79 protein-coding genes and 2 other annotated features (1 of these 81 cut by a window edge) are annotated in these 80946 nt (G+C 45.7%); of the genes, 14 read left to right on the top strand and 65 right to left on the bottom strand.

Annotated elements, in window-relative coordinates; translation table 11 throughout:
• Positions 1-126 precede the first annotated feature (126 nt).
• From L7D49_RS17305 to L7D49_RS17275, 7 genes are all read right to left on the bottom strand, one after another.
• Entirely contained in the window at positions 127-432 is a 306-nt protein-coding gene (locus L7D49_RS17305; RefSeq protein ID WP_238083188.1) for a hypothetical protein, read from the bottom strand.
• A gap of 80 nt (positions 433-512) precedes the next feature.
• Positions 513-764: a stage VI sporulation protein F gene (locus tag L7D49_RS17300; RefSeq protein WP_238083186.1), complete on the bottom strand. Its 252-nt coding sequence runs from the start codon at positions 762-764 to the stop codon at positions 513-515.
• 16 nt (positions 765-780) lie between these two features.
• Positions 781-939 carry a YjcZ family sporulation protein gene (locus L7D49_RS17295; RefSeq protein ID WP_238083184.1) on the bottom strand — a complete coding sequence of 53 codons (159 nt, stop codon included), beginning with the start codon at positions 937-939 and terminating at the stop codon, positions 781-783.
• Positions 940-1077: 138 nt separating this feature from the next.
• Positions 1078-1440, bottom strand: a complete 363-nt coding sequence (spoVAE, locus tag L7D49_RS17290; protein WP_238083182.1) for a stage V sporulation protein AE — start codon at positions 1438-1440, stop codon at positions 1078-1080.
• Between the two features lie 9 nt (positions 1441-1449).
• Positions 1450-2451: a stage V sporulation protein AD gene (locus tag L7D49_RS17285; RefSeq protein ID WP_238083180.1), complete on the bottom strand. Its 1002-nt coding sequence runs from the start codon at positions 2449-2451 to the stop codon at positions 1450-1452.
• Positions 2445-2900, bottom strand: a complete 456-nt coding sequence (spoVAC, locus tag L7D49_RS17280; RefSeq protein ID WP_238083178.1) for a stage V sporulation protein AC — start codon at positions 2898-2900, stop codon at positions 2445-2447. Before spoVAC ends, L7D49_RS17285 begins: the two co-directional genes overlap by 7 nt.
• Complete coding sequence (locus tag L7D49_RS17275; protein WP_238083176.1) at positions 2900-3301, bottom strand: YhcN/YlaJ family sporulation lipoprotein; 402 nt, start codon at positions 3299-3301, stop codon at positions 2900-2902. The genes spoVAC and L7D49_RS17275 overlap by 1 nt, the downstream gene beginning before the upstream one ends.
• Positions 3302-3425: 124 nt before the next feature.
• Between L7D49_RS17275 and L7D49_RS17270 the strand changes: the two genes are divergently transcribed.
• Positions 3426-3980 (top strand): CotY/CotZ family spore coat protein, encoded by a 555-nt coding sequence (locus L7D49_RS17270; RefSeq protein ID WP_238083174.1) that lies wholly within the window; start codon positions 3426-3428, stop codon positions 3978-3980.
• 127 nt (positions 3981-4107) lie between these two features.
• Here the strand turns inward: L7D49_RS17270 and L7D49_RS17265 are convergent, their stop codons facing one another.
• Entirely contained in the window at positions 4108-4563 is a 456-nt protein-coding gene (locus L7D49_RS17265) for a hypothetical protein (protein ID WP_238083172.1), read from the bottom strand.
• Positions 4564-4645: 82 nt separating this feature from the next.
• A complete protein-coding gene (gene mgtE, locus L7D49_RS17260; RefSeq protein WP_418895901.1) occupies positions 4646-6019 on the bottom strand; it encodes a magnesium transporter in 1374 nt (457 codons plus the stop codon).
• A gap of 140 nt (positions 6020-6159) precedes the next feature.
• Between mgtE and prpE the strand changes: the two genes are divergently transcribed.
• Entirely contained in the window at positions 6160-6900 is a 741-nt protein-coding gene (gene prpE / locus L7D49_RS17255; protein WP_238083170.1) for a bis(5'-nucleosyl)-tetraphosphatase PrpE, read from the top strand.
• On the opposite strand, the gene L7D49_RS17250 is transcribed toward prpE, so the two are convergent.
• Genes L7D49_RS17250 through L7D49_RS17235 form a run of 4 tightly spaced genes read right to left on the bottom strand, consistent with a single transcriptional unit; the run spans position 6884 to position 9714 of the window.
• Positions 6884-7798: an RluA family pseudouridine synthase gene (locus L7D49_RS17250; RefSeq protein ID WP_418895900.1), complete on the bottom strand. Its 915-nt coding sequence runs from the start codon at positions 7796-7798 to the stop codon at positions 6884-6886. The genes prpE and L7D49_RS17250 overlap by 17 nt on opposite strands.
• Entirely contained in the window at positions 7798-8598 is an 801-nt protein-coding gene (locus L7D49_RS17245; protein WP_238083166.1) for an NAD kinase, read from the bottom strand. Before L7D49_RS17245 ends, L7D49_RS17250 begins: the two co-directional genes overlap by 1 nt.
• A 4-nt stretch (positions 8599-8602) precedes the next feature.
• Positions 8603-9271, bottom strand: coding sequence for a GTP diphosphokinase (gene yjbM / locus L7D49_RS17240; RefSeq protein WP_238083164.1), 669 nt, complete (start codon positions 9269-9271; stop codon positions 8603-8605).
• A gap of 59 nt (positions 9272-9330) precedes the next feature.
• Positions 9331-9714 carry a UPF0738 family protein gene (locus L7D49_RS17235; protein WP_238083162.1) on the bottom strand — a complete coding sequence of 128 codons (384 nt, stop codon included), beginning with the start codon at positions 9712-9714 and terminating at the stop codon, positions 9331-9333.
• A gap of 142 nt (positions 9715-9856) precedes the next feature.
• Here L7D49_RS17235 and L7D49_RS20280 point away from each other — a divergent pair, with 142 nt between their 5' ends.
• The 3 genes from L7D49_RS20280 to L7D49_RS17220 all read left to right on the top strand — a co-directional run bounded on the left by L7D49_RS20280 (position 9857) and on the right by L7D49_RS17220 (position 11820).
• Positions 9857-10540: a lytic transglycosylase domain-containing protein gene (locus L7D49_RS20280; RefSeq protein ID WP_238083160.1), complete on the top strand. Its 684-nt coding sequence runs from the start codon at positions 9857-9859 to the stop codon at positions 10538-10540.
• A gap of 93 nt (positions 10541-10633) precedes the next feature.
• Complete coding sequence (locus L7D49_RS17225; RefSeq protein WP_238083158.1) at positions 10634-11026, top strand: globin domain-containing protein; 393 nt, start codon at positions 10634-10636, stop codon at positions 11024-11026.
• Positions 11023-11820, top strand: coding sequence for a DsbA family protein (locus L7D49_RS17220; protein ID WP_238083156.1), 798 nt, complete (start codon positions 11023-11025; stop codon positions 11818-11820). The genes L7D49_RS17225 and L7D49_RS17220 overlap by 4 nt, the downstream gene beginning before the upstream one ends.
• Positions 11821-12269: 449 nt before the next feature.
• On the opposite strand, the gene pepF is transcribed toward L7D49_RS17220, so the two are convergent.
• From pepF to L7D49_RS17195, 5 genes are all read right to left on the bottom strand, one after another.
• Complete coding sequence (gene pepF / locus L7D49_RS17215; protein WP_238083154.1) at positions 12270-14090, bottom strand: oligoendopeptidase F; 1821 nt, start codon at positions 14088-14090, stop codon at positions 12270-12272.
• A 57-nt stretch (positions 14091-14147) separates the two neighbouring features.
• Positions 14148-15287 (bottom strand): competence protein CoiA, encoded by a 1140-nt coding sequence (locus L7D49_RS17210; protein WP_238083152.1) that lies wholly within the window; start codon positions 15285-15287, stop codon positions 14148-14150.
• Positions 15288-15410: 123 nt separating this feature from the next.
• A complete protein-coding gene (gene mecA, locus L7D49_RS17205; protein ID WP_238083151.1) occupies positions 15411-16064 on the bottom strand; it encodes an adaptor protein MecA in 654 nt (217 codons plus the stop codon).
• 303 nt (positions 16065-16367) lie between these two features.
• Entirely contained in the window at positions 16368-16766 is a 399-nt protein-coding gene (gene spxA, locus L7D49_RS17200) for a transcriptional regulator SpxA (RefSeq protein WP_060206922.1), read from the bottom strand.
• A 539-nt stretch (positions 16767-17305) separates the two neighbouring features.
• The gene (locus L7D49_RS17195) at positions 17306-18508 is read right to left on the bottom strand and encodes a putative glycoside hydrolase (protein WP_238083150.1); all 1203 of its coding nucleotides are present in this window, start codon (positions 18506-18508) and stop codon (positions 17306-17308) included.
• A gap of 184 nt (positions 18509-18692) precedes the next feature.
• Positions 18693-18918: a binding site (T-box leader), on the top strand.
• Positions 18919-18962: 44 nt separating this feature from the next.
• On the opposite strand from L7D49_RS17195, the gene trpS reads away from it, so the two are divergent.
• Complete coding sequence (gene trpS, locus L7D49_RS17190) at positions 18963-19961, top strand: tryptophan--tRNA ligase (RefSeq protein WP_238083149.1); 999 nt, start codon at positions 18963-18965, stop codon at positions 19959-19961.
• Here trpS and L7D49_RS20480 read toward each other — a convergent pair.
• A complete protein-coding gene (locus L7D49_RS20480) occupies positions 19906-20064 on the bottom strand; it encodes a hypothetical protein (RefSeq protein WP_472908864.1) in 159 nt (52 codons plus the stop codon). The genes trpS and L7D49_RS20480 overlap by 56 nt on opposite strands.
• A 234-nt stretch (positions 20065-20298) precedes the next feature.
• On the opposite strand from L7D49_RS20480, the gene L7D49_RS17185 reads away from it, so the two are divergent.
• A complete protein-coding gene (locus tag L7D49_RS17185; RefSeq protein WP_238083148.1) occupies positions 20299-20499 on the top strand; it encodes a hypothetical protein in 201 nt (66 codons plus the stop codon).
• Between the two features lie 576 nt (positions 20500-21075).
• Here L7D49_RS17185 and fabF read toward each other — a convergent pair.
• On the bottom strand, positions 21076-22311 hold the full coding sequence (gene fabF, locus L7D49_RS17180; RefSeq protein ID WP_238083147.1) for a beta-ketoacyl-ACP synthase II: 1236 nt from the start codon (positions 22309-22311) through the stop codon (positions 21076-21078).
• Positions 22312-22376: 65 nt separating this feature from the next.
• Positions 22377-23309 (bottom strand): beta-ketoacyl-ACP synthase III, encoded by a 933-nt coding sequence (locus L7D49_RS17175; protein WP_238083146.1) that lies wholly within the window; start codon positions 23307-23309, stop codon positions 22377-22379.
• 187 nt (positions 23310-23496) lie between these two features.
• On the opposite strand from L7D49_RS17175, the gene L7D49_RS17170 reads away from it, so the two are divergent.
• A complete protein-coding gene (locus L7D49_RS17170) occupies positions 23497-23685 on the top strand; it encodes a DUF2929 family protein (RefSeq protein ID WP_238083145.1) in 189 nt (62 codons plus the stop codon).
• 44 nt (positions 23686-23729) lie between these two features.
• Here the strand turns inward: L7D49_RS17170 and L7D49_RS17165 are convergent, their stop codons facing one another.
• The 4 genes from L7D49_RS17165 to L7D49_RS17150 form a co-directional block, all read right to left on the bottom strand.
• On the bottom strand, positions 23730-25871 hold the full coding sequence (locus L7D49_RS17165) for an ATP-dependent Clp protease ATP-binding subunit (RefSeq protein ID WP_418895899.1): 2142 nt from the start codon (positions 25869-25871) through the stop codon (positions 23730-23732).
• Positions 25872-26018: 147 nt separating this feature from the next.
• Positions 26019-26498 carry a ribonuclease E activity regulator RraA gene (gene rraA / locus L7D49_RS17160; protein WP_269136038.1) on the bottom strand — a complete coding sequence of 160 codons (480 nt, stop codon included), beginning with the start codon at positions 26496-26498 and terminating at the stop codon, positions 26019-26021.
• 77 nt (positions 26499-26575) lie between these two features.
• Entirely contained in the window at positions 26576-26884 is a 309-nt protein-coding gene (locus L7D49_RS17155; RefSeq protein ID WP_238083144.1) for a metal-sulfur cluster assembly factor, read from the bottom strand.
• A 38-nt stretch (positions 26885-26922) separates the two neighbouring features.
• The gene (locus L7D49_RS17150) at positions 26923-27696 is read right to left on the bottom strand and encodes a prolyl oligopeptidase family serine peptidase (protein WP_238083143.1); all 774 of its coding nucleotides are present in this window, start codon (positions 27694-27696) and stop codon (positions 26923-26925) included.
• Between the two features lie 207 nt (positions 27697-27903).
• On the opposite strand from L7D49_RS17150, the gene L7D49_RS17145 reads away from it, so the two are divergent.
• Positions 27904-28713, top strand: coding sequence for a Cof-type HAD-IIB family hydrolase (locus L7D49_RS17145; RefSeq protein ID WP_238083142.1), 810 nt, complete (start codon positions 27904-27906; stop codon positions 28711-28713).
• Between the two features lie 54 nt (positions 28714-28767).
• The gene (locus L7D49_RS17140) at positions 28768-29622 is read left to right on the top strand and encodes a DegV family protein (protein ID WP_238083141.1); all 855 of its coding nucleotides are present in this window, start codon (positions 28768-28770) and stop codon (positions 29620-29622) included.
• Positions 29623-29675: 53 nt separating this feature from the next.
• Here L7D49_RS17140 and L7D49_RS17135 read toward each other — a convergent pair whose 3' ends face one another.
• The 8 genes from L7D49_RS17135 to L7D49_RS17100 form a co-directional block, all read right to left on the bottom strand.
• A complete protein-coding gene (locus L7D49_RS17135; protein ID WP_238083140.1) occupies positions 29676-31121 on the bottom strand; it encodes an alpha-amylase family glycosyl hydrolase in 1446 nt (481 codons plus the stop codon).
• Positions 31122-31246: 125 nt separating this feature from the next.
• On the bottom strand, positions 31247-31549 hold the full coding sequence (locus L7D49_RS17130) for a hypothetical protein (RefSeq protein ID WP_238083139.1): 303 nt from the start codon (positions 31547-31549) through the stop codon (positions 31247-31249).
• 292 nt (positions 31550-31841) lie between these two features.
• Positions 31842-32216, bottom strand: coding sequence for a YisL family protein (locus L7D49_RS17125; protein WP_238083138.1), 375 nt, complete (start codon positions 32214-32216; stop codon positions 31842-31844).
• A 74-nt stretch (positions 32217-32290) separates the two neighbouring features.
• On the bottom strand, positions 32291-33190 hold the full coding sequence (locus L7D49_RS17120) for a fumarylacetoacetate hydrolase family protein (RefSeq protein WP_238083137.1): 900 nt from the start codon (positions 33188-33190) through the stop codon (positions 32291-32293).
• 90 nt (positions 33191-33280) lie between these two features.
• Entirely contained in the window at positions 33281-34471 is a 1191-nt protein-coding gene (locus tag L7D49_RS17115) for a DUF418 domain-containing protein (RefSeq protein ID WP_238083136.1), read from the bottom strand.
• The gene (gene addA / locus L7D49_RS17110) at positions 34468-38181 is read right to left on the bottom strand and encodes a helicase-exonuclease AddAB subunit AddA (protein ID WP_238083198.1); all 3714 of its coding nucleotides are present in this window, start codon (positions 38179-38181) and stop codon (positions 34468-34470) included. Before addA ends, L7D49_RS17115 begins: the two co-directional genes overlap by 4 nt.
• Positions 38165-41656, bottom strand: coding sequence for a helicase-exonuclease AddAB subunit AddB (gene addB, locus L7D49_RS17105; protein ID WP_238083135.1), 3492 nt, complete (start codon positions 41654-41656; stop codon positions 38165-38167). The genes addA and addB overlap by 17 nt, the downstream gene beginning before the upstream one ends.
• Positions 41657-42143: 487 nt before the next feature.
• The gene (locus L7D49_RS17100) at positions 42144-42776 is read right to left on the bottom strand and encodes a TVP38/TMEM64 family protein (RefSeq protein WP_238083134.1); all 633 of its coding nucleotides are present in this window, start codon (positions 42774-42776) and stop codon (positions 42144-42146) included.
• Positions 42777-42916: 140 nt separating this feature from the next.
• Here L7D49_RS17100 and L7D49_RS17095 point away from each other — a divergent pair, with 140 nt between their 5' ends.
• Positions 42917-43642: an AzlC family ABC transporter permease gene (locus L7D49_RS17095; protein WP_238083133.1), complete on the top strand. Its 726-nt coding sequence runs from the start codon at positions 42917-42919 to the stop codon at positions 43640-43642.
• The gene (locus L7D49_RS17090; protein WP_238083132.1) at positions 43642-43950 is read left to right on the top strand and encodes an AzlD domain-containing protein; all 309 of its coding nucleotides are present in this window, start codon (positions 43642-43644) and stop codon (positions 43948-43950) included. Before L7D49_RS17095 ends, L7D49_RS17090 begins: the two co-directional genes overlap by 1 nt.
• Positions 43951-43994: 44 nt before the next feature.
• Here the strand turns inward: L7D49_RS17090 and L7D49_RS17085 are convergent, their stop codons facing one another.
• From L7D49_RS17085 to L7D49_RS16990, 20 genes are all read right to left on the bottom strand, one after another.
• The gene (locus L7D49_RS17085) at positions 43995-44261 is read right to left on the bottom strand and encodes a CsbA family protein (protein WP_238083130.1); all 267 of its coding nucleotides are present in this window, start codon (positions 44259-44261) and stop codon (positions 43995-43997) included.
• 24 nt (positions 44262-44285) lie between these two features.
• Complete coding sequence (locus L7D49_RS17080) at positions 44286-45545, bottom strand: PDZ domain-containing protein (RefSeq protein ID WP_238083129.1); 1260 nt, start codon at positions 45543-45545, stop codon at positions 44286-44288.
• 99 nt (positions 45546-45644) lie between these two features.
• Positions 45645-47078, bottom strand: a complete 1434-nt coding sequence (locus L7D49_RS17075) for a S41 family peptidase (RefSeq protein WP_238083127.1) — start codon at positions 47076-47078, stop codon at positions 45645-45647.
• A gap of 74 nt (positions 47079-47152) precedes the next feature.
• A complete protein-coding gene (locus L7D49_RS17070) occupies positions 47153-47737 on the bottom strand; it encodes a redoxin domain-containing protein (RefSeq protein ID WP_238083125.1) in 585 nt (194 codons plus the stop codon).
• The gene (locus tag L7D49_RS17065) at positions 47734-48459 is read right to left on the bottom strand and encodes a hypothetical protein (RefSeq protein WP_238083123.1); all 726 of its coding nucleotides are present in this window, start codon (positions 48457-48459) and stop codon (positions 47734-47736) included. The genes L7D49_RS17070 and L7D49_RS17065 overlap by 4 nt, the downstream gene beginning before the upstream one ends.
• A gap of 36 nt (positions 48460-48495) precedes the next feature.
• Positions 48496-49779, bottom strand: coding sequence for a murein hydrolase activator EnvC family protein (locus L7D49_RS17060; RefSeq protein WP_238083121.1), 1284 nt, complete (start codon positions 49777-49779; stop codon positions 48496-48498).
• A gap of 27 nt (positions 49780-49806) precedes the next feature.
• On the bottom strand, positions 49807-50691 hold the full coding sequence (gene ftsX / locus L7D49_RS17055) for a permease-like cell division protein FtsX (protein WP_238083120.1): 885 nt from the start codon (positions 50689-50691) through the stop codon (positions 49807-49809).
• Positions 50681-51367: a cell division ATP-binding protein FtsE gene (gene ftsE / locus L7D49_RS17050; protein WP_238083118.1), complete on the bottom strand. Its 687-nt coding sequence runs from the start codon at positions 51365-51367 to the stop codon at positions 50681-50683. Before ftsE ends, ftsX begins: the two co-directional genes overlap by 11 nt.
• A 327-nt stretch (positions 51368-51694) precedes the next feature.
• A complete protein-coding gene (gene cccB, locus L7D49_RS17045; protein WP_238083116.1) occupies positions 51695-52042 on the bottom strand; it encodes a cytochrome c551 in 348 nt (115 codons plus the stop codon).
• A gap of 242 nt (positions 52043-52284) precedes the next feature.
• Positions 52285-53386 (bottom strand): peptide chain release factor 2 gene (prfB, locus tag L7D49_RS17040; protein WP_238083196.1). Its coding sequence is split into 2 segments (ribosomal slippage): positions 52285-53313 and positions 53315-53386, totalling 1101 coding nucleotides; the frame shifts between segments, so codons are not numbered across the junction.
• Between the two features lie 79 nt (positions 53387-53465).
• On the bottom strand, positions 53466-55970 hold the full coding sequence (gene secA / locus L7D49_RS17035; protein WP_238083114.1) for a preprotein translocase subunit SecA: 2505 nt from the start codon (positions 55968-55970) through the stop codon (positions 53466-53468).
• A gap of 700 nt (positions 55971-56670) precedes the next feature.
• Positions 56671-57234: a ribosome hibernation-promoting factor, HPF/YfiA family gene (gene hpf, locus L7D49_RS17030; RefSeq protein ID WP_238083112.1), complete on the bottom strand. Its 564-nt coding sequence runs from the start codon at positions 57232-57234 to the stop codon at positions 56671-56673.
• Between the two features lie 124 nt (positions 57235-57358).
• On the bottom strand, positions 57359-57739 hold the full coding sequence (locus tag L7D49_RS17025) for a PilZ domain-containing protein (protein ID WP_238083108.1): 381 nt from the start codon (positions 57737-57739) through the stop codon (positions 57359-57361).
• A gap of 64 nt (positions 57740-57803) precedes the next feature.
• Positions 57804-59282, bottom strand: coding sequence for a methyl-accepting chemotaxis protein (locus L7D49_RS17020; RefSeq protein ID WP_238083106.1), 1479 nt, complete (start codon positions 59280-59282; stop codon positions 57804-57806).
• A gap of 200 nt (positions 59283-59482) precedes the next feature.
• Positions 59483-59821, bottom strand: a complete 339-nt coding sequence (fliT, locus tag L7D49_RS17015; RefSeq protein ID WP_238083104.1) for a flagellar protein FliT — start codon at positions 59819-59821, stop codon at positions 59483-59485.
• 11 nt (positions 59822-59832) lie between these two features.
• On the bottom strand, positions 59833-60234 hold the full coding sequence (gene fliS / locus L7D49_RS17010) for a flagellar export chaperone FliS (RefSeq protein WP_238083102.1): 402 nt from the start codon (positions 60232-60234) through the stop codon (positions 59833-59835).
• 60 nt (positions 60235-60294) lie between these two features.
• Positions 60295-61776: a flagellar hook-associated protein 2 gene (locus L7D49_RS17005; protein WP_238083100.1), complete on the bottom strand. Its 1482-nt coding sequence runs from the start codon at positions 61774-61776 to the stop codon at positions 60295-60297.
• A 15-nt stretch (positions 61777-61791) separates the two neighbouring features.
• A complete protein-coding gene (gene flaG, locus L7D49_RS17000) occupies positions 61792-62160 on the bottom strand; it encodes a flagellar protein FlaG (protein ID WP_238083098.1) in 369 nt (122 codons plus the stop codon).
• A 138-nt stretch (positions 62161-62298) separates the two neighbouring features.
• On the bottom strand, positions 62299-63591 hold the full coding sequence (locus L7D49_RS16995) for a globin-coupled sensor protein (protein ID WP_238083096.1): 1293 nt from the start codon (positions 63589-63591) through the stop codon (positions 62299-62301).
• 83 nt (positions 63592-63674) lie between these two features.
• Positions 63675-64382 carry a gamma-glutamyl-gamma-aminobutyrate hydrolase family protein gene (locus tag L7D49_RS16990; protein WP_238083094.1) on the bottom strand — a complete coding sequence of 236 codons (708 nt, stop codon included), beginning with the start codon at positions 64380-64382 and terminating at the stop codon, positions 63675-63677.
• Positions 64383-64550: 168 nt separating this feature from the next.
• Between L7D49_RS16990 and L7D49_RS16985 the strand changes: the two genes are divergently transcribed.
• On the top strand, positions 64551-66512 hold the full coding sequence (locus tag L7D49_RS16985; protein WP_238083092.1) for a methyl-accepting chemotaxis protein: 1962 nt from the start codon (positions 64551-64553) through the stop codon (positions 66510-66512).
• 48 nt (positions 66513-66560) lie between these two features.
• Here L7D49_RS16985 and L7D49_RS16980 read toward each other — a convergent pair whose 3' ends face one another.
• On the bottom strand, positions 66561-68162 hold the full coding sequence (locus tag L7D49_RS16980) for a gamma-glutamyltransferase family protein (protein ID WP_238083091.1): 1602 nt from the start codon (positions 68160-68162) through the stop codon (positions 66561-66563).
• Positions 68163-68414: 252 nt separating this feature from the next.
• Here L7D49_RS16980 and L7D49_RS16975 point away from each other — a divergent pair, with 252 nt between their 5' ends.
• Positions 68415-69509 (top strand): thermonuclease family protein, encoded by a 1095-nt coding sequence (locus L7D49_RS16975; RefSeq protein WP_238083089.1) that lies wholly within the window; start codon positions 68415-68417, stop codon positions 69507-69509.
• A gap of 17 nt (positions 69510-69526) precedes the next feature.
• On the opposite strand, the gene L7D49_RS16970 is transcribed toward L7D49_RS16975, so the two are convergent.
• The 11 genes from L7D49_RS16970 to L7D49_RS16915 form a co-directional block, all read right to left on the bottom strand.
• Positions 69527-69871 (bottom strand): hypothetical protein, encoded by a 345-nt coding sequence (locus tag L7D49_RS16970; protein WP_238083087.1) that lies wholly within the window; start codon positions 69869-69871, stop codon positions 69527-69529.
• A gap of 153 nt (positions 69872-70024) precedes the next feature.
• Positions 70025-70381, bottom strand: a complete 357-nt coding sequence (locus L7D49_RS16965) for a hypothetical protein (protein ID WP_238083085.1) — start codon at positions 70379-70381, stop codon at positions 70025-70027.
• A 288-nt stretch (positions 70382-70669) separates the two neighbouring features.
• On the bottom strand, positions 70670-71545 hold the full coding sequence (locus L7D49_RS16960; RefSeq protein ID WP_238083083.1) for an MBL fold metallo-hydrolase: 876 nt from the start codon (positions 71543-71545) through the stop codon (positions 70670-70672).
• A complete protein-coding gene (gene nhaC / locus L7D49_RS16955; protein WP_238083081.1) occupies positions 71533-72969 on the bottom strand; it encodes a Na+/H+ antiporter NhaC in 1437 nt (478 codons plus the stop codon). Before nhaC ends, L7D49_RS16960 begins: the two co-directional genes overlap by 13 nt.
• 58 nt (positions 72970-73027) lie before the next feature.
• Positions 73028-73226 (bottom strand) — a binding site (T-box leader).
• A gap of 385 nt (positions 73227-73611) precedes the next feature.
• On the bottom strand, positions 73612-74757 hold the full coding sequence (pseC, locus tag L7D49_RS16945; RefSeq protein ID WP_238083077.1) for a UDP-4-amino-4,6-dideoxy-N-acetyl-beta-L-altrosamine transaminase: 1146 nt from the start codon (positions 74755-74757) through the stop codon (positions 73612-73614).
• Positions 74750-75808: a pseudaminic acid synthase gene (gene pseI / locus L7D49_RS16940; RefSeq protein WP_238083075.1), complete on the bottom strand. Its 1059-nt coding sequence runs from the start codon at positions 75806-75808 to the stop codon at positions 74750-74752. The genes pseC and pseI overlap by 8 nt, the downstream gene beginning before the upstream one ends.
• A 15-nt stretch (positions 75809-75823) precedes the next feature.
• A complete protein-coding gene (pseH, locus tag L7D49_RS16935; RefSeq protein ID WP_238083073.1) occupies positions 75824-76357 on the bottom strand; it encodes a UDP-4-amino-4,6-dideoxy-N-acetyl-beta-L-altrosamine N-acetyltransferase in 534 nt (177 codons plus the stop codon).
• Positions 76347-77423 carry a UDP-2,4-diacetamido-2,4,6-trideoxy-beta-L-altropyranose hydrolase gene (gene pseG, locus L7D49_RS16930; protein WP_238083071.1) on the bottom strand — a complete coding sequence of 359 codons (1077 nt, stop codon included), beginning with the start codon at positions 77421-77423 and terminating at the stop codon, positions 76347-76349. The genes pseH and pseG overlap by 11 nt, the downstream gene beginning before the upstream one ends.
• Positions 77424-77437: 14 nt before the next feature.
• Entirely contained in the window at positions 77438-78160 is a 723-nt protein-coding gene (locus tag L7D49_RS16925; RefSeq protein WP_336246401.1) for a glycosyltransferase family protein, read from the bottom strand.
• 22 nt (positions 78161-78182) lie between these two features.
• Entirely contained in the window at positions 78183-79145 is a 963-nt protein-coding gene (gene pseB / locus L7D49_RS16920) for a UDP-N-acetylglucosamine 4,6-dehydratase (inverting) (protein ID WP_238083068.1), read from the bottom strand.
• Between the two features lie 13 nt (positions 79146-79158).
• On the bottom strand, positions 79159-80946 hold the 3' portion of the coding sequence (locus tag L7D49_RS16915; protein WP_238083066.1) for a motility associated factor glycosyltransferase family protein. It continues 72 nt past the right edge of the window; only the last 1788 of its 1860 coding nucleotides appear in the window; its start codon lies beyond the right edge, outside the window; the stop codon is at positions 79159-79161.

Below are 80946 nucleotides of genomic sequence, written 5' to 3'. Positions count from 1 at the left end.
CGGAAATCAACATTTTCTATTATTACTTCCATTGTAAAAGAAAAAAGACTGTAGGCAAACTCTGTAATTTCTCGAGTTTGTCTACAGTCTGACCCGCTGCCTGTTAGGCAGCGGGTTTCTTTTTCATTACACGTATTGATTAATCGCTAATCCTTTACCTGTCACTTTTGAGATCTGGGGTGATAGATTAGCAGGGTTCGGATAGATGAATCCATCCTTATAAAGCGGCAAATCGGATGTTTGGACCGGCTGCTCCGTTTGCTCTCGATCGCTCAACTGCTTCTCTAGCGTCCGATCAAATGTCTCCATGAATTCCGTATCCAATTTCACTTTTTCCACACGATTGATATAAGCGAAATTGTAACGTTCATCTTGTAATCGGTTTGCATACATTTGAGATTGAATTGGTTGGATCGGCAACTGATAGCCCATCTTCCACACCCCTTTTCTAAAACATATTTTTCTTTCTATAACCGTATTCGAAAGGCTTGAAACCTATTTATCTATTTTTTTTAGTTTCCAAGCATTTTTTGAATATCGTTCATATTGAAAGAACTGCCGCTTTGTAAAATGGACCGCACCAATTCATCTTCCAAATGTGGCGGAATGTCTTTGTTTGCCATTCTGCCAACTTTCTTGACAATTTTGCGAACTTGCCGTTCATCGCTGAAGTCGGCATATTGGATCGCATTGGCTAGTGCAAAGACTTCTTCCATTGGCACGCCTGTTTTAGATTCGATTTTCCGGAAAAATGAATCGTTCATGCTTCATCCCCTCCTCTTATACAAACGTAGCGCCAACAATGATCAACAGGATGAAGAGAACAACGATGAGAACGAACGTAGAACCACCATTCGAACCTCCGTAGCCACCACCATAGCCGCCGCCGTTGCAGCCGCCAAAGCATCCTGGATTCCAAGGACCGTATCCTCCAGACATTACTAACCCCTCCTTCCCTTCCACCTATCCTATGCAGGAAGTGAAAAGAAGGAGGGGGGCAAACGCACATTTTTTTGTGCAATCATTTGAATTGGTCCATTTAAAGTTACTGAAATGGCACTGCGGCCGTCCTGGATATCATGCCTTCCCTTTTGAACGAAATAAAAAAGAAGCAATGAATCCAAATAAGATGGCTGATGTGATACCTGAACTCGTTACTTCGAACATCCCGGTCAAGACACCGATGATGCCGTGTTTTTCTGCTTCAGCCATCGCGCCGTGGGTCAGTGAGTTGCCAAATGAGGTAATCGGAATGGTAGCTCCGGCTCCGGCAAAATCAACGAAGGGCTCATATAACCCGAAACCGGCCAATATGGAGCCGATTACGACCAACGTACATAATGTATGGGCTGGTGTCAGTTTTGCGACATCAAATAACAGTTGTCCAATTACGCAGATCAAGCCGCCTACAATAAAGGCGGTAATATAGATGGAATACAAATGAACCACTCATTTCATCGTTAATTCAACTGCATGGGCCGTACACGGAATCGTATCCCCTTGTTGGAACGACATCGGGGACAATAGGGCACCTGTTGCAATCAGCAAAACACGTTTATATTCTCTCGACAATAATTTGTTATAGATTTCCGAAAAATAAATAGCTGCAGAACATCCCGCACCGCTGGCACCGGAGAAAAATTTCGGATCTTTTCCATAGAACTCCATGCCGGCATCCCTAAAATTATTGGTGTTTCGGATTCCCTTTAGATCCACAAGCCTTTTTAATATTTCAAAACCTGTTTTTCCTAAATCGCCTGTCATAATGACATCATAATCGTCCGTCGACGCTCCATGGCCTTCCAAATGGCGGAACAGCGTATCAGCAGCTGCTGGTGCCATGGCAGCACCCATGTTCAAAGGATCTGTCATTCCCATGTCAATAGCTTTGCCGAACGTTCCTCTCTCAATACTTGGCACGCCTTCGCAGTGAGGGGTTACAGCGGCGGCTCCCGCTGCAGTTACTGTCCATTGGGCCGTATCTCCTTTTTGAACGCCGTATTCGACCGGATATCGAAACTGTCTTTCAATTGAATTATGCTGACTGGCTGAACCGGCAATCGCCAGTTCGGAAATTCCAGCGTCCGTTAGAATTGCGGCAGTCAATAGAGAAGAAACGGAAGTCGCGCAGGCACTGAACATGCCGATATATGGAATGCCAAGTGTAGTCGCACAAAAATTGGAAGGGGTCATTTGATTCACCAAGTCGCCTGTCAATAAGAAATCCGCATCCCCCGGAACTGCATTCACTTTGCTTAGTGCGATCATCGTGGCATCTTCCATCAATTTCGCATGACCATGCTCATTTGTATCAAGCCCGCATCTTTCCCCTTCGTAAATCTTATCGAAGCTCTCGAAATACGGGCTCTGTTTTTCTAGCGGTCCGGCTGTTACACCCGTTGCCGCAATCGAGGGAGCCGTTTTAAATTGAATTACACCGCGCGTCACCATGAAACAACTCCCATTTTGACGAGTATTGTCTTAATTAGTGCAACTGCAAAAGCAGAAAAAACACCCCAAAGAATAACCGATCCGGCTAATTTAAAGATATTTCCTCCAACGCCAAGCACATACCCCTCGGTTCTATGTTCGATTGCCGAGGAGATAACTGCGTTACCGAAACCTGTGATTGGAACAGCTCCGCCTGCTCCGCCAAACTGACCGATCTTTTTGTAAATGCCGAATCCAGTAAGCAGCATGGAAAAGAAGACCAACGTTGCCACGGTTGGATTGCTCGCAGTTCGTTCAGTAAAATCAAAAAAAGTAATATAGAATAAAGCTACAAATTGTCCGACCAAACAGATGGTGCCGCCTGTTATAAAAGCTTTGAAAACATTTTTTACGATCGAAGGCTTCGGAGATATTTCCTGTTCAATTGTTGAATACTGTTCTTTGTCCATTACGTCTCTTCCTTCAATAGTAATTTCAATCGGTCAATACCCTTGCCTAGCTCGTCCTCTTTTCCTTTATCGATCAGTTTGTTTGTTTCATATAAAATTTTGCTGTCGGCCGAAACGGTCACATCCATATCTGGGTATTGCTCTTCCAGCTTTTTCTCCAATTCAGCTGCGACCTTCTTCTTTTTAAACCTTGAAAATGTTTCAACGCGAATCCCCGCGAGCAGTTTCTCATCATGAAAAACGACTGCTGCCGATTTGATCCGCTTATCCTGCCGGATGATTGTTTCGGCTTGCGCCGCTACTTCATCTGAATCATTTTGATAATACCGGAACGCATCTTTCGAGCAACCGGCCAGGAGCACTGCTAGTAATGAAATGAGTATAATCTTCCGTATATCCATTCCCTCCCTTTTTTTCACAGTATGGCATTGGAAAGAGAAGTTTATTCAAAACCATGTTTTCCGCCCTGACGATTGGTCACCATGCGCATAAAGTATAGAGAATTGAAAAAAGGAGGTGGAATGAATGGGATGTGGAAGAACTGAAGGAGTAAGTGATACACACCGTCATGACAATTGTATTTGCGAGGTGGTCCGCGCAATTAAACGAGTGCAGGATATTCGCGAAGATATTGATTGTGACGATTGCAGAACCGACTGCTTCTTGACTCCGCTTGGCAGCCTTGTCAGCCCTGCTAGACAACGGGCGAACACTCGGGTGTTCATGCTGTTAGATGATGAAGGTAATCCATTCAAAGCGTTATTCAATCGTAGACGGATCCATAGGGAAAACGAAACTGCGAATGAGCAAAACAAAGTGAGGGACTGTGCAAGCTGTTTCTCAATCTTCTTTAGAGTGCAAAATGTTTTTGATAACTGCTGTGCTACACTTCAAGTCCTTGAGCCGCGTGATGCAAGAGGCAGAGCTGTAGATCTGTTTAAACATGGCAAACTTGACCTTGATGCAGTTTGTGATGCAGTCCGCTTTGAAGCGACAGGCTCCTGTGTAACAGTTGACCTTAAATGCTTCTGTGGCATTCAATGTGTACGTGACGTATTTATCGTTTGCGACGAAGACTGATCTGCCAACCTGCAATGTCCCGGCCGGCTGCCAATTTGGCGGCCGGTCTTTTTTCGTTAGGTTGTCAGACAGCAAAATTAAGCTCAACATAACAAAACAGGACTGGGGCAAGGTCCCGTCCTGTTTTTTAGTCCATGATGAATTGCTGGCCCCGCCAGTGGATGCTTTCGATTTCGTCCATAGCAATCATGATAGGTGCTGTCCCGCCTTCGAGCGGATCGATCCAAACCGTTTCCCCTTCGACTTTCCGAAGGCTTCCTTTCAATTGTTCCTCTCTCAAATAAAAGTGCAGTGGGCGGTATACCTGTCTCCGGAAAGGATTGTTTAAATATTGGAGCGTCTCGTATATGGCGGGATGGCTCACCCGCGTGTCAATATCGTAAGTCTGGTCAATGTCATGATTTGGTGTGCTATCACCGGAAAAGACCGGTGTAATGTCATATTCCGGCATCTCCCCCAAGGCAGTTTTTCCATCCTCGTTTACAACAAAAACGGAAGTACTTTCCTCCTCATCACTTGCGACAATCCGAGTATAAACTGGCGGACCCTGCACAAACAACAACGGTTTTTGGAAGCGTATCATACGTCCCCCCTTTTCCCTGTTAGTATATGCGCCTAACTTTTACGAAGTTCATCACCAATATGAAAAAAAAGCTTCCATCGGATTATAAATTCCCGATGAAAGCTGTAGCTAATCCAAGATAAATCAAAATACTAATTACATCATTTAGAGTTGTAATGAAAGGACCTGAAGCTACGGCCGGATCAATCTTCAACCGATGCATAAATAATGGGATGAACGAGCCTAAAATCGTAGCAACAAAAATGGAGACCAAAATGGCAGCCCCTACTAATAAGGCAATTATGAATTCGTGCTTCCATACAAAAATCAACCCAACTACAAATACCGAACAAGTCAGACCCGTAATTAACCCCGTGCCCGCCTCTCTCAACAGCAACTTAAACTTACTTTCCTCTTCAATATCTCTTGTCGCAATCCCCCGTACTGCTACTGCCAGTGCTTGCGTTCCACTGTTTCCGGCTGTACCGCCGATCAGAGGAATAAAGGCGGCTAGTAATGCCACTTGGGAAATTGTATCTGTAAATAAATCGATCAAATTAGCAGTCAGCATGCCCAAAACGAGCAAGATGATCAGCCATGGAATTCTTTTCTTCGCAGCGGATAAAGAATTTTTATCCATCGAATCCATATTGGATACACCGGCAAGTTTGGAGTAGTCATCCGATGCCTCTTCATCTAAGACGTCAATGACATCATCGACCGTAATAATCCCTAACAAATGCTGCTGGAAATCAACGACCGGCACAGCTAGCAAATTATAGTCCTGCGTCGTTCTTGCTACATCTTCCTGGTCATCCGATACAAGCACGCTGACGACCCGATCATTCATAATATCCCGGATGAGTGTATCTTCCTCCGCGATGATCAAGTCACGAAGCGATACGACGCCTGTCAGCCGATTGTCTTCATCTACAACGAATACATAATAGATTGTTTCCGCGCCGGGTGCTTCATTGCGGAGGATGGTCATCGCCGAACGGACAGTGGAAAATTCCGGAATCGAAACATATTCCGTCGTCATGATCGAACCTGCGGTATATTCTTCATAATGCAAGAGCGACTTAATCTGTTCAGCCGCCTCTTTGTTCATTAAGATGAGATAGCTTGCGATTTGCGACTTATCAAGTTCTTTCAGGACATCGACCGCGTTATCGACAAACATATGGGAGATCATTTCGGCCGCATACGTCGTGTCCATCTCCTGAAGGAACTCTTTATATTCATCTTCATCAATTTCACTAGTCTCGAAAATTTCCGCTAATTCTTTTGGTGAGAGGAAATAATAGATTTGCTTCCTTAAATCCGGTCCTACATTTTCATAGATAACCGCCCGGTCATAAGGGTGGAGCGCTAAATACTCATTCCGGAAAGTTTTGAGGTCCCGATTTATCAGAGCTTCGGTCATTCTCTCCTCAATAAGTGTGATTTCTTCTTTCGTTTCGTTATATTCCGTCATGGCTGCACCTTCCTTTCCGCTCTGTCGTGTATGATTGCTTGCAATCCAGGTATGATAACATAAAAAACAATAACAACTTTTCTTCTCAATTTCTACAAGTTAATAAAAAATAAATTATGCCAAATAAAGGAGCACAAAAAATGAAATATGATATCATCGGCGATATCCACGGTTGCTTTGCGGAATTGCTCGAATTGATCAATTCACTCGGCTACAAATTTAAAAACGGCCTGCCCATCCATATGGAAGGAAGACAGCTTGCTTTCGTAGGAGATGCGACAGACCGGGGACCGGATTCCCTTCAAACGCTGCAGCTTCTGTTTTCAATGCAGGACGCCGGAATCCTACTTTATGCACCTGGCAACCATTGCAATAAATTGTACAGGTACGTCAAAGGAAATAAAGTTCAGCAAACACATGGACTGGAAACAACGGTGGCTGAACTTGATTCACTCCCGAAAAACAAGAAAGAGGAATTTCTACTGAGATACCAAAGCTTCTATGAGAATTTACCCCTATATGTATCCCTTGAAAACGGAAATCTCATTATTGCGCATGCAGGCATCCCAAAACGGATGATCGGTGCCCCAATTTCCAATAGCATCCTGACATTCGTATTGTATGGAGATATTTCCGGCAAAACCTTACCAGATGGCAGGCCAGAACGCAGGGATTGGGCGAAACATTATGATGGGGAGCCTTTCATCGTATATGGTCATACGCCGGTTCCCGAGGCCCGCTTTGTAAAAAACACCGTCAACATCGATACTGGCTGCGTGTTTGGCGGGAAATTGTCAGCCCTTCGTTATCCTGAAATGGAAATACGCAGCGTTCCGTCCCGCCAGTCCAACCAGCCTGAACGGTTTACTCGGTTTGAATAGTGAGCAATGAAAGATCCGGTGGCAGACTGCTAGTAAAACGGAGCGGTACCCCTGTTAGAGGATGGCAAAACCCGATTGACGCGCAATGCAATGCTTGGCGGCTGATCAGGGATAACGAGCCCCCATATAGATCATCTCCCACTAACGGGTGCCCGAGCGACTGCATATGCACCCGGATTTGATGCGTCCTGCCAGTATGGAGTACTAGCATTACTTCTGAAAAAAGGTAGCCATCGTTTCCATACAAACCGAGCACTTCAACGTCCGTACGCGCGTATTGGCCATCTTCCCGAACCGTTCTTTCAATGATGCTCCCATCTTTCCTGCCGATGGGTCGCTCGATAATGAACCGAGATTCTTTCAAATGGCCTTCCACAAAGGCGATATATTGGCGATGAAAGCCGATTGATTCCATTTGACTGCTTAACAGATGATGGATATGGCGGTTCTTCGCAATACATAAGAGGCCGGACGTATCACGATCCAGCCTCGTCACTACGTGGACTGTACTCGGCACTTGCTCTCTGCGGAATTTGCCTGCCACCAGATTGGCAACGGTACCGCTCGGCTGGTCTCTGGATGGGATGGTCGCCATACCAGCCGGCTTATCGAGAATTAAGAGTGCTTCGTCCTCATAGACAACCGACAATTCCCCTTCTTCCGGTGACAATCCCGCACTCGGCTCCTCTATCGGAAAGAGGACGGAAACAGCGTCCCCTTTGGCTAACCGACACCTGACAGTCTGTTCCTGCCCATTGACCAGAAGAGCGCCGCCTTCATACTTCGTGGCGGTCAGCGTCTTCTTCGAAATGCCTTTCTGCTGCAAGAATTCACGCAGCAAAACGGAGTCCTCCTCCACGAGGAAATCAAGCCGGACTCTGAGATCTTCCTGCCACATCATTCATCACTCGCAATAAACGAATCGTGCACACGTTTCCAGAAAGGAAACGGGCGAAATCGTGCAAATCGGACACGCTGTCCGGATACTTTATATTCAATGGATTTGACGTCTTTGTGAAGCAACTGCAAATGGTCAATCGTCACCATGAAATCGGGTCCATTGACAGGTGTCAGGACACAATTATGATGGGATGGAAGTACAAGCGGCGATCCGACTGTACGGAATACCCGGTTATTGATGGATGCCATTTCAGTGAGCTGCATCGCAGGAAGTGCCGGATGGATAATGGCACCGCCGAGCGCTTTATTATAAGCTGTGGAGCCGGAAGGGGTAGACATGCAAAGGCCGTCTCCCCTGAACCTTTCAAAATGTTCCCCATTCAACTCTACGTCCATGACAAGCGTCACTTCCGGTGATTTCACAGTTGATTCATTCAACGCCAAATACGTAGCAACCTCATCGGACGTTCGATAATTAATACGCACTTCAAGAAGCGGATATTCAATGACATCGTATTCTTTCCGAGCAATGGAAATAACGAGCTTCTCGATCTCCAACGGTTTCCAATCCGCATAAAATCCGAGATGTCCCGTATGGATCCCGACAAACGCAGTATGCTGCAGCCGATGAATATACTTATGGAAGGCGTGAAGCAACGTACCATCGCCTCCGATAGATAGGACAATATCAGGTTCATTCTCATCATATTCGAGACCGAAATCAGCCAAATAGCCTTTTGCCTCATCGCGCAATCTTTCAGACAGCGCATCATTCCTCGTTTGAATTGCGAATTTCATGCCTTTACTCCCCCTTCCACTTCTGTTCGCCGTAATCGCGGTCCGGTGTTTCCTTGAATGCACTGAAATACTTCTGGGCATCATGTATTTCATCGCGGATCAGCGACATCTCCTCATCCAGCCGGAATGCCGCCTCTGCCGCACGTTCCAGACGATGCCGGATCTCATCCGGCAATTCGCCCTTATATTTATAGTTCAATGAATGTTCGATGGAAGCCCAAAAATTCATCGCAAGCGTCCGGATTTGGATTTCCGCCAGGATCGTCTTCTCGCCATGGATTGTCTGCACCGGATATTCGATAATCATATGATACGATCGATAGCCGCTCGCTTTTTTATTGGAAATGTAGTCACGTTCCTCCACCACCCGCATATCAGTCCGCTGCCGAAGCGTCTGCACGACTTTGCCGATATCATCAACAAATTGACACATCAGGCGGACACCCGCAATATCAGGCAGTTCTTTCGCCAAAGCCTCAGAGGGTTCAAACGGGATCCCTTTTTCAAGCGTCTTATCATAGATGCTCGCCAAAGGCTTTAACCGGCCGGTTACAAACTCAACAGGTGTATGGACATTTTCCAATTCGTATTGCGACCGCAATCCTTTTAATTTCACTTTTAACTCGGCCACTGCCTGCTTGTATGGTCCTAAAAATTGTTTCCATTCCTTCATCAAGGACCCTCCCCCCACTCTATTCATACTAACAACTCGACTCTCTTAACGAACAGGTATTAAGCCTGCAAGATAGCGCTGAACTCGTCCTCCACGGCAGTGGAGAATTCTTCGCCGTAATTGTCATTCCCTTCGATATTAAAAACTAACATTGTCAGCTCTTCCACAAATCCAGGAAGCTCGATTGTTTCCTCATCGCATTTGATCACAGGCTGCCTGCCTGAGTCCAACACTTCCGCCATTTGTGGCCAAACCTGTTTCGGGAAATGAATGTATGTGTATCCCTCTTCTGTTTCAAGTAAATAAACGAACGCCATCTCATCCGAATCTGTAATCATTTTCTTGGAAGGTGCGCCTTTGGGACGTCCATTGGTCGCATCGATGGTAAATTGCATTGTTTCATTATGTATAGTTGCGTCGTTCACTCGATATTGAATTCGCATGCGTTCTACTTCCTTTCCTTATCATACGTTCAGTCTACCATATGATAGGTTTTCATGCAGTTTGTAATATGCGTTTGGGCGTATACTTGTTATACTATACATATAGTGCAATTGACTGTTTACAATGAAAGGAACGATCTTTATGGATGCGCGCTCCATTCGTACACTGCTTGACATAAATGCGATGCAGACATTAGGTTCTGTACAGACGTATGCCTACGGGCAAACCGGGACTGCTTCCCTGTTCGATGAATTGCTTGGAGAGTTCATGGGTTCATCTTCTATTGCGGATTCTGTGACAAATGTTTCCGGCTCATTGCTTGGAGCTGCCGATCCTTTGGCCTACTCCGGTGCAAACCAAATATATATGCCGCTCTCCATCGGCAATGACTTCGTAAGCACATCTGCTAGCGGGATGCCTGGGATTGGCATGAATGAAGACCGTGATTTTGCAGACATTATTAAAGAAGCAGCGGACCGTTTTGGTGTTCCTGAGAAATTAATTTCAGCTGTTATTAAACAGGAATCCAATTTCAATCCTTCCGCCGTCAGCCATGCGGGTGCTGCGGGATTGATGCAGCTGATGCCCGGGACAGCCCGGCTCCTTGGAGTCCAAAACAGCATGGATCCCGTCCAAAATATCCACGGCGGCGCCAAATATTTGCGTCAAATGCTCGACCAGTTCGGAAATGATACGGAGCTGGCACTTGCGGCATACAACGCAGGACCCGGCAATGTAAGAAAATATGGCGGCATTCCGCCTTTTAAAGAGACACAGCAGTATGTCCAAAAAGTGCTCGGTTATTATGAAAGTTTCCATGTATGACTGACTTGAAGAAGTTGTAAGGCTATTTATTTGTGAAAGAATAGTCTGGTTGATAAAATGTCATTACAGTCAGAGCAAAGGAGATTGACATAAATGACTCGAAAACCTTTGATTCCTTATGAGGAGATCGGTGCTGAAAAGCTTTCGGAACTCATTGACCGATTTTATGAAAAAGTTGCTGTCCATCCGGACTTATATCCGATTTTCCCAAAAGACCTGACCGAAACGGCTAGAAAGCAAAAACAATTTCAGACACAATATTTGGGCGGACCCAATTTATATACCGAAGAACATGGACATCCGATGATGAAGGCAAGACATATGCCCTTCCCTATCACACCGGCTCGTGCCAAAGCATGGCTCGACTGCATGAACGAAGCAATGGATGACGTCGGAATGGAAGGAAAGCTGCGTGAAATTTACTTTAAACGGCTGGAGATGACAGCTAATCATATGGTAAATCGGAACGAGGGTGATTTTCATTGAACCGTCGGACATTGATGGAAACTCCGGTCTCCTCACCATCCCAATCGAGACCGATTGAATTATATGTTTTCGTGGACCCTTTGTGCAGTGCCTGCTGGTCGTTGCAGCCGCTGCTCCGCAAATTGCAGATTGAATACGATCGCTATTTTTCCCTGCAGCTCGCATTGCGCACTTCCATTCCAAAAACGAATGCATGCTGCCGCAATGAAGACGATTTAATGGCATGCGAGAAAAGCCATCCCGCTTTCCCAAGCATCGCCATGAAAGCTGCCGAATTCCAGGGTAAACGGGCAGGTTTTCGTTTCCTTTCCAAAATGTATGAGTATACGTTTCTGAAAGACAGGAACATCACCTCTTTTTCAGTATTAACCGAAATAGCAGAAAAGCTAAACCTTGATGTGGATGAATTCATCCGCGATTTTTCATCTAAAAACGTCATGCGATCATTGCAGGTGGACTTATATTTAGCGAAGGAAATGGAAGTGGCCGAAGCTCCGACGTTCGTCTTTTTCAATGGCAATATCGAAGACGAGGGATTGATGGTCAGTGGATCCTATCCTTATGAGGTGTATGAACAAATACTGGAGGAACTTCTCGGCTGCACAATCACGCCGGAATGCCCTCCTGAGCTCGATGATCTGTTGCAGCGTTTTGATACGATGTCGACTCAAGAAATCGCGAGCATTTATTCCCTTTCCGAAAAAGATGCGGAACGTGAATTAAAAAAACGCCTTCTCCAGCAGAAGGTGGAACGGCTTACACTACAAAATACGACACTATGGCGAAATAAATAAAAAAACTCGATTCCTTTAGTGGGAATCGAGTTTTTTCTTTAAATAAATATAAAGAGCATCCCTCCTGGGGGAGAGGGATGCTCTAATAAAGGGAATGGGAGAAATGTTCACGTTCAAACAAAAGGGGTGTATGTTTGGTATGTGATTTATTTCACATCTATAATTTATCATGGAATAATAGTTAAATCAACATTTCACAAATAAATTCACATATATGTCACAAATGCTAAACAGGTAAAACATTATAGATATAAGTTATATAACAGCTGTCTCCCTTGAATCGACAAGATTCGCGCATATGAAAGCGCTTTATTTTTAATTATATAGATATAACTACTGTTATAGTCTTTCCTGTCTGACGAAATCGCTTCTCCGCACATCGTATGGAATTTTGACTAACGGAATCGAAAAAGCGACGGAGCAAAGTCCCCGCCGCTTCTAAACTTGATTTATTGTTTATTCAACAGTTCTTCCAACTCGTTCAAGCGTTCTTCAAATACGCTGCAAGCTTCCTCGATTGGTGCAGTACTTGTCATATCAACTCCCGCTTTTTTCAATACTTCGATCGGATAGTCGGATGATCCGGCTTTCAGGAAGTGATTGATGTAACGATCGACAGCCGGCTGGCCTTCTGTCAGGATCTGGTGGCTCAGTGCAACTGCCGCGCTGAATCCAGTCGCATATTGATAGACATAGTAATTGTAGTAGAAATGCGGAATTCTCGCCCATTCAAGGCCGATTTCCTTATCTTCTGCCACCGCTTCTCCGAAGTACTTCTGGTTAAGCGCAAAATATTCTTCCGTCAATTTGTCCGCTGTGAGAGCCACACCTTGTTGATCCAGCTGGTGAATCAAATGCTCAAACTCCGCAAACATAGTCTGACGGAAAACAGTTGAGCGGAATCCATCTAGCCAGTGATTGAGCAAGTAAATCCGTTTCTGCTCATCATCGATCGTTTTCAGTAGATGGTCATTCAAAAGTGCTTCATTCACAGTAGAAGCGACTTCCGCCACAAAAATGGAATAACCGCTGTAAATGAATGGTTGTGTTTTCCGGGAATAATAGCTGTGTACACTATGGCCGAACTCATGAGCCAGTGTAAACATATTGTCCACGTTATCCTGCCAGTTCATGAGAATATACGGGTTTGTGCCGTAAGCGCCTGAAGAATAAGCTCCTGAACGCTTTCCTTTATTTTCACGAACATCGACCCAGCGATTATCCAAGCCTTCTCTAACGATGGACTTATACTCTTCACCAAGCGGATGGAAACTTTCGAGCATCGTTTCTTTTGCTTCCTCATAAGGAATTTTCATCTCCACATCTTTTACTAATGGTGTGAACATGTCCCACATATGAAGCTCGCTGACATCCATCACTTTCTTTCGCAATGCGACATAACGATGAAGCAATCCAAGATTCTTGTTAATTGTTGATACGAGGTTCTCGTACACTTGCTCCGGAATATGATTTGTCGATAGGGCTGCTTGACGTGCTGAGTCATATTTGCGGATCCGCGCATTGACATTATGGCTCTTTACATTGCCTGCCAGCGTAGAAGCAAATGTATTTTTAAACTCGCCATATTTGCTATACATCGCCTTAAATGCTTCTTCCCGAACACGTGGATCCGTGCTCTCCAAGAAACGGATATAACGGCCATGTGACAGCTCGACTTCCTCCCCGTTTTCATCTTTGATCATCGGGAACGTCAAATCTGCATTATTCAACAGGCTGAATGTTTCGGAAGAACTGGAAGTCACTTCACTCATTTGAGCGAGCAATGCTTCTTGGTCGGCAGGAAGCACATGAGGACGGTAGGCATTTAATTCCTCGATCTCATGTTTGTAGATACGGAGATTGTCGTTCTCTTCCACCATTTTGTTCAACTGATCTTCCGGAATGGCAAGCAGTTCAGGCATGAAATAAGAAAGCGCTGTCGACACCTTTACATATAGTGATTTAGCGCGGCTCTCCATTGCTTGGTAAAAGCTATTTGTCGTATCTTGATCGCCTTTCAGATGAGAATACGTGTATAGCTTGCGCATTTTTTCGGCAAGCGTATCCCGATAAGAAAGCGCTTCAAATAAAGCTTCTGGACCATTCTCTAACGTTCCTTGGAATGAACCTGCCTTCTCAAGGAAAGACTCAATTTCTTTGAACTCTGCTTCCCATGCCTCATCAGTCGGGAAGATGTCTTCCAAACGCCATGTTTCTTCCACTTTCACTTCGTCACGAGTTAATACCTTATTAGTAGATTCCGTTGTCATATTGTTTCCTCCTTCTCGCCTTTTTTCGGAAAGCGAATCAATTTCATTCTCTCAATTTCAAACGGTGTTTGCAAGAAATCTTTCTGAAATTAAACGCAAAATCTTATTTTCACCCAGTTCTACATGGTTCTGAAAAGAGTGTATGCCATTTTCCATTAATAATGCGAAATACATCCGACAAGCGAGGATCTGTTCTTCTAGGTCACCCCCAAAACGCCTGCAGAATCTCTCAAGCTGATCAGCAGTCACTTCATGGAATGCCAAGCCATTTTGCGCAAGTTCGTAGAGAAGGCATAACTGCCATTCACAATCATGCACACGGAATGCTCTTTTCGTCTGAACTGGCACTCCGATCCAATCATGCAGGAGAACAGGTGGAATCCGAAGTTCGTAGCAGCAACGCAGAAAAGGATTATGGATTCCTTGCCGATTGTATTGGATTTGTGAGCGAATATAGTGTTCCCGAAACTGGACGTAGTAAGACAAGTACTCTGTGAGCATCGAAGGGGCCGGGGATTTCGGCATGGCAAATGGATAGCATTGATAAGCGATCGGCAATTTCGTATGAATCCCGATGTACCGCTGCCCATCAACGGGCAACAAATTGCTGTAATAATGGAATGTCTGAGTATACGTATTGTAGGTGAGGAGAAATGGATGTTCCTGATAGGGGGTCATAAAGAATTGTTCTTCGAACTTGGAAAAACGGAACACGTTAACGCCTAGCGGCAGCTTGCTGAATTTTGCCGGGGTATGCAAAATCCAGATGGGTTCCATGCCGGCTCTCTGATAGCATTTCGTTCGTTCTTTCATCAGCGCTTGGGAAATGCGGCTGCATTGGAATTCAATCGGGGTGCTGGTCTCCAATTGCTGAACGAGCAGATCCGGCCGTTGTGACAACACAGGCAGCAATGGCTCCATGGCCACTTGCAGATCAAGGTCGCATAAAAAGCGGTACAGCTGCTGTTTACCGTTCAAATGTTCTGCAGACTCCCCCTCTGAAAAAGCGCTCGTGCAATGGGCATCCTGCATATGCGCGAAATGGGGAATCACAATGTCGCCTACTTTCATTTGCAAAGCAGACCCGCACTCGGGGCAGAAGAACCGTTCGGAAGCACGAAGTCGTTTCAACTGGTTACGGGGCATGTCAGGGGAAAGAATGAAGAGCTGCCCGTTGCCAGTTCTGGCTGATAACATAGTTACTCCCTCCTTCCCCTCTATCATAAGAAGCTTACTGGTTATTTGCAAGGAAAGGCGAAACTCTCAAGGTTATGGAAAAGTCCATAAAAAAAAGACCGCAGCTGGGCGGTCTTGTCATAATCAGCCAAAATAAGTCTGAATCGTCTCAAATACATCCGATTCCATAATTACGTGCCCATACTCTTCTAATCGATGGATCGTCACGTTCGAGAGAGCACCATGCTCCGTCATCACACTGCAAAAATCGGTCTTGCGTGCATCATCGGAATCCTCGTCGTACTCGACGTAGAGATAGTATTTCTCTTCGAATTGATAAAGAGAGGTGTGGACCGTGTAATTGGAAAGTTCTCTTGACATGGAGATCAGTTCTTCAAAGTCGGTAAAAACGAACATATCGGACGTCCACTCCTCCGGCTCATCATTCACTTCATCCGGCAGGGTATCTGCCTTGCCAAAGATCGCAGAATCCTCTTGGAACATTTTTCTAGGATCATCCATTCCAAACGGCATTTCCATGTCATCTCCATCAGCCGGCATTTGAGCACGAGTCACCGTGACTTCAATTCCATTGTTCATCGCATGGACTTGGATCCATAGAGGACCTTCGATCTCAAACTCAGTTTCATCGTTGATTTCGTCCATCATTTCCCAGAACAACTCTTCACTTTTGTCCCGGTTATACCAAACTTCCTCTCGGGTGAAACCGCGCTCTTCAATGTCAATATATGATAAGTAGAACTTTACGGTGTTTTCATTTATACGTTCTATTTCCATCCCTTTTCTCTCCCTTCCCTAAAACCGGCAGATGCCTGTTTTGTTTTATTTGCACTAAACCTGCAATGCTTATTCATACTATATGACCGTCCGGCAGGATATGAAAGGGTTCACCTAGGACGTATATTAAATTCATTTCAATGGAACGCGAGGCAAGCGTCAAATTGCCCGATCCGCACATAATAACATATGATTACTAGCATTGTAGAGAACATCCGCCAAGAAAGCAAGGGAAAATCAAAAAGCTGATAGGTTTGGCGAGATGCCCTCGATTCCCTATCAGCTTCACCTATATCTCGATCTTTAGTTTACCATACGCCGCGCTTCAAGCAGCTGATAGGCCCTTACTTTTCTAGGTAGGAAGCGACGAATCTCATCTTCATTGTACCCTACCTGCAGCCTTTTTTCATCTAGGATGATCGGTCTTCTCAAAAGTCCTGGATGTTCTTGAATCAATTCATACAATCTTTGCAACGGCAGACTTTCCACATCGACATTCAACTTTTGAAAAATTTTCGAACGTGTTGAGATGATCTCGTCTGTTCCGTCTTCCGTCATACGAAGGATTTGTTTAATCTCATCTATATTCAAAGGTTCCGAAAAGATGTTACGCTCTGAATATGGAATCTCATGTTCCTCCAACCATGCTTTCGCTTTTCTGCATGATGTGCAACTTGGTGAAGTAAATAATGTAACTCCCATTCGCTGACACTTCCTTTCAGTCGGCTTGCTATATTGGATAAATCACTTTTATATTAGAATCATTTTAAAGTACTTTCCATACTACCCATTATACACGTATTCATATTGAATGAATACACTTTTAGAAAAAAATTTGAAACACCTTTTGAGTATGTCACATTTCCGCAATATTAGTGGGGTTTGCAACTCCTTTATGTATATGAAATGACCGCTACTTCTGTTATACCCAGTGCTCTAAATTGTTAAACATCATTTTGTCAAATTATCTCCTTTCTCATTTAGGCTGATAAAAGTGAAAAATAGATGTTCATATTTATAGTACGATTATGGACGAGGTAAAGTTTCATTAAACCATAAATATTGAAATATTATTTGTGATTTTCGATGGCAACGATACTATCAAGATGGAACGTATTAGTATTCCACTATTGAGAACTGCAAGGGAACGGGCTGTCCGATGAAAAGAGGCCCAACCTGTTTAGTTTAAACGGGTTGGGCCTCTATGATGGAAGTTTTCCTATTCACTTGTCGCAGCTATCTCATGGTGTATAATCGACATTTTCCGTATACGTATTGCCTGCATTCCATAATAAAAATTCATGGATGCCGTTATCTTGCAGCGCTTTGATTTGCGCCTCTACTTCCTTCTTGCCGTACTTCAAATAATTACCGCTTCCGAGCCAAGAGGCTGTGAAATCCTGCAGCCATGGGCGGGAAACCGGAGGGGTCTCCAGCTCTCCCAGCTTCTTATTTTCGACTTTCGCATAGGCATCGACCAGCTCATACGGCTCCAAGTCCGGTTTTGCGATGCCGAAATAGGAAGTCCAGTGGCTCGGATAAATCATGGAAGAAATGACATCCACATTCTCCGAGATTTTCGAGAAGTTCTGTCCAATGCCAGGCGCCTCAGGCAATGTCGCCGAGTAGCCAAAAATATCGACAGAAACATCCACGCCATAAGGCTCCAATTGTTTTTTCGCATACGCAACGAAATCTGTAACTGCTTCAACTCTCCGCTGCACCGGGTCGAGCTCCGAGTTATCATAGTCTCCTAAAGAGTACTTTAATACATCATGCCGCTTTTCAAATCCTTCTGGAAAACGGACATAGTCAAACTGGATCTCCTGGAATCCCATCTTGGCGGCTTCAATGGCAATTTCCACATTGTAATCCCATACTTCTTTCATAAATGGATTCACAAAGGAATCACCTCGCCTGTTTTCCCAGACAGCGTCACCGTCCATAAACGACAGCTCTGGCTGTTTGGCAGCAAGAACAGTATCTTTAAAAACGACAACCCGTGCAATCGGGTAAATCTTTTTCTCTTCCAGAGTTTTCAGCATTGCTTGGGGGTCTTTAATATAAGGCTTGCCAATGTCTAATTGCTTCAGCGGAGAATCCTCTGCTGGTATATACGTCAGATTACCCAGATCATCTTTAATGTCGATGACCATGGCATTCAATTCTGTTTGTTCAATTAAGCTGGTGAGACGTTCAAAACGGGCCCCGCCTGCCGAATGCCCCGTCACATAAATGCCTCGGACGGCATCCGGATACTCAAACGTCAATCCGGATTGATATGTAAATAAAGGTGATTGCAACACTAAAGCTTCATCAATCGTGTCAAATCCATATGTACGTGTCGTCAAATCCGTGGATTTTTCATCCTCGGCATACGCGCTTGCGGGGAACCCCATGGCGGCCGTCAGCAAGAGGGCACATCCCCATTTCATCAATTTCATCGGCTCTCATCCTTCCTATCTTCATATCTTAGCAAACTGACTAGTAGAACGGTATCAAAAACTGTATATTCCCGAAAATCCATGTCGAAAAACCCCTGTTGGTCTGGTTTGTACGATTCCCCTGTTGCATTTCACAAAAGGTCGTATTATAATCATTGGAAATGAAGCGCACTAGCGCAGAAAATGAAAAGCGATGACGGAGAGAGTACTCATGTATTGGTCTTTTAGAGAGTCTGTGGATGGTGAAAACAGACGGCCGGCCTTGAGGAAGTGGACTCCCGAGCTTATTTTGTGAAAAGGTTGCTTGTTTAACCTCGTAGCAAAGTACGTCTCACCACGTTACGGTGCTGGAGAGGCCTTCGGGCAATTCGGGTGGTACCACGGTTGATCACACATCAGTCGTCCCTTTTTTAGGGATGGCTGATGTTTTTTTATTTTCAAGGAGGAGAAGAAGATGACTACCATTTTTTCAGGCGTACAACCGACCGGAACGGTCACATTAGGGAACTATATCGGGGCCTTCAGACAATTTGTCGAGCTTCAACATACGAACGACTGTCTGTTTTGCATCGTCGATCAGCACGCCATCACCATTCAGCAGGAGCCGGATGAGCTGGCCAAAACAATCCGTTCCCTTGCCGCAATCTATATCGCGAGTGGAATCGATCCGAAGAAAGCGACTCTGTTTATCCAATCGGAGGTGCCCGCTCACGCACAGGCCGGCTGGATGATGCAGTGCATTTCCTATATCGGAGAATTGGAACGTATGACACAGTTCAAAGACAAATCTGCCGGTAAAGAAGGTGTTTCTTCTGGTTTATTGACATACCCGCCATTGATGGCAGCTGATATCCTGCTGTATAACACGGATATCGTGCCAGTCGGCGATGACCAGAAGCAGCATGTCGAGTTGACACGAGATCTGGCCGAACGATTCAATAGCCGCTATGGTGAAGTTCTCACAATCCCAGACTTACGCACACCGAAAAACGGTGCACGCATCAAGTCCCTGCAAGATCCATTGAAAAAAATGAGCAAATCCGACCCGAATAAAAAAGGTACGATTTCCATTTTGGACACACCAAAAGACATCGAAAAGAAAATCAAGAGTGCAGTGACCGACTCGGACGGCATCGTAAAATTTGATGTCGAAAACAAACCAGGCGTTTCCAACTTGCTCGTCATTGAATCTTCCTTAAGCGGCACGTCGATTCAAGACTTGGAGACAAAATACGAAGGTGCTGGATATGGCGCATTCAAAGCCGGAGTGGCGGAAGCCGTCATTCAGCATTTAGCACCGATTCAGGAAAGATACGAGGAGCTTCTCGCCTCTCCATTACTCGACCAATATTTGGATGAAGGCGCCGAAAAAGCGAACGCCATCGCAACAGCCACCCTCAATAAGATGGAGGCGGCGATGGGGCTCGGACGTAAACGGTCAAAATTAAAATAATCGTTGCTACGATGAATATGAGAAAGTCCGTAGTTGATATGATAAAAAGCATGACTTGTTTCCATCCGTGGCCCAATGTGACATAGTTCAAATAAAAGATCATATTTGTCACTGTGATGACTATGAGTCCATAACTGATAAGAAAGAAGAAGATACGTGTCACTGATCATCGCCCTTTAACGTTTCTTCTATACTATGTACAAGAAACCCCCTTTTAGACGAAGGGGGCTCTTTTGTTTGCCTTAGTTGTGAACGGCACGGAACGGTGAGATAGTAAATATAGTTGGAGTTGATCGGCTTCCAGGAAGATTAGGGCAGCTTCTAGTAGAAGGTCGACGTGGTGTGTGAACAGGGATTGGAATATACGAGCGGTAGGGTACATATTCGAGTGGTTATCATGGAGATACGAGAGGTTAGCGGTACGATACGAGCGGTCATGAAGATATACGAGCTCTTCCTGAAATATACGAGCGGTCCTAGGGATATACGAGAGGTTACACAAATTATACGAGCGGTTGGCGGAATACATACACTATGACTTTCACGAACAATCTCTCCTTATGAGTGCTCCGCCAGGAATAAAAAAAGAGCTGCTATGCAACTCCATGTTTCTAGAGAAAGACCCGGTTAGTAGTTGGAAGCTGATCAAAATGCGTCGACAACGGTAGATATTAGAACTACTGAAATACCTACAGCGAAGACAACCCACAACACATTTCGTGTTTTCTGATATTCGCGGAATCCCATTATTAAAAGCATTACACTCAATAGTAAAAAGACCACAGGCAGCAAGCTATAATTTTCCGTAATTCTACAATAGAGACCCAATGAAATCACAAGTAACGCAAAGAACATTTGAAACCACATCAACATATCATACTTTTTTTCGTTCATTTCATACCACCCTCTACTAACCTATCATCTTTAAAAGTCATTTTCCAGTTAAGTCCAGGGGAATTCAAGTGACTTTTTCAAGTACGCTTCTTTCTCTTGCTTTTCTTGATTCGAATTATGGCTTTGGAGCCTGCTTCTTCAGCCACTCTCTCGCAGTCCTTACTTTCCCCCTTACAATAAACAACAAAAAACCGGCGATCCAAATCGCCGGCAGTTCATCTTATATCTTTTTGAAGACGAGTGATGCATTGTGTCCGCCGAAGCCGAGCGAGTTGCTCATGGCATATTCGACGTCAACTTTGCGGGCTTCATTTACGACGTAGTCCAAATCACATTCTGGATCTGGCGTTTCATAGTTGGTTGTTGGAGGCAAGATGCATTCCTGCAACGCTTTAACTGTGAAGATCGCTTCCAGCCCACCAGCTGCTCCGAGAAGATGGCCAGTCATCGACTTTGTTGAACTGATGGCGAGTTTGTATGCATGCTCGCCAAATACTGTTTTCGCAGCAATTGTTTCAAATAAGTCATTGTACGGCGTGCTTGTGCCGTGCGCGTTAATGTAGCCGACTTGATCTGGACGGATGCCAGCTTCTTCAAGTGCCTGCTTCATCGCGCGGGCTGCGCCTTCCCCTTCTGGTGCCGGGGCTGTAATATGATGGGCGTCTCCCGTCGAGCCATAGCCGACGATTTCCGCGTAGATTTTCGCTCCGCGTTTGACCGCATGCTCGTACTCTTCTAGGATGAGAATGCCCGCTCCTTCACCGATAACGAATCCGTCACGGTTTTTATCAAACGGACGGGAGGCTGTTGCAGGGTCTGGATTCAAGGAAAGTGCTGTGTTCGCACAGAATCCTGCAACTGCCATCGTTGTGATCGGTGCTTCTGTACCACCAGTGATCATTACGTCAGCATCTCCACGCTTAATAACTTCAAACGCATCTCCAATGGAGTTTGTTCCGGATGCACATGCCGTCACGGTACATGAGTTGATGCCTCTCGCTCCAAAATGGATAGATACTTGGCCAGATGCCATATCCGGAATCATCATCGGGACGAAGAATGGGCTGACCCGGCGATATCCTTTTTCCTGAAACGTCTTGAATTGCTGTTCATGTGTTTCCATACCACCGATGCCGGAACCGATCCAAACGCCTGCACGCGGTGCCAATTCTTCATCTATTTCCAACTCGGCATCTTTCATTGCCATGATGGATGCTGCCAATGCATAATGCGTAAAACGGTCCATTTTACGGGCGTCTTTACGAGGGATATATTCCTCGATATCGAAATCTTTAACTTCTGCTGCCACTTTTACCGGGAACTGTTCGCTATCCAGCCTTGTCAAAGGACCGATGCCGGATTTGCCGTTTATTACTGCTTCCCAAGAAGCTTCCGCTGTATTTCCGACCGGCGATATTGCGCCGACTCCTGTCACTACTACACGTCTCGTTTCCATCGTTCCAACTCCTCTTTTCAGTTACATAACTCTCATTCCTACCAACAGTATAACGGAGAGTCCGTTTATTTACCCCATTTTATACAAAGAGCGCCCCACGTCAAGCCGCCGCCAAATCCAACCAGTACGATAATATCGTCGTCCTTCACTCTGCCTTCCGCCAAATCATCATATAGCGAAATCGGAATGGAGGCCGCAGATGTATTTCCGTATTTATGCACACTCTTCGACATCTTTTCAACCGGCAAGCCTAAGCGCTCACGGGATGCTTCCATAATACGGATATTCGCTTGATGCGGAATCAAATAATCAACATCTTCTTTTTCCAAGCCAGCTTTCTCGATAACACTGACAGCCGATTCGCCCATTTGACGGACCGCAAATTTAAACACTTCCCGGCCGTTCATGACAATGTATTGTTCTTGATAAAGATGATTGCCGCCTCTTCCGTCCGCACCCAGCTCGTATGAGAGGATTCCGCGTCCTTCCGAGACTTCACTGATGACCGCAGCGCCAGCTCCGTCACCAAACAGCACAGCCGTATTCCGGTCTTCCCAATCTGTAATCTTCGACAGCTTTTCAACTCCAACTACGAGGACATGCTTATACGTTCCCGCTTCCACAAAATGTTTTGCCGTCACGACACCATACATGAAACCTGCGCACGCAGCCGACAAATCCATTGCTGCGGCATTTACACAGCCAAGACGATCCTGGATCATCGTGGCTACGGAAGGAAACGGGCGGTCTGGCGTAACAGTCGCCACTAAAATCAACCCGATATCTTCCGGCTTCAGGCCAGCGTTCTGAATTGCTTCTTCCGCAGCAGCGAAAGCCATGTCAGATGTGTCCATATCATCTGAAGCAATCCGTCTTTCTTCAATTCCAGTCCGTGTCCGGATCCATTCATCCGTTGTATCCATTCGTTTTTCCAAGTCCGCATTCGTAACTACTTGCGAAGGGACACATTTACCGATTCCAATTAACCCTGCACCCATCTTTGCATACCCCGTTCCTTGTCATCTATTATTAGTACCTGGTATCAATTATAAATTATGAGCTCTCATTTTTCAATATGCTGACACATTTCATTCATGAATCGCCTTCCAGCCGACAAAGTTGTTTCCCCTTTTAATTGCCTATGGTATGATGGACAATGATATTGGTACGCAGAGGTGAATTTTGATGAAATATATTATGACTTTTGTATGGTCTTTTCTTCTCGTCACGATGTTGAACTATGTAACTGGTTCGATTGCCGACATCCAAGGCTTTGATTTCATGGGCGGCGTCATCGTATCAGTTGTTCTAAGTATCGTAGTGATCGCCATTTCGGCAATTATTCCGGACGAGCCGGTTGCAGATCATTCATGACACAAAAGAGCCACCCAGGTGAGATTGCCTGGATGGCTCTTTTTTTATTCCTTATCAATCTTAATTTTTCCATCTACCATCGAAAGATGAAGCTTTTCTCCCTCTCGCAAGTCCCCTTTAATGACTTCCTTCGCAACAAGCGTCTCCACATGCCGCTGGATGAACCGCTTCAATGGACGTGCGCCAAAGTCCGCATCCGTCCCTTCCTTGATAATCCAGTCGATAACCGATTCGTCATAATCAAGCTCCACTTCTTGAGCATGCAGCCGCTTAACGAGATCTTCAAGCAGCTTTTTCGCAATCAATCCAAATGCGTCGCCGGATAACGAATGGAAGATAATAATGTCATCCATCCGGTTTAGCAGTTCCGGCTTGAAGTGGCGGCGCAATTCCGCCATGACCAAATCTTCTGCAGCATGATCCTCTGAATCAAAATGGCCTTCCAGCAAATAAGCCGAACCAATATTAGAGGTCATGATGACGACGGTATTCGTAAAATGAACGAGTCGCCCTTGGCTGTCCGTAATGCGTCCGTCATCCAAAATTTGAAGCAGGATATTCGAAACATCAGGATGCGCCTTCTCGATTTCATCCAGCAAGACGACCGAATATGGATTGCGCCGCACCGCTTCCGTCAATTGGCCACCTTCTTCGTAACCGATATAGCCTGGAGGTGCCCCGACAAGGCGGGAAACGCTATGCTTTTCCATATACTCGGACATGTCGATCCGGATGAAATGGTCTTCAGAATCAAATAATGTCGCAGCGAGCGTCTTCGCGAGCTCCGTCTTACCGACACCGGTCGGTCCGAGGAACAAGAACGAGCCAATTGGTTTGTTCGGATCTTTAATGCCTGCACGGGCCCGCCAAACGGCTTCCGTTACGAGCTGAACCGCATCATCCTGTCCAATCACGCGTTCCTCCAATGTTTCGCGGAGACGAAGAAGCTTCTCCCGTTCGCCTTCCACAAGCTTTGTCACAGGGATTCCTGTCCAGCGAGCGACAATCGCAGCGATTTCATCTTCGGTCACTTCTTCACGGAGCAAACGATTGTCCGCACTTCCCGCAAGCGGCGTCTCCAGTTCCTTCAATTCTTGCTCCAATGCAGGAATTTTACCGTATTGCAGTTCAGCGGCTTTATTTAAATCAAAACGATTTTGCGCGTCTTCCAATTCACGGCGGTAGCGATCCAGCTCTTCCCGTTTTTCCTGGATGTTGCGCAACGTTTCTTTTTCTTTATTCCATTGCTCTCTCATGCCGGCTGACGATTCCTTCAAGTCGGTCAGCTCATCACGCAGCGCTTCCAACCGCGTTTGGCTGATTGCATCCTTTTCCTTCCGGAGTGCCTGCTCTTCAATTTCAAGCTGCATGATGCGCCGTGTCACCGAATCCAGCTCCTGTGGCATGGAGTCGATTTCCGTCCGGATCATCGCACTCGCTTCATCCATCAGGTCAATTGCCTTGTCCGGCATGAACCGGTCTGTCAAATAGCGGTCGGATAAAGTCGCCGCTGCTACAAGCGCCCGGTCGTGTATCCGTACGCCGTGATGCAGTTCAAAGCGTTCCTTCAGCCCACGCAAAATGGAAATCGTATCTTCCACAGACGGTTCGCGCACAAGCACTTGCTGGAACCGGCGCTCAAGCGCTGGATCCTTCTCAATATACATCCGGTATTCATCCAGTGTTGTCGCACCGATGCAGTGAAGCTCACCGCGTGCGAGCATCGGCTTCAGCATATTGCCCGCATCCATTGCGCCATCCGTCTTGCCGGCACCGACAATCGTATGGATTTCATCAATGAAGAGAATGATTTCCCCTTCACTATCCTTCACTTGTTTCAAAACGCCTTTCAAGCGTTCCTCAAATTCACCGCGATATTTCGCTCCCGCGATCAGGGCACTCATATCCAGTTCATAAATTTGTCGGTCCTTCAGCCCTTCCGGCACATCCCCTTTAACAATCCGCTGGGCAAGGCCTTCGACAATCGCTGTTTTCCCGACTCCCGGCTCCCCGATCAGAACAGGATTATTTTTCGTTTTTCTCGATAAAATCCGGACTACATTGCGAATTTCTTCGTCCCGACCGATAACAGGATCCATTTTGCCGTTTTTTACTTCATCGACCAGATTGCGGCCGAATTGTTCAAGCGGTGTGCGTTGATCTTCCTGTACGCCATCCATTCTCATTAGCAATCACCTCTAAAGTTTGACTTTGACTATCTTTGATTAATTAAATTATAGGATGAAAGTGATACAAAGTAAAGTATTTTGCACACGGTCTCCATTGTTCTCCTACCCGTAGAGAATGCCATGAAACATGGATGTAGGCTGAACTCAGATAATCAAATTTCGGCTTGCAATCAAAACGCCGTCTTCATCGACATAGACAAAATGACCTGGGGTCCAGTCCACTTCTCCAAACTGTAGCGTGACGTCCCTATCTCCTTTTCCTTCCTTCTTGCTTCGGATCGGATTTGTCCCGATTGCCAATATGCCAACATCAATTTGCGCCAAGTCGGCACTGTCCCGAACGCACCCGTTAACAATAATTCCGGCTAATTTACGGGTTTGTGCAATGCCCCCGAGGCGGTCCCCAAGCAGCGCACAGCGGGCCGAGCCACCTCCATCGACTACGAGCACACTACCTTCAGGGATTGACTCCAGCGCTTGTTCCACCAGCACGTTATCCTCGAGCACCCGCACCGTTTCGATCGGACCGAAAAACGCACTGCGTGCTCCATAGGAACGGAAAGGAACGGTGCAAAGAGTTAATTCATTTCCATGTGCATCATGTAAATCAGCTGTTTTGATCATAATAATCCACTCCTTTTAAGTTATAAAAAAAAGGCTGCATGACCTACACAAGTCATCCAGCCTTCACATGTTGAATATTATCGGACCCCTAGCGCCATTTTCGCATATCGGGACATTTTATCCCTCGACCAAGGCGGGTTCCATACGATATTGACATTGACGTCCTTCACTTCCGGAAGCTCTGCCAATTCCTGTTTAATGTTTGAAACGATTTGCGGCCCTAATGGACAGCCCATGGAAGTCAGCGTCATCGTTACCTCTGCTGTTCCCTCTTCGTCCAGTTTCACGTCATAGACAAGACCTAAATTGACGATATCGACACCCAGCTCCGGATCGATTACGTTTTCCAGGGCTCCGTAGAGGCTCCCTTTCATTTCTTCATCCATTCGAATTCTCCTCTCCGACCAGTAGTATTCCCATCATATCAAAGGTTCGGCTCGTCATTCAAATATCTTGCGAACCAATCGCACGCTTCCAGCATGCCGCTTCTCGAAACAGCGTGTCCCGCGGACTGATCTGTCGTAAACGTAAAACGTTCCGGGGCAGATGCATAATCCGCTTTTGCTGCACGGAAGAACTGATAGGTTGGCTCGTAAGGAACGACTATATCCTTCTTCCCGTGCCAAAAATGAACCGGCCGGCCGTTTAACCGTTCACGCTGCCGAGTGAGATCGAAAAACGCCAGCGTATCAAGCAACGATTTTCGCTCTTGAGAAGTGATCGGCAGCTTAAATCCTCTCCGTTCGAATTCGGACATTTGCGCTTTTGCGAGTTCCACAAACCCTGGCGCTCCCATCATGACCGCAGCCACATCAATCCACTCATATACAGCAAGGCATCCAAGCGTCGTAATACCGCCCATCGACGTACCGCCTACACCGATCCGATCCACACCTCTTGCTAAAAGTTCTTCATGCAGGATTTTCATTTCTTCAATTGAAGTTAACACGATTTCCCAAAATCGCAAGCTCAGTTGAACCTCATCCAGCGGTTCACTGCGCACCCCATGCAAATGGGCTTCCGGCAATAAAACCTGAAAACCTTTTTTCGCCATATTAAAGGCATAGTGAAGATTATGCTCTTTCGCACTTGTAAAACCGTGCAGGAAAATGATCGCAGGCTTCTGCTGCCCTTCGTTTGCTTCTTCTTCAATATGTAATAAGGGAATGCCTCCCCACGCTTCTTCTTTGATTCTCATGCACAGCACCTTCTGACTTTTTATAAAAGCGTACCAAAGTTTTTCTGAAAAAACAAAAGGTAGCCACTTAAGACGGTTACTTTTGACTTGCTCCGGTAACTAAGGGTAGTATGAAGGAAATCATGTCCGAAAGTTTTAGGATTCAAATTGGACAATATGTGAAATACAGTTAGGTAGAAGAATCGTTCATTCGTAGGAGGAGTTGCATTGAAGCCGCATTTGATTGTACTAGATTTAGATGGAACATTATTAACCGATGAAAAAGTCATTTCTGAAAAAACCGCACATACATTGAAACAAGCAAGGGAACAAGGCCATCAAGTGATGATTGCGACCGGCAGACCGTACCGCGCAAGTGAAATTTATTACAAACAGCTAGATTTGATCACACCGATCGTCAATTTTAACGGCGCCTTCGTCCATCACCCGAAGGATGTAAAATGGAAGACGATCCACGAAACCATTTCCTTGCCTGTCGTGCGCGATGTAATCGATGCGATGCAGGATTTTGATATCCATAATATCATCGCGGAAGTGATGGATGATGTGTACTTGGAGAAACATGATGCCAAGCTGCTGGATATTCTCAGTTTCGGAGACCCCGTCATTAAGGAAGGGGATATCCGTAAATCATTGAAGGATGACCCGACAAGTTTGCTTATCCAAGCGGATAGCAAAACAGTCGAGCCGATCCGCAAGCATTTGGCGGAAGTCCATGCAGAAGTCATTGATCACCGAAGATGGGGCGCACCATGGGATGTCGTTGAAATCGTCCGCCATGGTTTGAATAAAGCAGTCGGTATTTCCCATGTTTCGAAATGGCTCGACATTCCTCGTGATCGGATCATTGCATTCGGTGATGAAGATAACGACTTGGAAATGATTGATTACGCAGGAGTCGGAGTCGCCATGGGCAATGGCATTGACCGCCTGAAATCCATCGCGAATGAAGTGACGCTGACGAATAATGAAGATGGAATCGCCGAGTTTTTGAAGGATAGACTGCACTTGGCATAGAACTTAATACAGAGAAAAGAAGTACTAGCGAACGTACTATAGGGAGGAAATCGTATGCGAATTTTTGCTGATAGTGGCTGTGATTTGCCGAAATCTTATTTGGAGGAGAATAATGTCACACTCTTGCCTCTCCGCGTGTTGATTGATGATCAAGAGTATGACGATATTATTGAAATTGATTCAAAAGAAATTTATAACGCCATACGTAGCGGAAAACACCCGAAGACATCCCAGGCATCCCCTGAGCTGTTCCTCAACGCATGGAAGGAACTGGCCGCTTCCGGAGAAGATGGCCTATACATCGCCTTTTCATCTGAGTTGTCCGGAACATATAATACGGGCGTCATGATGAAAGACCAAGTGAAAGAGACCAATCCAAGCATGAATCTTGTCGTCATTGATTCCCGATGCGCATCGCTCGGCTATGGCCTTCTTGTGAAAGAGGCAGTCCGGCTGCGGGACAAAGGTGAAGATGTCCGGACGATCGAGCGAAAAATCCGTTCGATGGCTGCTCATATGGAGCACTTATTTACTGTGGAGGATTTGGACTACCTTGCAAAAGGCGGCCGGGTCTCCAAAGCGAGCGCCTTTATTGGTGGCTTATTAAACATTAAACCGTTGTTGCATGTCGAAAACGGACGGCTGGTGCCGCTTGAAAAACACCGCGGCCGCAAGAAAGTGCTGAAACGGCTTACGGATCTCATGGCAGAACGCGGCGATCATTTATCGAAACAGACCATCGCCATCAGCCACGGGGATGATGAAGAAGCGGCGCTTCAAGTGAAGGCAGCTATTGAAGAACTCTTCCGACCTGTCAAAGTCGAAGTCCACATGATCGGCTCTGCGATCGGTGCCCATGCAGGACCGGGAACAATCGCCGTCTTTTTCTTGAATAAGTTGAATGGATAATAAAAAAGAACGTCCCCGCTTACGGAATGACTCCGTTACGAGGGCGTTCTTTTTTATTTTTGTTTCGCGTCCTGTCTTCGACGTTCTCTTCCCTTTTTAATGACAAGGAACAGGAAGCCAAGGAATAGGACATATACGAGAATAGAGGCGATTAAATAAGGAGTATTGAAGCCTTTATCTTCATCGGCGATATAGATTTCTTCTGTTTCACGGTCCAGCACGACACGGAAAAAGCCGTCGTCCGACTCCCGGATCAAATCGCTGTCGAGTATGCCTCGCAGCTTTTTATCTTTACCGAACGTTTCCGCAGGGATTGCCACATTCGCGGTCTTGTCCGTATTATTGATGGCAATTAACCACGTTTCATCTTCAGAAGAACGAGTGTATACAAGGAACCCATTTTCGTTATGCAAAATCTTAAAATCTCCAGTGCGGAGCGCTTCGGATTGATTGCGCAAGCCGTTCAAATCAGCAATGCGATCTTTCAATTCCATATCCGTCTTAAAGTTCATCAACGGATGGCTTTCAGGCGCTTCCTTCCCGTTCACTGCGATTTCCGTTCCGTATGGCATAATCGGCGTGCCTGGCATCGTGAACAACGCTGTAGCAGCCAACTTCCAGCGGGTCGGCGGGAACATCCGCTTCTCCACGATATCATACGTAAAACGGGATCCGATCAAATCATCGAATTGAACGGGCTCATTATGCGGATCGTTTGAAAACTGTGCCAGAACCGAAGTATCCGGATTCACTTCGATGAACGACTGGCGCAAAGCCTCCGTCCTCTCCGAATTCGGCTTCAAGTCGAACTCCGCATCACTCACTTCATGCGATAGGACATAGGCACCTGGATTCTTCTCTTCCACGGACTTGATGATGTCATTCAAATAATCCGTACTGAATCCTTCCAGCTTCGTCAGACGGATGCCGTCCAATTTGTATGTAGATACAAAATCGATAACTGCTTGTTTCAATTCCTTTTGCACAGCAGGGTCCTGAGCATCCCAACGCACCACGCCTTCCCCGGCTGGCGTCGATTTCAACTTGCCTTCTTTTACCCACACATGATTCTCACTCACTTCCCCTAACGGAAAATCAGCGATCACCTTTAACTTCTTTTTATGGATTTCAGTAACGAGTGCTTGAAGTTCTTCCTCTGTCCCGAAGTGCGGCTCGATTTTCCCGTAATCCAGCACCCGGCTTCCATCGTACGTCTCCATCGAAAAAACAGATCCGATCGACACAATGGTGAATCCCATATCCAAAATATGCTGCAAACGGGTGGCCACGCCTTCAAAATCTCCCCCATTGAACGCATATGGATCGAGCGGGTTGACCCCTTCATCATTCGTTTGACTGGCATCATTATACCGGTCCACTAATAAATCATATATACTTTCATCCGCCATGGACCCCTTCGCCTGCACAGTGGCAGGCAACAGAAGAGCCAAGACCAAGGATGCAATTCCCAGCCTTCCCAACCATTGTTTTACTCTCACAAAAAAGCCTCCTCAACACGAGCTGTCTCTCGCCATTTTACCAAACCGTCCAACCGCCCGCCATCCTTTGAAATGAATATCGAAAATTCCAACTAGAAATGGGGCTAAATTGTGAAAAATGAAGATTATTTTGCGGGATGCTTGTTTGTTTTCTTAAGGAATGATGGTCTGTTGTCAGCGACTGCTCGTATCCTCCTGCGAACCGCTCGTATATCGAAATGAGTGCTCGTATCTTCCTGCGAACCACTCGTATATCGAAATGAGTGCTCGTATCTTCTCGCCAACCGCTCGTATATCTTGATAAGTGCTCGTATCCTCCCACGAACCGCTCGTATAGCGGAAGTGATCGTATCCTCCCGCCAACCGCTCGTATATCGAAATGAGTGATCGTATCTTCCCGCGAACCGCTCGTATATCCCGATAAGCACTCGTATCTTCCCGCGAACCGCTCGTATCTTTCAGCAGACTCTCCTCATCACATCCCCCTCCCCATAAATCAACATAAAAAAACCGGAAATCAAATTGATTTCCGGTTTTCCTAGCACGGTTATCCGTTATTCATCATCAAATTGCGAGTCGCGCCGCCGTCTGTAGGTGATGACGACTGATATGGCGAAGAGGGCCATGAGCAAAAGGATGACAGCGAAGAATAGCATTCCTGATCCGATGGCCATCCTGGTCCCCTCTTTCCCGTTTCATGTTAAGCAGACTTTGATGTTCTTAGAAAAGTTCCCAGCCCATTGGCAATTTGAAGCCCAAGAACATAGTGGCAAATAGGAAGACGAAGAACAGTACCCAGAAGAGTGTAACGCTCTTGCCTTTTTCCGAACGAACTAAGACCATTTCCATCATGCCGATTGTCAGAAGTCCGAGAAGGAACTTAATGCCGTATTGGGCACCCATTCCGTAGTTCATTGATTTCGTGAACAACATGACGCCTGAGAATAAAATAAGCACGTAAAACAATCTTGCAATCATATGGGCAATTTTCTTACCCTTTGTACCATTCGCCAGCACTGCCGCCACTAGGAAGACAATAATGCCGACTACCCACGTGAAAATATGAAAATGGGTTGTGTTTGATAAAAAATCCAAATTAATTCACCTCAACTATAGTCAATCTCCAATTATCCTATCATAGATGGAGCAATTCGTGATAGAAAATGGACTTAGACGAACCGGTTGACGAGAGTTCCGATGCCTTCGATGGAGATTTTCACGACATCACCGCGTTTTAAGAATGCCGGCGGATTCATCCCTTTGCCGACTCCCGCAGGTGTTCCTGTCAGGATGACATCACCCGGCTCGAGCGTGACATACTTGGAGATTTCCGAAATGAGTTCATCGATTTTGAAGATCATGTCGGATGTGTTGCCGTTCTGGCGCACTTCGTCGTTCACTTTTGTCGCGACTGTTAAGTGCTGGGCGTTCGGTATTTCATCTTTCGTCACAATATACGGTCCCATCGGGCATGAGCCATCCAAGCTTTTGCCAAGGAAGAACTGTTTGTGGGCGGTTTGGATATCACGCGCCGTGATATCGTTCGCAATCGTATAGCCGAAGACGTAATCATAAGCGAGCTGCTTTTGAATATTTCGTCCCTTTTTGCCGATCACGATTGCCAATTCACCTTCATAATCTAGCTGGTCTGTCACGTCGTCATGGATTGGCAAGTCTTGTTCGTCCGCCGCAATTGAAGTTGGCGATTTAGTGAAAATCATTAATTTTTCTGGCGGTGCGTCCGTGCCCATTTCTGCCACGTGATCTGCATAGTTTTTCCCTACACATAGTACGTTTTTCGGCGTACGTGGAATTGGAGACAGCCATTCGATTGCTGTAAAGGCATGTTTGAATCGTTCTGGCGATTCATCTTTCCCTGCCTGCTCAACCAGTTTGCGGACCTTTTCGACGAAGTCCAAGCCGAGCGCAATCCCATCGATAATCGTCTTTGGAAAGTCGGTTTCCCCATATGACTCGGCGATTTCCAAGACATCCCAAACTGCTTCTTCCTTCTTCACTTTCGGACCAAACTTAACTTTTCCATCATGTTGGAACGATAACAATTTCATTGTGTATGCCCATCCTTCCGTCCTATGTCAAAACTATTTTCCGCAAATAAAAGATTGTTCTCACTTCCTGACAATCTCTTAGATTCATTTCTACAATGCTTGCACATTTCCTTCTTTTTTCGGCAAGTTTTTTCCGTACGTCCCTTTTCTCCAAATCCATTCGAACGGACCCATCCGGAATTTCATGAACCACAACTCCGCAAAGATCACTTGAATGACAAAAATCCCGATCGCCATCCACGTACCTGTCGCCAAGTCGACTTTTCCGTACAATCCAAACCCATAACTATTGAATAGCAATGTAGCGATAATGGATTGAGTCAGATAGGTTGTGAGCGACATTCTGCCTGCCTTTGAAATTGGACGGAAAATAGTCCGGAACAGCGGCGCTTGGCAGAAGAGAAGGATGATCCCCCCATAGCCGATCGCGAGCATAGGACCGCCAATCAATTTCTGAAGCATGTCATAATGAACCGTGGGTTTGTCGATGTATGGAATTGATTTAATGACAATGCCACCGACAAGTGCAATCACTGTCACAATCGCAATGCGCCCTTTTAATTCTGCAGCGCGTTCAAACAATTTCACTTTGGACAGGTAAGCTCCGAACATGATGAGCGGCAAAATCATAACCGGGGCAAGAAACACACTCGTTAATCCGAATGTCGCCCATTCTACCGCCCGGAACGCAAACGCTTCCCAGTATGTGCCGTGGCCATAAGCCGTGATAGCCAACTCAATTTGCTGAATGTCCACATAATCGCTCATCACCTGGTCGGGGTTAAGCTTGTTAAGTAAATAAAGCCCGCCTATCAGGAGGATTGCCGGGATCAGATAAACGACTGCCGCAATCCGAACGAGCCAGCGTTTTGGAATACGCACCGCTGCAATCATGATGAAACCCATCAATGCATAGGTGAATAAAATATCACCGGACCAGATGAATAACGCATGAAGCAGGCCGAACAGCAGCAAGATGCCGAGCCGTTTCGCCATGACCGGCGCATAGGGCTTTCCGGCAGCTTGTGCCTTCTCATATTGCAAATTCATGCCGTAGCCGAACATCATCGCGAAAATCGGATAAAAACTTGCTTCTACAAAAATATTAATGATTTTAAACGTTTCTGCATCGCCCGGTGTGCTGAACCAAGAGTGAGGCTCCAAATAAAAATAAGGGGAATGGAATGTCAGCATATTGGCAATAAAGATGCCGAGCAATGCAAAACCTCTCAACATATCCAGTGATTCAATCCGGTTGTTGAGCGTTGGTGTCAAATTCAAACTGATTCCTCCTGAACACGCAATGTCCTCTCGCTATCAAATAAATAGAGGAGCATTTCTTTAATCTTAATTTTAGTAATCTCTTCGATGGCCTTCTTATACAGGCTCACTTGGATGCCGTACCGTCTTTGCATTTCCTCAGAAAGCTCCACATCCGAGTACCGGCCCCGCGTCCGATCGGTCTTGTAATCAAGCAGCACCCAGCCATCCGGCTCCTCAAAAAGACAATCGGCGATCCCTTGCAATATTTGATGGTCACCGTCATCGCCATCGTGTGCATACGTAAAAGGCAATTCCTTCAGAACCCGTTTCGCCTTCCGCAAGCGGTCTGCTAGCGGCGTTTCGAAAAAGCGGGTTACATTCCGCACATCCACCGCATTCGCCTCTTCTGACGTGAGCAGCTGACGCTCCGCGAGCTCTGTCACAAGCCGTTCCACGTCTGCTACCGAATGATTTTTGCCTAACTCGATATGCTGCATGATCGTATGCATTGCGGTTCCGATTTCAGCAGCGGATAATGTGCGGGACTGCATGAAAGCAGGTCGGTCATGCAAATAAGGCGTCGTCAGTTCATCGTCTCTTGTTGCAAACGGATCATCAAAATCCGGTTCATTATTTAACAGCGACAGACGCTTCAACTCGCTGACCGTCTGCTTCGACCGTTTTTTCACAGAAGCCATATGCGGATAACTGAAATCAAACCGCCGTTTCACTTCCTGTACTAGCAATTCGTCCGAAGCTATCTCCTGTAACTCCGAAATCTCAGGTTCTAGCAGACTCTCCCCAGGCTCCTGCTGGACATTCAACAAAGATGATATGGGCAGCGCATTGATGTCCCAGACGGATGAATCCTCGATAAGTTGGCCACCATACGAGACCCCCATCTTCTCAAAGTCACGGTGCCTTGCAATGGCAGGTCCGATCCAGTCCAAATAACCGTTCGCACGAGAGCGCACATATTCCGGCAACATCTGGCCGGGCGGGACCATTTGAGCGTCCTGCCACTGCCCGATTGATTTTTCCATATCCTTCATCGAAGCAATCAATTCCAAATGCTCCTTTGCACGGGTCATCGCCACATACAAAATCCGCATTTCCTCTGCGCGCATCTCGAGTTGCTTTTTCTCCTTCATCGCAAGGAACGGCAAGGATGTGTATGTGATCCGCAATTCCGGATCAATCGCTTTCACAGCGAGACCAAAGTGCTGGTCGAATAAATAAGGCTCATTGAAATCCATTTTATTAAATTGACGGCCCATTCCCGGCAGAAATACATACGGGAACTCCAGTCCCTTCGAAGCATGGATCGTCATGATCCGCACGACATCTTCCGTTTCGCTGACAAAACGGGCAGCGCCTAGATCATCACCCCGCTTTTGCATCCGGTCGACGAACCGTAGAAAACGGAACAGTCCCCGGAAGGAGGTCTTCTCGTAGTCGATGGCGCGGTCATGCAGTGCACGCAAGTTCGCCTGGCGCTGTTTGCCGTTTGGCATGGCACCGACCATTTCATAATAATGTGTATCGGAATAGACTTGCCAGATTAAATCAGCTAAGGAGCCTCGTCGAGCCAGGTTGCGCCAGTCCTCGTACATGATGAAGAACCGCTGCAGCTTTTGCTGAGTCTCGGATGCTATTCCTGCTCCCCCTTGATCGATGAAGGTCCGCAGCGCATCATAAAATGGCACCTTTTTATGGGCTAGGCGTACTTGGGCCAATTCACTCTCTGTCATGCCGATGAACGGCGCGCGAAGAACAGACGCAAGCGGGATATCCTGATAAGGATTGTCGACGACCCGAAGCGTATTGAGCATGATCATCACTTCAATCGCCTCAAAATAACCCTGCGATAATTCCGCATATACCGGGATGCCAGCGAGTTTGAATTCTTCCGCGATCTCTCCCGACCACGTCATCGACCGCATCAAAATGACGATGTCCCGATACTCGAGCGGCCGGCGTTTCTCGCTGAACGCATCGGTCACTTCCGCACCAGACGCCATCAGCTCTTGAATTCGCTTGATCATATAGCGTGCTTCGGCTTGGGAACTTTTCAAGCTCTGTCCTGTCAGATCAGTCGCTTCCTGCTCCTCGCCCTCTTCCTCACCATCGTAGAGCAAAGCAATGCGGGCAGGCATTTCCTTATCGGGATAACGCGCACCGTATTTTAAAGCAGCCGCTTCGTCATATTCAATTTCCCCGACACGCTCGCCCATCACTTGGGAGAAGATGTAGTTTGTCGCATCCAGCACTTCCTTCCGGCTCCGGAAATTCGCATTCAAGTCGATTTTCAGCCCTTGATTGCCATCGGTCGTTGTAAACCGGTTGTATTTCCCGAGAAACAGATTTGGCTCGGCTAAACGGAAACGGTAGATCGACTGTTTTACGTCGCCAACCATAAAAAGGTTCCCATCTGATTCACCGCCGCGTTTCACGAGCTGGATGATCGCCTCCTGGAGCAAGTTCGTATCCTGGTATTCATCCACAAGCACTTCGGCAAAGCGGTTTAAATAATCGAGTGCGATATCAGAAGGGACAAGCTTGCCGTTTTCCTCCTTGGAGAGGATTTGCAACGCATAATGTTCCAAGTCAGAAAAATCGACGAGTCCCCGGTCGATCTTCACCCGATGGTAGCGTTCGCCAAAGTCGATGACCAGCTCAATGAGCGTATGCATCATCGGAGCCATGAGGCGCATTTCATCGAGCAACCGTGCAGGAGTCCTTGTGAAATAAGATTCTTTCAAACCAGTCACCAATTTTTTTACGGAGTCCCTCAGCGCTTTCGCCCGTTTTGCCAATTCCTCATCACATGTATTTTTCCGGATCGTGCCGGCTTTCACCCAGGTCAACGAAGCAAAGAATTCATACGTATCCACCCATGATTCTTCGGAAATTCGGCGAATCGCTTCCCGGATCCACAGTAAATCGGCTTCCGCAGTTGCCGCTAATGGTTCGGGACCTTCCGGCATCAACGCAATCCTCCGCATATCTTCTGTTAACGCAGCAGCTTCCTCGAGTGAATGCCGGATGGACAATTTCAACGAATCGATGAATCCAAGCTCATCAATCGTCGCATTTTCATCAATTTCATATTCTGCCGGGATCATCCGGAGCCACTGCTCTGGCGAAGGATGAACGCGTGAATAATCGTATAGCCGGTCAATGAGTGTTTCGATGGACTGGTCATTCCGGTCTGACGTAAAGCTATCAGCAAGCCGGTACATCGGTTCCGGATTCTCGGCCTTGTACGCATCCTCCAGGACATCACCGATCGTGTCATCACGCAGCAGGGACGCTTCTGTGCTATCTGCGATCCGGAAGCCAGGGTCGATGTCGAGCAAGTAGGCGTACTGGCGGACGACATTCAAGCAAAATGAATGGAGCGTGGAAATCTGAGCTTTATTCAACAAACTGAGCTGCCGGCGCAAGTGGATGGACTCCGGCTGCTCGAGTATTGCTTCCTCCAGCGCTTCCGCCATCCGGTGCCTCATTTCCGCAGCCGCTGCATTCGTGAATGTCACGACAAGCAATTCATCGACATCAATCGGATGTTCCTGATTGAGCACCTTTTCAATCATGCGGGTAATGAGCACCTTCGTTTTCCCAGAACCGGCCGCTGCTGAAACAAGCACATCCTTTCCGGTCGCCCAGATCGCTTTCCACTGATCATCTGTAAACGTCACATCATCCGGTTTAACGGGTATGTTCATCATCCATCACTTCCTTCCGCATTCTTTCAAGGGATTGCTCCGCATCTAGATTTTCATAGTTTCGATACATGGAATCCGGGTCGGTCGTGTCAAATTGGCACACGGCTCGATAGGAGCAATATTCGCATGGCATCCGGTCCTTCAGCTTGTAAGGATACACTCGGGTATCTCCGGCGAGCATGCCGTCTCCCGCCATCTGATGACGCTTACGCACATAGTTCCGGACAACATTCAAATCATCTGAACCGAGCACTTTTGACGCCTTCGTAAAACTTCCATCCGTCTTCAGCGCAGCAGGTACAATCGAGGACGACTTGCCGATCAAGGCATCCATCCCTCGCACGACGTCAGGATCCTCCAGCAAATAACCGCGCATCTTATACGATTTCAACAGTTCCTGTTCAATTAAATCCTCTGTCAGCTCCAGCTCCGTCTTAATCATCGGGTTGTGGATATGCAAATAAAGAACGCCCGCTGGATCCGCTTGAAAACCAATCCATTCAGCTGCATTCTCCACCGCCACATCCAAATACGTCAGCATCTGCAAGGATAGGCCATAGTAGACATCAGTCAGATCCAAGTTTTTCGCGGATGACTTATAGTCAACGACCCGCACATAGTTCTTGCCATCGATTTCAGTCGCATCTACCCTGTCGATCCGCCCGCTTAAATTCATCTTATTGCCCCGCCGCAGCGGGATTTCAAGTGGCGGCAGCTTCTCGCCCGGTCCAAATGCCGCTTCGATTGCGACAGGACGGAATAAGCTAGTCGTCGCCTGCTTCGTCAAGGCAAAAATCGTCTTCTGCAAAATATGGGTTAGCTTCCGCCTAATATAGTGATAACGGCTCGTGGACAATAGGATTTGATTGAAAAAGCGCGGCGTAATTTCCTCCATAGCCGTTCTCGCCAATTGCCAGCATTGTTCTCTGGAAAGGTCGGTCCAAGATTGTCCAGACCGAATCACCTCATCCGAAATCCACTTCAACGCCGCGTGAAATAAATCACCGATGGAAGGAGCCTCTAATTGGAATTCCATCCGATCATGCAACTCCAAGCCATACGATGCAAAGTGCTGGAACGGACAGCTGTAATACGATTCAACGCGGGAGACGCTGGACACGAACGACCGGCCATACAGCCCTTCCGTCAGCTCCGGTGCCAGCCTGTCAGCCCGCTTCTGATTGTCTAGAGGTTTCATGATCACCTCAAGTACCGAAGACCAAAGAGGATCTTCGTCGTAATACGATTGGACGGCATGCCACTCGGGCTCCAGCTTTCCTGAATGATCTGCTTCCTTTAATTTCATAGACAAGTAAGGCAATGCGGCCCTTGGATGGCTCACGTATTCCATTTGATCCATATCGGACAGCAATTCCGTCGGGTCCGTAACGGCAAGCTTCTTTTCTATTCCGGGGAGCAGCTGCTCAATCCGCGGAATGTATAATGACGGGAGCAAGGATTTTCCTTCTTCATCCGCAATCGGATAAGAAATGAAGAGACGCTCCCTCGAAGCCGTGAACGCACGGTACGCCATATACGCTTCGTCCATCAGCTTCATCTTCGCAGTCGGCGCAAGCTCCAAACCATTTTTCGCGAACCATTCGCGGTCTGCATCGGAAAGAAGTCCTTCCGCATCGATCCGCTGTGGCAATACGCCGTCATTCACCCCGATGACAAAGCCAACATCGATTTCCATCAAGCTGGCAAGCTCGATCGTCGTTACGGTCACTTGATCGAGTGAAGGCGGAATCCGTGTGAACTCCAATGTGTCGAAACCTTCATCGAGAATGCGGGCCGCTTCCTTCGGATCCAATTGCTGATCGCCGAACATGAGGACAAATTGATCAAGCACATTGATCCAGCTATCCCATGCCTGCTCATGCTCCGTCGCTCCAAGCAATCTGCCGGCGCGTTCCTCTTCCATGCGAAGATCGATGATTTTATCGTACACTCGCAATCCTTCGATGAAGGAAAAGAGCGATTCCGCCACTTCACGGCCGTTTCTTGCACGCTTTAACCGTGCCTCGAACTGTGCAAGCGGCTCACGGATTAGATCCCGCATTGCATGGAGTTCATGCTGCTGGGCAAGCTCCTCGTCGGTTTGGACTTGGGTGTACTTCTCCAGTCCCCGGTACCGTTTCACAATCCAGCGTGTGTCATCAAACCAGCGAGGACCATAGATGCCATTGGCCAAAACATAATTTTCCAGCCGATCTGCCCGTTCCCGCCATAAAAACTTGTCCTCTCCATGTGGGAAAAACAAATCCGTCTTTACGGCGCGGAACACGGTCTCATACGACCAGTTGGCGAGCACCGCCTCCAGGACGGAACGCGTAAATTCAATGAGCGGATGGTGAAGCATCGGCTTTTTTCGGCTAATGAATACTGGGATGTCATACTGCCCGAATATCGTTTCGATCAATTCGTCATATGCTTCGGGCTGTCTGTACAACACGGAAATCTCTTTGTAACGTTCACCCGCCATGACCATTTCCCTGATTTTCCTTGCGACCGCATGCACTTCCGCACGACGGTCTGCGGCTTCAATCAGCGTGATGGCTCCTTCCGATTCTCTAGATGGCATCGGATACCGTTCGAATGCCGACTCAAAGAAACGAAGCTCCTCATTATGATAACGAAGGGCTTGATCCAAATGAATGGTCTCTTCCATCTCGACTGATTCGGTTCTCGCAATCTCACGCAGCCGGAGAGCAGTTCGTACTGGATTGAAAAACAGCTCATGATCAGCGTGCCCGGTCAAATCCGATTCCATTGGCAGGACAACGGTTACCCGTTTTGCATGTTTCATCAACTCTGTTAAAATCTCGTACTCACGGGCTGTGAAGCTTTCAAACCCGTCTATATAAATATCCGCTTCCTGAAGAAGATCAGAATGTTTGATTTGCGAAGCCAGAAGCGCCAAATGCCCCTCGCTATCCACATAAGATGTGCCGAGTCGTTCTTCAATCTTTGTAAAAAGGAGCGTCAAATCATGCACTTTATCCTGCAGCGTTCTTGGTGCATCTGTCATCTCGAGATTTGTACCAAGATCCGTCAAACATTGTCGATCGAGACAGTAGCGGCTGAATTCCTTCATGAGATCACCGACTTTTTCCACGAACCCTTTTTTATTCGCGGCCTGCCGGAACAATTTCAAATCGTCGCGGTTTTCCTCCAGCACACTCCGCACGAGCATCCGGTACCCGAAACCATCCACCTCTTTCCGGGTGATCCCTCCGGTCTCCTGCAAAATTCGCCAAGCCAGCCGTTTAAACGTCGATACTTGCGCCCGGATGATACCCCGAAGACCGAAATTGACCGACAAACTGTGCTCCATGGAATACGACATCTGATCCGGAACTAGAAGGACAATCGCCGGCCCAAGCGGATCCGCTTGCAGCGCGGACGCAATCTCCCGCTCGATGAATGTCGTCTTCCCCGTGCCCGCCCGTCCTGTAATAAATCGCAAAGACATGAACGACTCCTCCTCTCTATCTTGTAAAAATAAAAATGCCTGTTCTCTATCTTTCTATTGTACCGAAAGATGAACAGGACAGGAACTAATTGCATTGGGCCATATAGTGGAAGTGAGCATGGTGCGGGGAGAGCGGTTTGAAGGGAGGCTGCATATGGATTTTGTGTGTGAAAATAAAGTTGGAAAAATTATGGTGGCGCTTTACACCAGAGCACCAGCGCATAAGCATTCCACAACCGAGCATAACAACAGGACACCCGCGCATAACTATACCCCAACCGAGCATAACACCAGGAAACCCGCGCATTACCATGCCACAACCGAGCAAAACACCGGGGCACCCGCGCATTACCATGTCACAACCTTGCATAACACCAGTGCACCCGAGCTTACCCTTTTCCCACGAGTCCATCGACTTATAATAACACCCGAACCACACCTACTCCCACACAAAAAAGAGAAGTACCATTCCTCGGCACTCCTCCCACTAGTCTTCCTCTCTCTCATCCTCTACGTTGAAATAATTGCTCGATTCCTCTTCAACCCTTTTATTCAATCGTTTTTCAAGCCGTTTGCCAATGAACCAGAGAAGAAAGATGATGATGCCCACGATTGCTGTCCGTATCGGCTGTGTAAACAAGGCTCTCAAATCGTGTCCAATGAAGCTTATCGTGAAGATCATCACGAATTTTCCAGCCATGAGGATAAACAAGTAATGTTTCTTTTTCATATTCGACAGGCCGGCCACCAGGTTGACGAGGGCGGACGGTGTAAACGGAAAGCAGATGAACAGGAATAAGGGACCGAATCCGTTACGCTCCACCCAGTGAATCAATTGTTGAACCCGCGCATGTTTCGTCAGGAATCGGAAGAACCGTTTTTGGCCGAACTTCCGGATAATGAGAAACACTGTATAGGATCCAATGACGGTTCCACCCCAGGATAAAAGGAATCCATACCATAAATCATAGGCGTTCACATTGGCTATGACGATTGCGAACAACGGCAAAAACGGCAAAAAGGCTTCGATGACCGGCAACAAGAGTCCAATCAACGAACCAAGTAATTTATATTGTTGTGCTATCGCTTCAAATTTGTCTAAATCCAGCCATTCCGGCATCCCAATCACACCCTCATCCGTTTACAGTCAATCTAGTTCAGCTTGCACATTCCGTATTTGTACTATTCCTTTTATACAATACCACCAAAACAAAATTTTATAGTATAATCGCTAGGATACGCTAGAAAAAAGGTGACAACATGTTGAAAAAACAATTTCAATCCGGACTGAAGGCCGGTACGAGCATCGCCATCGGCTATTTTCCTGTTGCATTGACGTTCGGCTTGCTCGCCAAAACGACAGGGCTCTCTTTGATGGAAGCGACTGCGATGAGCCTCTTTGTCTACGCAGGGGCGGCCCAATACATATCGTTAAGCATGATAAAATTCGGAGTCGATCCGGTATTGATTGTCATGAATACATTTATCGTCAATATCCGTCACTTTCTTATGACGGCTTCGCTCAATGAAAAGATGCATCGCGCGCCGAAATGGGTGAAAGCAGTGTATTCGTTCGGGATCACAGATGAATCTTTCTCCGTCATTGCGACGCAAAAAGAGGAGAAAGTATCCACGGCGTTCGCTTTTGGTGTGTCGATTATCGCGTATGGCAGCTGGGTCATCTTCACGGCAGTAGGTCATGTAATTGGCGCGAATCTGCCTGCATTTCTGCAAGCCGCGATGTCAATTGCGCTGTACGCCATGTTCGTCGGCCTGTTGGTCCCTTCCATGAAAGGAAACCGAAAAGTCGTTATGCTTGCGGGCATTGCTGCAGCCATCCATTGTTTCTTTTATTTCACAGAACTGCTGTCGACCGGCTGGGCCATACTCGTGTCCACGCTCGCCTCTGCCATCCTCGTAGAAATGTTTTACGCGCGGCGCGGAAAAGCAGTCGCTGGCATGTATCCAGAAAAGGGGGATGAATGATGGGTGCCTGGTATTGGTGGATGCTGCTCGGCATGGCGCTTGTAACGTATATACCCCGCATGGTGCCTCTTACGTTTTTGGATGGAAAGAAACTGCCTCCCATCGTCAGCGGAGTATTAAGCAATATTCCGTATGCGGTGCTGGGGGCGCTCATTTTCCCGGCGATTTTATTCGTCCAGGAAGGCAATATCCTATTTGGCGTCATCGGGGCGGCCACCGCCTTTCTCATTGCGATTCTCGGTGGCGGGGTTATGCCTGTCGTTCTCGGAACGATCGGTGTACTGGCCATCTATAGTTTATTTCTGTAAACAACAAAACCGCAAGCTGGATTCACATCCGCTTGCGGTTTTGATCATTCTACTGTTTCCTTTTCCGATTGGTCGCGGCCTCTCGCCTTCTTTACCATCCGGGCTGCCAATGAAAAACCGACTGTCAGTGAAAGAGCGTCTGCCGCATAAAGAAGCCAATTATGCGTATACCCTGCGTAAACCGATGCAGCAATCAAAGCAAGCGTCAAAATGAGACCTACGATATGGTGAAAGGTGACGCGTGTAAAGAAGAGGACGAGCAACCCAGGCAGGAAAAGGGCGAGTACAAGTTTAGTTCCGAATGCTTCCATACATCTTCCCCCTCTATCCGTAAATTACCGGACGACTAGCAAACCAAGCCGGTGATGATCATGCCGGTAGAGAACTTGCTGCATGAGGCGGACCTCTCCGTCCCGGCCAATCACTTGCAGCCTGCAGTGTGCTGCGTTCACTTGAATAGCATCATACAGTTCTTTCTCGTTCGTCACATGGATTCCGTTAACGGCACGGATGCATTCGCCAGGCACAAGACCAAGCCGTTCACCCGGCGAATCCGGCAGAACGCCCGCAATCATGACGCCAGATGAACGAGGCGCTGCAACATACCCGCCTTTCCGTTCTTTCATCGCTGTCACGACGGAAAGAGTGATCCGGGAAATGACACCAATTGCAACGGCGGCCCATCCTAAAACAGGCATCCAGATAGCACCAATGCCGATTGCCACAACAACTGCCCCGATCACCATGATAGCCCGTCCCATTTTAGGATATAAAATTTCAGGGAAGGTCGTCCTGACAATTTGCGAGAAACCAATGACGACAGGAACAGGCACGAAGCTGAACGTCGCTGCACCTAGTGTCAGCTGCGGCCAGTACGGCACGTATGCGGATATCATATCGCCAGGAACGAGGAACACGACGGGAAGAAGCCACAGCCGTTTCACTTTGAAAACAGCCGCTTTCAGACCCCGGTTGGTCGGCTCCAGCAACGGCGACGGGTAGCGGGCAGCAAACCGCCTGACCAAATACCCTTCCGCCATTAAAAGCAATCCTGCGATAATGGCAACCGTCACAGCGAGCGGCCCGAAAAAGTCGACCTCATCTGGGCTCCAGCCGTACAGCATAAAACGGGATGAATCAAATTGCATGCCATAAATCGCAAGTACTGCAATCGCGGCAAAATAAATGGGCGACATCGCCTGGTAATAAAAGGATAAAAGAGCAATCAGCGAAATGCCGATGAAGAGGACGAGCCACCCCCGGTCGACCGCCAAACCGACGCCGGATACTACAATCGACAGCACTAATGCGGGAAGCCATGACTCAGAAACAATGCGCCGCCATTCCGTCAGCCCCGGAAGCAGTCGAATGTTAAAATGCCGCCGCTCCCGCTTCACTCTGAAATAGCCAACCCCCACAGCCGCTATCAAAGCTGCCCAAAACAACGGATTCAAGAAGAAATAACCGATCGCCTTACCGATATTCCACCAATCTTGTTCAGTCACAGTCCACACCATCCGTTCCCCAGCTACTATTTTGTTCTCTATTGTATCAAAAGAATCGACTCTGGTGTGAGATGCAGACCAAATTTTCATAGAGTTGGTTCTCCCGTCCTGCTTTAAGGCAGGAAAAAACTCCTTGCCGGCTGCAAGGAGCTTTCCAATAAACGATCATTCATTTTCAACCGAATCATCCTATTCGGTCAACACATGATGCATATACCCGATTGCCATTTGGAGCTGAATGTCATTGGAACGATCTTTTCGGTACTCCTCTACCCGCTCACGCAGCAGCGAATAGAATTTACGATCCATAATATCTTCTGAATCGAGCTGGCCATCTTGGCGGAATTGCTGGACAGCAGCTGCAGTTGACTCGTCAAAGTAACCGTCTGTCCTGTCGACTTTGTAGCCGAGCCCACCTAATAAACGTTGGGCGTAGGCGATGTCTTCGTGATGGTTGCCTGGTGAATAAATATCCGTCACGATTCTTACGTGCTCAGTAAATAATTTATTCTGTTCTGCTTTCAGGTCGGCTTCTACACCTGATCCATGAATCCACTGTTCCTTCGGCGTCAGCCATTTATGAGTCGACAGTTTCATTTCGCCGCCATTCGTCAGCTCCATCGTATCTTGGACGGTGCCTTTTCCAAAGCTTGTCGTGCCCGTAATCGTTCCTCTTCGTAAATCTTTTAGCGCACCGCTCAGCACTTCACTGGCTGAGGCGCTGCCTTTATCTTGAAGAAGAACAATCGGGATTTTCTTCAGCTTCGGATCATATTGATCAGACGGTTCTACAACGAGCGGCGTTAAATTCCCCTCGGCATCCTGCATATAAGCATAGATCGAATTATCCTCCAGCAAACTGCCTGCGATCGCGCCAACTGCCCGCAAATAACCGCCCGGATTGCCGCGCAAATCGATGATTAACCCTTTTGCTCCTTGTTTCATTAAATCATCCGTTGCGGTTTTCCACTCTTTAGCACTTTCATCTCCAAACATCGTCAGTGCTATGTACCCAATCGTTTCGCCCCGCTCCTTCATTATCTCCGAACTGACCGTCTTGACAGGTATCGCTTCCCGCACTATCGTCATTTCCAAATGCTTGGTCAACTCTGGCCGATAAATGGTCAATGTCATCGATGAGCCTTTTTCACCGCGGATCAGCCGGACGACATCCTGCAACGTCAAACCTTCCAAACGCTCGCCGTTGATGCGCACAATTTCATCGTATGGCAGCAGTCCCGCTTTCTCGGCGGGCGAACCTTTTACAGGTGCCACAATAATGAACTTCCCGTTGGATCTGGTGATCTCTGCTCCGATTCCGACTCGTTCCCCCGCAAGAGATTCCCTGTGAGACGCCGCTTCCTCTTTAGACAAATAGGTGGAGTATGGGTCATTGATGACATCTGCCATGCCGCGCAGGGCTCCTTCAATCAGCTTGTCCCCTTCCACCTGATAGACGGCGTTCTCTTTAATTAGTTGATACGCTTCGTCGATAACAGGAAATGAACTCTTCTCGGCCTGTTCGGCCTGCTTTTTCTCCGATACACAACCGTCTAAGACAAACAAGAGTCCTGCGGCCAACACCGCCATCATCATAAATAGAAAAAACCGGCTTCTTCGCACGTCGTATCCTCCTTCCTTCACCAATATATGAAGGGGCTGTACACAATACGACTGCAAAAAACCGGCTTTTTTTATTATTCCATTGAATCCACCAAGTTGCGGATCATGTTCTCATCCATCGGTCCGATGATTTTCTGGGCAATGGTTCCGTCCGTTTGAATCATGTACGTCGTCGGCATCGTATATGCCTGATACTGATCCATCACGTCACCTTCCTTGTCCAGTGGGATGGGGAAGGTCAAACCATAGGAGTCAATAAAATCCTCGACGCCTTTCAACCCGAGCTTCTCTCCTGTCGTCAGGTTGACCGCGACAATTTCAACATTATCGTCTTCGCTGTAATTTTTATAGTAGTTCTGCATATGGGGCATTTCCGCTTTGCACGGCGGACACCAAGAAGCCCAAAAGTTCAAGATTACCTTTTTCCCTTTTAAGTCCGAAAGTTTGATGACGGTCCCGTCTAATGTCTCCAAACTGAAATCCGGGGCAAGATCTCCTTGGCCTAGACCTGTTTCTCCATCCGTCGCGACTGACACATCGTCAACAACCGCCACTTCCTTCAATGGCTTCGCATCATTCATATTAGACCGGATCATGAAAACGACCATCGATCCGATCACCAAAGCAGCAATCACATAGCCCATTACTTTCTTGTTCATATCATTTCCTCCGTATTCGTTTTTCCATGTTCCATCCGAGAATTAATCAGCATCCATAAGCCGACGATCAGCAATGTGACAAGCAGCGCTCCATTCCATACCCCAGCCGGCTGAAAAGAGGCGGCGAATAGATGGACGGAGGCGAGAAGCAGCGGTTCCTGATTTCCAATCTCCTTCTTCTTTGTAAACCGCCAGATCGCCAGCAGAAGGAGGACGGTGAATAAAACGACAGTGGCCACCCGAACATAAATCGGGCCGTCATTTAAAACAGCCATGCCCACTTGGTAAGTGGACAACGTGAAAACCGCTCCATACAATAGGGAATCCCATTGCTCTTTCATTAAACTTCCACGATGCTGATCCATCCAGCCTCTTATAAACAAATAGGCAATTCCTAAACAAAAACCAAACAAGCCTCCGTTGAAATAGATGATGGCCATTGGCGTTTTAACAATCAACGAGGCATGTGTCACGACGACAGATAACTTCCAGATCACTAAAATGGTGAAAAACTGATCGGCCCATTTATTTGCACTCTTTGCCTTAAAAAGGATCCGAACCAAACTATATGCCACTATGAAAGCAACAATGAGCGCAATCCATGATGAAGGAACTGTAATCTTTCCAATTAAAAAATATTTATTCACAAGCATGCCGATTCCCCTTTTTCTACTTCCATCGTATAAGGAATTCGATTCGACTGCGACATATTTGCTTATCAAAAAATCCGCCTCCTAAGAGACGGATTGTAGTATTTATTAGAATGAAACGTAGCGAAGTGGGTTAACAGCACTCGGACCAGAAGCCGAGAAGTTGCCAACATGAATTTCAAAGTGCAAATGCGGGCCTGTCGACGCGCCTGTCGTGCCAATTGCACCGACTTGTGTTCCTTTATCAATGACTTGACCGACATGTGCATCGATTCGTGACATATGTCCGTAGACAGTCGTCAAAATTTGACCATCCGATGAGTGGGTAATCATGACGCAATTGCCGAGACCGCCCATTTGGCCTGCAAAGGAAACGACTCCATCTGCTGCTGCGACAATTGGCGTGCCAATGGAATTCGCAATATCCACGCCTCTATGCTGACGCTTCGTACCGTAAATCGGGTGAACTCGCCAGCCGAAGGATGACGTAAACGTACCACTCGCTGGTCTTGTCCAGAATCCGTCCGAAACCGGAGGGATTTTAGTGGAATTTGCGCGAGCCGCTTCTCTTTCTTTCCGTCTGCGCTCTTCTTCTCTCCGGGCAATTTCAGCAGCCCGTTTCTGCTCAGCGATTACCTTTTTCTCAAGGTCCGCTCCGATTTCAACTGCCTCGTGGAATTCGTCTTCCACTTGTTTTTTCTCTTTCGATAAACGCTCTTCTTCCGCTTCCAACTGATCTATGATTTTATGCTTCTCTTTTTTCTTATCAAGAAGACGTGCTTTCAGTTTTTCCAGTTGTGCTTTGTTTTGCTCAAGCTCTGCCAATTTTTTCTCAACGAGCGCTTTTTCTTTCTCTAGCTGCTCGATGTCTTCTTTTTGGCGTTTCATGATGTCACGGTCTGCATCCATCAATGTAGTAACCGCGGAAAACCGGTCGATAAAGTCAGCAAAACTATTTGCACCGAGCAGTACGTCTATATAATTGACGTTGTTGCCTTTCGCCTGCATGGCGCGAACCCGTTCACGGAGCACTTCATCACGCTCAGCGATTTTTTTCTCAAGATCTTTAATAGATGCTTTCAATGAATCAATCTCATCTTGTGTTTTATTGATTTTCCCAATGACACGGTTCATATTGTCATTCGTTTCTTTAATTTCCCGGTTCACTTTAGCTACTTGGTCCAGGAATTTCTGAATATCACTGCGCGTCGATTGGATCGCTTTGTCTTTATTCTCAATCGTGGCGTTCAAGTTCTTTTTCTTCTGTTCATTCAGTTTCTGTTCCTGTTTCAAATCTTTCAATGTGCTCGCCAATGCACCCGTTCCACCGAGAAGAGTGGAAAGGGCCAAAATGGCGATGAAGCTACTCAATACCCATTTACGTTTCAACAACTTCCGAGTTCCCCCTAACATTGAACTTTAGACTTTCAAGAATTTGCGTACAGACATGAAGCTGCCCCACATTCCGATGAATACACCCATGAATAACAGGAGGCCGTTCACTTGTAGAATGAAAGGCATTGCATTCAACAGCTGGAACAATTCGTTTTGCAGTTTCGGCTCCCATTGCGCGTACAATTCATAGTACGAGAAGGAAATGACGGCCATCGGGATGATTGATCCAAGAACCCCCAGCCATATGCCTTCAAGAACAAACGGAATGCGCACAAAACTATTGGTCGCTCCTACGAGCTTCATAATCTCGATTTCCCGGCCTCGCGCCACGATCGTCAAACGAATCGTATTGGAGATCAGGAACATCGCCGTGAACAATAAAGCCAAAATTAAAACCATTCCAATATTGCGGCTCATGTTCAGCACCTTGAAAAGCTTCTCGACTTTGCCTTCGCCGTAAACGACTTGGGACGTATAGTCATATGTATCGATTTTCTTGGCGATTGCCGCAGTTTCATGAGGATCTTTCGCTTTTACATACAAAGCATCACCAAGCGGGTTGCTTTGTTTGTAGAGGCTTAATTCATCCCCGAACGACTGGATCATTTTGTCCAATTCTTCATCCCTCGAAGAATAGACGACTTCCTCGACGCCCGCAGTGGAGCGTACTTGTTTTTCCAATTCTTTCACGGCCGTTTCATCAGCCGCAGGATCTGCAATGACTTTGATTTCGACATCATTTTCAAGGTTGTCCGCCAATTGATTCAAGTTCATCATGATGACAATGAACACACCGACCAACAGCAGTGTAACCGTAACAGCACTTACAGAAGCAAAGGTCATCCAGCTATTCCGACCCAGGCTTTTGAGGCTTTCTCTCACATGCCGGCCCATCGTTCTAGCTTTCATAACCATAAACTCCTTCATCTTCATCTCTGGTGATCATTCCGCCTTCAACGACAATGACGCGATGGCGCATCGTGTTGACGATTTCTTTATTATGGGTTGCCATGACGATCGTCGTGCCAAGTGCATTGATTTGCTCAAAAATCTTCATGATTTCCCACGATGTATCCGGGTCCAAGTTACCTGTCGGCTCATCCGCAATCACGACTTTCGGTACGTTGACAATCGATCTTGCAATGGAAACGCGCTGCTGCTCCCCGCCGGACAATTCATTCGGGAACATCCGCGCTTTTTGTGTCAATCCGACAAGCGCCAACACTTCATTGACACGCTTGCGTATCACTTTCGGCGATTCCTCGATTACTTCGAGTGCAAACGCCACATTCTCGTAAACATTTAATTTAGGAAGTAATTTAAAGTCTTGGAATACGACGCCAATCTGCCTTCTTAGCAGCGGTACGCGCTTATTTCGCAGCGTAGCCAAATTGATGCCGTTGATCAGAATATCACCTTTGGTCGGTGATTCCTCGCGGTACATCATTTTAATAAATGTCGATTTCCCTGCGCCACTCGGTCCAACGACATAGACGAACTCGCCGCGGTTAATTTCGACATTGATGCCATTTGCTGCAACGACACCATTCGGGTATTTCTTGTATACATCTTTCATCACAATCATTTTAAAACCACCTGGTAATTGTTATCTACATTTTTTTCACTCAACATGCCCATTATAACATGACTGGGACGGCTAAGTATTACAGATATGTTTCAAATCATCTTCCAGATGACTTGGTGTGAAATAAAGAGAACTCCATTTTTCTCCAATTTCCGTCGGGTTTTGCAGCAGGCTGTTTCGGTATATTACAGGGATGGATTGAATTGTAATATAAATTTGTATTATTAATAATATGATTTTTACCCATAAAACCTTTCTACTTTTATTTATTTTTCTCCTCAAAAAAAAACCGCAACGCGCCGTTGCGTTACGGTTTCTTCTTCATTCTTATTTCTTGTCAGCCAAATATTTAGCGACAGCTGTGATTTCTTCATCGCTCAAAGTGCCTTTGAATGGAGGCATTCCGTTTTGGCCGTTTGCGACGATGTCATGGATTTCATCTTGTGAAAGCTCAGAACCGATATTAGCGAGTGCCGGAGCCGCGCCTTTACCTTCCAAGTTTCCTCCGTGGCAAGTCGTACAGTTGCTGTTGACGATTTTTTCTGCGTCAACTGAAGAAGTTGCCCCATTTTCCGTACCCGTCGCACCTTGGTTATTGTCCGTCTTGTTACCGCCGCCACATGCACCGAGTACAAGTACAGCGCCTAACATGACACCAAATAGCTGCTTTTTCAATTGATTTTCCTCCTATCGTCTAATGATGTACTTTCATTCCTAAGTATACCAAAGGATTGAAGTGTGTCTGTCTGTGGAAGCGCCTGATTTTTATCAAATTCATGACAATCGACAGCGACTCCTTCATCTAGTACTATACACATTTGTCCAAATTTAAAACCCATTCGGTATTACCAAAAAATAAAAAACGCACCAGGGTGCGCTTTTTACGTTTTAAGGCCATACTAGAAAGACGGCTTTTTTTATGAAATTTTAGAACGGAGATAGGCGTTGATAAATGGATCGATTTCGCCATCCATTACAGCGCCGACATTTCCTGTCTCTTCGTTCGTACGGTGATCTTTTACCATGGAGTACGGGTGGAATACGTAGGAACGGATTTGGCTGCCCCAGCCGATTTCCTTTTGCTCGCCACGGATTTCAGCAAGACGCGCTTCTTCCTCTTCCACTTTCAATTGATACAACTTCGCTTTCAGCAAGTTCATAGCACGTTCACGGTTCTTGATCTGAGAACGTTCCGTCTGGCATGTAACAATGGCACCAGTCGGAATATGCGTAATCCGGACAGCAGAATCTGTCGTGTTGACGTGCTGGCCGCCCGCACCGCTGGAACGGTACGTATCAATTTTCAAATCTTCCGTGCGGATTTCAATATCAATATCCCCATCAAATTCCGGCATCACTTCTACAGATGAGAAGGAGGTATGACGGCGTCCTGACGAGTCAAATGGTGAAATCCGAACAAGGCGATGAACTCCTTTTTCCGCTTTCAAATAACCATACGCATTATGGCCTTTGATGGAAAGGGTAACCGATTTAACGCCCGCTTCATCCCCTGCTTGGTAATCAAGCGTCTCGACTTTGTACCCTTGGTCTTCTGCCCAGCGCGTATACATACGGAGTAGCATGGAGGCCCAGTCTTGTGACTCGGTGCCGCCTGCGCCAGAATGAATTTCTAGGATGGCATTGCTGCTGTCGAATTCATCGCTCAGCAACATTTGCAAGTCGAAGTCCTCCATCTTCTTCTTGAAGTCTTTCAACTCTGCAACAAGATCTGCCTGCAGCTCTTCGTCCGCTTCCTCTTTCAGCAGTTCAAGCGTCATTTCGAGATTTTCCTGCGTATCGTTCAATTCATTGAAGTCTCCAACTGTGGATTTCAATGCATTGGACTCTGAAATAACCTTTTGCGCAGAATCCTGGTCATCCCAGAATCCTGGCTCCAGCATGATCTCATCCAATTCCTGAATTCGTGCCTCTTTGTTTTCTAAGTCAAAGAGACCCCCTGAAGTCCGCTAATTTCTTAGCTGTTTTGTCGAGTTCGTTGCGAACATCGGATAATTCCATCATAAAAGTTCCTCCTGAAAATAAAGTTCAGAGAAACAGCGGATCAAGCCGCCGCTCCTCTCATCAAGCCACGGACTGGTTATGCAGTCCCGTGACAGTTTTTATATTTTTTGCCGCTGCCGCATGGACATGGATCATTACGTCCAATATTGACAGCCCGGCGAGCCGGTTTTTTCGTTACTTTTTCGCCATCCTCTTTCGGATTGACAGCTTGCCCTTTCGCTACTTCCTCACGCTCCAGGTTGTTGCGGATTTCCGCTTTCATGACATATTTCGCAGCGTCATTTTCGATGGATGTAACCATCTCTTCGAACATCGCGAAACCTTCCGACTGGTATTCACGCAGCGGATCGGTCTGGCCATAGGCACGTAAATGAATACCGTGGCGGAGCTGATCCATCGCATCAATATGGTCAGTCCATTTCGAGTCGATCGCGCGAAGCAGAACGACTTTCTCAAATTCACGCATCCGCTCTTCGGACATTTCGGCTTCCTTCTCATCATACCGCTCGGTAATAGCGTCATTAATAAGAGCCGTGACATCCTCGATCGATTTGCCTTCTATTTGAGCCGCAGTAATGCGTCCTTCCGGCAGCAGATTCGCGCCAAGGAAGTCTTCCAAGCCCTTCACATTCAACGTTGTGCCGTTGTCATCAGTATGCATAGCGATCACACGGTCGACTACGTTACGCAGCATGTTTTCAAGCACTTCGCGGATGTTGTCGGACTCCAGCACTTCGTTCCGCTCCTTGTAAATGATTTCACGCTGTTGACGAAGGACATCATCATACTGAAGCAACCGTTTCCGCGCATCGAAGTTATTGCCTTCCACCCGTTTCTGGGCGGATTCAACAGAACGCGACACCATTTTCGACTGAATCGGCGTGGAATCATCCATACCGAGCTTCGTCATCATATTTTTCATTTGGTCGGAACCGAACCGGCGCATCAATTCGTCTTCAAGAGACAAGTAGAATTGCGTGATCCCCGGATCCCCTTGCCGTCCCGCACGACCACGGAGCTGATTATCAATACGGCGGGACTCATGCCGCTCTGTCCCGATAACCGCAAGGCCGCCAAGTTCCTGGACACCTTCACCAAGCTTGATGTCCGTACCACGTCCGGCCATGTTCGTCGCAATCGTGACAGCACCCGGCTGACCGGCTTCCAAAATAATTTCGGCTTCCCGGCCATGGTTCTTCGCATTCAATACATTATGCGGAATCCCGTACTTTTTCAAGTAGTTCGAAATAATTTCCGAAGTTTCGATCGCCACTGTACCGACAAGGACAGGCTGCCCCTTCTTATGGCGCTCTCTAATATCCTCGGCGACCGCTTTGAACTTTCCTTCCATCGTCGCGTAAATCAAATCTGCACGGTCATCCCGCGCAATCGGACGGTTCGTCGGAACAGCAATAACATTCATATTATAAATGTTACGGAATTCCTCTTCTTCCGTTTTCGCCGTACCAGTCATACCGGCCAGCTTGTCGTACATCCGGAAGAAGTTTTGGAACGTAATCGTCGCAAGTGTCATCGTTTCATTCTGAACTTCCAGGCCTTCCTTCGCTTCAATCGCCTGGTGAAGCCCATCACTATAACGACGGCCTTTCATCAAACGTCCCGTGAAGGAGTCGACAATAACAACTTCGCCTTCCTGCACGACGTAGTCCACATCAATATGCATACTCGCATGGGCTTTCAACGATTGGTTGATCGCATGGTTAAGCGTTACGTGCTTCAAATCAAAGAGGTTTTCGATGCCGAAAGCTTTCTCTGCTTTATCCACACCGGACTCCGTCAGAACAACGCCTTTCGTTGATTCATCGTACGAATAATCCTCTTCCTTCTTCAACGTGATGACAAAACGATTCGCCAAACGGTACAGCTCCGCTGATTTGGAAGCTTGCCCCGAAATGATGAGCGGTGTCCGTGCTTCATCAATTAAAATCGAGTCAACTTCGTCAATGACGGCATAATGAAGCGGGCGCTGTACTTTATGCTCCGAATACAACACCATATTATCCCGCAAATAATCGAAGCCGAGCTCGTTATTCGTAGTATACGTAATATCCGCATCATATGCCTCGCGTTTTTCTTCTTTCGAAAGGCTGTTCAAATTGAGTCCGACCGACAAGCCAAGGAACTCATACAGTTGTCCCATCTCATTCGCATCACGGCTCGCCAGATATTCGTTGACCGTTACGACATGAACGCCTTTGCCTTCAATCGCATTCAAATAAACCGCAAGCGTCGACGTCAGCGTCTTCCCTTCCCCGGTCTTCATCTCTGCAATATTGCCTTCATGCAGGGCAGCCGCCCCCATGATCTGCACGCGGAACGGATACATCCCAAGCACACGACGAGACGCCTCGCGAACCGTCGCAAAAGCTTCTGGTTGAATCGCATCCAACGACTCGCCGTTCGCCACCCGTTCCTGGAATTCTCTCGTCTTTTCTTTCAACTGCTCATCGGATAGACGCTCCATCTCCGTTGCATGTGCTTCTACCTGATCTGCAATTTTTTCAAGCCGTTTCAAATCTCGTTTATTGGAATCAAACATTTTATTCAATACGCCAAGCATATAGGTCACATCCTCATTAAGTTCACCCTTCATTTTACCATTGTAAAAAGCATGGTGCAAATGATGGACGGTTTTCCGGGCCGTGACTTTGGTATTTTGTGGTTTCGAGGGGGTTGATGGTGCGTGGGTGTTGTTTTTGGAGTGACTGTTGGAGGAGGGTGTGCGCGGGAATGCGAGATTATTTGGATGAATGCCAGTATTTTTTGCAGAACGCCCGTTGATTGATTCGACCGCCGATAAACCGTGGCGAACTCCAATTTATCGGTTTGAACGCCATTAACTTGTGCTGAACGCCAATAACTCGCGTTGAATGCCAATTAATCATTTTGAACGCCAATAACTCACGCTGAACGCCAATTAATCGATTTGAACGCCAATAACTCGCGCTGAACGCCAATTAATCATTTTGAACGCCAATAACTCGCACTGAACGCCAATTAATCATTTTGAACGCCAATAACTCGCACTGAACGCCAATTAATCATTTTGAACGCCAATAACCGGGGTTAACACCAGATTATCCGTTTGAACGTCAGATAACCATGGTGAACGCCAGATTATCCGTTTGAACGCCAGATAATCTGTTAGAACCCCAATAAACTCTGCTGAACACCAGATACTTCGGATGAACGTCATGCATCATGTTAAATCAAATTTGATTCCAACAAAAAACCTCCGGATCTCTCCGGAGGCTGGAATGTTAATTCGTTTCGATTAAACCGTATTTGCCGTCTTTTCGTTTATAGACGATATTAGTACCGTCAGATTCTGCATCTGTGAAGATGTAGAAGTTATGGCCAAGCATATTCATTTGGAGGATTGCTTCTTCTTGGTCCATCGGTTTCAGGTCAAACTGCTTTGTGCGGACGACTTGGAAGTCACCTTCGTCAGACGCTTGCTCTTCTTCCTGATTGCGCTCTCTTTCCACGGTTTGTAAGAAAGCAGCGACGCCTTCCCGTTCGCGGAATTTGCGGTTCACCCGAGTTTTATACTTACGGATTTGGCGCTCGAGTTTATCGACAATCAAGTCGATCGCAGCGTACATATCGTCGTGCCGTTCTTCCGCACGCAACGTCAAGTTTTTCATCGGAATTGTGATTTCCACTTTTGTTTGCTTGTCGTTGTAGACCTTCAAATTGACGTGCGCTGTTGCGTTTGCACCTTCAGTAAAGTAACGTTCCAGCTTCAGCACTTTCTTTTCGACATATTCCCGAATAGCTGGTGTTACCTCAATGTTTTCCCCGCGGATGTTAAAGTCTAGCATATGAACTCCTCCTTTGTTTATCCGTTGATATATACTTCTCCATATTGCCCTTGAAGTCCTTCTTTAAACTAAAAAGATTTTTAGAAAGATGTCGAATTGTGACGAAATTACGTCCGAACCCCATTCACTTCCGTCCGGATTTGACACGTAATTTCAATTCATCGACAATCAACCGGGCATTCAACGGCTGTTCTAAGAAATCAAAGCCATACTGATAACCGTTTTGATACCGTTTCTTCCAAACAATCTTGCCTTCTTGCTCAATCGGCTGTTCATAGAGCGTAAATCGCAAGCGAAGGTCCACCTCATGCAATTCAATCGGAATGTCATATTCCGTATATAATTTGGCACCGCCCGAACTAATATCCATCAGCTGGCACCCACCCGGACTGGACGCTTTCGAATGATGCTCCCCGACCAAAAGCCGGAATTCCGCTTCGATCGGTTCATCGAATGTGTGCCTGAAATATTCTGTCCGCTTGTACTGCATGTCGACCCGCTCCATTTCTACGAACCTTCTATCCTCAGTATAGCAAATGTAAAATTAATTATCATTTCTGACACTCTTGCTAATTCAATAATCGATTGGTTCTCTCCATTGTTCCAACTAACGTTTCCACAACTTGCTCATTATCGGCTACCGTCGTATGAATCGTCGCATTCACTTCCTCCAGGGCAGCACTCGACTGCGCCAGCAAATCGGCGAATTCCTTCATCATATTGCCAATGACAGTCGTTTCATTCCTAATTCCCTTCATTTTGGAATCAAACCTTACAAATTGCCCATGGAACGTTTCTAACGTGTCGTGCATCCCCTTGATACGATCTTCTGCCTGTAATGTCACCTGTACTTGTGAATGGAGTTTTTCCGTGCTGTCTGCCAATGCCGTGCGGGATTGTCCATTCACCTTGTTCACGTCCGCTAAATTCATATTAATTTCCGACAAAGTTGTAGCGGTCATGGCAGCGAGCTTCCGGATTTCTTCAGCCACAACGGCAAACCCTTTCCCATGGATTCCTGCCCTGGCTGCTTCAATGGAAGCATTCAGTGCCAACAAATTGGTCTGCTCCGTTATCGTTGCAATGGAGGTTGCCAGCTGATTCGTTTTACCGATATTTGCCGTTAGCGTATCGAATGAGCCATGTAAAGCTTCAAGGGCCGTCCCAACCGACTCGATGCCGGAGCGGACGCTCTGTATGACCGCCACAATGTCCGTGGATTGTTCTTGCAGCTGCAAAGACGCGTCACGCATTGAATCGCTTTCCCTTTGCATCTCGATTACCTCATTCTTCATCCGCTCCGCATTATGTGCAATCGAAGTAATCTGCGTCGCTTCCTGTTCCACAGAACCGGCGACAGAATCCATGATTTCGAGCAGTTCGTGCTGTGCCGACAAATGCCGCTTGGCCGTTTCTCCAATATGATTCAAATCAGCTGCCACCAGCGCGACTTCTGCATTCAACTTGTGATGCTTCCGTTCTTCCTCTTCCGCCCGCATCCTTTGCTCAGCGGTAAATTTCCCTACTTGCAGTTCCAGTTTTTTCGCCTGCTTGATTTGAATGAACAACCCAATCCCAAGCAGCAGAAAGACAAGAATTAAACTTCCTTTGCTCGTCGCCAACTGTTCTTGATATGGATAGCGGACTAAAAAAGTGACGAGCACAAGAAGCGCTAGCGTGAATCCATACCCCATAAGCCCAATTGACACATGGACACTCGTGATGCCGACAATAAAGAATGCGATGCCCGCTGTGGCAATAGATGGATCGCCAATCCACCCATTAAAAAGCGCGGCGCCTGCTGTACATCCGATAACGACCCACGGAAAGATGGTTTCCATCGCTTTTGAACGGCTGGCCAAAACGAATAAAATGACTGCAACCGTGACGGGTATTGCCATACTGATCGTTTTCAAAGTGTCCTGACCGGTCAATAAATAATACAGCGTTCCAATAAAACTGGATGCGCCAAGCGTCGCAAACAGAATGAAATTTTTCTTGCCATATTGCTCCCTTTGAAGGGACTCCCCCATTTCCACTGCCATCATGGCCATTCCCCCTTACCATATGATCCATACTCCAGTTTCAATGCCACTAGTATGTCTATCGTATCATCGGTGAATGACCATTCATATAGTCGGTTACTCCCATTAACATTTATTGCAAATTATAAAATAGTCGTCCTACAAGGAACCGGACACAAAAAAGACTGCGCTCTTGGAAAACCCAAGTCACAGTCTTGTTTAGTTCATTGCTTTGTATCATAAAACCTACCGTCACGTGTCACTTTCCCATAGGGATTAACATAGTTTTTCATATGCTCTTTCTTGGATTGCGTTGCCGAAATATCTGCACGGATCCGTTTGGAATACAAGGTAAGCGATTGAAGAACCTGCTTTTCCAAGGCGACCAAATCACGTCCTGCCACTTCTTCCTCCGGCGTAAAAGGAGGGAACATTTCTCTTTGCAATATATCGCGCTCATCGAGCAGCCGTTCCACTGTGTCAATGATCGAATCCCGCTGATCTTCCTCCAGTTGAGCAGTGGCGAGCAGGAGCTCCTTCGACACATCCTGCCACCGCTTCATCGCCGGCCGGATCATACTTCATCCGTGTGGGCATATTGTTTTTGCCGGTTAATTTGAATAACCTGCTTCCACGTATCGCGGAATTCCGTGATGATGGAAGCCGCTTCGTCATAGTAGTTCACATCATTTTTAATATTTGCTTCCAAGAGACGATTGTTGACAAACTCGTACAAAATCATCATATTTCCAGCGACCGGAACCGAAGTATCCAGCGTCACCATCAGTTCCGAAACGATGGCCTGCGCCTTTTGCGTCGCCGTGTTCTTCTCTTCGATATTCCCTTGATCCAATGCCTTCTTCGCCTGTTGAATAAATTTCAAACAGCCATTATATAACATCAACGTCAACTCACCAGGTGTCGACGTATTCACCGAATTGTTCTGATACGTTGCATATGGATTATTTATTGCCATTATTGCTTGTCTCCTTTAAAGGGATTCCTAGAGAAAAGGAATACATTATTTCACTAGTCCTTACTGTCCACCAAACATATTCATCATGTTCGCCGATTGTGCATTTGCACGCTGGATTGCATTCTCCATCGCGGTGAACTGCTTCCAAAGACGGTTTTCAGTCATCTTAAGACGCTCTTCAAATCGATCGATTTGTTTATTCATATCGTCAAGTGTTCGACCGAGGGTAAATGTATTGTTTACCGCCCCTGTTTTACCTGCACGATCGGAGATTGATTTTTGAGTATCATTAGATATAGTACGTAATTGTTGGGCGAGGCCACCTGGGTCTGTCACTTTTCCATTTGCATCCTTGACGACTTCTTTTGCAAATAACTGATGTACTTTAGATGGATCTGCAGTAATTGCCTCTTTCAATTTATCTTCATTAATAACTAATTTCCCATGATCCAAGTAGTTATTAGATGTAGTTATGCCTATGTCTTTCAAACTCATATCTCCTACTGCTGAAGACAATGCAGTTCGTATCTTTGTCAACATACTAGAGATGTCTGAGTCGTTTCGAAGTGTACCGCTTTTTGCTTTCTCTTCCCAAAGCTCAATCTCTTTTTCTTTCATTTCTTTCTTCTGCTCTGCTGATAGCGGCTGGAATGAACGGTATTTAGGTTCTCGAATTTGTTTGTTCAAATCCTCTATCATCTTATTGTAATCATCGACGTATTTTACAATGGAATCGAAGATTTTGTCTGTATCTGGAGAGGAATTAAATGTGACCACTTTCCCCGCGGTAACTTGTTTTAGATTGACCTCGAAACCGTTGATTTGGAAAGTGTTTGACGAGCGTTGAGTTCTGAGTCCATTGAATGTAAAATCAGCATTTTGACCATTATTCGATGCACCAGTAATTCCTAAATCATTTGCCAAGGTACCCGAAATGACAATTTCACTTCCCCCTTGAATATCGCCACTATTTTTTGCTGTGATTCCAATCTTCCCAGTGTACGAATCAAAAAAAGCATTGACTCCTGTTTCTTTGTTAATTCTTTCTATAACCGACTTAATTGTGTCCTTTGATGAATCAAAATCTAGCGTTATAGCTTCTGTTGGCATTTTACCATTTTTATCAATGGCATTAATAGTTATTCTAGTTGTACTTATTCCCAATTCAGATAGCGTTAGACTGTCAGAATTGCCTTTTGCATTAGCAATTTCTGTCCCTTGCATCGTAGCATTCTTAGCCAACTGATGAATTTCAATCGTACCAGAAAACTCGCTAGAAGAAGAAATATTCTTGATTGCCACATCATCAGGAGATGAAACGGTTACCGTTTTTTGATTAAAGTTCGTTGAAAGAATCATATTATCAAACGTATTTTGGCTAAAATTGAATAACTGACGATTCACTGCTCGGTAATCATCCAACTGCCACTCTAAATATTGTTTCTTTTGTGTAATCTTATCTAAAGGTATACGATTCGCTTTCATCATATCCTTTATTATTGATTCCGTATCCATTCCGGATGCTAGTCCACCAATTCGCATATCATTTAGTCCCCCTTAAATCTTGTGGTCGATGAGTAGTCCGACAAATTCCTTCATGGCGGCGTAGATGTCCATGAGTTTCTTGGAAGGGATTTCGCGGACGACTTCGTCTGTTTTTGAGTCGACGATCGTTACGTAGTATTCGTTCAGTTTGTCATGGAGTTTAAAGCGCAGTTGGGTGTTGACGCTCTCCAGAAAATTGTTCATGCTGTCCGTCATTTGCTGTGCTTTTTCAACGGGCAGTGGCTGTTCGTTGCTGGCTCGTTCCTGTACTTGTGCGGAGATGGCTTGCACTTCCTCCACCATGAAATTTGTTTCTGGCGCTGCACTTTCTGCACTTGAACCGATTTGCGGTACGGTGCTTCCTCCAATGCGTCCAACCATAATCCCAATCCTCCTGTACTTGTGAACTTCGTTATTGTATGTATCGGTTTGTTTTGGATGAAGTTGAGAGGACGGGCAGGAAAATTGGCTTTTCTTTTCGAATACGGCCAAAAACCCGAGGTCTGGTTCACATCGGGTTTATAACCGGCTTGCGGTTTCGTTCAGTTCTTCAACGGTCACTGCGATGTTCTCGATGACGGCTTGATACTCCTTCATCTCTTCCAGAAGCATTTCAATGGCCGCTGTTGTGTCCTCCACCAGATGCAAGTTCTCGTCCATTCCCGCGATGATTTCATTAAAGGTACCCTTCGTTTGTCTGGAGCTTTCCAATCCAACTTCCATTTGTTCGTCTGCCATGGTTAGTGTCTGGACCATTCCGTCCATGAACCGATGATTCAGGCGGATTAACTGAATCATGCGAAAGATGGATTCTCTCGTTTCGTCTGACAGGTTCCGGATTTCCTGTGCGACTCGCTCGTTCTTCAAATCCCTAGGAATAAATGGGATGGCTTCGGCCTCTACCCGAAGGGCCAATAAATTAATATTGTCCGTTATCGTTTTTACGATGTCGATGATTTCGATGACTTCCCAAGAAGATTCTTTCACTACTCTAAACAACTGCTGCACGTCAGAAATACGGGATTTGATTTGTTGCATTTCTTTCCCCAGCCGCTGGGTCTCTTCTCGCCCGGCGACTGCTAACAGCTGCGTTGCAGACGAATTTCTTTCGGACTGTTCCATTGCGCTGGCAGCCTGCTCCCCTTGCTGTTTCACTTTTCTCATGGCTAGCTGGACATGTTGACTGATCACTTGCAGGTTCTCACTTGTCGTTCCGATGTCTGTTTTGATTTCCTTGTTCACTCTGTCATTTTTGCTTTGGATTCCCTGAACGGATTGGGCATGATATTCACTTAAAATTAGCTGTTGTTTCAAATTAAAAACCTTCAGTAGAACCCGAATATAGTGGCTCGCATCCTCCCGATTCACCATCATATTGGAAATCAGATCAACTAATCCATTTTGCAGCATATGGAAAGACGCCCAATACCATTGCGGCTGCATGCCATTATTATCTTGAACTTTCCCTGCAATCAATCTCTTTCGGAAAGCGTCCTTTTCGAATTCCCCATTCAGCATATCTTTTACCTGATTCGTCAGTTGCATCGTCAAACCTTCCATCGAACAATTCTCTTCTATGAATTCCCCGACATCTGGAATGCTTTGTAGCTTGGTAACGAACTGGAGGAGTACCTCATCCAAATAGGGCTCTAATAGGACACCTAGCTGTTTAATTTCCTCTAAATCCGAACGTGAAAGACCGATAACTTCAAAATGATGATCCATTCCATTAAAATTTGGTACCCACTTATCTATCTCACCAGACCCTTGATTATCCCACAATCCATTTGAAAGCCGATCGCTAATCTTCATCCGTATCTCCTCTCGAAAATCATACTTCTTACGTTATTCATCGACTAATTATTAGGATAGTTGAACTAATTCTATGGAATTTATTACAGATTTGAACACTTTTTAATAAAAACTTCAAATAATCGTCGGGAGATTGGGTCTCCAGACGCACATAACTCTTCTGGATGCCATTGGACACCTAGGACAAACCGATGCTTTGTACTCTCCATCGCCTCAATCACTCCATCTTTTGACCGTCCAGTTATCACAAAAGGGCTAGCCACATCGCAGACAGCTTGATGATGAAATGAATTCACACGTATTTCAACCCGCGCCGCAAGTTGGTGCAATATACTATCCTTTGTAAGCGAAACAGCATGGGAAGCATGGCTTTTTGCAGCATGTTGCTTATGTTGAATCAATGGCCCTGCGTGCTGGGCTGTTAGATCTTGATAGACGGTTCCTCCGCAGACGATATTCAATAGCTGCATCCCTCTACAAATACTTAATATTGGCTTGTCGGCATTCAAAAATTGCCGTGCCAGGGCCATTTCCATTTCATCGCGTTCAGGCGTCACTTTGCCAAGATTCGCATGTGGTTCTTCATCAAACAAATAAGGATCAACATCATCCCCTCCTGACAGCACTAACCCATCCAGTGATTCCTCAATTCGCTTCACATCCTGTCCAACTCCAGCTGGAACGAGAAGCGGCACCCCCCCTGCTTGAATAATGGCATGTATGTACGCATCATGAAGAAATTGTTTCGGCCCTTCTGTTAGATCCGTCGTGATTCCAATCAATGGTTTCATTTGTGAATCAACTCCAATCCTTTTTACATGAGTATATGTTGACTTGCTCGCATATCAGCACCGTAGGGGACGTTTCAAAATGGTATATTTTACAACCCCTATAACTATTCAAACTTCTTCATGTGATGACGAAATAATAGAGTAACTACTTTTAGAGAGGATTATCCTATGTTCAAATCCATTAAAATGAAAATTACTTTTACTGTCGCACTCCTATTTATTTTGGGCATATCCCTTATGACTTTTATGACGAATGACCAAGCGAAGAAGCAATCCTCCGTTAACATGATTCAGGCCAGTTCTCCCATAGTGGAAGAAATGAGCTACGGCATTACCAATTATTTATTGCAATATGAAAAGGGATTGGACTTCCTTGTGAATTCAGCCTTCTTCCATAACAATGAATCCGCAGAAATGGAACGTACCTTTTCTCAATTTCTAACTTCCTACCACGGCGCGTCTGCTGTGTATTTCGCATCAACTGAAAGGGAACTGACAATCGTTCCCCACAGTGATCTCGGCGACAGCTTTGATCCAACAACCAGATCGTGGTATCAAGAAGCCGCTGCTTCTCCGCAGACAATTCATTGGTCTGAGCCTTACTTGGACAAAGCCTCTGGAGATTTTGTCATCACCGCTTCGAAAGCGGTTGTGATCCAAGACAAGTTGGTTGGTGTTGCAGCTCTTGACATCCAACTAGCCGCTGTTCAAGAGGAACTTTCAAGTGTTGATCTTGGCTATGGAGGCTACCCCGTGCTGTATGATCAAACCGGGACCGCCATTTCTCATTCGACTAAAGCCGGTGAGAATCTAATGGATCTTCCTGACGTTCGAGCGCTCTATGAAAAAGAAGCTGGTGTAACTCATTTCACTGATGAAAAAGGCGTGCAGCAGATTAATGTCTATACGACAATGCCTGTGTTCGGGTGGAAAGTAGGTGCAGTGTACAATGAAAGTGAAGTATACGGACTGGCAACATCCTTGCGCAATTCGATGCTCATCATTGCGGTCATCACATTAGCCATCATATTGTCCGCATTATTTTTTACGGTACAGCAGATGACAAAACCGATCGGCCGATTACGCAAGTTAATGGATACTGTGGCAAAGGGTGACTTGACTGTGAGGTCTGAAAGTAAGTCTAAAGATGAAATTGGTGAGCTTAGTGCCAACTTTAACACAATGATTGATGAGATGAATACCATTATCTCAGTTGTCCGATTAACTGCCGGAAATGTCCGGTCCAGTTCAGAAAATCTAAGTGCAGTAGCTGAAGAGACAAGTGCATCCAGTGCTGAAGTAGCTCATGCGGTTTCCGAGATTGCAGGAGGCGCCGCAAAATCTGCAGAAGACTCTGAGATGGTGGCAGAACGGGCGGAAGGTCTAGGGATGCAAATTAATGAGATTATCAAGAAAGCAGAAATGATGGCTCAAATTGCCGGTCAAACGAAAACGATGAATGAAGATGGACAAGTTCAAATGATGGGTTTAAACAATTCGTTTACATCTTCTGCAGAACAATTCCGTGCTATGGTTGACGGTTTCAATGAACTGAATGATAGAGTGGCGGCAATTGGCGGCATTATGGATACCATTACAGGTATTTCAACCCAAACCAACCTCCTCGCCCTAAATGCAAGCATTGAAGCGGCACGGGCCGGTGAACACGGAAAAGGGTTTGCCGTTGTGGCAGAAGAAGTCCGCAAGCTGGCGGAACAATCAACCAGAGCCACAGATGAAGTGAAAAATGTAATTCAAGCACTGATGGACGGCTCACAAAATACGTCTAGACAATTAGAAGAAACAATTTCCGCGTTTAAACTGCAGGGAGGCGTCGTCCAAGAAACCGAGTTGACTTTCAATCATCTCTCAAGTCTTATGGAAACGATGCAAGTCTCCATCCAATCTGTATTAAACGAAATTGAGCGAGTTGCCCTGTTGAAAAACGAAGTGGCCCAAACCATTCAAACGATGGCTGCGACAGCCGAAGAAACAGCCGCAGCCTGCGAAGAAGTGAGCGCTTCAACAGACGAACAGTTGCGAGCCATTCAAACCGTGACTGCTTCAGCCGTAACCTTAACAGAATTAAGTGAAGAGCTGAACACGGCGATTGAACGATTTACAGTGTAAGAGCAAAGCGTCAGTGACAACTATGTCCTGGCGTTTTCTCTTTTTTACTCACCAAACCGCAATCGTCCCATCCGTCCTTGACTCCGTCCCGCCTGCGAGCACGCCTGTCTCCGGATTTCGCCAAATGATTTGGCCACGCCCGAACGAACCGTTGTCGAGCGTCGGTACAATCTCATGGCCAAGGCGGGTGAGCGCCTGCGCCAAGTGGTTAGGGAAATTCGGCTCGACATGGACTTTATTTCCTACAATCCACTGCCAACGAGGTGCGTCGAGCGTCGCTTGCGGATTCAATTCATAGTCGATCGTGTTGATGACGACCTGGAAGTGCCCTTGCGGCTGCATGAACCCGCCCATTATCCCGAATGGCCCGATTGCCTGTCCATTTTTCGTTAAAAATCCAGGGATGATCGTATTGAACGAACGTTTACCTGGCTTCAGCACATTCGGATGGCTCGGATCGAGCGAGAAGTCGACACCCCGGTTCTGCAATGCGATGCCTGTTCCCGGCACAACAATGCCGGAGCCGAACCCCATATAATTCGATTGGATGAAAGACACCATATTCCCTTCTTCATCCGCAGCAGCCAAGTAAACCGTGCCGCTTTTCGGCAAATCATATGGCTCGGGTACTGCCGCGCGGTCTGTAATGAGTTGCGCACGCTTTTTTGCGTATTCCGTTGATAATAAATGCTCCACGTTAATGGGCATATCTCGTTCTTCGGTAATGAACGCCTTCCCGTCAACGAATGCCAGCTTCATTGCCTCGATCTGTTCATGCAGCGTTTTTACTGTATTTGGAACAGCCGGGCTTAATTCTGAGAATATATTAAGTGCCATCAGCGTCACGACCCCCTGGCCGCTCGGAGGAATCTCCCACACATCGTACCCTTTGTAATTTGTCGATATTGGATTGACCCACTCCACTTTATACTTTGCGAGATCAGATTTGCGCAAATAGCCATTATGGCCGGCAACATGAGCATCAATTGCATCCGCCAATTCACCGGTGTAGAAGGCATCGGCATCTGTTTCACCAATCAATCGAAGTGTCTTCGCATGCCCCGGCGACTTCCACATGTCCCCAGTCGCAGGCGGGTGCCCATCCGTGGCGAACGTTTTGAACCAATCGTCAAATTCACTGGAATCCTGCGCCTTGAATTTGTTGTAGGCTATACGCCAATATTTACCGAGGATCGGTGTCAGCGGGAATCCTTCTTCCGCATAACGAATAGCCGGGGCCAGCGATTCGATAAGAGGAAGGTTTCCAAAACGTTTTGCCAGCTCTGCCCACGCTTTCGGTACGCCCGGCACCGTAATAGGTTTAAATCCGTATGTCGGAATCTTTCCATACCCCGCTTCTCTCATTGCTTCCAGCGTCAGCCTTTCAGGTGCTGGACCAGATGCATTAAGGCCATGCAATTCATCTTTCATCCAAACTAGCGCAAAGGCGTCTCCCCCAATTCCATTTGAAGTCGGTTCCACCACAGTCAGTGCCGCCGCAGTCGCAATTGCGGCATCTATCGCATTCCCGCCTTTTTGCATGATCTCGATTCCTGCTTGCGCGGCAAGCGGCTGCGACGTCGCGACCATCCCTTTTCGGGCGAAAGCCGCATGGCGAATCGTCGAGTACGGGTTGTACAAGTAGTCCATTTGAAATCCCCCAGTGACAGATGAAATGTTTAGATTATTTTAATTATAAAGGAAAATATAGCAGGTTGATATAGTTTATTTTCGACTAACGAATTATTTTAGCGAGCGAATGAATAAAGTAGCTTCCCTGAAAATACCAGAGAGATTTTTCTATCTCTTGTCTCATTCTAATATGTTTTCTTGCTATAATGATAGACGGATTTATGAAAAGACTTTGTAAATCTATCAATTTCTTTATTGGAGGATGGAATTTTGAAAGGTTGTTTAACAGTTTTAGCAGTACTCTTGTTCATTGGCTTGTTAATTAAATTCCCCGCATTCTTTCTCGGTGCAGCAATTGCCATTTGGGGATTCGCCCTCATAAAGAAGCAAAAAGAGGCCGGGCTGAAAACAAAAACAGCGCCGGCTATAATAATTATAGGAGTAGTGGTTGCTTTAACAGGATGTGTCGGTTCATTCGATGACGAATCGGCAGAAAAATCGGGGACGCCACAAGTCGAAAAGAAATCACTGAAGGAGACTGCTCCAGATCCGGTTACTTCCGAAAAACCGACGGAAGAAACAAAGCCGGAAAGCGACAAGAAAGTCCCCGTTGCCGGAGGAAGTGCGACCGAAAAGAAACCTGCTGCCACCAGCAAACCAGGACCTGTAAAAAAGACGGATACCGCAGGGACAACAAATCAAATTCCCGTCACTCTCCTGAAGACAGTGGATGGAGACACGATTAAGGTGCGATATAACGGCGAGGAAATCAATATCCGCTATCTTTTAATTGATACGCCGGAAACAAATCACCCGCGTCTAGGCAAGCAGCCATTCGGCGAAGAAGCGAAAGAACGCAACCGGCAATTAGTCAATAGCGGCAAGCTCACAATCGAATTCGATATCGGTGAACGATACGACAAATACGACCGACTGCTCGCCTACGTATACGTAGACGGAAAAAGCGTCCAGAAAACATTGCTTGCAGAAGGCTTAGCACGTGTAGCGTACGTCTACCCGCCAAACACCCGCTACCTTACGCCTTTCGAAGAAGCACAAGCAGCAGCCAAGAAAAAAGGGCTCGGCATCTGGTCCGTTGAAAACTACGCGACCGACTCCGGATTCAACAGCGACGCAGTCGCCACAAATAAACCAAGCAATACACAAACCAAGAAACCAGCAGCACCATCTACAACAACGAGCAAACCAGCCGCCACACCAAGCACGGGCAGCACAGGCGGAAGCGAATGGTTCCAAAACTGTACTGAGCTTCGTAAGAAATACTCGGCTGGTGTGCCTCAAGGACATCCAGCTTATCAGGCGAAGATGGACCGGGATAAGGATGGGTTTGCTTGTGAGAGGTGAGTAGGATGGGCAGTTTTTCATTGTTTGATAGCCATGGAATTTCGGGAGATGTGCTCGATTATGTCTGCTAACCTCTCGTCGGTTAAGAGCTCGAATACGTCTGCGAACCGCTCGTATACGTCCGCAAACCACTCGTATATTCCGGGAACCGCTCGATTCCACCCGCGAACCGCTCGTATATTCATTTGAACGCTCGTATACGCCAGCAAACCACTCGTATATCCGGATGAACGCTCGTATACGTCCGCGAACCACTCGGATATTCGGTTGAGCGCTCGAATACATCCCGATAGGCTAGTGAGCATAATAGCAATCAGATTAATTAGCAAACCATCAGCTACTGTAACAAGCAGCTTGATCAAACAAGTGTTAGTCCTTATGGAAAATCCACATACACAAAAAACCGCTTATCCAAGACATCCTTCTTGGATAAGCGGCTCATATCTTATTTATCGCATGTATTTTAACTTAGTTGAAAGGCATTAGAAAGTAGTCTCTGCATCATTGTACTTTTTTCAGCTGACGACTTCCGCCTGCGTATCAAGAAGGCCTTTCGTGAACACATCCATCTTCGCATCAATCATTTCAAGTCTCTCATCCGCTTTTACCATCCAACCCTTGATGCTATCCACATCTTCCTTTAATGTAGCTACGTCTGCTTGTAGCGTTCCAACATCCGATTTCAATATTTGAACGTCTACTTTCAATGTCTGAACGTCTGATTTCAAAGTTACAATATCAGCTTTAATTTCAGCGATATCTGACTTTATTTCAGCAATATCCGATTTTAACTCATCCTTGTTTTCCTTTACTTGAGCAGATAATTCAAAAATAGCTTGTAAAATGGTTTCTTGACCGATCGATTGACTCATTTCCATCCCTCCTCTGCTAATATTTTTTTGTTTTATATGAAGGTCATCAGTTACGTTGAATACGGGTCGACACATTTCACTCTATTTTGACTCATTCTAACATAGAAATAGCCGTATATATACTCTTAATAAAAACGATAAAGTCTGTTTTATATAAATGATGTCTTTAAGGTTCGCGAGGTAAAACTTGGTGCATAAAAAAGATGTCCCCCCTTCAATATTTAATAGAAGGACGGACATCTCTCCTCGAATACATACTCCGAGATCACTCTTAAATCTACTAGCATTTCAAATGTCCAGCTCCATCCCCTCTTCTGCCACATGGAACCCGTTCGCTTCCACGACACGTCTTGCCTCGCTACCTGGATCGAGGACAGGATTGCTATGGTTGAAATGCGTGAAGTAAATAATCGTCTCCCTAGCGATCTCCTTCAGCCGCGCAATTGAGTCGATAATGAACGGGTGTGGAATATCCCTCAGATCTCGGTCGATCCTTCCGCTGTCCGCGAGATCATCGGGGCTGAAAAACGTCGCATCAAGCAGGCAGATATCCGCTTTCTGGCACGCGTCTGCTACATCTTGCCCCCATTCGTTCCAGCTGTCGATATCCGGTATGTATAAAACCCTTTTCTTCGGTCCCTGTATCCAGAATCCGAACGTCTCGGAAAATTCATTACGGTGCGGAACGTCGATAGGTGTCACTGTGACATCTTCTGCCAGATGAACCGGTTTCCCGTCCTCGATCTCTCGTAGCCGGATGTTGCCAAGATCCGTCAGTTGCCGCCACGGGGCATGCGTCTCTAGCATCCGCTTCATCATCGTACCGGCGTAGACAGATACGTCCGACGTGCTCATCGCCTCCTTGCCAAGATACATCAGTCCCGGATAGTGGCCAATATGGGCATGGGTCAGCAGAATGCTGTCCATCACGTGGCCTTCCAGCCCGAACTTGCGCTGCAATAGGATGAGCTGCTCCTTGAAATCGGGCGAGGCGTCGATCAAATGCCATTGGCGTTTCTCGGGAAGAATGACTGCAAGCGATGCCGCTCTCCGCTTCCACGCTGGATACTCCATCGCCCGCGTGCAGTTCTTGCAATAACAATTCGGCTGCGGCACACCCGCATCCTGCGCAGTGCCAAGCACTTGAAGTATCACTTTGCCCATGCCGGTACCTCCTCTTTCTCTTCTGGTTGAATCATTGCCGGTTCTGTGCTGTAAATCTTCTTCTTAATCGTGAACCCGGTGAAACCGAATACGAGGTTCACTAGCGGCACAAGAAATACAAAAAACGCATAAGGAATGAATTGCCCTGGACTAATGCCGAACATGCCGGCCGCAAATACAGCGGGCACACTCCACGGCACTAGGTTGATGCCGACCGTACCGGCCGCTTCCACGCAGCGCGATAGATTGACTGTATCAACACCCATCTCTTTATACTTCGGAACGAACGTCCGAGATGGGAGAACAATTGCAAGAAATTGCGCGCCGCTCGCGAGCGCAACAACAAATGTTGAAAAAATAGTCGAGGCGATTAGACTTCCTGCCGACCTGACACTTGCCATCATTTTGCGTGTAAGCACTTCGAATGAACCTGATTCTTCGAGAATTCCACCGAGCGCTGTCGCAATTACAAGCAGTGCGACCGTGTTCAGCATCGATGTCATACCGCCTCGGTTCAAAAGCGAGTCGACCGCCGGAACACCTGTCTCAGCGGTGAAGCCGCTCGTCATTGCCTGGATCACTGCACTCACCGGCATGCCTTGGACAAAAACCGCCACAACCGCCGCAAACAGACCGACGCCGGCAAGCGCCGGAACTGCGGGTACCCGTTTCACCATAAGAACGATCGTCAGTACAGGCAACAGTAAAAGTAGAGGATGAATGACAAATTGATCAGCCAGGCCCGCCTGGATCAATCGAATTGACTCAGCATCTGCCGTTCCTGCACTTGCGAACGACCGCCCAACAATGGCATATAGTACAATCGACAGCCCGAACGCCGGCAACGTATCCCATAACATGTGACGAATATGCGAGAACAGATCGGTCTCCGCGATTGCCGGCGCAATATTCGTTGTATCGGAAAGCGGTGAAAGCTTATCTCCGAAATACGCACCGGAAATCACTGCCCCGCCAACAAGTCCCGCCGGAAACCCGAGTCCGTCGCCGATCGCCATAAATGCAAGGCCGACCGTTGCGATTGATGTGAACGAACTTCCAAGCGTAATCGACACAATGCCTGTCACAAGGGCTACAATCGGCACGAACACGGACGGATGGATCAGCGACAAGCCATAATAAATAATTGCAGGTATGACCCCACTTGCCATCCATGAACCGACAATCAGCCCGATTAAAAGGAGAATAAACACCGCAGGCAGCGTCCGCCCCACTCCGCGCACCATCATCTCCTGCACATCTATCCATTTAAACCCTGCCATGGTTGCTACCAGAGCCGCCGCCAATACACCAATCACGAGCGGCATCAGCATTCCTGCTTTCCATACGAATACGGACAATGACGCCGCACCCACCAGCACGACAACTGGCAATGCCGTTAGCCACACAGGCATCTCCTTCTTCATATCCTCATCTCCTCTAATCTAGTTGAAATAAATAAAAAAGCCCCCATCCCTCTCATAAGAAAGGGACGGAAGCTCCGCGGTACCACCCAAATTAGCAGAATTCATCTGCTCACTCAATCCAGATAACGGCTGGCTGCCGGACACACAGTCTGCTCCCTGCCTGTAATTCACCCATACGCCCCGCTTGGTTCGCACCACCCACCAAGTCTCTGATTTCAAGGAATGCACGGCTACTTCGGACAGCTCATCACATTTTTTCTAATAATAGAGCGGCAAGTCTTATTTGTCAATTTATATTTCAATTTAAACCGTGAGGCTTTTACTGAGAGCCACATTGATCTGTCTGGAAGTGAAGTCCGTAATGTGTATTGAAGTTCAATACATAATCCCCGTAAAGGGAGCGACCGAAAAAGCGAAAGAAATTACAAGTGTTGTCCTTATTTCAATTCACGCTCCCGATGAAGCGACAAGCTGAGGGGCAAGGAAATTTCATTCCATGCACCCCATTTCCTAAATAAACCACGATATTAATATCATTTTCTTGAAATAATTGCAGTTGAATCTATATGTCCTCGTTTCGGTCACTTACAATCTGTTAGTCGTTGTGTTGGCATCTATGTTTTCGTTGTTTTAACAAGTGTATTAATCGATCGCCTGTTTAAGTGTCTCCACTACATAGCCCACATCTTCATCAGTCATTTGAGGAAATAAAGGCAAAGTCAACGCATGCTCGTACCATCTCTCCGCAAAATTACAGAGTCCCCTCTGGTATCCCCTTTCTTGATAGACAGGATGCCAATAAACCGGAATATAATGGACATGCACTCCTATATTCATCGCCCGCATCTCATCAAAAATGTCCCGCCTTGACTTCCGAACAATTTTCTCGTTCAATTGAATCATATACAGATGCCATCCAGAAACGGTTCCTTCCAACTGCCATGGCAGACGAATCCCGTCTACATCACACAACAATTCACCATACAACGTAGCAAGCTCACGCCGTCTTTCAAGAAAACCGTCCAATTTATCTAACTGCGAAAGGCCTAACGCAGCCTGTATGTCATTCATCCGATAATTAAATCCAAGATCGGTCATCTCATAATACCAGTCGCCTTGCTCTATTGAATAAGGAGTTTTAGAGATCCCATGGCTCCTGAACAGCTTAAGTTTCTCATGGAATTCTTTAGAGTTTGTTGTGATGATTCCACCCTCTCCTGTCGTGATCGGTTTTACAGGATGAAAGCTAAACATCGTCATATGAGCTTGTGAACCCACTCTTCTGCCCTTATATTCGGCACCTAGCGAATGGGCTCCATCTTCAATCACTATTAGATTGTGTCGCTTCGCAATTGACAAGATTTCATCCAAGTCTACCGGCTGTCCAGTAAAGTCAACTGGAATGATAGCCTTGGTTTTAGAACTAATTACCTGATCAATTTTTCTCGGGTCGATATTGTAAGTAACCGGATCGATATCTGCAAATACCGGAGTTCCTCCACAATAAAGCACAGCGTTAGAAGTTGCCGCAAAGGTGATGGGAGTGGTAATTACTTCATCCCCTTTGCTGATTCCTGCAGCAAAACAAGCGCCATGCAACGCTGCTGTGCCGTTTGAAAATGCCACTGCATAATTTGCTCCTACATAATTCGCAATGGCGTTTTCAAATTCCTCTACTTTGGGTCCTTGTGTTAAGAAGTCCGAGCGTAAAGTGTCATATACTGCTTTCATATCAACTTCATCAATAGATTGCCTGCCATATGCCAAAAAATCATTTCGTTTATTCATCACTAAGCATCTCCCAGCTTAGTGGATCTCCTTTTTGTAAATCACGAGTTGCTTTAAGCTTGAGAATTTTCTCGAAGTATTTCGGTTTCAGTCCGTAACCCGGCCGTATTACGCGGATATTTTCCATAGTAAAATGCTCTCCCTTTTTTATATCATTTGTTACGTATATGGAACGTCTAAATTTTAAGGAAGCTTTTTCAGCATTTGTTGGGCCATAAGAAACATTGCCCATTGCCTGCCAGGCTCTTTCCGTTTCGACCACTAAATCTTTCATTTCATCCGGCTCCATTGAAAAAGAAGAATCTACCCCGCCCTCTTCACGTGACAATGTAAAATGCTTTTCAATTACTGTCGCTCCTAAAGCAACACTTGCAATAGAGACCCCAGTGCCCATTGTATGATCTGACAAGCCTACCTGGACGCCAAATAATTCTTTCATATGAGGAATTGTAAGTATATTAGTATTTTCAGGCGTAGCCGGATAAGTGCTTGTACATTTTAGTAAAATGATATCTTTACATCCTGCTTCACGAGCTGTCCGAACCGCTTCATCCAACTCTGCAACGGTTGCCATCCCAGTAGAAATAATCATAGGCTTGCCTGTAGAAGCCACCTTCCTGATTAATGGAATATCATTGTTCTCAAAAGAAGCAATCTTATACACTGGAACTTCTAACTCTTCCAGGAAGTCAACTGCTGTTTCATCAAATGGAGTACTAAAAGGAATCATTCCTAGTTCCTTTGCATAATCAAATATAGGCTTGTGCCATTCCCATGGTGTATATGCCTGCTGATACAGCTGATATAGATTATTCCCTTGCCACAGACTTTCGGGATCATCTATTTGAAAATCAGGGTTTTCTATATTTAATGTCATGGTGTCCGCCGTATAAGTTTGTATCTTCAAAGCATCTGCACCTGCATTTGCGGCAGCTTCTACAATTTTAAGTGCCCGTTCAAGCGATTGGTTATGGTTGCCGGACATTTCAGCAATAATAAATGGTTTTTCTTGCAAACCAATAGTTTTTTTTCCTATTTTAATAGATGGCATTAACGTTCCTCCCGCTCACTTAAAAAATCTCTTGGAATTTATTTCCCATTCTTCTTTAAAATAACCAAACAAGTACAGATCTTCTGCGTAAATATCTCTCAATACTTGCTCTTTTTTTATCCCTTCGCTAGTAAAACCCCATTTTTCGTGAAAATATAGACTTTTAACATTTGTGCCCAAGACTTCCGCTGATAACTTCCGGATATTCATTTCTTCGAAAATATAATTTAGCCCCTTATAACCTAAATACTTGCCTAAACCTTTTCGATGGTGTTCTGGACTCAAATAAAATCCCCAATCACATGTGTTACTTTTCTTATCATAATCATTTATATTTAAGATTCCCACAGGAAGTTCATCTAGTACAAATAATTTAGTTATGGCAGTGGGATTGTTTTTTATTTTATTAAACCAATTATAATGCTCTTGCAAAGAAATAATTTCATTATTTATCATAGATTCTCTTATAATCTTTGAATTCCGCCATGATAAAATCATCTTTAAATCTTCTTCTTTAATATCTCGAAGTGTCATATGATTAATTTGCATATAAAAGCTCCTCTATGGCTAAGACCACTTTGCGATTTACATAATCATCCACTAAACATCTACTATTAATGCTTAGCTTTTTAACATACTCTGGATTTTCAAGGACATTCTTTATTGTCCTTCGTATAGAGTCAATATTTGTATACTTGCTTTTTCCTAGAAACTTAATAGCACCCAGTTTACTTAAATCTCTCGATACATTATATTGATTTTCTGCTACAGCAATAACAATGGAAGGCAATCCCAGATATGCTCTTTCCCATAATGTCGTTCCGCCTGCTCCAATTGACAAGTCGGCATTATTCATCAATTCTGCGATACTATTAATTTGACAGTAATAAGTTGCCTTAGGTATTTGATTGCATAAATTCTCTATAATTTTCTTAAAGGGATTAGAAGCTCCGACAACTACATCAATCTCTAAATTTTTATCATTGAATTCTTGAATAGCTAAAAGTGTTTTAATAGTTTCCCTAGTTGGATCAGAACCTCCAAAAAAAACCAAAATTCTATTTACTTTTCCTGAGCGAACTTTCGCACTCTTTGCTGCCTCAATAAATTCATCTCGCAATAATGCATAATTTGGACCCAACAATGTTATTGCCTGATCTGGAATTAAGTTTTTATAGCGTTTTTCCTTATTTATGTAATAATTTTGATCTAGCAATAAGTCGCAATCATGCGACCGATCTGCAAGGTCATCAATTACCATTATTTTCTTTGAAATATCTCTAGTTTTCTCTTCCCATTTCTTATCAAATGCGTAATGATCTACTATTAAAAGGTCAATTGGCTTACCTTTTAGGGCCTCTCGAGTTTGCTTAGCATCAACTTCCCAGTTATTTATCATCCAACTATAATTATCATTTTTTTTAGATACATTAGGAAGTGAAACTACTTTAATAGTTTCCTTTTTTAAAAAGTCAATCATATTACCTTCTAATTCACGGCAAATAAACGTCACTTCGGTCCCGTGACGTTTAAGTTGCTTGGCAAGTGTAAGACAACGCATGATATGCCCAGTTCCTATCTCGATAGATGCATCAGCTCTTATCACAATATTCATCGTTGAATCACATCCTATAATTCCTTTTGTTCAATGTAGGAATTTATATCAAACCAATCTTCGTGTTTTTTGAATAACTCCAATATGTCTCTTAAACAAAAATATTCCTTGTAAGTTTTTATCTCTTCTAAAATAAGTTGAATGAGATTAAAATCTTCAATAGTGTCCACAGTTAATCGATATTTTGAATAATCCTCAGTAGATTCGATTCCCGCTAATCTAAATTTATCAGGGTGACTATATAAATACGAAGAGACATGCTCCCTATCTCTAGTTAAAATTGCTTTTTCATTCGCAGTTTTTAGCGCTTTAAATGTAAAGACTTCTGTATCCATACCTCTAGGAAATGTTCTTTTCAGAGTATTAGAAATATAATCAACTTTACCTTTTACTCTGACATACTCACTTATTACTTGATCTATAATTTCCGGATCGATTAACGGGCAATCTGAAGTTAAACGGACAACAATATCTGCTTTATAACGCTCTGCTGCTTCAAAATACCTGGCAAGCACATCGTCTTCTGAACCTCTGTAAGTAGGAATATTAAGTTTGTTACATTGCTCCACTATTATATCGTCAATACTATTTCTAGTGGTAGCAACAACAATTTGATCAATAAACCGACTCTGCGATACCTGTTCAAGTTGATATTCCAATAAAGGTTTACCCATTACCGCTCTCATTACTTTTCCAGGAAGTCTAGTTGAAGTCATCCTCGCCTGAATAATAGCCACAATATTCAATTGGTCCACCTTCTCAAAGTACATTTGCTAATTTCTCTAGTTCCTCAACTGTTAACCATTCGGTATTCATATCACTCGTATATTTGAAGCCATCGGCTAATGGTTTACCCTTATGTTTTACATCTGTCCACCAAGGAAACTCCGGTTGGATCACATAATAAGAATCAAACTCGACTGTATGCCTTGCATCATCTTCCATAATCATTGCCTCATGCAATTTTTCGCCAGGTCGTATACCAATAATTTCGATATCACAATTTGGAGCAATCGCTTTTGCAAGATCAGTTACTTTCATACTCGGTATTTTAGGCACAAAAATTTCTCCGCCTTGCATTCTTTGTAGATTATCTAATACAAACTGAACACCTTGATCAAGCGTAATCCAAAAACGTGTCATACGCGGATCGGTAATAGGAACTTTTCCAGTTCCCTTGATTTTTTGAAAGAAAGGCACCACGCTTCCTCGGCTTCCCACCACGTTACCATAGCGAACTACTGAGAATTTTGTATGCTTTGTTCCCACATATGCATTAGCTGCAACAAAAAGTTTGTCGGAAGCCAGTTTTGTTGCACCATATAGATTAACTGGACTGGCAGCCTTATCGGTGCTGAGAGCAATCACTTTTTCTACATCTTTGTCAATAGCCGCCTCTATAACATTCTGTGCCCCGTGGATATTCGTTTTTACAGCTTCAAACGGATTATATTCACATGCGTCTACATGTTTCATTGCGGCTGCATGGATGACAATGTCTACTCCATCGAAGGCACGATATAAACGCTCCTTGTCACGCACATCACCAATAAAAAATCGAACTCTGCTGTCACTAAACTCTTGTTTCATTTCATATTGTTTCAATTCGTCTCGGCTAAAGACGATAACTTTCTTAACGCCTTCCTCTAAAACTTTTTTGATAAACTTTTTGCCGAAGGAACCTGTCCCTCCTGTTACAAGTACTGTTTTTCCGCTAAACATATAACCACTTCTTTCACTCTAAAGATAGAATCAGTTCATTTCCCACTTCATTAAATAAATCTTTTACTTCATAATAGTTTTGAATTGCACTTTCTAGAAAATTACCGAATTCATTTATAATACACTCGGCTTTTTTCATTGTATTAGTCTCGTATTTCAATCCTTTAATATTTTGTGAAAGTAATTCTTGTTGAACTCTAATCATTGGTTCTAAAAGTCTCTGATAAAATGAGTTCTTTTTCATATTTCCAATTTTATCGTCTAAAGTGTTGTAATGTTTTTCTAAATTTTTTATGCGATTTGCATTAACAGCTTTTTGTATAGCTTCTATTGTATCCAGTGCCTTCTTCAGCACTACTTCAAGTATAATAGATTCGCTTTTCAACTGCTCAAGTTGCAATTTAAGATGGACATGATTATAGCCACTTTGCCCTTTTGTCCATCCTTCTTTTACAACTTTCTTTGTCAGTTGCTCAGCGATTATCTTGGTGAGCATTTTAAATTCCGCTCCATCAATAGCTGCTCCGCCCTTAGTGGTATTCCATACTTTTAGTTGCGGATTCGTTGCAATATACATTTCTAGCTGCTGTCTCATCAAATTAAATCCTTCAGTGGTTCTTACGACATTTCCGTATACATCTTTTACACATATAGACGATAACAATTGAGTGTCGCTAATGGTTTGACTACCTGTGCCATAATCAATTCCGTTTGCATAGTGTTTATTCTTAATATAAGCCAAGTTTTGTCCGACAAGTATAATATCGCTCACTTTTAATTTTACGAGCAACTGAAATGTGACTATGGCAATTGATGGTGCATCATTGATTACACAAAGTGAAGATTGATCAGTGTTCGTTAGTAAAAAAGGAGAAACGGTGTCCTGGCTGATGATCATATGTAACAAATCACCGGGATACCCTTCTACTGTTTCAAAACCGACACTACTTCCAAATATTAATGGGATGTCTGTAATGTTATCATCTTTAATTCGTTGAATAACACGATAATTATGTTCCTGTGGATCATATGTGCAAGCTGCATCTGGATAGATTCCGTGTTCTATCAAAGCATTGATTGCCGAACCTACAGTGAAGATATAAGCAAGACCATGCTCCTTAATATACCGTAAATTCTCAAATTCCTCATTCAATGACGGACCGGCTGAGACGATAATAACCGGTTTCCCTTTAAATGCACTTCTATCAATATTATGTAGAATGTTCGGAGTCTTTAGCATTACAGGTAAATTTCTAACAGAGTTAATCGTCCACCGTTTCTGGAAAGCTACATTAGCAACAAGGTTAATATGTTTTTCTTCAATTACGCCAAGTGCCTTTTCCAAAATTCCCTTTATCTGTTCCCCATAAATCTTTTCATATATCGGCAAGAAAATAACTTCCAGACTATTGTGTGTTGCATCTAATAATGATTGGACTTCAAACTCTATTACATCAGGATTGATCCCTGTAAAAAGCCTTTGCAAATTTTTCAATGGCAAGTCTTCAAGCCTAAATGTTGATAAATAAGCATGTAGGATTTCTTCACTAGGTTCATAGATTGAGTATTTTGCTTCCGGATGTTTCTCTAAAAAACTTTTTAAATAATATCCCATTCCCATACCAACAAACAGAACATGTTTTATGTCTTTCTGGGTATACTTTGCGGCCAAACGTTCTGCTTCTCTCACCGGATCATACTTACTTACTAAATATTGTTGTTTGCCTTCTATATTTACTTTTATAGTTGGTACTCCCGTTTTAGCTGTCTCAATCTCTACTGAATTTTTTTGCAGATGGTC

Origin of the sequence: Sporosarcina cyprini, assembly GCF_022048975.1 — a bacterium.
GTDB lineage: Bacteria > Bacillota > Bacilli > Bacillales_A > Planococcaceae > Sporosarcina > Sporosarcina cyprini.
Note: the sequence above shows the minus strand (reverse complement) of the source record. Positions and strands in the feature narration are given on the sequence as shown.

Coding starts and splice junctions, on each gene's coding strand:
- L7D49_RS17155 (WP_238083144.1), bottom strand. CDS start 26,884: ATGGATGAAGAAATGAAAGGGAGCCTCTACGGAGCCCTGGAAAACGTA.
- spoVAC (WP_238083178.1), bottom strand. CDS start 2,900: ATGGACAAAGAACAGTATTCAACAATTGAACAGGAAATATCTCCGAAG.
- L7D49_RS17305 (WP_238083188.1), bottom strand. CDS start 432: ATGGGCTATCAGTTGCCGATCCAACCAATTCAATCTCAAATGTATGCA.
- L7D49_RS17235 (WP_238083162.1), bottom strand. CDS start 9,714: ATGCGAATTCAATATCGAGTGAACGACGCAACTATACATAATGAAACA.
- pseC (WP_238083077.1), bottom strand. CDS start 74,757: ATGAATAAACGAAATGATTTTTTGGCATATGGCAGGCAATCTATTGAT.
- fliT (WP_238083104.1), bottom strand. CDS start 59,821: ATGAAGCGGTGGCAGGATGTGTCGAAGGAGCTCCTGCTCGCCACTGCT.
- L7D49_RS17210 (WP_238083152.1), bottom strand. CDS start 15,287: ATGTTATCAGCCAGAACTGGCAACGGGCAGCTCTTCATTCTTTCCCCT.
- addA (WP_238083198.1), bottom strand. CDS start 38,181: ATGAACATACCCGTTAAACCGGATGATGTGACGTTTACAGATGATCAG.
- fliS (WP_238083102.1), bottom strand. CDS start 60,234: ATGGCAATAAATAATCCATATGCAACGTATCAGAACAATTCGGTGAAT.
- L7D49_RS20280 (WP_238083160.1), top strand. CDS start 9,857: ATGGATGCGCGCTCCATTCGTACACTGCTTGACATAAATGCGATGCAG.
- L7D49_RS16960 (WP_238083083.1), bottom strand. CDS start 71,545: ATGGGCAAAGTGATACTTCAAGTGCTTGGCACTGCGCAGGATGCGGGT.
- L7D49_RS17080 (WP_238083129.1), bottom strand. CDS start 45,545: ATGAAAATTTGGTCTGCATCTCACACCAGAGTCGATTCTTTTGATACA.
- pseB (WP_238083068.1), bottom strand. CDS start 79,145: ATGTTTAGCGGAAAAACAGTACTTGTAACAGGAGGGACAGGTTCCTTC.
- L7D49_RS17085 (WP_238083130.1), bottom strand. CDS start 44,261: ATGGAAGCATTCGGAACTAAACTTGTACTCGCCCTTTTCCTGCCTGGG.
- L7D49_RS16995 (WP_238083096.1), bottom strand. CDS start 63,591: ATGAAGATTAGCGATCGGCTTTCAAATGGATTGTGGGATAATCAAGGG.
- nhaC (WP_238083081.1), bottom strand. CDS start 72,969: ATGAAGAAGGAGATGCCTGTGTGGCTAACGGCATTGCCAGTTGTCGTG.
- spxA (WP_060206922.1), bottom strand. CDS start 16,766: ATGGGAGTTACATTATTTACTTCACCAAGTTGCACATCATGCAGAAAA.
- trpS (WP_238083149.1), top strand. CDS start 18,963: ATGACTACCATTTTTTCAGGCGTACAACCGACCGGAACGGTCACATTA.
- L7D49_RS17150 (WP_238083143.1), bottom strand. CDS start 27,696: ATGAGAATCAAAGAAGAAGCGTGGGGAGGCATTCCCTTATTACATATT.
- L7D49_RS17025 (WP_238083108.1), bottom strand. CDS start 57,739: ATGGAGCGGGTCGACATGCAGTACAAGCGGACAGAATATTTCAGGCAC.
- hpf (WP_238083112.1), bottom strand. CDS start 57,234: ATGCTAGACTTTAACATCCGCGGGGAAAACATTGAGGTAACACCAGCT.
- L7D49_RS17005 (WP_238083100.1), bottom strand. CDS start 61,776: ATGCGAATTGGTGGACTAGCATCCGGAATGGATACGGAATCAATAATA.
- L7D49_RS17245 (WP_238083166.1), bottom strand. CDS start 8,598: ATGAAATTCGCAATTCAAACGAGGAATGATGCGCTGTCTGAAAGATTG.
- L7D49_RS17095 (WP_238083133.1), top strand. CDS start 42,917: ATGTTGAAAAAACAATTTCAATCCGGACTGAAGGCCGGTACGAGCATC.
- yjbM (WP_238083164.1), bottom strand. CDS start 9,271: ATGAAGGAATGGAAACAATTTTTAGGACCATACAAGCAGGCAGTGGCC.
- L7D49_RS17275 (WP_238083176.1), bottom strand. CDS start 3,301: ATGGATATACGGAAGATTATACTCATTTCATTACTAGCAGTGCTCCTG.
- L7D49_RS17295 (WP_238083184.1), bottom strand. CDS start 939: ATGTCTGGAGGATACGGTCCTTGGAATCCAGGATGCTTTGGCGGCTGC.
- L7D49_RS16985 (WP_238083092.1), top strand. CDS start 64,551: ATGTTCAAATCCATTAAAATGAAAATTACTTTTACTGTCGCACTCCTA.
- pseH (WP_238083073.1), bottom strand. CDS start 76,357: ATGCAAATTAATCATATGACACTTCGAGATATTAAAGAAGAAGATTTA.
- ftsX (WP_238083120.1), bottom strand. CDS start 50,691: ATGAAAGCTAGAACGATGGGCCGGCATGTGAGAGAAAGCCTCAAAAGC.
- L7D49_RS17175 (WP_238083146.1), bottom strand. CDS start 23,309: ATGGGTGCAGGGTTAATTGGAATCGGTAAATGTGTCCCTTCGCAAGTA.
- L7D49_RS17020 (WP_238083106.1), bottom strand. CDS start 59,282: ATGATGGCAGTGGAAATGGGGGAGTCCCTTCAAAGGGAGCAATATGGC.
- L7D49_RS17195 (WP_238083150.1), bottom strand. CDS start 18,508: ATGAAATTGATGAAATGGGGATGTGCCCTCTTGCTGACGGCCGCCATG.
- L7D49_RS17250 (WP_418895900.1), bottom strand. CDS start 7,798: ATGTGGCAGGAAGATCTCAGAGTCCGGCTTGATTTCCTCGTGGAGGAG.
- rraA (WP_269136038.1), bottom strand. CDS start 26,498: ATGATCAAAACAGCTGATTTACATGATGCACATGGAAATGAATTAACT.
- mecA (WP_238083151.1), bottom strand. CDS start 16,064: ATGGAAATAGAACGTATAAATGAAAACACCGTAAAGTTCTACTTATCA.
- mgtE (WP_418895901.1), bottom strand. CDS start 6,019: ATGACGGAATATAACGAAACGAAAGAAGAAATCACACTTATTGAGGAG.
- L7D49_RS17165 (WP_418895899.1), bottom strand. CDS start 25,871: ATGAGAATGGATGGCGTACAGGAAGATCAACGCACACCGCTTGAACAA.
- L7D49_RS17100 (WP_238083134.1), bottom strand. CDS start 42,776: ATGCCGGAATGGCTGGATTTAGACAAATTTGAAGCGATAGCACAACAA.
- pseI (WP_238083075.1), bottom strand. CDS start 75,808: ATGCCATCTATTAAAATAGGAAAAAAAACTATTGGTTTGCAAGAAAAA.
- L7D49_RS16980 (WP_238083091.1), bottom strand. CDS start 68,162: ATGGACTACTTGTACAACCCGTACTCGACGATTCGCCATGCGGCTTTC.
- L7D49_RS17070 (WP_238083125.1), bottom strand. CDS start 47,737: ATGAACAAGAAAGTAATGGGCTATGTGATTGCTGCTTTGGTGATCGGA.
- L7D49_RS17120 (WP_238083137.1), bottom strand. CDS start 33,190: ATGAAATTGTTATCGTTCCAACATGATGGAAAAGTTAAGTTTGGTCCG.
- ftsE (WP_238083118.1), bottom strand. CDS start 51,367: ATGATTGTGATGAAAGATGTATACAAGAAATACCCGAATGGTGTCGTT.
- L7D49_RS17300 (WP_238083186.1), bottom strand. CDS start 764: ATGAACGATTCATTTTTCCGGAAAATCGAATCTAAAACAGGCGTGCCA.
- fabF (WP_238083147.1), bottom strand. CDS start 22,311: ATGGAAACGAGACGTGTAGTAGTGACAGGAGTCGGCGCAATATCGCCG.
- secA (WP_238083114.1), bottom strand. CDS start 55,970: ATGCTTGGCGTATTGAATAAAATGTTTGATTCCAATAAACGAGATTTG.
- L7D49_RS17090 (WP_238083132.1), top strand. CDS start 43,642: ATGGGTGCCTGGTATTGGTGGATGCTGCTCGGCATGGCGCTTGTAACG.
- L7D49_RS17140 (WP_238083141.1), top strand. CDS start 28,768: ATGCGAATTTTTGCTGATAGTGGCTGTGATTTGCCGAAATCTTATTTG.
- addB (WP_238083135.1), bottom strand. CDS start 41,656: ATGTCTTTGCGATTTATTACAGGACGGGCGGGCACGGGGAAGACGACA.
- pepF (WP_238083154.1), bottom strand. CDS start 14,090: ATGACAACGGAATCTACTAATAAGGTATTAACTCGTGACGAAGTGAAA.
- L7D49_RS17285 (WP_238083180.1), bottom strand. CDS start 2,451: ATGGTGACGCGCGGTGTAATTCAATTTAAAACGGCTCCCTCGATTGCG.
- L7D49_RS17170 (WP_238083145.1), top strand. CDS start 23,497: ATGAAATATATTATGACTTTTGTATGGTCTTTTCTTCTCGTCACGATG.
- flaG (WP_238083098.1), bottom strand. CDS start 62,160: ATGGTTGGACGCATTGGAGGAAGCACCGTACCGCAAATCGGTTCAAGT.
- L7D49_RS17270 (WP_238083174.1), top strand. CDS start 3,426: ATGGGATGTGGAAGAACTGAAGGAGTAAGTGATACACACCGTCATGAC.
- L7D49_RS16965 (WP_238083085.1), bottom strand. CDS start 70,381: ATGAGTCAATCGATCGGTCAAGAAACCATTTTACAAGCTATTTTTGAA.
- L7D49_RS17265 (WP_238083172.1), bottom strand. CDS start 4,563: ATGATACGCTTCCAAAAACCGTTGTTGTTTGTGCAGGGTCCGCCAGTT.
- L7D49_RS16990 (WP_238083094.1), bottom strand. CDS start 64,382: ATGAAACCATTGATTGGAATCACGACGGATCTAACAGAAGGGCCGAAA.
- L7D49_RS20480 (WP_472908864.1), bottom strand. CDS start 20,064: ATGATCTTTTATTTGAACTATGTCACATTGGGCCACGGATGGAAACAA.
- L7D49_RS17225 (WP_238083158.1), top strand. CDS start 10,634: ATGACTCGAAAACCTTTGATTCCTTATGAGGAGATCGGTGCTGAAAAG.
- prpE (WP_238083170.1), top strand. CDS start 6,160: ATGAAATATGATATCATCGGCGATATCCACGGTTGCTTTGCGGAATTG.
- pseG (WP_238083071.1), bottom strand. CDS start 77,423: ATGAATATTGTGATAAGAGCTGATGCATCTATCGAGATAGGAACTGGG.